Annotated in this window: 87 protein-coding genes, 1 tRNA gene, 3 rRNA genes, 1 pseudogene and 1 riboswitch (2 of these 93 cut by a window edge); of the genes and pseudogenes, 43 read left to right on the top strand and 49 right to left on the bottom strand. The window is 28.2% G+C overall.

The genetic code is table 4. The annotated features are described in order from the left end of the window. The 3 genes in view from EXC44_RS02835 to truB are tightly spaced (each overlapping or abutting the next) and all read right to left on the bottom strand, a layout consistent with a single transcriptional unit that may run on beyond the window. Positions 1–476, bottom strand: partial view of an FAD synthase gene (locus EXC44_RS02835; RefSeq protein ID WP_129621767.1) — the 5' portion only. It extends 364 nt beyond the left edge of the window; only the first 476 of its 840 coding nucleotides appear in the window; the start codon lies at positions 474–476; the stop codon falls past the left edge of the window. Next, a complete protein-coding gene (locus EXC44_RS02830) occupies positions 477–1,292 on the bottom strand; it encodes a YcsE-related riboflavin metabolism phosphatase (protein WP_129621765.1) in 816 nt (271 codons plus the stop codon). After that, positions 1,280–2,128, bottom strand: coding sequence for a tRNA pseudouridine(55) synthase TruB (truB, locus tag EXC44_RS02825; RefSeq protein WP_129621763.1), 849 nt, complete (start codon positions 2,126–2,128; stop codon positions 1,280–1,282). Before truB ends, EXC44_RS02830 begins: the two co-directional genes overlap by 13 nt. Before the next feature lie 90 nt (positions 2,129–2,218). Between truB and gmk the strand changes: the two genes are divergently transcribed. The 8 genes from gmk to EXC44_RS02785 all read left to right on the top strand — a co-directional run bounded on the left by gmk (position 2,219) and on the right by EXC44_RS02785 (position 9,358). Continuing rightward, positions 2,219–2,845, top strand: a complete 627-nt coding sequence (gmk, locus tag EXC44_RS02820) for a guanylate kinase (RefSeq protein ID WP_120160384.1) — start codon at positions 2,219–2,221, stop codon at positions 2,843–2,845. A gap of 69 nt (positions 2,846–2,914) precedes the next feature. Beyond that, the gene (gene rsgA / locus EXC44_RS02815) at positions 2,915–3,763 is read left to right on the top strand and encodes a ribosome small subunit-dependent GTPase A (protein WP_129621761.1); all 849 of its coding nucleotides are present in this window, start codon (positions 2,915–2,917) and stop codon (positions 3,761–3,763) included. An 8-nt stretch (positions 3,764–3,771) separates the two neighbouring features. Next, positions 3,772–4,443: a ribulose-phosphate 3-epimerase gene (locus EXC44_RS02810; protein ID WP_120160388.1), complete on the top strand. Its 672-nt coding sequence runs from the start codon at positions 3,772–3,774 to the stop codon at positions 4,441–4,443. 122 nt (positions 4,444–4,565) lie between these two features. Beyond that, complete coding sequence (locus tag EXC44_RS02805) at positions 4,566–4,994, top strand: LSm family protein (RefSeq protein ID WP_129621759.1); 429 nt, start codon at positions 4,566–4,568, stop codon at positions 4,992–4,994. 9 nt (positions 4,995–5,003) lie between these two features. Continuing rightward, complete coding sequence (locus EXC44_RS02800; RefSeq protein ID WP_129621757.1) at positions 5,004–6,779, top strand: NusA N-terminal domain-containing protein; 1,776 nt, start codon at positions 5,004–5,006, stop codon at positions 6,777–6,779. After that, entirely contained in the window at positions 6,766–7,059 is a 294-nt protein-coding gene (locus EXC44_RS02795) for a YlxR family protein (RefSeq protein WP_129621755.1), read from the top strand. The genes EXC44_RS02800 and EXC44_RS02795 overlap by 14 nt, the downstream gene beginning before the upstream one ends. Then, positions 7,035–8,840 (top strand): translation initiation factor IF-2, encoded by a 1,806-nt coding sequence (gene infB, locus EXC44_RS02790; RefSeq protein WP_129621753.1) that lies wholly within the window; start codon positions 7,035–7,037, stop codon positions 8,838–8,840. Before EXC44_RS02795 ends, infB begins: the two co-directional genes overlap by 25 nt. 8 nt (positions 8,841–8,848) lie before the next feature. Further along, on the top strand, positions 8,849–9,358 hold the full coding sequence (locus EXC44_RS02785; RefSeq protein WP_129621751.1) for an adenine phosphoribosyltransferase: 510 nt from the start codon (positions 8,849–8,851) through the stop codon (positions 9,356–9,358). Between the two features lie 112 nt (positions 9,359–9,470). On the opposite strand, the gene EXC44_RS02780 is transcribed toward EXC44_RS02785, so the two are convergent. The 5 genes from EXC44_RS02780 to EXC44_RS02760 all read right to left on the bottom strand — a co-directional run bounded on the left by EXC44_RS02780 (position 9,471) and on the right by EXC44_RS02760 (position 12,906). Beyond that, positions 9,471–10,415: an MAG1430 family protein gene (locus EXC44_RS02780; protein ID WP_165001848.1), complete on the bottom strand. Its 945-nt coding sequence runs from the start codon at positions 10,413–10,415 to the stop codon at positions 9,471–9,473. Position 10,416: 1 nt separating this feature from the next. Next, positions 10,417–10,995 carry a ribosome biogenesis GTP-binding protein YihA/YsxC gene (gene yihA, locus EXC44_RS02775; protein WP_129621747.1) on the bottom strand — a complete coding sequence of 193 codons (579 nt, stop codon included), beginning with the start codon at positions 10,993–10,995 and terminating at the stop codon, positions 10,417–10,419. After that, positions 10,988–11,422, bottom strand: coding sequence for a pantetheine-phosphate adenylyltransferase (gene coaD, locus EXC44_RS02770; protein ID WP_120160402.1), 435 nt, complete (start codon positions 11,420–11,422; stop codon positions 10,988–10,990). The genes yihA and coaD overlap by 8 nt, the downstream gene beginning before the upstream one ends. Then, positions 11,422–12,609, bottom strand: coding sequence for an acetate/propionate family kinase (locus tag EXC44_RS02765; RefSeq protein ID WP_129621745.1), 1,188 nt, complete (start codon positions 12,607–12,609; stop codon positions 11,422–11,424). Before EXC44_RS02765 ends, coaD begins: the two co-directional genes overlap by 1 nt. 81 nt (positions 12,610–12,690) lie before the next feature. Then, positions 12,691–12,906 carry an MAG6790 family protein gene (locus EXC44_RS02760; protein WP_129621743.1) on the bottom strand — a complete coding sequence of 72 codons (216 nt, stop codon included), beginning with the start codon at positions 12,904–12,906 and terminating at the stop codon, positions 12,691–12,693. 189 nt (positions 12,907–13,095) lie between these two features. On the opposite strand from EXC44_RS02760, the gene EXC44_RS02755 reads away from it, so the two are divergent. The 5 genes from EXC44_RS02755 (at position 13,096) to EXC44_RS02735 (ending at position 18,993) form a co-directional block, all read left to right on the top strand. Further along, positions 13,096–15,396, top strand: a complete 2,301-nt coding sequence (locus EXC44_RS02755; RefSeq protein WP_129621742.1) for an MYPU_1760 family metalloprotease — start codon at positions 13,096–13,098, stop codon at positions 15,394–15,396. Next, positions 15,396–16,055, top strand: coding sequence for a DUF402 domain-containing protein (locus tag EXC44_RS02750; RefSeq protein WP_129621740.1), 660 nt, complete (start codon positions 15,396–15,398; stop codon positions 16,053–16,055). The genes EXC44_RS02755 and EXC44_RS02750 overlap by 1 nt, the downstream gene beginning before the upstream one ends. A gap of 92 nt (positions 16,056–16,147) precedes the next feature. Beyond that, positions 16,148–17,305, top strand: coding sequence for a restriction endonuclease subunit S (locus tag EXC44_RS02745; protein ID WP_129621738.1), 1,158 nt, complete (start codon positions 16,148–16,150; stop codon positions 17,303–17,305). Between the two features lie 35 nt (positions 17,306–17,340). Next, entirely contained in the window at positions 17,341–17,904 is a 564-nt protein-coding gene (locus EXC44_RS02740; protein WP_129621736.1) for a restriction endonuclease subunit S, read from the top strand. 99 nt (positions 17,905–18,003) lie between these two features. After that, the gene (locus EXC44_RS02735; protein WP_120160418.1) at positions 18,004–18,993 is read left to right on the top strand and encodes a ribose-phosphate pyrophosphokinase; all 990 of its coding nucleotides are present in this window, start codon (positions 18,004–18,006) and stop codon (positions 18,991–18,993) included. Between the two features lie 256 nt (positions 18,994–19,249). On the opposite strand, the gene EXC44_RS02730 is transcribed toward EXC44_RS02735, so the two are convergent. Beyond that, positions 19,250–21,178, bottom strand: coding sequence for a DNA gyrase/topoisomerase IV subunit B (locus tag EXC44_RS02730; protein WP_129621734.1), 1,929 nt, complete (start codon positions 21,176–21,178; stop codon positions 19,250–19,252). 117 nt (positions 21,179–21,295) lie between these two features. Here EXC44_RS02730 and pyk point away from each other — a divergent pair, with 117 nt between their 5' ends. Both pyk and whiA read left to right on the top strand, forming a co-directional pair. Continuing rightward, on the top strand, positions 21,296–22,729 hold the full coding sequence (pyk, locus tag EXC44_RS02725; protein ID WP_129621732.1) for a pyruvate kinase: 1,434 nt from the start codon (positions 21,296–21,298) through the stop codon (positions 22,727–22,729). Positions 22,730–22,953: 224 nt separating this feature from the next. Continuing rightward, positions 22,954–23,835, top strand: a complete 882-nt coding sequence (whiA, locus tag EXC44_RS02720) for a DNA-binding protein WhiA (protein WP_120160425.1) — start codon at positions 22,954–22,956, stop codon at positions 23,833–23,835. 26 nt (positions 23,836–23,861) lie between these two features. Here whiA and rplT read toward each other — a convergent pair whose 3' ends face one another. Genes rplT through infC form a run of 3 tightly spaced genes read right to left on the bottom strand, consistent with a single transcriptional unit; the run spans position 23,862 to position 25,071 of the window. Then, on the bottom strand, positions 23,862–24,212 hold the full coding sequence (rplT, locus tag EXC44_RS02715; protein ID WP_099309620.1) for a 50S ribosomal protein L20: 351 nt from the start codon (positions 24,210–24,212) through the stop codon (positions 23,862–23,864). A 57-nt stretch (positions 24,213–24,269) separates the two neighbouring features. Continuing rightward, positions 24,270–24,458 (bottom strand): 50S ribosomal protein L35, encoded by a 189-nt coding sequence (gene rpmI / locus EXC44_RS02710; protein WP_099309621.1) that lies wholly within the window; start codon positions 24,456–24,458, stop codon positions 24,270–24,272. Further along, complete coding sequence (gene infC / locus EXC44_RS02705) at positions 24,439–25,071, bottom strand: translation initiation factor IF-3 (protein ID WP_408634243.1); 633 nt, start codon at positions 25,069–25,071, stop codon at positions 24,439–24,441. Before infC ends, rpmI begins: the two co-directional genes overlap by 20 nt. Before the next feature lie 245 nt (positions 25,072–25,316). Between infC and hisS the strand changes: the two genes are divergently transcribed. Both hisS and aspS read left to right on the top strand, forming a co-directional pair. Next, complete coding sequence (hisS, locus tag EXC44_RS02700; protein ID WP_129621728.1) at positions 25,317–26,660, top strand: histidine--tRNA ligase; 1,344 nt, start codon at positions 25,317–25,319, stop codon at positions 26,658–26,660. Further along, the gene (gene aspS / locus EXC44_RS02695; RefSeq protein WP_129621726.1) at positions 26,660–28,366 is read left to right on the top strand and encodes an aspartate--tRNA ligase; all 1,707 of its coding nucleotides are present in this window, start codon (positions 26,660–26,662) and stop codon (positions 28,364–28,366) included. Before hisS ends, aspS begins: the two co-directional genes overlap by 1 nt. 418 nt (positions 28,367–28,784) lie before the next feature. Here aspS and EXC44_RS02690 read toward each other — a convergent pair whose 3' ends face one another. The 8 genes from EXC44_RS02690 to EXC44_RS02655 all read right to left on the bottom strand — a co-directional run bounded on the left by EXC44_RS02690 (position 28,785) and on the right by EXC44_RS02655 (position 41,733). Then, the gene (locus EXC44_RS02690; RefSeq protein ID WP_120160433.1) at positions 28,785–29,732 is read right to left on the bottom strand and encodes an ABC transporter permease; all 948 of its coding nucleotides are present in this window, start codon (positions 29,730–29,732) and stop codon (positions 28,785–28,787) included. 1 nt (position 29,733) lies between these two features. Then, complete coding sequence (locus EXC44_RS02685) at positions 29,734–31,347, bottom strand: ABC transporter permease (RefSeq protein ID WP_129621724.1); 1,614 nt, start codon at positions 31,345–31,347, stop codon at positions 29,734–29,736. Continuing rightward, positions 31,347–33,608 (bottom strand): ATP-binding cassette domain-containing protein, encoded by a 2,262-nt coding sequence (locus EXC44_RS02680; RefSeq protein ID WP_129621722.1) that lies wholly within the window; start codon positions 33,606–33,608, stop codon positions 31,347–31,349. Before EXC44_RS02680 ends, EXC44_RS02685 begins: the two co-directional genes overlap by 1 nt. A gap of 94 nt (positions 33,609–33,702) precedes the next feature. Continuing rightward, on the bottom strand, positions 33,703–35,049 hold the full coding sequence (locus EXC44_RS02675) for a BMP family ABC transporter substrate-binding protein (RefSeq protein WP_129621720.1): 1,347 nt from the start codon (positions 35,047–35,049) through the stop codon (positions 33,703–33,705). A gap of 147 nt (positions 35,050–35,196) precedes the next feature. After that, a complete protein-coding gene (locus EXC44_RS02670) occupies positions 35,197–37,320 on the bottom strand; it encodes a bifunctional metallophosphatase/5'-nucleotidase (protein ID WP_129621718.1) in 2,124 nt (707 codons plus the stop codon). 520 nt (positions 37,321–37,840) lie between these two features. Continuing rightward, on the bottom strand, positions 37,841–39,778 hold the full coding sequence (locus tag EXC44_RS02665) for an ABC transporter ATP-binding protein (RefSeq protein WP_129621716.1): 1,938 nt from the start codon (positions 39,776–39,778) through the stop codon (positions 37,841–37,843). Between the two features lie 12 nt (positions 39,779–39,790). After that, positions 39,791–41,581 (bottom strand): ABC transporter ATP-binding protein, encoded by a 1,791-nt coding sequence (locus EXC44_RS02660; RefSeq protein WP_129621714.1) that lies wholly within the window; start codon positions 41,579–41,581, stop codon positions 39,791–39,793. A 75-nt stretch (positions 41,582–41,656) separates the two neighbouring features. After that, positions 41,657–41,733 (bottom strand) — tRNA-Arg (locus EXC44_RS02655). An 86-nt stretch (positions 41,734–41,819) separates the two neighbouring features. Between EXC44_RS02655 and mnmA the strand changes: the two genes are divergently transcribed. The 6 genes from mnmA to EXC44_RS02625 all read left to right on the top strand — a co-directional run bounded on the left by mnmA (position 41,820) and on the right by EXC44_RS02625 (position 48,820). Further along, positions 41,820–42,944, top strand: coding sequence for a tRNA 2-thiouridine(34) synthase MnmA (gene mnmA, locus EXC44_RS02650; protein ID WP_129621712.1), 1,125 nt, complete (start codon positions 41,820–41,822; stop codon positions 42,942–42,944). 8 nt (positions 42,945–42,952) lie between these two features. Continuing rightward, entirely contained in the window at positions 42,953–45,577 is a 2,625-nt protein-coding gene (gene alaS, locus EXC44_RS02645) for an alanine--tRNA ligase (protein WP_129621710.1), read from the top strand. Next, entirely contained in the window at positions 45,565–45,999 is a 435-nt protein-coding gene (ruvX, locus tag EXC44_RS02640; RefSeq protein WP_099309634.1) for a Holliday junction resolvase RuvX, read from the top strand. The genes alaS and ruvX overlap by 13 nt, the downstream gene beginning before the upstream one ends. After that, entirely contained in the window at positions 45,987–46,673 is a 687-nt protein-coding gene (locus tag EXC44_RS02635; RefSeq protein ID WP_223213752.1) for a BC85_0335 family putative methyltransferase, read from the top strand. Before ruvX ends, EXC44_RS02635 begins: the two co-directional genes overlap by 13 nt. Before the next feature lie 28 nt (positions 46,674–46,701). Then, the gene (gene greA, locus EXC44_RS02630; protein ID WP_129621708.1) at positions 46,702–47,190 is read left to right on the top strand and encodes a transcription elongation factor GreA; all 489 of its coding nucleotides are present in this window, start codon (positions 46,702–46,704) and stop codon (positions 47,188–47,190) included. A 130-nt stretch (positions 47,191–47,320) separates the two neighbouring features. Further along, the gene (locus EXC44_RS02625; RefSeq protein ID WP_129621706.1) at positions 47,321–48,820 is read left to right on the top strand and encodes an APC family permease; all 1,500 of its coding nucleotides are present in this window, start codon (positions 47,321–47,323) and stop codon (positions 48,818–48,820) included. Positions 48,821–48,862: 42 nt separating this feature from the next. Here EXC44_RS02625 and EXC44_RS02620 read toward each other — a convergent pair whose 3' ends face one another. From EXC44_RS02620 to EXC44_RS02605, 4 genes are read right to left on the bottom strand one after another with little or no spacing between them, the layout of a single operon-like run. Further along, positions 48,863–51,577, bottom strand: a complete 2,715-nt coding sequence (locus EXC44_RS02620) for a cation-translocating P-type ATPase (RefSeq protein ID WP_129621704.1) — start codon at positions 51,575–51,577, stop codon at positions 48,863–48,865. A 14-nt stretch (positions 51,578–51,591) separates the two neighbouring features. Continuing rightward, on the bottom strand, positions 51,592–52,248 hold the full coding sequence (locus tag EXC44_RS02615) for a chromate transporter (protein WP_129621702.1): 657 nt from the start codon (positions 52,246–52,248) through the stop codon (positions 51,592–51,594). A gap of 3 nt (positions 52,249–52,251) precedes the next feature. Beyond that, complete coding sequence (locus EXC44_RS02610; protein WP_120160462.1) at positions 52,252–52,821, bottom strand: chromate transporter; 570 nt, start codon at positions 52,819–52,821, stop codon at positions 52,252–52,254. A gap of 43 nt (positions 52,822–52,864) precedes the next feature. Beyond that, positions 52,865–53,905: a DUF3137 domain-containing protein gene (locus tag EXC44_RS02605; RefSeq protein ID WP_129621700.1), complete on the bottom strand. Its 1,041-nt coding sequence runs from the start codon at positions 53,903–53,905 to the stop codon at positions 52,865–52,867. Between the two features lie 79 nt (positions 53,906–53,984). Here EXC44_RS02605 and EXC44_RS02600 point away from each other — a divergent pair, with 79 nt between their 5' ends. The 11 genes from EXC44_RS02600 (at position 53,985) to EXC44_RS02550 (ending at position 68,052) form a co-directional block, all read left to right on the top strand. After that, positions 53,985–54,446 carry an L-threonylcarbamoyladenylate synthase gene (locus EXC44_RS02600; protein WP_099309642.1) on the top strand — a complete coding sequence of 154 codons (462 nt, stop codon included), beginning with the start codon at positions 53,985–53,987 and terminating at the stop codon, positions 54,444–54,446. A 1-nt stretch (position 54,447) separates the two neighbouring features. Then, the gene (locus EXC44_RS02595) at positions 54,448–56,970 is read left to right on the top strand and encodes a UU173 family protein (RefSeq protein WP_129621698.1); all 2,523 of its coding nucleotides are present in this window, start codon (positions 54,448–54,450) and stop codon (positions 56,968–56,970) included. A gap of 54 nt (positions 56,971–57,024) precedes the next feature. Further along, a riboswitch (TPP riboswitch) is annotated at positions 57,025–57,122 on the top strand. A 22-nt stretch (positions 57,123–57,144) separates the two neighbouring features. Beyond that, positions 57,145–58,299 carry an ABC transporter thiamine pyrophosphate-binding lipoprotein p37/Cypl gene (gene cypl / locus EXC44_RS02590; protein ID WP_223213751.1) on the top strand — a complete coding sequence of 385 codons (1,155 nt, stop codon included), beginning with the start codon at positions 57,145–57,147 and terminating at the stop codon, positions 58,297–58,299. Position 58,300: 1 nt separating this feature from the next. Then, the gene (locus tag EXC44_RS02585; protein ID WP_129621696.1) at positions 58,301–59,023 is read left to right on the top strand and encodes an ATP-binding cassette domain-containing protein; all 723 of its coding nucleotides are present in this window, start codon (positions 58,301–58,303) and stop codon (positions 59,021–59,023) included. Next, positions 59,016–60,659, top strand: coding sequence for a PhnE/PtxC family ABC transporter permease (locus EXC44_RS02580; RefSeq protein WP_129621694.1), 1,644 nt, complete (start codon positions 59,016–59,018; stop codon positions 60,657–60,659). The genes EXC44_RS02585 and EXC44_RS02580 overlap by 8 nt, the downstream gene beginning before the upstream one ends. Positions 60,660–61,089: 430 nt before the next feature. After that, on the top strand, positions 61,090–61,602 hold the full coding sequence (locus tag EXC44_RS02575) for a hypothetical protein (protein ID WP_129621692.1): 513 nt from the start codon (positions 61,090–61,092) through the stop codon (positions 61,600–61,602). A 1-nt stretch (position 61,603) separates the two neighbouring features. Then, entirely contained in the window at positions 61,604–62,842 is a 1,239-nt protein-coding gene (locus EXC44_RS02570) for a DNA cytosine methyltransferase (protein ID WP_129621690.1), read from the top strand. Beyond that, positions 62,835–64,328: an ATP-binding protein gene (locus EXC44_RS02565; protein ID WP_129621688.1), complete on the top strand. Its 1,494-nt coding sequence runs from the start codon at positions 62,835–62,837 to the stop codon at positions 64,326–64,328. The genes EXC44_RS02570 and EXC44_RS02565 overlap by 8 nt, the downstream gene beginning before the upstream one ends. Beyond that, positions 64,288–66,507, top strand: a complete 2,220-nt coding sequence (locus EXC44_RS02560) for a Z1 domain-containing protein (RefSeq protein WP_129621686.1) — start codon at positions 64,288–64,290, stop codon at positions 66,505–66,507. The genes EXC44_RS02565 and EXC44_RS02560 overlap by 41 nt, the downstream gene beginning before the upstream one ends. After that, complete coding sequence (locus EXC44_RS02555; protein ID WP_129621684.1) at positions 66,500–67,459, top strand: hypothetical protein; 960 nt, start codon at positions 66,500–66,502, stop codon at positions 67,457–67,459. The genes EXC44_RS02560 and EXC44_RS02555 overlap by 8 nt, the downstream gene beginning before the upstream one ends. Then, positions 67,450–68,052 (top strand): hypothetical protein, encoded by a 603-nt coding sequence (locus tag EXC44_RS02550; RefSeq protein ID WP_129621682.1) that lies wholly within the window; start codon positions 67,450–67,452, stop codon positions 68,050–68,052. Before EXC44_RS02555 ends, EXC44_RS02550 begins: the two co-directional genes overlap by 10 nt. A 475-nt stretch (positions 68,053–68,527) precedes the next feature. On the opposite strand, the gene EXC44_RS02545 is transcribed toward EXC44_RS02550, so the two are convergent. Then, complete coding sequence (locus EXC44_RS02545) at positions 68,528–69,031, bottom strand: hypothetical protein (RefSeq protein ID WP_120160775.1); 504 nt, start codon at positions 69,029–69,031, stop codon at positions 68,528–68,530. Next, positions 69,024–71,012, bottom strand: coding sequence for an excinuclease ABC subunit UvrB (gene uvrB / locus EXC44_RS02540; RefSeq protein ID WP_165001847.1), 1,989 nt, complete (start codon positions 71,010–71,012; stop codon positions 69,024–69,026). Before uvrB ends, EXC44_RS02545 begins: the two co-directional genes overlap by 8 nt. Before the next feature lie 300 nt (positions 71,013–71,312). On the opposite strand from uvrB, the gene EXC44_RS03925 reads away from it, so the two are divergent. The 3 genes and pseudogenes from EXC44_RS03925 (at position 71,313) to mip (EXC44_RS02530) (ending at position 75,848) form a co-directional block, all read left to right on the top strand. Next, positions 71,313–71,462: a hypothetical protein gene (locus EXC44_RS03925; protein ID WP_165001846.1), complete on the top strand. Its 150-nt coding sequence runs from the start codon at positions 71,313–71,315 to the stop codon at positions 71,460–71,462. 73 nt (positions 71,463–71,535) lie between these two features. Further along, a complete protein-coding gene (gene mip / locus EXC44_RS02535; protein ID WP_129621680.1) occupies positions 71,536–73,809 on the top strand; it encodes an Ig-specific serine endopeptidase MIP in 2,274 nt (757 codons plus the stop codon). Positions 73,810–73,907: 98 nt separating this feature from the next. Beyond that, a pseudogene (gene mip, locus EXC44_RS02530) lies at positions 73,908–75,848 on the top strand (Ig-specific serine endopeptidase MIP). Between the two features lie 166 nt (positions 75,849–76,014). Here the strand turns inward: mip (EXC44_RS02530) and EXC44_RS02525 are convergent. From EXC44_RS02525 to EXC44_RS02460, 15 genes are all read right to left on the bottom strand, one after another. After that, positions 76,015–76,245 carry a hypothetical protein gene (locus EXC44_RS02525; RefSeq protein ID WP_120160764.1) on the bottom strand — a complete coding sequence of 77 codons (231 nt, stop codon included), beginning with the start codon at positions 76,243–76,245 and terminating at the stop codon, positions 76,015–76,017. Between the two features lie 178 nt (positions 76,246–76,423). Beyond that, positions 76,424–76,579 carry a hypothetical protein gene (locus tag EXC44_RS03920; protein WP_165001845.1) on the bottom strand — a complete coding sequence of 52 codons (156 nt, stop codon included), beginning with the start codon at positions 76,577–76,579 and terminating at the stop codon, positions 76,424–76,426. A gap of 71 nt (positions 76,580–76,650) precedes the next feature. Next, complete coding sequence (locus EXC44_RS02520; RefSeq protein WP_129621676.1) at positions 76,651–77,019, bottom strand: hypothetical protein; 369 nt, start codon at positions 77,017–77,019, stop codon at positions 76,651–76,653. Between the two features lie 191 nt (positions 77,020–77,210). Further along, positions 77,211–80,099 (bottom strand): 23S ribosomal RNA (locus EXC44_RS02515). Positions 80,100–80,389: 290 nt separating this feature from the next. Beyond that, a 16S ribosomal RNA gene (locus tag EXC44_RS02510) occupies positions 80,390–81,898 on the bottom strand. Together the 16S and 23S rRNA genes form the textbook arrangement of a ribosomal RNA operon. 109 nt (positions 81,899–82,007) lie before the next feature. Continuing rightward, positions 82,008–82,841: a TIGR00282 family metallophosphoesterase gene (locus EXC44_RS02505; protein ID WP_129621674.1), complete on the bottom strand. Its 834-nt coding sequence runs from the start codon at positions 82,839–82,841 to the stop codon at positions 82,008–82,010. Positions 82,842–82,894: 53 nt separating this feature from the next. Then, positions 82,895–83,896, bottom strand: a complete 1,002-nt coding sequence (gene recA, locus EXC44_RS02500) for a recombinase RecA (protein ID WP_120160758.1) — start codon at positions 83,894–83,896, stop codon at positions 82,895–82,897. Between the two features lie 56 nt (positions 83,897–83,952). Beyond that, a complete protein-coding gene (locus tag EXC44_RS02495; protein WP_129621672.1) occupies positions 83,953–84,636 on the bottom strand; it encodes a ribonuclease HIII in 684 nt (227 codons plus the stop codon). Further along, complete coding sequence (locus EXC44_RS02490; protein ID WP_129621670.1) at positions 84,636–85,538, bottom strand: Cof-type HAD-IIB family hydrolase; 903 nt, start codon at positions 85,536–85,538, stop codon at positions 84,636–84,638. Before EXC44_RS02490 ends, EXC44_RS02495 begins: the two co-directional genes overlap by 1 nt. Positions 85,539–85,642: 104 nt before the next feature. After that, complete coding sequence (locus EXC44_RS02485) at positions 85,643–89,971, bottom strand: PolC-type DNA polymerase III (RefSeq protein ID WP_129621668.1); 4,329 nt, start codon at positions 89,969–89,971, stop codon at positions 85,643–85,645. 10 nt (positions 89,972–89,981) lie between these two features. Next, positions 89,982–91,058: a phosphatidate cytidylyltransferase gene (locus EXC44_RS02480; RefSeq protein ID WP_129621666.1), complete on the bottom strand. Its 1,077-nt coding sequence runs from the start codon at positions 91,056–91,058 to the stop codon at positions 89,982–89,984. 670 nt (positions 91,059–91,728) lie between these two features. Continuing rightward, positions 91,729–93,090, bottom strand: a complete 1,362-nt coding sequence (gene eno, locus EXC44_RS02475; RefSeq protein WP_120160745.1) for a phosphopyruvate hydratase — start codon at positions 93,088–93,090, stop codon at positions 91,729–91,731. Positions 93,091–93,235: 145 nt separating this feature from the next. Further along, complete coding sequence (gene hinT / locus EXC44_RS02470; RefSeq protein ID WP_120160744.1) at positions 93,236–93,559, bottom strand: histidine triad protein HinT; 324 nt, start codon at positions 93,557–93,559, stop codon at positions 93,236–93,238. Next, complete coding sequence (locus tag EXC44_RS02465) at positions 93,549–94,790, bottom strand: HinT-interacting membrane complex lipoprotein P60 (protein ID WP_129621663.1); 1,242 nt, start codon at positions 94,788–94,790, stop codon at positions 93,549–93,551. The genes hinT and EXC44_RS02465 overlap by 11 nt, the downstream gene beginning before the upstream one ends. Next, a complete protein-coding gene (locus EXC44_RS02460; RefSeq protein WP_129621661.1) occupies positions 94,790–96,958 on the bottom strand; it encodes a HinT-interacting membrane complex protein P80 in 2,169 nt (722 codons plus the stop codon). The genes EXC44_RS02465 and EXC44_RS02460 overlap by 1 nt, the downstream gene beginning before the upstream one ends. Positions 96,959–97,069: 111 nt before the next feature. Here EXC44_RS02460 and EXC44_RS02455 point away from each other — a divergent pair, with 111 nt between their 5' ends. After that, complete coding sequence (locus tag EXC44_RS02455; protein WP_223213750.1) at positions 97,070–97,594, top strand: hypothetical protein; 525 nt, start codon at positions 97,070–97,072, stop codon at positions 97,592–97,594. A gap of 2 nt (positions 97,595–97,596) precedes the next feature. Here the strand turns inward: EXC44_RS02455 and rrf are convergent. The 6 genes from rrf to EXC44_RS02425 all read right to left on the bottom strand — a co-directional run bounded on the left by rrf (position 97,597) and on the right by EXC44_RS02425 (position 102,910). Next, positions 97,597–97,702 (bottom strand): 5S ribosomal RNA (gene rrf / locus EXC44_RS02450). 95 nt (positions 97,703–97,797) lie between these two features. After that, a complete protein-coding gene (locus EXC44_RS02445; protein WP_129621659.1) occupies positions 97,798–99,327 on the bottom strand; it encodes a hypothetical protein in 1,530 nt (509 codons plus the stop codon). A 192-nt stretch (positions 99,328–99,519) separates the two neighbouring features. Then, positions 99,520–101,634 carry a membrane protein insertase YidC gene (yidC, locus tag EXC44_RS02440; RefSeq protein ID WP_129621657.1) on the bottom strand — a complete coding sequence of 705 codons (2,115 nt, stop codon included), beginning with the start codon at positions 101,632–101,634 and terminating at the stop codon, positions 99,520–99,522. Then, positions 101,612–101,953, bottom strand: a complete 342-nt coding sequence (rnpA, locus tag EXC44_RS02435) for a ribonuclease P protein component (protein WP_120160732.1) — start codon at positions 101,951–101,953, stop codon at positions 101,612–101,614. Before rnpA ends, yidC begins: the two co-directional genes overlap by 23 nt. A gap of 13 nt (positions 101,954–101,966) precedes the next feature. Beyond that, entirely contained in the window at positions 101,967–102,116 is a 150-nt protein-coding gene (gene rpmH / locus EXC44_RS02430) for a 50S ribosomal protein L34 (protein ID WP_099309664.1), read from the bottom strand. A gap of 188 nt (positions 102,117–102,304) precedes the next feature. Beyond that, positions 102,305–102,910: an FMN-dependent NADH-azoreductase gene (locus tag EXC44_RS02425; protein ID WP_129621655.1), complete on the bottom strand. Its 606-nt coding sequence runs from the start codon at positions 102,908–102,910 to the stop codon at positions 102,305–102,307. Positions 102,911–103,031: 121 nt separating this feature from the next. On the opposite strand from EXC44_RS02425, the gene serS reads away from it, so the two are divergent. From serS to EXC44_RS02400, 5 genes are all read left to right on the top strand, one after another. After that, entirely contained in the window at positions 103,032–104,300 is a 1,269-nt protein-coding gene (gene serS, locus EXC44_RS02420) for a serine--tRNA ligase (protein WP_129621653.1), read from the top strand. Then, a complete protein-coding gene (locus EXC44_RS02415) occupies positions 104,300–105,139 on the top strand; it encodes a Cof-type HAD-IIB family hydrolase (protein WP_129621651.1) in 840 nt (279 codons plus the stop codon). Before serS ends, EXC44_RS02415 begins: the two co-directional genes overlap by 1 nt. Before the next feature lie 41 nt (positions 105,140–105,180). Beyond that, positions 105,181–105,990: an HAD-IIB family hydrolase gene (locus EXC44_RS02410; protein WP_129621649.1), complete on the top strand. Its 810-nt coding sequence runs from the start codon at positions 105,181–105,183 to the stop codon at positions 105,988–105,990. A gap of 71 nt (positions 105,991–106,061) precedes the next feature. Then, complete coding sequence (locus EXC44_RS02405; protein ID WP_129621647.1) at positions 106,062–107,372, top strand: restriction endonuclease subunit S; 1,311 nt, start codon at positions 106,062–106,064, stop codon at positions 107,370–107,372. Continuing rightward, the gene (locus EXC44_RS02400; RefSeq protein ID WP_197723766.1) at positions 107,335–107,982 is read left to right on the top strand and encodes a restriction endonuclease subunit S; all 648 of its coding nucleotides are present in this window, start codon (positions 107,335–107,337) and stop codon (positions 107,980–107,982) included. The genes EXC44_RS02405 and EXC44_RS02400 overlap by 38 nt, the downstream gene beginning before the upstream one ends. A 40-nt stretch (positions 107,983–108,022) precedes the next feature. Here the strand turns inward: EXC44_RS02400 and EXC44_RS02395 are convergent, their stop codons facing one another. Beyond that, positions 108,023–108,985 (bottom strand): ABC transporter ATP-binding protein, encoded by a 963-nt coding sequence (locus EXC44_RS02395; protein ID WP_120160718.1) that lies wholly within the window; start codon positions 108,983–108,985, stop codon positions 108,023–108,025. A 1-nt stretch (position 108,986) separates the two neighbouring features. Beyond that, positions 108,987–115,343, bottom strand: the 3' portion of a protein-coding gene (locus EXC44_RS02390) for an ABC transporter permease (protein ID WP_129621645.1). The gene runs 1,608 nt beyond the window's last position; 6,357 of the gene's 7,965 nt are visible here — the last part of the coding sequence; the start codon falls outside the window, past its right edge; the stop codon is at positions 108,987–108,989.

Here is a 115,343-nt window from a genome sequence, read left to right as displayed (position 1 = left end):
TCTTTTAAAAAACCTGTTGAAATTTTCTGATTTTTGAGTTTAAAAATTGGTAAAGCAATCAAAGTAAAGTTAAAATCATGTTCTAAAACTAAATTAGCTGCTTTAACTAAATCAGAGCCAAAGCTAAAATCTTCGCCAACAAAGATTTTAGCTCGCTTTTTTTTAGTTAATTTTACTAAGAATTCTACTGCATTTAAATACCTAACTTGGTGAAAATCTAGTTCAACAATACAATCTAAATCAAGCTGAGCTAAATTAAAATAGTTAGCTTTATTACTTTGAAAATATTTAGCTTTATTTTTAAATTCAAATGTATCTTGATTAAAAGTAACCAAAATCTTACGACCAGGGTATTTCAATGCTTCTTTGTAAAGTTGGTAATGACCTAAATGGAAAGATTCAAAGCTTCCAATTAAAAAATTATCATTCTCTTGTGACTCAAAATTATTAAATTGATAAATTTCTAATTCATTCATTTAAATTAATTTTAATTCTTTAAGTTTTAAATAACAACCTTCAAATTCACAATCTAACGCAATATCTTTTGCCACAGTTTTTAATTTTTGGCTAGCTCTTTGCATTGCTACACCATAAAGTGCATCTCTAATCATTTCATAATCATTTGAGCTATCCCCAAAAGCAATTAAATTATCAAGTGAATAACCTAGAGATTCACATAAAATTTTTAAAGTTTTACTTTTATTTACGTTCTTAGGACTAACTCAAAAACCACGAGATCATCTTGATTCAATTTGGACATTTAAATTATGTTTATCAATATACTCTTGCACTTTAAGAGATAATTCTTTTGGCTGATCTGACCCAAAAGTAATCAAATACAAATCAGTATTTTTTAATAATTCATCATTATATTCTAAGTAATTAGCTTTAAATGGTTTAATAAACCATGTGTCTAATTTCATATTAGGGCTTTTATAAACTTTATCAAAATCAGTTATCGACATTTGCACATCTGTATCTTGAAATTCATTATAAATTTGCTTAACAACATTTTTATCAATTGTTGATTTATATAAAAATTCTTGTTTTTTAACATCTCAAATAAAAGCACCATTAGCTCCAACAAAATAATCAACTGGAGATAATTGGTCTAAAAAATCACCAATACTAGCAAACTCTCGAGCACTCGCTACAACTGTTGTGATATTTCGATTTTTGAGTTCTTGAAACATTGTTTTAATATTTTCTGGAAATTTCATATAACCATTAGGTAATAAAGTTCCATCAATGTCAAAAGCTGCTACTTTAATAAGATCCTTTAATTTTTTCATAAACACCTCTTAGGAAAAACTTTTTTTGGATAAAATATCTTGTTTGTAATTTGTCCTACAGCACAAATTTGTTCTAAAAAAGGATTAAATGCAAAAACTTGAGCACCATTTAAATTTACTTTAAAACTATGACCATTTTCTAGTAATTTTAATTCACCTCCATTTAAGTTTAAAATTGGTAAATTAAATAATTCGCTGTGATTAATTTCCTTAAATTCATTAGGTTCTAATTTGCTTAGTTTAACTTTGCCAATACTTAGGCGTTTTAATTCCATCATAATGCAAGTAGTATTTAATAATTTAGCAATGTCACAAAGTAAAGTGCGAATATATGTTCCATGTGAAACATCAGCTATGATCTCAAATTCATGATTTTCTATATCGTAATTAATTAGTTCTAAATGATTAATTTGAATTTCTTGAGGATTTAATTCTATTTCCTTATTTTCCCTCGCATATTGATAAGCTTTCTTACCATTGATTTTCTTAGCACTGAATAATGGCGGAATTTGTGTTTTAAATTCTTTAGCTTTATTAATTGCTGCTAACAATTCTTCATTAGTTATTTTAAAAACTTCAGTATTTTGTACAAAACCCATAATATCTAAGGTATCACTTGTTAAAAATAATTTTGCTTTAGCTTTATAAACTTTTGTTTTATCATCTATATATTCCAGTAACCTTGTATCTTCATCAGTTGCCACGATCATTAAACCTTCAGCTAAAGGATCTAAAATTCCTAAATGTCCAATTTTATTTACTTGTAATTCTTTCGCTAAAGCTCTAATTCTTTTATTAGAATAATCACCTTTTTGCTTATAAAATTTAACAAACATATTTTACCTTGTCAAAATATTTTAACACAACATAAATTTTATGGTTTAGAAATTATTCTAAAAATTTTATTCTTGTGTTAAAATAGATTCATGATGGTAAAAAAGAATTCGAAGAAAAACCCAATAATTATTTTATCCGGACCAAGCGGAGTTGGAAAAGGAACGATCGAAAGATTGCTTTTTGATTTTGAAGAATTAAACCTTTCGCTCTCATGCTCAGCAACTACCCGTAAGAGACGCCCTGGAGAACTTGATGGAATTCATTACCATTTTATTGATGTTGATCGTTTTCGAGATTTAATGAAACGTCGCAAGTTCATTGAATTCTCATACCACTTAAATAATTATTATGGAACTTTAAATTCTGAACTTAAAAAAATTCATGATAAAAACATGGTTCCATTATTAGAAATTGAAACTAATGGGGTTAAGAAAATTATTAATAAATTTGAAAAAGAAGAATGGAATTCAAAATATAACTTAATTACGATTTTTATTACCCCTCCTTCGGTAGAAGATTTAAAAAAGCGAATTATTAATAGAGGTTCAGAAAGTAAGCAAACTTTGCAAAACCGCCTCAAAAAAGCTGAAATCGAAATTGCCGAAGCTCATATCTTTAAATACCAAGTTGTCAATGATACACCCGAAAGAGCTGCTAATGAAATTAAACGGATTTTATACCGTGAACTAGGGATTAGTGATAAACTTGATAATTAATAAATTTATATCTAGAATCATGCCTTCTAGATATAAATCTTTTTTATCTTGTAATATGGAGCAAAATTAGTGCAACAATATAAAATCTTTTGCATTAATGCGGGAAGATATAAAATTGTAAATTTAGATAATAACGAAACCTTAGTATTAAAAGCAGCTGGAAAATTACGGTATTTAAATACCTCTCCAATAGTGGGAGATAATGTTAAAATTTCAAATCAAATGATTAATGAAATTTTACCTCGTCGGAATTTTTTAATTCGACCTAAAATTGCTAATATTGATCAAATCATTATATGCATGTCAATTTTAAAACCAGATTTTAGCTCATTCTTACTAGATAAATATTTAAGCATCTTAGAAGCTAAAAATATTAGGCCAATTATTTTTATTACAAAAAGTGATCTAGAGTTAAATAGTTCTAAAATATGGCAACAAACATACCAAAAAATGGGTTATGAAGTACATTTAATCAATAATTCTCTTGATTTTGATCCAAGGATTAAAAATATTTTTTTAAATAAATTTAGTGCTTTTATGGGACAAAGTGGTGTTGGCAAAACAACTACCCTTAATAAATTAACTAACCTTAATTTTGCCACCCAAGAAATTTCTAAAGCTTTGGGCCGTGGTAAACACACTACACGGATTGTTCAAATCATTAAATTTAATCAAGGGTATTTAATTGATACACCAGGATTTTCGTCAGTAACATTAGATTTAGATAAAATAGAATTGGCTCAAAGTTTTAAATTGTTTAAAACCTTAGCACAAACTTGTAAGTTTCGAAGTTGCCTTCATCTTAATGAAGCAAGCAAAGATTGTGCTATTAAGCAAGCAGTTGATAATAACTTAATACCGCAATTTAGGTACCAAAATTACATTAAATTACAAAATGAATTAACTTTACAAAAATAGGAGTAATTATGAAAAAATATGTAACACCAAGTTTATTAAATGTTGACAAAGATCAAAGATTATCGATGGCTAATATTTTGATTCAAAATGGCATTAAATGAATCCATTATGACATTATGGATGGTCAGTTTGTACCTAATACAGCAATTTTTCCTGAAGAAATTAAACAAATTAACAAAGAAGGTTTAAAACATTTTAAAGATGCACATCTAATGGTTCTAAATCCTTATGATTATCTTGAAATATTAAAAGATAATGTTGATATTTTTACTTTCCATTTTGAATCAATCCAAAATAATTTGGATAAATTTAAACAATTTTTAAATAAAAATAATCAAGAATTAAAAATAGGTTTAGCAATCAAACCAGATACAAAGGTTCAAACTATTTTACCTTTTTTAAATAAACTATCATTAGTCTTAGTTATGTCAGTAGAACCAGGAAAAGGTGGCCAAAAATTCATTGAATCATCAATTGATAAAATTAAAGAACTTCGTCAATTAAGAATTAAACATTCATATGATTATTTAATTCAAGTTGACGGAGGAATCAACTCAGAAACTGGTCCTTTGTGTTTAAAAGCCGGAGCAGATGCTGTGGTTGCAGGTACTTTTTTAGTTGTAGAACCAACAAGAAAACGAATTAACAGTATCTTAGGTAAATTTGCTGATAAAGAATAAATAAATTTATTTAAATTTATCTTAGTTAATGTTATAATATAATTAACTTAGTCAAATATATATGAAGAAGTTGCCTTGGCAACTTTTTCTAATATACTTATAAAAGTTAAAGGAGCAAACTTATGGATTATAAAAAATTATTGACCTTACAATTTGGTAAAATTATTTTATCAGCTAAATTAACTAATACTTTTGGTAAAACTTTAGAAGTTACAGTTGATTATAATGATTTAGAAAAAGTGCAAGCAATTTCACAAGAAATTAGCGCTTATTTAGAGAACCAAGATTGATTTGAGGATAATTATTGCCTTGAAGTTTTATCTAAAGGAGAAGCATTAGAAATACCTTTAGATAAACTGGAAAATCATCTTAATAAAAATCTTAAGATCTTTCTTAGTAGGCCATTTGCCGATCAAAGTATTTTAATTGCTAAGTTATTAGAAGTAACTAAAGAACAAATTAAATTGCAATGAAACCAAAAAGGTAACATTCGTAAAATTTTAATTAATAAAACCCAAATTAACAAAATCGAAAAATATATTAAATTTTAATGAGGAAATATGGCTAGAACAAAAAATGACAATAATAAACAAATTAACACTAAAAGTCAAAAGGCGGTTTTTTATGAACTATTAAACAATTATTCAGTCACTAAAAAATTGCCAATTACAGATATTATTAAAATTTTTGAAAGTGAAATTCAAAGAGTAATTAACAAATCTTATGATCCTGATGCACAAATCCAGATCTCAATTGATCAAGAAAATAAATTAGCCAAGATTATCAACTTAAAAGGTAAAATTGTTGATGATCTTGGAAATTTAGAACATGAGTCAAATTTAGAAACTAAATCACACAAATTCATGGATATACTACTTTCAGAAATTCCTGAAACTAAAAGGGCTAACTTCGTTGCAGACAGCGAAATAGAAATTGAGTTTAATTTTGATGATTTAGACGCAAAAGCAAAACTAGTAATTTTAAATGGTTTTAAACAAGAATTAAAGCAACTTGAAAGATTGCGTATTACTAAGATTTTTAGCGATAAAATTGGACAAAAATTTAATGCTAAAATTAACACAGCACTAAAACATGAATTTGACGTTGATATATTACATGATGGTGACGTATTTAGAGCTTTATTACCAAAGAAAAAAACTCACCCCAAAAAATCACTTAACCCTGGTTCGGATATCCAAGTTATTTTAGAAAATATCAACCAGGAAAAAACTGCTTCGCCTTTAGAAGTAACTATGATTGATCCAGAAGAAGTAATTAATGCTTTAAAAGTTTCAATTGTTGAAATAGCTAATGGTGATATTGAAATAGTTCGTTATGCTCGAAAATTTGGGGAAAGAACTAAAGTAGCTGTTCAAGCTAACCCTAAGAAAAAATTTGAATTTGATATCATTGGATCAATCTTTGGACAAAAAGCAGAAAGAATAACGAAAGCCTCAAAATTAGTTGGTGAATCAATTGATGTAATCCGTTGATCAAATAATAAAAAAGAATTCATTAAAAATTCTATTTCACCTGTTAAACCTGTTGATGTATTAGTTACCAAAGATCATAAAAAAGCTTTTGCAATTGTTAAAAATGAAGAATTAACTAAAGCAATTGGTAAAGGAGCTGTTAATATTGAATTAGCAGCAAAATTGTCAGGAATCTTAATTGAAGTTAAAAGTGTTGAGCAAGCTGATAAGCTTAAACTTCCTTACAATAGAGCAAATTTAGAAACGCTTCAAAAACTAGCTGTAGGAAGTAAATTACAAGAAAAACAATTATTTAAAACTACTAAACCTAAACAAACTAAAAGATCTTATGCAGCTAAATTACTTGATTCTAAAGAAATGAAAATCGCCTTAAATAATTTTGATGAAGACTTGCAAACATATATTAATAATACTATACAAAAAGAATCAGAGCAAAAACTAGCTAAAAATACTATATTAGATAAAACATTTAATTCAAAAGAAGCTAAAAATGTTGATATTGAAAAGTTATTTGATACTTTAAATAAAGAAGTTAAAGATAAAGATAAAGAACATAATATCGCAACCTTAGAAGATATTGCTAATGAATTAGAGCAATGGAACTATGTTTTTGATCCTTCTTTTGCTGCTGAAGATGAAGATTTTGAAGATGAATCAACTCTTATTGAACAAGAAACATCAGAGCAAAAAAACCAATCTAAACAAGATGTAAAAGATAAAAAACAAAAAAGTTTATTAGAACAATACAAAAAAATCAAAGATTTCAAAGTTGATTCAGATTTAGTTAGTTACGGTCTTGCTAAAGATATTGATTTAAGTGATTTTGAAGATGAAAACTGATAAGATTTTAACTCGTAAATGCATTGCTTCAATGCAAATTATTCCAGTAAAATATTTAGTACGTTTTGACTATCAAAAACAAAATAATACACTTACAATTGATCAATTTAAAACTAAAAAAGGTCGAGGCGCTTATTTTTTACCTACCATTGAAAATTGAGCTATAATTAAAAAAAAACGTGCTTTAAATCGTTCGTTGCGTGCTAATATAACTTTAGAGCAATACGAAAACCTCGAAGCGCAATTAAAGGAGCTAATATGAGCAAAAAACAAACCAGAATAAGTAACATTAGCGAAATAAAAGAACAATTACAAAATACTAAAACAGAACTAAAAGACGGAGTTTTTGTCTTTACCGGAAAAATGTCAATCACTGATTTTGCTAAAGTAACTAAAATTAGTGCTAATGATATTATCAAAAAATTCTTCTTAAAAGGTAAAATGTATAATTTAAACCAAATTTTAGATGAAGAAGAAATTGCTGAATTATGCATTGACAATGGTTTTGATTTTCAAAAAGAAACAAATGTTGATGGAACTAACTTTTTAGATGAAGTAATGTTTCAAGATCAAGAAGCTGATCTTGAAAAAAGATACCCGATTATTACCGTTATGGGACACGTTGACCACGGTAAAACTACCTTAATTGATAAAATTAGAAATTCTAATATTGTTTCTACTGAATTAAGTGGTATTACACAACATACTGGAGCTTACCAAATTAACTACAAAAACAGTAAAATTACTTTCTTAGATACACCAGGTCACGAAGCTTTTACTAAGATGAGAGCTCGTGGTGCTAAAGTAACAGATATTATTATTTTGGTTGTTGCCGCAGACGATGGAGTAATGCACCAAACCAAAGAAGCAATTATCCATGCTAAAGCGGCTAATGTTCCAATTATTGTTTTTGTTAACAAAATGGATAAACCTAACAAAGATTTAGATCGTCTTAAAGGAGAACTAGCTCAAGCTGAAGTAGTAATTGAAGAATATGGTGGTGATACTCAAATAGTTTATGGATCAGCAATTAATGGCCATGGAATTACAGATTTATTTGATGCCATTATGCTGCTAGCTGATTTATTAGATTTAAAAGCTAATCCAAGTCGTTATCCAATTGGGACAATTATTGAATCACGTATTGACAAAGGAGCTGGTGTTGTTTCAACAATTATTGTTGAAAATGGAACATTAATGAAAGGTGATTTTATTGTTGCTGGTTCAAAATATGGAAGAATTAGGACTTTATCTGATGCTCAAGGCGAGAAATTAGATAAAGTTCTTCCCGGTTCGCCAGCTATCATCACTGGACTTAACTACGCACCAGATGCAGGAGATAAGTTTGTTGGATTTAACAATGAAAAATTTGCTAAGAAATTAGCTAACGAAAAAGCTTTTGCTGATAAAATGAATTTATTACATGATAAATCAATTTCAGCAGCAAATACTGATGGAAAAAAAGTTATTAACATTTTAATTAAAAGTGACGTACATGGAACAGCAGAAGCTTTAAAAGGTCAATTAAATGCTTTAGAAAATGAAGACGCCATTATAAAAATTATTTCAGCAAGTGCTGGAAATGTTAATGGTAATGATATTTTACTTGCACAAGCTTCAAATGCTATTATCTTTGTCTTCAACTTAAAAACACCAGCTGCAATTAAACAAAATGCTGCTGCACAAGGCATTAGTTTAATTGAACATAATGTTATTTATAAAATTATTGAAGATTGTCAAAGTTTACTTGATGGCCAAAAAGCACCAATTTATGAAGAACGCAAAATTGCCCAAGCTCACATCATCAAAGTCTTTTACTATTCAAAAGTAGGTAAAATTGCTGGGTGTTTAGTTGATTCAGGTGCCGTTAAGGCTAATAGTAAGGTTAAAGTCTACCGGAAGGGTATTTTAATCCATGATGGTGTAATAGAAAGCTTACGCCGTGAATTAAACGATGTTAAAGAAGTTATTAAAGGTAAAGACTTTGGTACCCACATAAAAAACTTTGACGATATAGCTGAAGATGATGTCTTAGAATTCTTTGAAGATGTAAGAATTAATTAAAGGTTATAATGAAATTAGAAACTTACATTAAAGACATTCCAAATTTTCCTAAAGATGGTATCATTTTTAAAGATGTTGCACCATTATTAGCTAGTCCAAAAGCATTTCAAGCCACTATTGACTTGATGGCTAGTTATTTAGATGAGATAGATGTGGTTGTCAGCCCTGATGCTCGAGGTTTTTTATTTGGAACAGCTGCTGCTTATAAAACAGCTAAACCATTTATTATGGTTCGTAAGCCTGGTAAATTACCAGGTCAAACTTTATCTCAAAGCTACGAATTAGAATATGGTCACAACACTTTAGAAATACAAGCAAACTTAATTAAACCAGGTCAAAAGGTTGCAATTATTGATGATGTTTTGGCAACTGGTGGAACTATTGACGCAATGGTTAAACTAGTTGCTAAACAACAAGCCAGTGTAACTAAAATTATTGTTTTACTTGAATTAAAAAACCTTAAAGCAAAAAAAATATTTGATGATAAAATTCAAATTCATTCATTAATCAAAGCATAGCAAAACAGCTGCCTTTGCAGCTGTTTTTATAGTCTTTGTTTTATTAATTTTTCTAAATTTTACTTTCTTCTGCTTGTTTTTGATTAATTTATGAATCAATATTTTGCTCTTGCTATCCACTTCTTTTATTATTAGCTTGGTCTTGTGAATTTGAAGTTTCGGAATTTGCTTGTTTAACTTTAGGCACAGGATATTTTATTCTAAAACTCCCACTAATATTTGTATCTTGTGTAGTAATATTATTTAAATTATCTAAATTAGCATCATTAATAACAGCTCTTAGTCTTGAATGGAAAATAACGGTGTTGTTTTCTTTATCAAAACTAAGAGTAATAGATGAAGGGATAATTGCTGAACTATCAGATGCACCATAATAATTAAATACCTTATTATAAAAAGCAGTTTTAGTTGCATCATCACTTGCTTGATTATAGGCTTGCTCAAATTCATCTAAAGTTGGATAATTGGTTAATAAGTTTTCTACAAAATTAACATCTTTAATAAACATTCCTTCACTATAAGATGTTTCATCATATTTTTTAAAACCTTCTAGTTTATAAATATAGTCAACTTGAGTATTTAAGTATGTGCTTTTTTTGGGGTTAAAAATTACTCTTAAATACAAAGTACCAGTTAAGTCACTTGCATATGAATAAAAGCTAATGTTATATTTATCTTGATAGATGTTTAATAAATGACCCTTAGGATGATTTAAACCAAAAATCTTATTTTGGTTTAAATCTTTATTATTTAAAAGTGAACTAAATAATAATTGGTTTTTTCAAAAATTTGATTCTCCTTTAGGAGTATTTAGTGATGATTTTATGTAAGTAGGGTTATTAGCATACTTACTTGCATATTCATCTTTTACATCAAAATTACCTGTTGCTAAGCTAAATTGTGATAATTCTGCTTTTAAAGCATTAACTTTATCATCAAAAGTTTCTTGTTTAAAAAGTGCAGTTAGTTTAACTTTACTAACTAAAGCTGGTGTTCATCCAGCTAAGACAAATAAAGTTGCTGATCCTAAAATTATTTTATTAGTTAGTTTTGCCATATTATTCTCCTTCAAAAACTTCATTAAGATTAAAAATTAGTTCATTAATTTGAGTATTATTTTGCGCCGAAACAATAAAATATTTAAATTTACCATAAGTTTCATAAGCTTGCTTAATGCTTTTAAGCAAAGTTTGTTTATCTTTTTGTCTTAGTTTGTCGCTTTTAGTATAAACTAAGACAAAAGGTAATTTTATTGTTGTTAAATAATCTAAGACAATAGCATCATTTTTTGTAATACCATGGCGCGAATCAATTAACAAGTATAAGAGTTTTAAATTTTTGCGATTTTCCAAATAATCTTCAACCATTAACATCATACTCTTTGCTTGTTCTTGTGAAACTTTAGCATAGCCATAACCCGGCAAGTCGACTAAAACAGCACCAGAATCATTTTCAAAGAAATTAATCAGTTGAGTTCTCCCTGGAGTTTTTGAAACTCGAGCTAATTTTTTATTTGATACAATAGCATTAATTAAACTACTTTTACCAACATTAGAACGACCCCAAAAAGCTATTTCATAATTATTGTGATTATGCCAATTATTTTTATTTGTCGCAGATTTAATAAATTTAAACATTTTGCTCCTTTATTTTTTGTAATTGTGATGAAGAATATTTCACATATTCTTCATCAGGGATAATTATAATAGTTTCAAGGGTTGGGTTAAAACCTTTGTTGAGACTTGCTAATTCTAATTCGTACTGAAAATCCAGGTTATTTCTTGCTGAGCGAATTAAATATGTAATCTTTAGTTTTTGGGCTACTTCAGCTGTTAAAATGTTTTCATAAGGTTCTAAAACATAAAGGTTTTTTAAACCTTTTGTTTTTTCTTTAATTAAATTAATATTTTCTATTATATCATTTTTTGGTTTATTTGGATTTTGTGCAACTAAAAGATAAACCTCATCAAAGAGGTTTAAAGCTTTTAATAAAATTTGGTAATGTCCATTATGAAATGGATTAAAACTCCCAGCATACAAAGCTTTTTTATTATCTTTATTCATTAATTATAAATTTTAATAGCATTTTGAGCAATAACTAATTCTTCATTAGTTCTTATTACGTAAATTGGAATTTCTGATAATTTATCAGAAATTAAGGTATAATCATTAATTTGCCCTTCATTATATTCTTTACTTAAAACTAAATTCTTAAAATAAAGTTTATCAATAATTCTTTGGCGAATTTCAGCTACATTTTCACCAATTCCTGCTGTAAAAACTAAAGCATCTAGTTTAGCTCCAAGTTTATTAAAATATATTGCACAATAATCTGCAATTTTTTGTGCATATAAATCAAGAGTAAATAAAGCATCTTCATTGCCACTAGAAGCAGCAGCTCTAATATCCCTCATATCACTAGAAATACCAGAAACTCCTAAAAGACCTGATTCTTTATTTAAAATATTAGTAAATTCAGAAATACTTAAATTTGTATTTTTTAAGACATATTCATGAATTGAAGGATCAATATCTCCTGAGCGAGTTCCCATCATAATACCAGCTAAAGGAGTTAGTCCCATACTTGTATCAAAAGATTTAGAATCTTTTATAGCGCATAAACTTGCACCATTTCCAAGGTGCAAGTTAATAAAAGTAACTTTATCTTTATTTAAAATATCTTGTAATTTCTTAGTAATATATTCATGACTTATACCATGAGCTCCATATTTTTTAATATTTAAATCTTTTACTAAATCTTTTTTAATAGGATAAGTATAGTTTACCTTTGCGATTGTGGTATGAAAAGCTGTATCAAAGTCAGCTGAAAACTTAGCTAAAGGAAAGATTTTTTTAAAAGCATTAATTGCTTCTAAAGCACCAGGATTATGCAATGGTGCATAGCTTGCATATTTTTCAATAATTTGAATTACTTCCTGATTTACTTTAGTAGTAGTTTTAATTTCGTCACCACCTTGAACAATCCGAAAGCCAATATATTCAATTTCGCTTTTGGCCTTAATCAAATTACTTTCTTGCATTAAAGCATATAATTCTTCAACTGCTTTTAGGTGATTTGGCATTATAGCTTGTTTCTCAAATTTTTGCTCTTTATATTTTAAAGTTAAATTTCCTTGAGATAGTCCAATTCTTTCAACAAGGCCACTGCCTAAAAGTTCTAATGAATCTTTAATAAACAAACTCATTTTAATCGAACTACTTCCGGCATTAATCACTAAAATTTTTTGCATAATTACTCCTTAATAATTAAATAAAATTATAAAAACCAAGATTTTAAAACTTTTTAAAATCTTGGTAAAACTAAAAAAATATTAAACTACTTTAATTAAAACTTCTTTAGAGTAGTTTTCGCCTCTAAGGTGATTACGTTCAACATGAATAATTTCAATTTTAACATTCCCTTGGGTGTGTTCTCTATGTTTTTGTCCTCTACGGAATCCTTTGATTAACCCTTCTAATTCTTCTAAAGTATTTGCTTTGGCAATAATTTGCCCATCTGATAATAATCTTGCCTTATATTTATACATAAATTAACCTCCATAAATATATAATAATATTATACTAGTTTTTGAATAAATTTTTGCAAATAATTATTAAATAATTCAAAATTATCATGTTAATTATTTGAAAAATAACTAATTTTATATATCTAAATATATATTATTATTATGTTATAATTGAACTATATTTAGTTCTATAAAGGAGAATACATAGCAATGAAATTTAGAAAATTAATAAAAAAAATATCAATCATTCCTCTTTTAACTCTTCCAATTGTTGCATCTTCATGCAGCATTGGTGATGATATTAAAAGAGAAATTATTAAAATAGGCCAAATTTTTGACCCAAATAATGGTAATGATAATCAAAATGGTTCACCAGGTTCAAAAAATGGTTCATATGAACGTAATGTAATTGGTGATCCTAAAGATCCAGCTTTAAAAGAACATGAAAAAAACCCTGTTAGCCCTGATGAAAATAATTCTAACCAACCACAAGGAAAAGATTCAGTTGCAAACAACACTACAACTAACAACTTTTTAAAAATCTCGGATAAAGAAGTATATTTTACAACTTCTTTATCTCAAGAACAAAAGGCAAAAGAATTAGCCAAACTTAATTCAATGATTAATACAAACATTGATAAAGTAAAGGAGTTAGATCGTAATGGTGAACCATATTTAGAATTCGTAGATACGCAAACTGAATTAATTTGAAGAGAACATGCATACTTAGATCAAAGAACAGGAGCATGAAAATACCAACTTGGTAAAAGTGGTCTTTTAAATTTAGTTCATGAATTTAAACGCAAAATTCCATATGGTCAAGAAATTTATGACCTTAAATCTATCTCAATTAATGATTATAAAATTATTAATGATAAAGTTAATGGATTATATATGCCTGATTCACGAAGAATGTTTGTAAATGGTTCATCAGTTCAAAATAAAGGTTTCAGTACTTATGAAATTATTGGTGGTTTAATGCCAACAATCTTCCACGAATACATCCACCACTGAGTAACAGTTTATGCTGAAATTGGTTTAATTGAGGACCCTAAAGTTAGTGTTGATAAAGCTAATGCAAAAGATGTAACTAAACGTCAAACAACTGAAATATACTATAACCCAGGAACAACTGCTGAAAATGCTGATCATAGCCATGGTGCAAGACAATTTTGAAATTCATACTTTAGCTCTAATTTTTATAGTCTTTTAAACTTTGATGTTAATAAAAAAGCTTATATCAAAGATGAAGTGTTAGAAAAATTAGGAGCCACAAGAGTTAAGTCAATTCTTTTATACAATAATTTATCATTAAATGATATATGACGTTTGGCTAATGAACTTCAAACGCCAGAACATTTAAGAGAATTACAAACTCAATACATGGCTATTTCACCAAGTGGTTCTTTTACTACTACTAAATCAAGACTTAAATATAATTTCTCGTTAACTGAACTTGTTCCAAGAGAATACACAAAGTATGCTTTTGAATCATATTTTTCAATGAATGAAGAAAATAAAACACTTGAAAAAATGGAAGCAGGACAAAATAGCATTACATGGTTTGGAGTACGCTACTTAGAAACCGATCAATACAACAGAGTTACTCAAGTCTTTTCACCAAGTGGAAATGCTGAAGATTGATCACATACTTATTTAAATAATTTTGATTCACAACGTCGTCAAGGATGATTCCAAAATGGTGAAGGTGTTAACTTTTATGATAATTCACCAAGATTTAATGCTACTGTAATGCCAAACTCTGTTTTTGATATTAATAAATTTAGAACTGTTGATAGTGTATCTACTACAACTTCATGAGATGGCAGAAGAGAAATAGTCACTACTACAGAAAACCCAGGAGAATTACCAGCTAAAAAAACTAAAAATAGAGCAGTCGAATTTTATAAAGTATTTTTAGAAACTATGGGTTATGGTAAAACTATAAGTCAAATTTATACTAAAAATATTGTATCTAAAAATGACCAAGGACTTGAAACGACTAATACTCAATATCCAACTTTAGTTAGATTTACAGGTTATATCAAAACAGATAAGAAAGTTGATGGTTTAGTTGTTAAACAAAATGGTAAAATTTATGGCCAAAGTTTATTTAAATATTCAAATACTTTTAATTTCTTCGGTCATAAAGATATTGACCAAGGTGCAAAAATGCAAGAAGGTGAAGGTGTGAATCTTAGGGTAACAAGTGAACGTCAAACACAAATTGACAACCGGCTATACCCTTCAGATGCAGGTTATACCCAAAACTATTTAAGTTATATCACTAAAGACTTTATTGAAGTTAAAGATAATTCGACCATTCATTTATGAAAAGATAAAAATAATGATGGTGTAGCAAGTGAAGATGAATTAGTTCAGCAAGAAATTACTCTGCCAACTCAACGTCCAGTAACAACCCAAAGATCTACTAATGCAACATCTTCTAAATTTGATAAATTTCTTGTTGAAAATACAAATGGAAACATTACTTTAAAGGCAATTAAATAATGTCATGAGATTTTCATGACATTAAAGTTGGGCAAATAGTTAATGTCCAAGCTTATAAGCACAATGGCTTTTTATACCGCCAATGAACTAATGCAAAGCTTTTATTTCATAATAAAAGACATTTAGTCTTATCTTTAAAAGGTTCACGCGTAATCGAAAACATCAAAGGCCGTAAAGGTTGATCTTACACTGATGATGCTTTATGGTTTATACCAAAAGATAGTTTTTATAATACTATCATGATGCTTCGCAGCGGAGCTAAATGTTATTACATAAATTTAGCTTCGCAACCTATTTATGAAGATAATACTATTAAATTCATTGATTATGATTTAGATATAAAACATTATCCTAATAAAGAATTGCAAATTGTGGATAAAGAAGAATTTGAAACAAATGCTAAAAAGTTTAATTATTCTAAAATTATGAAACTAACGATTTTGAATGAAATTCAAAATCTCATTGGTATTTATAACAATGATGCTTATTTTTTCAATGATAGCATCATTGATTATTACTTAGATCTTATGCACCAAGATAAATTATTATCTGATGCCAAATACCATGAATATAAACAAAATAAGCACCAAAGCTATTTAGAAGAATCACAAATGTTTAAAATGCTTAGACGTTTTGGTAAAAAACCATATCATAAGTAAAAAAGAAGGCTAAAACAATGCAAATTACCTTTGCCTTGTTTTTCTTTATTTAAAACCCTGTTATAATATTAAATAATTTATTAAGGGGTATTATGAACAAAATAGAGGTTTTAATTAAAGAATTATGTCCTGATGGGGTTGAGTATAAAAAAGTTGCTGAGTTGTTTACTTTAAGCAGGGGAATAGTAATATCAAAAAAATATATTAATGATAATCCAGGTCCTTACCCAGTATATTCATCTCAAACTGAGAATAATGGTGAACTAGGAAAAATTGAGACATATAATTATGATGGAGAATATTTATCATGAACAACAGATGGAGCATATGCTGGTACTGTATTTTATCGTAATGGAAAATTTAATGTAACCAATGTTTGTGGATTATTAACACCTAAAACAAATAATAATATTAAATATTTATATTATGCATTATCTATTCATACAAAAGAACATGTAAATATAGGAATGGGTAATGCAAAGCTTATCAGTAATGTTATGGCTCAAATAACTATCCCACTCCCACCCCGCGCGATCCAAGACGAAATTGTCAAAATTCTTGACAATTTCACAGAGCTTACAACAGAGCTTACAACAGAGCTTAAGGACAGAATTAAGCAATATGAGTATTATAGGGATAAACTTTTATCTTTTGATGATCAAAAAGATAAAATAGAATATAAAAGAGTAGATGAGTTATTTAATGTCAGCCGTGGAAAAACTATGTCAAAAATTTATATGATGGAAAACAAAGGACCATACCCCGTTTATTCATCTTCAACATTAAACAATGGTGAAATAGGTAAAATTAATACTTATCAATATGATGGAGAATATTTAACTTGAACAACAGATGGATATGCTGGCACAGTGTTTTATAGAAATGAAAAGTTTAATATAACTAATGTGTGTGGGTTATTAACACCTAAAACAAATAATAATATTAAATATTTATATTATGCATTATCTATTCGAACTAAAGATCATGTTAATCATAGTTCTGTTAATGCAAAGCTTATGAGCAATGTTATGGCTAAAATACTTTTACCCATCCCTCCCCTTCCAGTACAAGACAGAATTGCGGAAGTTTTAGACAATTTTGAAAAGATCTGTAAAGATCTCAAAATTGGCCTTCCTTCTGAAATACAATTAAGACAAAAACAATATGAATATTATCGTAATCTCTTATTATCATTTAATATAGATGATATTAAGAGAGAGAGAGAGAGAGAGACGATAATTCTGGATTAAATAAATTACTTGAATATGTCTTTGGTTTGGATTTAATGAGTTATGGGTATGGGGTTAAATATAAGAAACTTGGAGAATTAATTAATAATTTGCCTAAAGCTACATTAAAAACTACTGATTTAATACCAAATGGAAAATACCCTGTTATAAACTCTGGTACATCTATTTATGGATATTATTACAAATTTAATAACAACGGTGATGCAATAACAATTGCTTCAAGAGGTGAAAATGCTAGTTTTGTGCAATATATGGATCAAGACTTTTGGGCTGGTGGATTATGCTACGCTTTAAGAAGCAAGGATGATAATGAAATATTAACTAAATTTCTATATTATTACCTAAAAAATACTCAACAAAAAATTAGAGAAACATTGGTAAGTGAAGGAAGTATACCAGCACTAAATAAAAAGGATTTAGAGGATATTATTATCCCTATCCCACCTCTATCACTCCAAAACCAAATAGTTGCAATCTTAGATAATTTTTCAACCTACACAAACAACCTAACTCAAGGTCTGCCAGCTGAAATAAACTTTCGGCAAAAACAATATGAATATTATCGAAACAAACTTTTAAGTTTTAATAAGGTAAGTTAAAACAAACATCCATAATTTGGATGTTTGTTTTCTACTAATAAAATACTTATTATTTAGTTATTATTAAAAATAATATAAAATATTATTAGTAAGGAAATAATGGATAAAGAAAATGTAGTATTATTCGGAATGCTTAATTCCCTAAAGTTAGCTAGTGAGATTTCGAATCTTTTAAATATACCAGTTTCTAAAATCGAACGTACCGTTTATGCTGATGGAGAAGTAATGCTTGTCTCTGAACATACTGTTAGAGACAAGGATGTCTTTTTAATTGCTAGTGCCTCAAGACCAGTAAATGATAATATTATGGAATTATTATTATTTGTTGATTCCTTAAAACGCGGTAGCGCTCGCAGCATCAATGTTATTTTAAGTTATTATGGGTATGCACGCCAAGATCGAAAAGCTAGCGGGAGACAACCAATTGGCGCTAAATTAGTTGCTGATTTATTACAAAAAGCTGGTGTAACAAAAATAACTTGTGTAGATTTACATAACCCATCAATTCAAGGATTTTTTGATATCCCTGTTGATGAATTAAAAGGCCAATACCCAATTGCTTATGCTCTAAAACAAACAGGTGAAAAGTTCACTGTTGTTTCACCTGATCATGGAGGAACAGTAAGAGCCAGAACATTAGCCGAATTAATTGCTGACACTGTTCAAATCTGTATTATTGATAAGCGTAGAACTGAGGTAAATAAAACAGAAGTTATGGGTATTTTAGGTAATATTGAAAATCAAAATGCTGTTATAATTGATGATATTATTGATACAGGTGGCACAATCTTAAAAGCTGTTGAAACTTTAAAACAAAAAGGAGCTAAAAAAATTATTGTGGCAGCATCACACGGTATTTTTACCAAAGGTTTTGAAGTTTTTGAAAATCACCCGGATGTTGATAGAGTAATTATCACTAACAGTATTGATAATAGCTCATGAGCAAATAAATATAAAAAACTTAATGTTGTCTCACTTGGTCCTTTTTTAGCACGTGTAATTAATGCATCGTTAACTAAATCAAGTATTTCATCAGTTTATAAAGATTTTCGAAAAGAAATTTCGCTTTGTACTAAAGAAAAATGTTAGTTATTTTTAGATAAAAGTAAATAAAAACTAAATATTTGGGGAAATATTCCAAATATTTTTTTATAAAATACTTACTTGATCAACAATTAAAATCTAGAAAAATATTAATATATAAATTATAATAAATAAACATAGACGAAAAAATTAACATTTTAATCAATTATAACATCATGGCAAATTATAGTTAACCCCCTAAGTTTAGCAAATAATTTGCTCTAACTTAGGGGGTTAACTATGTTTTCAAAGTGCTTTTATTTTATATTTTGGCGAATTTTTCTAAATAATCATCATAATCATCAAATAAAACATTGCTATCAATTCAATCTTTTCGTTTTGAAGAATCATTACCCATTAAGGTGCTAATACGTCTTTCAGCTAAATATGCATCGTTAATTGTTGCTCTTATTAATGTGCGTTTTTTCGGATCCATTGTAGTTTCTCAAAGTTGATCTGCATTCATTTCTCCAAGCCCTTTATAACGTTGTATTTCAAAATTTGTTCCCTTAGTTTCTAAGATATCTCTGAGTTCTTGCTCGTCTCATAAATATTGGCTTTTTTTGCTTGCTTTATTTGTTATCTTATATAAAGGCGGAATAGCAATATAAACTTGTCCATTTTCAATTAAAGGTTTCATGTAACGATAAAAGAATGTTAATAATAAACATTGAATGTGTGCTCCATCAGTATCAGCATCAGTCATAATAATAATTTTGCCATATTCTGATTTACTTAAATCAAAGTTTTTACTTATTCCGGCCCCAATTGCATTAATAATTGTAACTATTTCTTCATTTTTCAATAAATCTATTAATGAAGTTTTTTCTGCATTAATAACTTTTCCACGTAAGGGTAAAATAGCCTGAAAATTACGGTCTCTGCCACTTTTTGCTGAGCCTCCGGCTGAATCACCTTCAACTAAGAATAACTCTCGTTCTAGTGCTTTTTTTGAGCTTGCTGGAGTTAATTTATCACTAATGATTTTTTTACCAGATAAAGTTTTCTTGGAAGTTCTTGCTTCTTCGCGTCTTTTTTTAGTTTCAATCCTAACTTCATACGTTTTCTTAATTTTATCTAAAACTAATTTAGCTAAGTTTTTGTTTTGACTCAGCCACATTTCTAAAAATGAGCTTACAACCTCATCAACAGCACTTTTAGCTTCTGGTGTTCCAAGTTTGTCTTTTGTTTGGCTTACAAACTCAAGCATAGTTTCAGGAATTTTCACTGATATTATGCAAGTTAAACCCTCCATGATATCAGTGATATCAAAGCTATTATTTGCTTTTAAATAACCTTCTTTGTGCGCATAGTCATTGAAGATTTTATTAAAAGCTGATTTAATCCCTAGAACATGTGTTCCACCATCTTTAGTTTTAATATTATTAACAAAACTTAAAATTAATCCTTCATTATATGTATCATTTCATTGAAAAGAAAAATGAACTTCAATATTACGTTTTAATTCTTTATGTGAAATTGGTGCTGTGACTTGAGTTTTGGTATTATTTAAAAATTCTAAGAACATTGCAAGTCCATTGCGATATTTGAAACTTTGTTCTAAATTATTAATTTCATCAAATAATTTAATTTCTAAGCCAGAAATTAAAAAAGCACTTTCTTGTAACCTTTCAGCAATTCGTTCAAAACTAAATTTGGATTTCTTAAATATTTCATATTCAGGCCAAAATTCAACGGTTGTTCCTTTTTCTTTTGTTTTTCCAATAATTTTAGTTCTTTGAATAATTTTATCACGGCAAAACTCAGTATAATAAAGCTGACTGTCCCTTGCAACAGTAACAATTAATTTTGTTGAAAAAGCATTAGTGACACTTGAACCAACACCATGCAATCCCCCAGAAACTTTATAAGTATTTGAGTCAAACTTACCTCCTGCATGTAACTCAGTAAAAACTATTTCTACTGCTGTTTTTGTTTCGTTTTTTGCTTTGTCAACAGGAATTCCTCTTCCGTTGTCAGAAACTAAAACTGAGCCATCTTTTCTTAGTTTTACAGTAACTTTGTCAGCATAACCGGCTAAAGCTTCATCAATTGCATTATCAACAATTTCTCAAAGCAAATGATGCAAGCCATAAACATCAGTTGAACCAATGTACATTCCAGGTCTTTTGCGAACTGCCTCTAATCCTTTGAGTTGTTTTATATTCTCTGCTGTGTATCTATTTTCCATAGTTAAATTATTATATAAAAAACTATTATTATAATTAAATTTAAAATTTGGTTTTTTTTGTTAAAATTTAAAGGATCAAATAAATCAAATTAAATTAGAATATGGAGTTTTATTAAAATGAAAATCACAGATAAAAGAACAAAACTTGTGGCAACCATTGGTCCATCAAGTGATAACTATGAAACATTACGTTCATTAGTTGAAAATGGTGTAACAACTATTAGAGCTAACTTTAGCCATGGTTCTCATGAAGAGCAAGCTAACAAGTTCAGACTTGCAAAACAAGTAAGTAAGGACTTACAAATTCCTGTGTCTTTAATGTTAGACACTAAAGGTCCAGAAATTAGAATTGGTAAAATGAAAGACGGTGGACAAGTTGTCGAAGCTGGAAAATATTTATTAATTCATACTACAGCTGAAAAATACCAAAACTTAGAAGGTACTTCAAGTGAAATTAGTGTTGCTTATGATATGGCTCAAGACCTTGAAGTTGGAAACCAAGTTTTAATTGATGATGGTAAACTTTCAACTGTTGTTACCGAAGTTGGTCAAGGATATGTAAAAGTTAGAGCAGAAAATACTCACAAATTAAAAACCAACAAACGTGTTAATTTACCAGGTGTTGACTTCTCATTACCTTTCTTAGCTGAAAAAGACATTAATGATATTAAATTTGGTATCAAAGAAGGAATTAACTATGTTGCTGCTTCATTTGTTAACTCAGCTAAAAATGTTAATGAATTAAGACAATTGTTAAACGAAAACGGCGGAAGCCATGTACAAATTATTTCAAAAATTGAATCACACTTAGGATGTACAAATATTGATGAAATTATTGAAGCTTCTGATGGAATTATGGTTGCTCGTGGTGATTTAGGTCTTGAAATCCCTTACTATGATGTACCTTACTATCAAAAGAAAATGATCAGAAAATGTCGTGAAGCAGGTAAAATGGTTATTGTAGCAACCCAAATGTTAGACTCAATGGAAAATTCACCTCACCCAACTAGAGCTGAAGTTACTGACGTATATTATGCTGTAGAATTAGGAGCTGACTCAACTATGCTTTCAGGAGAAAGCGCAAACGGTTCATTTCCACTTGAAGCAGTAAAAACTATGACAGCTATCTCAAGACGTGCTGAAAAAGAATTTTACTCAAGAAATTACTATGAAAGACAACTTGAAAGTGTTTGACAAAATTCGGACCAAAGTGACAAACGTACTAGAATTGCATACCAAATTGCCAAAAAAGTTAAATCAGGTGAATACAAATATGTCGTAGTTCTTTCAAGAACTGGTGAATTATTAAAACATGTTGCTAAATTCCGCCCTAATACCTTAACAATTGGTATTTTAAATGATGAAAAACTATTAGGTGGTTTTGGTGCTTACTCAGGTGTTTTTGTTTCAGTTGAATCAAAAAAATTATTCCCATTAATTAAAGAAAGTACATGTAAAGGTGTTGAAGCTTTAAGACCATATGGAATTCAACAAGGTGATAAATATATTGTTGTTGAAAACGATAAATTTACTGAAAAAATTGTTGCTTAATTCAATTTGTATAAAACCTAGGAATTACCCTAGGTTTTTAAATTATTATTACATCAATACTTTTTTACTTTTCAAAATTGTTATTTATTTAAACGCCTACTTGTGTGTTAGGTATTTTTCTTGATACTTTCTTAAGCTATATATCAGAAAAATATAAGACTAAAATACCCAAATAATAATCTTTATGCTATAATAAGCTGTTATGTTTTAAAATAGGTAAAATTATGAAAACTAAAGTCTCATTTACATCTAAAATCAAAAAAGAAATTTTAATTAACTCAAAAAAAAGACTTGAAGATTATTACCTTTTAAAAGGTATGTTTTTTGCTAATTCTAATCTTACAAACAAGCAAGATACACTAGTGATTAAAAATACTTATATTAAAGATAAAATAATTAATAAATTAGCGAAAAATAATTTTAAATATACAACTAAATCAGAATGAAAACACAAAATTATTTTAGACAAAGATAATTTTGATTGAAGTAATATTTTTGACAATGATAAATATTTAACTTCTTTTTTTGCAGGCATTTTCCTTGGTTCAGGGAATATTTCTGATCTTAACACTACTTCATACCATTTAGAAATATCCACCTTAACCTTAGAAAATAGTAAATTAATTCAAAATAAATTAAATAAATATAATTTTAGCTTTCATTTGATTAAGAAACGTAATAGATATATTTTGTATATTAAAAAAATTGATGAACTCTTAGATTTTCTATCAGCTATTGGTGCCAAAAAAGCTTGGTTTAAACTTCAAGATTTAAAAATAGTTCGTGATAAAGATAATGTTTTAAATCGTACAAATAACATTGATTTTTCTAACCTACAAAAAATAGCTAATAGTTCTATAAAACATATTGAAAATATTAACTATGTTTTCGAAAATAACTTGCTAGATCATTTTACTAATGACCAACTAATGTTTTTTAGACTTAAAACTGAAAACCCTTGACTCTCTTTGAATGAACTAGTCTTCTTGCAACAAAACCAAAGCAATAATACAATTACTAAAAGTGGGGCAAACCATTGATTTAGAAAACTAGATAAAGTAGTTTTAACAAATAAAAATAATAAAAAGAAAACCACTGAAATTTAAAATTTCAGTGGTTTTATTATTTCAAATTAAGCGTTCTTTGCTAATTCAACTAACATTGAGAAAGTTTTTGGTTCATGAATTGCTAATTCAGATAACATTTTTCTGTTTACTAAAATGTTAGATTTTTTAAGTCCGTTAATAAATTTTGAATAACTAAGTCCTTCAGCTCTTGTAGCTGCATTAATACGAGCAATTCATAATTTACGGAAGTTTCTTTTAACTTGTTTACGGTCTCTAAATGCATAAGTTCATGATTTAACAACTGCTTGTTTTGCTACTTTGTATCCGATTGATTTATGTCCAAAGTATCCTTTTGCTAATTTTAGTCATTTTTTACGTCTAGCTCTTGTAACTGTTCCGCCTTTAACTCTTGCCATAGTATATTTCCTTTCTATATAATTAATCTAAATATCTTGAAACAAAGTGTAGCAAGATTATATTAAAGCTTTAAATCTCTTGAAGTCACTTTTTGACATTAATACAGATTTACGGGCATGACGTTTTTGTTTAGTTGATTTATTTTGTGCTAAGTGTGAACGGTAAGCTTGTTCTCTTAAAACTTTACCAGTTCCAGTAACTTTAATACGTTTCTTTAAAGCACTCTTAGTTTTCATTTTTGGCATTTTGTTCTCCTCGTGAAGAATCTTGTGCATTCTGTGCATTTTGATTCTTTTCTTTTAAGTATTTAGCGATTTTATTTTTATTAGGTTGGAGATTCATGTCTAAAAAACGGTCATTAACTAATTTAGGTTCAGTAGTTTTTTCAGCAACATTTTCAACACTTTCAAAAAAACGTTCTAAGACTGTTAAACCAAGATCTTTTCTTCCGATCTCACGTCCTCTTAGTTTTACAGATACTTTAATACGGTCGCCTTGCAGTAAAAAGTCACGAGCTTTTCTACTTTTAGTTAGTAAATCATTTTCACCAATCATTGGTGTTAAACGAATTTCTCGATTTTGGATATTCGTTTGTTTTTCTTTGATTTCTTTTTGTTTTTTCTTGCGATCGTATTTAAATTTTCCGTAATCTAAAATTCTTACGATAGGTTTAGGATCAACACTAATTAAAACTAAGTCCATTTTTTGACTAATTGCCAAGTCCAAAGCTTCACTTTTTGTTCTAACTCCAATTTTTTCTCCATCAGAATTTATGACAAATACCTTTGGGTATGGGATATCGTTATTTACAAAATGCTCTGAAGCAGGCTTTTTTCTTTTATCTGAATGATTAATAATTTCTCCTTAAAAATAAGTTTAAAGTAATCGCCCTCTACCTACCAAAAAAGCATCTAATATGATGCATTTAATTGTAGCTAAACCCAAAGCTATAGGGCTATCAGGTGAGAAGTTGATTCTACTTTCTGCAATTAAATTATATTGCTTATCTATTTTAGCACAAAAAATAATTATTATTGATTGTTTTTTGGTTTTTTTTCAATCGGTTATAATTATAATAATAAATATATTTATAAGGAGTTTTTATGATAAATAAAATTAAAGGAACTATCGACTATTCTCCTGAAAAAACTCAGGTTCGAAATCATATTTTTCAAGCTACTCGATTTTTGGCTTCCCAACTAGCTTACCAGGAAATAGATACTCCTATTATTGAGAATTTAGAGGTATTTTCAAGAAGTGTTGGAGATTCAGATATAGTTCGCAAAGAGATGTTTCAATTCACAGATAAAGGAAATAGAAACATTGTCTTAAGACCAGAAGGAACAGCAAGTTTTGTAAGAGCTTATGTAGAAAATAAGTGACATACTTTACCAAATCAAAAATTTTTTTATATTGGCCCAATGTTTCGCTACGAACAACCACAAAAAGGAAGATACCGCCAATTTTTCCAAATCGGTTTTGAACATGTCGGAGAAAAAAATTATTTAAAAGATTTAGAAGTTATTTTATTAGCCTACAATCTTTTAAATGCTTTTGCTAATGATGATTTTACTTTAAAAATTAACACAATTGGAGATAAAGAAACAAGAGATAAATATTCAAAAGCTTTAAAAGAATATTTTAGTCCTTATAAATCACAGCTTTCAACTATTTCACAAGAAAGACTTGAAACAGGTAATGTGTTACGTATTTTAGATGATAAAATTGATTCACAACTAGATTTTGTTAAAAAAGCACCAAAGATTTCAAAATACTTATCTGATGAATCAAAAAGATATTTTAAAAATTTATGTGGTTCTTTAAAAGAATGAGATATAGATTATAAAGTTTCAGAAGATTTAGTTAGAGGATTAGATTATTATGATGAAATAGTTTTTGAATTTATTGCAACTTCGCGTTCTGATAAATCGCAAGCTGCTATTATTGGAGGTGGGAGATATTCTAATTTAATTAATGAATTAGGAGGCCCCGCTTTATCAAGTGTTGGTTTTGCCTTAGGGGTTGAACGTTTAATGGACTTTTTTGATAATAACAAACTTTTATCAATTGAAAAACTCAAGGCACAAGATCAATCAACAAAATTTTATTTAGTTGCAACAGATAAAGAATCAGATATTAAAAATTTAATGCCTTTTTACATTGCTTTAAGCCAAATACCAAACTTCCAAGCTATTTTAGAATTTAGCTTAGTTAGGTCTAAAAAAGTATTAGAAAAAGCAAGTAAATATAACGCTAATTATATTATTACAACTGATTTAAAATACCCAGATTTATTTATTATAAAGAACTTGACAACTAAAGAAAGAATTACTTTTTCAAAGGAAGATGATGGTGTGTTCTTGCTTCTTAAATTCTTAATTAATGATATTGAATTTATCCCAGAATATACCTTAAATGCTATTGAAGAAATTTTGGAGGATGAATAATGACAAAACAAATTAATAATAATCAGTTAAGAAAAAACGATATTGGTCAAGATGTTACTTTATTTGGTTGAGTAGCAAATAAACGTAAATTTGGTGAATTAAACTTTGTTGATTTACGTGATAAATTTGGTATTACTCAATTAGTGTTTAATACTCCAATTAATTTTACTAAAGAAAGCGTTTTAGAAGTTACTGGAGAAGTAGTTGCTCGCAAAGATATTAATTATGACTTACCAACTGGTGAAATTGAAATAATTGTTAAAGAATATAAAGTTTTATCAAAAGCAGCTAATGAATTACCATTTCAAATTCGCGATGATATAGAAGTAAAAGAAGAATTAAGATTACAAAATAGATTTTTAGATCTCAGAAGACCAGTAATGCAAAATACTTTGGCATTACGTAATAAATTTATTTTTGCCCTTAGAGAATTTTTACAAAACCAAAACTTTATGGAAATTGAAACTCCAATTCTTTCTAAAGCAACTCCGGAAGGAGCAAGAGACTTTTTAGTTCCAACACGTAATTTTAATAGTTTTTATGCTTTGCCTCAAAGTCCACAACTCTTTAAACAACTTTTAATGATTTCGGGTTTTGAAAAATATTTCCAAATTGCAAGGTGTTTTCGTGATGAAGATTCACGAAAAGATAGGCAACCTGAATTTACCCAATTAGATATTGAAACAAGCTTTACTGATGTTCAAGATTTTCAAAGTTTAGTTGAACAAATGTTTCAATATGTTATGAAAAAAACACTTAATGTAAATTTAAAAATACCATTTGAAAGAATTACATACGATGAAGCTATTGCAAAATATGGTAGTGATAAGCCTGATTTACGTTTCGCAAAACATCTTATAGATATTAATGATTTTTGTAATGACACAGATTTTAATATTATTAAAAGTGCTCCAAGTAAAAGATTGTTAAAAATAACTGAACAAATCACAAAGAAACAATTTAAAACTTTAGAAGAAATTGCTAAGAAAAATGGAGCTAATGCCTTATTTTATTTTGTTGTAAATAAGGGCCAAGTTGAACATTCTAACTTTGCTTCTAAAGTTTTAATAGCAGTGGAAAATTTAATTCAAAAACAAACTGAGCAAGATGGTACATATTTAATTATTGCTAATTCATATAAAAACACTTCACAAGCTTTAGGCGCTTTAAGAACAGAATTAAATAATTGATTTAATTGAGCAACAAAAGAATATGTATTTAAGTGAATTATTGATTTCCCAATGTTTGAATATGATCAAGAAACTAACTCATGAGCAGCCGCTCACCATCCATTTACTCAGTTTAAGCATTCATTAGAAGAAGTCAAAAAACTGGATAAATCACAAATCAAAGCAAAAAGTTATGATTTAGTTTTAAATGGTTTTGAATTAGGTTCAGGTTCAGCAAGAATCTTTGACAAAGAAACTCAAAAAACAGTTTTTGACTTAATTGGCATGGACGAGGCAACTCAAAAATCAAAATTTGGATTCTTTTTAAATGCCTTAGAATATGGGGTTCCTCCACATTGTGGCATCGGACTAGGAATTGATCGTATAATTATGATTTTAGCAGGCCATAGCAGTATTAGAGATGTTATTGCCTTTCCAAAAAATTCAAAAAGTGAGGATATCTTCACTGGTGCTCCATCAACCGTTGCCAAAGACCAATTAGATGAAGTTTATTTAGAATTAAAACAAGATAAATAAGTTCAGCCCTTATTGGGCTGTTTTTTTATTCAAGCAAAAAACCATCAAACTTGTTTTGTATAGGCAAGTTTGATGGTAAAAAGTGATATATGAGAGTAAAAAATAATACTGGTCTATTTGAGAAATATTGTAATGAATAAAATAAAATACGAACTAAAATTATTATTAAACCCGGGTTTTGAAACAGAAAATTAAAAAGTTTTCAAGTGAAAGACTCACGAAGAAAGGAAAGAAAAACAGTTTTACTAAATTAAAACTATAAAAATATGCACATAATAAAAACTAAATTCATAGAGCAAATTCAAATAGACCATTGTAATTATAACATAATTTTTATTGCTAAGGAAATTTTAAAAAAATTACAAACAACAACCAGTAATGCTTGTTGTTTGTAATTAAGGTAGTATTTAAGTTTATTTTACCGTTTTGATTTATCATATGGTATTCCGGCAGCAGCTGGTCCATATGAGTTCTTACTTGAAAGAATCATAATAATTAAGGTAATTAAGTATGGTATCATTGCTAATAAATCAGCAAATTTATTTAATGAAGCACCAAGAGTATTGATTCCATAGAATGAGAAAGCAAGTAAGAATGAGAAGAATAATGAAACAATAACTGAAATACTAATTTTTCATCTTGAAGTAATCATAATAGCTAGGGCGATGAAACCAAACCCTTGCACATCTTTTGAAAGTGAAAATATATTAATTTGCACTTGGGCATAAATAGCACCGGCGATTCCGGCTATAAATCCAGATATCGCAAGGCCTTGCCATTTAATACGATTTACATTAATTCCAGCTACGTCGGCTGCTTGCGGGTTTTCCCCAACAGATCTAAATCTTAAACCTCATCTAGTTTTTCTAAGCGCAAATCAAGAAGCAACTGCAACTATAATAACAACTGCTAATTTAAATGAAACAATGTTGCGGTAAGTTCCAATTGCAGGAGATAAAGCTAACTCTTCACGTCCTCTAAAAACAATAACAGATCCAGCTTTTTGCGTTCTAGTTGTTAAGTATAAAACTACCATAGCTGCAATACCAGTTGCTAATACGTTAATAGCAAAACCAGAAACAGTTTGGTCTGATTTGAATTTAACTGCTGCTAAGCCAAATAATAAACCAAAAACTAAGGTAACAAAGCCAGCTAATAATGTTAGTGGAATTTGTGATCAAGCACTAGTAATATTTAATGAATCAGTGAAAATAACACTAAATACTGAATAAATAGCAGCTCCAAAAACCATAAACCCGTTAACAGCAATATTAACAGTTCCTGATCTTTCAGAGAAGATTCCGGAAATTGTTCCTAATAGCAAAATAACAAAGAAGAAAAATGTATAACTAAAAATTATTTCCATATTACATTCCTCCTTCAGTAGCTAAATCTTTAACTTTAAAAGCTTGTTTATATTTAGTTAAAACTTTTTTATTAAAATCTAAGAATAAAGTTTCTTTTAATAAATTAAAGTTTTGTTTACGGTTTTGAACTTGGTTTTTAAATTTATTTTTTGAATCACGATAATTATTTAAACCTGCATCATTACGTTTTGCGATATGTTCAAATTTAGCTTTTGATAATTTAGTATAAAAATTTAAAAGATCTTCTTCGTTCATATTTTTTGAGGCTTTAATTTGGTTATAAACTTCTTTTTGATATAGTGATTCTTGTTTTCTAAAGTTTAAACGTGTTTTTAAGTTAGCAAAATATAATTTAAATAAGCGTAATTTCTCAGGTAAAATGTATTTAAATTTACTTGAGTGATAAACTTTAAAGTTATACCAATAAGTTTTATTAGTGCTTAAATATCCATATTTAACTAAGCTTCGAATCACCCTAAATTTATAGAAAATAATAGCTAAAGCAGACATAAAGATAATAATACCAGTAATGATTGGGAAAAAGTCAAAAGTAACTTTTTCTGATCCTCTTAAAAAGCTAAATCCAATTTGAGCAGTATTAATCAGAGAATAGAAAATTGAAGTAAATAAAACACCAATTGGACTATTTAAGGCAATTAAGGCAATAGCAATTGCTTCAAACCCAATAGCCATTGGGGCAGAAGCTGCTTCTAATTTATTATTTTTAAGAATAATTAGGAAAAATCCAGCAATCCCTGATAAGGCACCAGAAATACCCATAATACTTACTACAAGTAGTTTTTCGTTAATTCCTACATATTTAGCATTAGTTTTATTTAATCCAACCATTTTTATTTTATATCCAATAGCTGTTTTGCTGTAAATAAATCAGACAAAAATAACTAAAGCAATAATTAAGCCAATTCCAAAGTAAATAAATAAGTTTTGGTATTCAGAACTAATAAAAATATTTTTTGTGCCACTAACTGGGTCAAAGTAACTAAATGATTCTTTTCCAAAAGCTTCATTACCTTGTGTAAATAAATATTTTGCAATATAAGTAATAATTCAGTTTAAAAAGATTGTTGAAATAACTTCATGTACATTAAAGAATGCTTTTAAAAACCCTGAAATAAGTCCAATAAACATTCCCATGATAATAAAGACAAAGAACATTCCAATTAAAAATTCTAAAGAAATATTTTCAATATCTAATTTTAATCCAATAATAATTGCAAAGAAAATAATTGCAGGGAATGTCATTTGACCTGAAACACCAATATTAAATAATCCCGATTTAAAGCCAATTGAAATAGCTAAACCAGAAAAAGCAAAGAAAAGGAAATAAAGTAAGAAAGTACTACGGTTAGATTCAGTACTTGAAAATCTAAAAATATATGTTACAAATGAGAAAATAGTTGTGTTTTGTGGATTGTCACCTGTGGTTCCAATAATTCAATAAATAATTGAAGCAGCTAAAATACCAAAGAAAACAGCTCAAATAGAGGCAAAAATCTTTCTTCGGCTATTAGCTTTTTCTTCAAACATGAAGAATCTGCGTGTTTTTTCACCAAAATTTACAACAGGATTGTCTGCATATAAACCTTTTTTCATTAGTTTATTCCTTTCTCTTCGTTTTTATGTGCCATATAAATACCAATTTCAGTTCTTGTTAAATCTTTAGCTTCTTTGACAGCTAAAATTTCACCAGTGTTGATAACAGCAATTTTATCAGCTAAAGCTAAAACTTCATCAAGTTCATAGGAAATTAATAAGATAGCTTTACCATTCTTTTTCTCTTCTAAAATTTGTTCATGAATATTTTTAATTGCTCCAACGTCTAATCCACGAGTTGGTTGAACAATTAAGATAAAATCATGAGGAGAGTTCATTTCGCGACCAACAATAAATTTTTGTTGGTTTCCACCTGAAAGTTGGCGCGCTTGAGAAATACCATTTCTTGCCCCTCTAACATCATATTTATTAATAATATTTTTAGTTTCTTCTTTAATTGCTTTTTCGTTAAAAATACCAAATTTAACGTAAGAAGAATCTCATAATCTACGTAATACGGTATTATATTTGATGTTATAATCAAGTACTAAACCATGTTTATGTCTATCACTTGGAATAAATGATAAACCAAGTTTAGAAATTTCATAAACTGATAAATTTTGTAAATCTAAATATTCATCTTTGTCTTGATCACCTTGTTTAACTTTAGTAAAAAATAATTCTCATTTATAAAAATACATTAATAAAACAATTGCTGCAATTAAGATAGAAACATACATTAAGGCATAAATAATGTTATTAGTTGTGACGCTTAAAGTAGCTCTAATGTTGGTAAATGCAAGGAAAACTAAAATAATGAATGCTATGATGTATAAAATTGAATTTAGTACAACAACACAAATATGATGAAATAAATTATTTTTATCAAAAATTTGTCTTGAAAGATGTAAAGCTTTAAAAATAAAGACTAGATTTCAAGCCATTAAAATTCCATTAATTAGTAATAAAATTAAGGTCACTAATGGGATAATTTGTGATTCTTTTAATATAAAGGCTGAAAGTCATAAAATTAATAAAGTTATTGTTGTCACTAAATATGTTATTTTAGTTAAATAAATAATGCGGCGCACTTTACTTGAAAAATTGCAAAAGACAATATTTTCAAGTTTCTTACGGTTTTTTACTTCACTATTTACAGATTGATAGAAAAAGACAGCTGACATAGCATATAAAAAGCCACCAATTATTTTATAAATAACATTAATATCTTTAGCTTCTGGGGTTAGTACCATTAAAATAGTTCCAGCAATAAATGTTAAAAAGAACATTAAGACACTAAAGTAAGTTTTAGTTTTATTGGCTTTTTGAATTATTTTTAGTTTTTCTTTAATTAAAGGGGTTTTAGTTAACCTAATTATACCATTAGAAGGTTTTTTCATCCCACTAATTACATATTCTAAGTCAGTTTGACCATTACCTTCGACCCCTGCAATAGCTACTATTTCACCACTTCTAATTTGTAATGAAATATTTTTGAGTGGTTTTTCACCTTCAGTCGAAACATTTTGAACATCTAAAATAATTTTATTTTTAGATGTGTCAGTGTACTGATTACGAGCATTTTCCACTTCACCACCTACCATACGGTTTGCCATTTCTTCAATGGAAACATCTTTAACAGCGAAATTACCGGTAACTCTTCCGTGACGAATAACAGTTGCATTATCTGCAACTTCTTTTATTTCACCTAATTTATGTGAAATAAATAAAATTGTTTTACCTTGTTGTTTGAATAATTTAAATGTATTTAAAAGACCTTGAATTTCTTGGTCTGTTAAAACAGCTGTTGGCTCATCAAAAATCAATATTTCAGAATCACGGTAGAGCATTTTCATGATCTCAACTTTTTGTTGGGTAGCAACTGTTTCTGTTCCAGTTAGTTTATTTAAGTCAAAATGCAAATCAAATTTATTTTGAATTGTTTTAATTTTTCTAATTGCGGGTCCAAAGTCAATAATCCGAGTGATTTTATTAACGTTTTTCGAACCAAGCGCAATATTTTCTAAGTTAGTATAAACATCAACTAATTTAAAGTGTTGGTGCACCATACCAATCCCTAATGCATTAGCGTCATTAGGGCCTTTAATTAATACTTCGTTGTTATTAACTTTAATAACACCAGTATCAGGTGAATAAAGCCCAAACAAAATTGACATTAAGGTACTTTTTCCAGCACCATTTTCGCCAATTAAAGCATGAATTGTTCCTTTTTCAACTTCAAAACTAATTTCTTGGTTAGCTTTAATAGTTCCAAAAGATTTAGAAATATTAACAAATTCAATTGCATTGATTTTTTCCATTTTAACCTCCTTTCACTATATTTCATTAAAAGTAAATGCTATTATTTGAAAGAATAAACCGCCAGCAGGCGGCTTATAAAAAAGCTTTAAAAAATTATTGGTTTACTAAATTTAAAAGTGCATCAACTAATGTTTTAATTGAGTTTTCGTCAGTAGCTGCTTGTGCATCTTTAGTAGCTTTTGGCTCGCTAACGAATTTTTTTTCTTCAGCTGAAAGTGCATTAAATTTAGTTTTAGCTTCTTCAATAGCAGCTTGCATTACTGCTCTTTTAGCTGTATCTGCAATTGTTGAAGGTGCAAGACCTACTCAACCTTCTGCAAATCCACCGTAGTAATTGTTTTTTGTTCCTTGTTTAAAGGCAGAAATTTTGGTTTCAAGAGCTTGAATACCAAATACTTTAGCTAAAATAATATCATATGTTGCTTGTGCAATATTTTTAAGAACTGAAGTTGCGAAGTATCCTGAACTACTTGGAATTGCTTTAGATTGGTCAACATCAACACCAACAACTAATTTATCACGGTAAGCTTCGTTACTTGTAACTGATTGTACTGTTTGAGTTGTTGCAGGTCCAGCAACTGGATAAACAATTTTAGCTCCTGTACCTAACATATTGGTAATTGCTGAGTTTTGAGCATCATTTGCTTCAAATCCAGCATTTAAATTAATGCTTTCTGCATGTTTTGTTTTTAAAGTTGGGTTAGCATCATTTCATGCTTTAATACCTTTTAAATATCCAGTAATAAAGTCAGTAACTCCAAAGAATGCTCCACCACCTAATGTAGCTAGTTTTCTTGATTCTGGTGCATTAGCATACTCTGTTGATAAGTATTTTGAAAGGGCATATCCAAGTTGTCATGAAGCTTGGTTAACATCAAAGTTTAAAGCGTAGAAATATTCATAATCAGTATCAACTGTAAAGTCAATTCCGATAATAACAACTTTATTTTGTCTTAATTTAGCAATGTTTTGCTCTATGAATTTTTTAATTTCATTACCATGAGCAAATCCTGGTAAAACAAGCACATTAGTACCAGTATCAACAGCTGTACTATATGATTGTTGATAAGTAGATTTAGTAGGTTTTACAGTAACAAACTCAAATGATTGTTCTCTATCTGATTTTTGAGTTTGATCACCAATTGCGTTTAAAGCTTCTCAAGCTGATTGGTTAAATGATTTATCAGTTACATTACCTGTATCAGTAATTAAAGTAAATTTTAATTTTTTAGCTTTAATTGCATCTGATTGTACATAATCGTGAGTTAATGTTGAATTAGTGGTAAGCGCTGCAACTCTTTCGCTAGTTGCAACATAATCACCATCACGTCTGTGATATCCTGATTCTGGAGTTTGTGATCCTCCACATGAAACTGCAATAGCAGGCACAAGTAATGAACCAATACCTGACATTGAAAGTAAAATTTTTTTGAATTGCATAAATGCTCCTTATTAATATTTGATATATGGTTTATATTATGTATAATATATTTAAATTTGTGTACTAATAATATTATAAAGTATTATTAAAAATATATAAATAAGTTATTAAATTTTAACCTAATTATTAATTGATAATTTTGTATATTATGAAACTTTTTTAGCTTCTTCAGGAATATTAACAACTTGTTTGCTGTATTTATCAGCATTTAAATATGATGCTAAATTACTTTCAAATTTGTTTGGATCTAGTGTTACACCACTGTCAGAAACTTTTTTAGCATAATCAATTAAAGTATCAATATATTTATCACCTTCATATGCTAAAGTTACTCCTTCATTAGTATCAACATTTAGCATGGTGTATCCATCTCCACCAGCTAAAATAAAGTCATTTGTTACAATGTAGTAATTTTTGTTTGGATCAATTGCTTTACCATTAATTTTAAAGCTAGTTGTATCAGCTTCCCAAACATGTTCTTGTAATTGTGTTTTAGTATTTAATTTCTTTACAGCATTAACTGTATATGAAATGTTTGTTGAAAGTTGCGAGAATCCTCCAGATTTACCAGCACCCAAACCGTGTTTTAAGGCTTCAACAAGAACTGATCCTTTAACTCTAACAGCAGCAATTCTGTTTCCAAAGGGGCTGACTGCTAAAGCATTACCGCGGGTGATTTCACCTTGTTTTAAGTCAGAACGTAAACCACCTCCATTTAATAATCCAATAGTGTTATCTAAAGTCCCTGATTCAAAGTTGTCTCTAGTTGTTCAAGGTGCTTGGCTTACAAAGCCTCAAGCTAATGCATCAGCAGCATAAGTACCTAAACTTGTTGGCATTAATCTTCCTTTTCAATATGGAGTGCCATCAATACTTACACTAGTCACATGTTCGAAAACTCCAGGTGAATCAAAAACTTTTACTGAGTTTTCCTTAGCAAAAACTGTTTTAAGTCTAGATAATAATCTATCACTTAAATTAGCATTGTAAATTTCAATTTGACTAATATCTCTTAACACTTGGAATACTTCAGTAATTTTGCCTGTTTCAGTATCAAAAGTAATATCAATATCACCTAAATATTTAGTATATGCTTCAGTTTGGGTGATATAAATATTTTTTTGATCACTAACTTTATCTTTATTATTGATTGGCACAAGTGAATGGCTATGACCATCAATAATTAAGTCTAAACCCTCTCCTTGATCTTGCGCGGCAATATAATCAGATGTTCAAGTTGCATCATTTCTTCCAGTACCTAAGTGGGTAGCTGCAATAATAAACTTAATTTCTGGCTCATTTTGTTTAATTTCATTAACAACTTTTTTCAACTCATCACTTGGCGCTCTAAATTCAACTAGAGCTGAATTTTTAGGGTGAGAAGTATAAACTGTGTCTGGTGTTGTTAAACCAATAACAGCTACTTTAATACCACTTTCTAAATTTTTAGTAATATATGGTTTAAAAACCCTTTGACCAACTTTAGCTTGGTCATAGTTTTGAGGTTTCGTAGCCTCATTTGCATAATCTTTATAATAAATATTAGCAGAAATAAATGGCATAGAAACATTATTTTGCTCTGTAGAAGTACTTTGGTTTAATTTTAAAATATGTTCTAAACCATAGTCAAACTCGTGGTTACCAACTGTTACTGAGTCATATTGCATATACTTTGCAATTTGTGAAATGGTTTTTCCTTTATCTGAATCTGATAAAGGTAAACCTTGTACCATATCACCAGCAGAGATTAATAAATCTCGTTTTTTATCTGCTAGGTATTTACTGGTTTCAACCATTCCAGCATATTTATTGTATTTAGAATCATCAAATTCAATTCTTCCATGTTCATCATTAGAATGGAAAATTTTAATCGTTCTCAGTTTTGAATTTTCTAAAGACTCGGCTTCTCTTAATCTTGTAAATAAATAATTATATTCATGTACAAGTGGGGTAAGAGTTACCTTAGCTTCAAAGAATAAGTTAAAGATTTTATCCTCAACAGTTAACTTCTTAGTTTCATCTTTTTCATTAGAATATTCAGTTTTTAACTTATCTAATTCTTTTGCAAAAGATGCAATTTTTTCATTATAACGAACATTGTTTTGTCTGTATAATTCTCTAAGTCTTTGTGCAGAAGGTTCGCTCTTTTGTCTTGAAGGTTGATCAACTGGATCTTTTCTTCTATTATCCGTACATGAAACCACAGTTGTAAACCCTGTAGTTAGTGCAGTAATTGAAGCAAGATTTAGTAGTAATTTCTTATATTTCATAAATAAGCTCCTAATAATTAAAATTGTGTATATTTTAATTATATAATAAATTCGGATGCTTAACTATGACTAGGCAATGAAAACTTAATATTTTTTTCTAGCTAATATTAATTATTTTTTAATAAATTTAATATAAAAAAGGTCTATAGTTCCAAAAATTTTTAGTTTACATTAATTAATTTTCAATATTTTCTAAATTATGTTTTAATATTTCTATATATTTTGTCTATTTCGTTTATTATTAACATAAGCAAAATTTATAATAAAATTAATTTTTTAATAAATTAAAAAATTAGTAATACGAAATCACTCGGACTAACTAAACCAAGTAAAGTTAAAGTACTAACTATATTATTTATAAGCTTTATAAGGCGGGTTATTTTAAAAATAAAACCTAATTAAATAGCTGGCTTTTCTAAATTAAAATAATTATAAATATTAAAGATTTAATTATGCAATAGCATAAGTTTTTATATTAAATGTCAAAAACAACAGAAATACTTTTCTGCTGTTTTATTTCTTAAACCTCATTAAATTGTGATTTATATAAATTATAATAAAATCCTTTTTGTCCTAATAGCGAATCGTGGGTTCCTCGTTCAATAATTTTTCCATCATTAACTACGAGAATCAAATCAGAATTTTTAATTGTGCTAAGGCGGTGCGCAATTACAAAAGCAGTTTTATATTCCATTAATTTAAACATTGAAGCTTGGACGATTCTTTCGGTGCTTGAATCAATATTTGAAGTAGCTTCATCTAAAATTAAAATGTTACGATTTGATAAAATTGCTCTTGTTAATGATAGTAATTGTCTTTGACCTTGTGAAATATTAGCACCATTATTTTCAATTAAAGTATCATAACCTTTTTCCATTGATAAAATAAAATCATGAGAATGTGTCATTTTTGCAGCCTGAATGATTTCTTCTTTGGTAGCATTAGGATTTGAAATTTTTAAATTATCAATAATTGATTCGTTAAATAAAAACGAATCTTGCAACACAATAGTCATAATATCTCTTAAATTTCGAGTATCTATTTCTTTTAGCTCATGACCATCAATTTTTATGCTTCCAGAGCTATATTCATAATATTTAGATAATAAATTAACAATTGTTGTTTTTCCTGCACCAGTAGGCCCCACAATGGCAATTTTTTGCCCTCTTTTAGCAGTAAATGATGCTTCTTTTAATTGGTAAGTTTCTGAATTATGATTATATTTGAAAAATACATTTTCAAATTCAACAGTTCCTTTAACAGATTTATATTCAAAAATGTTAGTATCTGCATTAAAAATTTTTCAAGCGTAAAAACCATATGGATCATTAGTTTGTGTTTCCTGAAAACTATTTGTTTCAGAATTTAAAGCAACTTTAACGATTTTAATTTTTTGATCTTTAACTGCTGGTTCTGGCTCAGCTAATAAATTACCAATCCTTGTAGCTGAAGCAACAGCGCTTTGAGCCCCAAAAATTGTTCCAAGAGCATTTTGGAATGGTCCAAGGAAGTTTCAGTTTAAAGAAATATAAGTAACAATTAAACCAGAAGTTGCAATAGTTGAAGCATTGCCCATTATACCTGGAACACCTCAAATTGGTTCTTGTCTAAAGAAAAAGAACGCTGAAATTCCAGCAATAACTAAAATAATAATGTTTGACATTATTGAATAAATAATTTCAAAACTTCTTGAAACTAAGTCGCTTTTAAAACTTACATTTCTAATTTCTCTTGTTAAATCTTCTAGTTGTTTTAAAATTGGTTTTTGTTTTTCAAATGAATTAGTAATTTTAGTATTTGTTAAAGTTTCTTCAACAAAGGCATTTAATTTTCCAAATGCATGGCGAACGCTTTCAAAATATGGTTGAGATTTTTTAATTAAAAGCATCACACAAAATAACATTAATAAGGTTAACGGAATTACAATTAATGTTAATTTTGCTGAAACTAAAAACATAATTATTAAAGATAAAGTAATATTAATAAAAGCGTTAATAATAGCAGATAAAACTTGATTTAATGAAAAGGCAATATTAGTAACATCGCCAATTACTGTTGAAATTAAATCACCAGCTTTATTGCGATCATAAAAACTAATATCAAGTTTTAACATTTTGGCAATTAATTTCTTCCGAATGTTAGTGGCAGTTCCAAAACTTACTTTAACAAAATATCTATTTTCTAAGTAGCGAAATAATCCATAAGCTATATAACAACTTGCTAAAAGCACTAAGACTAAAGCGAAGCGGCTAGTATCAAAATCCTCAAAAGGACTTTTTCCATTTGCAATTGGATCAAAAAATGAGCTAACAACTAAACCAATTAATAAACTTCCAAAAATATATGCAATGGCGTTAATAAAGGAAAAAATACCACCAAGCATAGTTTGTTTTTTAAAATCTTTGGCAAAAGAAAATAAAAGTTTAATTGCTTGTCATGATGAAAATTTTTCTTTCATAAATCTCCTTTGCTATTGTTCTAATTGGTTTTGGTAAACATCTTGATACCATGCACATCTATTAATTAGTTCTTCGTGTGTTCCAATATCTAAAATCTCGCCATTATTTAAAACTAAAATTTTGTCGGCTTGTTTAATTGAATTTACTTTTTGCGAAATTATAACTGTGGTACACTTATAATTTTTTGCGATATTTTCAACCATTTTTTTAGCAGTTAAATTATCTAAAGCACTAGTGGTATCATCTAAGATTAATACTTTAGGATCAGTCAAAAGTGTTCTAGCTACTGATAAACGTTGTTTTTGTCCACCAGATAAGTTTTTTCCTCTTTGTTCAATTATGTGCTCATAAGTATCAGGAAATGAAGTGATAAATTCCTTAGCACAAGCGCTTTCAATAGCTTTATTAATTTCATCTTCCGAAGCATCTTCTTTAGCAAATTTTAAATTACTTTCAATAGTTCCTGAATAAAGCAAAGCTTCTTGGAATACAATTCCAACTTGTTTATGTAAATCAGCTGAATTAATCTGATTTACTTCTTTATCAGCTATTTTAACACTACCTTGAGTATATTTCATATTATTAACTAAAATATTAGCTAAAGTAGATTTACCTGATCCAGTAGGTCCAATAATTCCTAATGTTTGACCTGCTTCTAATTCGAAATTAATATTTTTAAGAGCATAATTTTCTGAGGTTTTAAAATATTTATAACTAAAATTTTCAATCTTGATTGAATATTTTGAAGGGTCATGTGGCAATGTTTCACCATTTGAAACTATTAAATTATCATATTTTGCATTAATAACATCGATAATTCTTTTTGATGAAACTCTTGCTCTAAAAAATGTTCCCAAAAATTGACCAAACATTGAAACTCCAAGGGCCATCATAAATTCATATTCAATAAACGTGTTGATCTTTGCAATTAATTTACTTACATCTTGTGAAGGATTATCTGCTAATAAGCGATATCCTCCATAAAAGATAAATACAATAACTAAGTTAACTGCAAAAAAGAAAAATGGTAAATTAATTGAAAAGATATTAAAAACATTAATACCATTATCTTTTCAAGCTTTATTAGTTTGGTTAAATTTTTGATATTGATATTCTTGTAAGTTATATGCTTTAATCAACCTTGCTCCGTTAATTATTTCATTAACTGATTTAGTGTTATTATCAATAATTGTTCTTCCTTTAATAATTAATGGCATAACTTTAATTAAAATATATATAATTGAACCAATAATTAATGGAACTATCGCTACAATTGTTCAAGTTAAGGTTAAATCTGTTAATAAAGCAAAAATTAAACCAAATGCTATGAATAATGGGGCTTTGATTAAAGCACTAGTTGCACCTACTAAAAATTCTCAAAATACTGCAACATCATCATTAATTCTTGTGATCAATGATTCAACACTAAAATGTGAAATATCTTTTAAACTTAATTTTTGATATTTAGCATATAAAATATTGCGATAAAATTCTGAAGCATTTTCACCAGCTCAAACTATAATAAATAAACTACCAAAAGATGTTAAAGCTCCGCTAATAATTAAAGCAATTGTTGAAACTAATAAAAATATAAAAGCAGAGGTAAAGTCTTTGGCGCTATATATAACATTTTTAAAAACTTCAATTTCATATAACTCTTTTTTATCGATTAATAAGGGTAAAAACTGGGAGATAAAAATTGGAGTTAACATTGTTAACCCAACATTTAAAACTAAAATTAACACCCCAATTAAAAACTGTATCTTAATTTTCTTTGGTAAGATTTTAAGTGTTTGGATCATATTAACCTCATAGTCTACATATAACATTTTTTATATTAATTTTATAATATTTTTATAAAAAAGTTATAAAAAAAATGGCGATCACGAGAGGATTCGAACCTCTGACCACAAGCTTAGAAGGCTCGTGCTCTGTCCTGCTGAGCTACGCGACCACTCGTATAAATTTTAACATAAATTATAAAAAATCAAAAAAATTCAATATAATTTTTAATACTATATTCAAAATATAAGGAGAATTATGGATAAAACCAAAAAAAGAGTTGTTATTGGCTTAAGTGGTGGAGTAGATTCATCAGTAGCTGCTTACTTATTAAAAGAGCAAGGATATGAAGTAATTGGACTTTTTATGCGAAATTGAGATAGTCTTGCTAATAATGATATTTTAGGTAATGATACTTTAAATGACCAAGTTTGTCCACAAGAAGTGGATTATGCTGATGCTATTAAAGTAGCAAAAAAACTCCATATTCCTCTGCACAGAGTTGACTTTGTTAAAGAATATTGGGATAACGTTTTCCAAAATTTCCTTGAAGAATATGCTAAAGGCAGAACTCCTAACCCAGATATTTTGTGTAACAAATATATAAAATTTAATTCTTTTGCTAAATATGCTTTTGAAGAGTTAAATGCCAATTACATTGCCATGGGCCACTATGCCAAAGTTGAAAATGGACATTTATACAGGGCTAAAGATCATAATAAAGATCAAACTTATTTTTTAGCTCAATTAACTAGCGAAAAATTAGCAAAAGTCCTTATGCCTTTAGCTAATTTAACTAAACCAGAAATTAGGCAAATAGCAACTAATTTAGATTTAGTAACTGCCAATAAAAAAGATTCCACAGGAATTTGTTTTATTGGGGAAAGAAATTTTGGACAATTCTTGCAAAATTATATTCCAGCACAAGAAGGCAATATTGTTGATATTACCACAAAAAAAATTGTTGGAAAACATGTTGGAGTTTTTTATTATACAATTGGGCAACGTAAAGGATTAAACCTTGGTGGCAACAAAGAACCTTATTATGTTTGTGGTCATAACGTTAAAGAAAATATTTTATATGTTGCTCCAAGTTCAAAACCAGAATATTTACTTTCTGATTCCTTAGTTGCTTCAGGTTATACTTTCAACAACTTAGATTATGATAAAAATAATCTAAGTGCAAAATTTAGATATCGTCAACAAGATATTAAAGTTACAATAGAAATTTTAAACCAAAATCAAATTAAAGTATTTTACCCCCAAACTTCTTCAGCAGTTACTCCTGGGCAACAAGTTGTCTTTTATGATGGAGATAAATGCATTGGCGGGGCAACTATTGATGAATTATTTATTAATGATAAAAAAATAGATTACTTATAGGAGTATTTATGAATTCAAAACTTATTAGAGCTAAATGATTAAACTTTTTTGAAGCAAATGACCATTTAATTATTCCTTCAAAAAGTTTAATTCCACAAAATGACCCTTCGCTTTTGTGAATTAATAGTGGAGTAGCAACATTAAAAGAATATTTTGAAGGTAAAAAAAATCCACCTTCAACTAAAATGGTTAACTCACAAAAAGTTATTCGTACTAATGATATTGAAAATGTTGGAGTAACTGCAAGGCACCATACTTTTTTTGAAATGCTTGGTAATTTTTCAATTGGTGATTATTTTAAAAAAGAGGCAATTGAATTAGCAACAAAATTTTTGCTTGAAGAATTAAAATTAGATAAAGATAAGCTTTATTTCACCTACTATTATGAAGATTTAGAAACTAAAAATTTATGAATCAAGCAAGGTTTTAGTGAGGAACATATGATTGCAGGAGATAAAAAAACCAACTTTTGAGAAGTTGGTTCTGGTCCTTGTGGGCCTAATACTGAGATCTTTTATGATCGTGGGACTAAATATGATCAAAGAGGTGTTGAACTATTAAAAAATGATATTGAAAATGATCGTTATATTGAAATTTGAAATATTGTTTTTTCAACCTTTAACTCAGATGGACAAGGGAATTACACTGAATTAAAACAAAAAAACATTGATACTGGTGCAGGATTTGAAAGAATTGTTTCAATCTTGCAAGATGCTCCTACTAATTTTGATACTGATTTATTTTTACCAATTATTCATGAAATTGAAAAATATACTAAATATAGATATGATGCAGATAATTATTTCGTCAAAGAACCAAAGCAAGCTGAAATAAATACATACTTTAAAGTTATTGCCGATCATATGAGAGCTGTAGTTAATGCAGCTGGTGATGGAGCTAAGCCTTCAAATGTAGGTCGAGGATATATTATTAGACGTCTAATTCGCCGCAGCCTATATTTCACTATGTTATTAGGTATTAAAAAACCAATTTTACATAAATTAGTTCAAGTAGTTAAAAATACTCTTCCGTATGAATATAATCAAGATCAAATTATCAAAATTATTATTGATGAGGAACAAGCTTTTGCTAAAACAGTTGAAAATGGCCGCCAACTTTTAAATAAACATATTTCAGAGGACCAAAAAATCTTTGATGGTGCTTTAGCATTTAAATTATTTGAAACTTATGGCTTCCCGTTTGAATTAACTGAAGAAATTTTAGCTTCACAAGGTATTTCAATAGATAAAGAAGCTTATTTAGAGGCTAAAACCAAACATGAAAATGCAAGTAAAGGAAATAAAGTTTCGGGAATGGATAAAGTTATCAACTCTTTAACTTTGATAACTCAAAAAGTTGATAACTTTGTTGGCTATGAATTTATAGAAGCTAAAACAGAAATTTTATATTTACTAGATCAAGAAACAGAACAAGAAACTATTGAAGGTATTGGATATTTAGTTTTAAAACAAACACCTTTTTATGCCACAAGTGGGGGTCAAAGACATGATAAAGGTTATATCACACAAAATAACCGTAAGATTACTGTTTTAGATGTCTTTAAGGATAAATATGGTAATCATATTCATAAAGTAAGCGGAACTATCAATAAAATAGATCCAGTAGAATGTTTTGTTGACCCAAAGATTCGTTTAGGACTTGAACGTAATCACTCTGGAACTCACTTTTTATTTGCTGCTTTAAGAACGGTTTTGGGTCCACAAATTAAACAACTAGGAAGTGATAATAACGAAGAAAGATTGACATTTGATTTTCCAGCTGATACTAAACCTACTAATGAACAAATTGCAAAAATTGAAAACTTAGTCAAAAGTTACATTAAACTTTCTTCAACAAGACATTATTTAAATATGACAACTAATCAAGCTAAAGAAATGGGTGCTATTATGACTTTAGAAGAAGCAGAATATATGGACCCTAATTCAGTTAGAATTGTTAAATTTGATAATATTACAGCTGACTTATGTGGTGGAACTCACCTGAGTAATTCAGGCAAATTAGAGAATTTTAAAATAATTAGTGTTGAAAAAAAATCAGCTACAGTTTTTCGAATTAGAGCTATTTCATCCCATAGACTAGTTAATGAATATTTAAAAAATAAACAAGACGAATTATTACAAGAAGTTAATAATTTAATTAACCGGAATAAATTATTAGATCAAAATTATACTTTTGAACCTAATTTAAATAATAATTTAGAAGATTCAATTAATCTTCTAAATAATGCAATTAGTCAAATTAGAAATGACTATGTTAAATTACAAAAACAAAAAGAAACTAATACTTTATTTTCATATGACAATATTGAATTTAAAACATTTAAAGGTTTTAAATTTAGTTTACTAGAAGTTTCCATGCAAGATAATCCAAAAGTTATAGCCACGACCTTACGAGAAAAATATTTAGATACCACATTTTTTGTCGTCACTAAAGGTTTAAATCCAATGCTTGTTGTTGCTTCTAAAATTTTAAATTCTAACTTTTTAGCCCAACAAATTTTCCAAAAATTTAATGGAAAAGGTGGTGGAAATGCTATTTTATCAATGGGTAAAATTGCATCTACAGAAAATTTAACAAAATTCATCCAAGAAGGTTTAAATTGAGAAAATTAGCTCTAGATATTGGAACTAAAACTTGTGGCTTTGCTATAACTGACGAATCAGAAATTATTGCTAGTAATTTAGAGACTCTTAGATACCAAGAGGATCAAGCGCTAGAGAAAATCATTGAATATATAAAAAATTTAGAAGCTAAATATAAAATTGATGGTTTAATAATTGGTTATCCAATAAAACTAGATGGAAGCAAAAGTCCAACAACTTTGTTTGTTGAAAAAGTTGTAGCAGCTTTAAAACAAAATCTAAATTTACCATATCTATTAATTAATGAACAATATTCCACAAAAAAAGCACATCAAATTATGATTAATGCAGGATTAACTCGGCAAAAACGTAAATTACATAAAGATAAAATGGCAGCCCAATTAATTTTAGAAGATTATTTAGAATATTACCAAAACAAGTGAGACAAATAATGAATTGAAGAACTATTTTAATAATTTCCGCAGTCATTGCAATTGCTGTAGGTTTTAGTGTTTATATTGGTATATTAATATGAACAAAAAAATATACTAAAAAATATGTGCAAAAATTACAACGAGAATCATTTGAACAAATCAAATCATTACGTAATGATATTGGTATTTTACCTTTCGAACTCGAAAATTATTTTAAAAATAACATTAATCCATATGATATTGAAGGAATGATTAATACAGTTTTTATCAACAAATATTATGATAAATTAATCTTAGCTAACAATCATGAATTTGCCTTTTCATGTTTAGCTATTAAAACACAAGGTAAGACATATTATGATGTTCAAAATCTTGATTTACCTAAGTTAAATCAAGCTGTTTTAAAGCACCCCGATTTATACCAAGATAATATAAATTTATATAACGAGCAAAATCTTGATTTTATTGGAGTATTTGATTCAACTTATAATTTAGAAACTATTTTTAATAAGTTTTACCACAAGCTTAATGAATCAGGTATGATTTGCATTAGATTGCAAAATATTTCAAGAAAAGAGCTCAACAATTTTTCTCTTTTCTTGAAAAACAAAAAAATAAATTTTGAAATTTCGTATTTTTCAACAAGATTTCTATTTATTACCAATAAAAATCATGAAAATATAGTAAAATAGTAAAACTATAATAATCTAGGGAGTGTTAATGAGCGAAATAAACAATCAAAAAATATATCTTTCAAAAGAAAAATATGATGAATATCTTACAGAATATAATAAATTAATTAATGTTGAACGTCCTGCGGTCCAAGAAGCTTTAAAAGAAGCAAGGGCACAAGGTGACTTATCTGAAAATGCAGAATATGATGCGGCCCGTGAAAGGCAAGGTGTTGTTGAGGGGCGGATTAAAGAATTAGAAGTTATTATTGATCGTTCAATTATTATTGAATCTAATTCAAACCGCACTGATGATAGTGTAAGTATTAACACTGAAATTGAATTTTTAGATTTAGATAATAATGTTACTAGAACCGTGAAAATCACTGGTTCACATGATGCCAATCCATTTGAAAGCAAAATTTCAACTGCTTCACCACTTGCTTTAGCAATGATAGGAAAACAAGTTGGTGAAGAAATTGAAGTTGAAGCTCCAATTAAATATAATATTCGCATTCTTTCAATCAAACATTTATAATTTAATTGACAAAATTCTAAAACACTTAAGTTGTTTTAGAATTTTTTATACATTTTTAATATATACTAATTTTGGTGTATAATTAGTCAATATATTCAGCATTTGAACTTATAAATTATAAGGAGGTTAAATGTCAAAAGAGAAAAAAATTGGTCTAGTTTTATCAATTGCAATGATCGTCGGTTCCGTTGTCGGGATTGGAATCTTCTTTAAAAATGGTTCAATTTCTAAAGCAGTTGATGGAGATGGAGTATCATGATTATTTGCTTGAATTATTGGTGGGCTAATATCAATGGCTGCTGCTGTATCTTTTGCTGAAATTGGATCATTTAAAAATGGTAAATTACAAGGTCTTAGTAACTGAGTTTATAAAATTACTAAAAATCCAAAACTAGCTTACCATAATTCACTTGGTTATGCATTTTTTTACTGAGGAATTTTAAATACGGTACTTGGAATTTTTGCATCTGAAGCTTTATTTTATTTCTTTGTTCTTTCTGATGTGATTTCTTATAAATCAATCACCATAGCAACTCATATATTTGTTGGATTAGTTATAACTGTATTTTTCTTAGCTTTAAATATCTGATCATACCAAGCTGCAGGTAAATTCCAATTTATAATTACCATTATTAAATTCTTACCGTTGTTTGCTGCTTTATTTATTGGGATTATTTTCCCAAATACACACAATAATAATGGATCAAATGCAATTTTAAAAAATGCATTTACACTTAAAGGAATTATTGCAGCCTTACCAGCAGTTTTATTTGCTTATGATGCATTTTTAGTTTCAAGTTCAATTTCAGAAAAAACTAAAAACCCTACTAAGACAGTTCCAAAAGCAATTTTATTTGCGATGATATTTGTGGTTGTTCTATATTCATTAATTGCAATTTCGTCAATTTTACACTCTGCAGGTAATGTACATGGATTATTAAGTGATTCACTACCTGGTAAATGGAAAGATAATATTACAATGGTTGTAATCTTCTTTATATTCTTATCAGCTTTAGGTGTAACTAATGGAATTTCATCTGCTTTTGTTAATGAATTAAGTATGAATGTACAAAATCATTTTATCTTTGGCTCTAAAGCATTATTAAAAAAATTTACCTTAGCAAAAACAAATATTATTTATATTGTAATTATACATGCCTTTTATTTCCTCACTATCTTAGTACCAAGCTTAGCGCTAAATACCGATATTTTAATGGATGCTATTTCTAACTTCCCTACTCTTTTCTTTTTTGTAATTTATGGATTATTAATCTTTAAATATACTTTAAAAAGAAAAGAGTATAACGAAACTAAGAAAATTAATAACTATTTATTTTATATTAGCTCTGTTTTAGCAATAGCTGGAATTTTATTTGTGGAATTATCTTACTTAGTTTTCCAATTCCAAAACTTAGCAAGTGATAGAACTAACCCATCTGGTTGAGGAGTATTTTGAGATAATAAAAAAGGTAGTTTAATTAAAAACTATGTTCCTATCTTATTATATGCAATTATGCTTATTTTCTTTATCTCATTCCCTTGAATCAACTTTAAACTAGAACAAAAAATTTTCAAAAGAAACATTATTCAAGACTTTGCAGCATCAAAAATGACCGCTGTAACTGAATAATTTAATTTAAAAACCATAAAGAAATTCCTTTATGGTTTTGTTTTATTTTTTAATAATAAATTTAATTAGTTTTTCAATTTCTACAAAAATTATAAGTCCTAAACCAAAGATTATTGGTAAAAGCCAGTAAACAATGTTATAATCCTTAATTTGAGATATTTCAGCCATTTTAAAGACATCTCTAACTCCAGGAATAAAGGCTGCAAATAAAACACAAATAGTTGAAAAAATTGTTGCTAGGTAAACAAGTTTATATTTTGATCAACTAAAGTTAAAAATTGATCTTTTTGACATTAAATTGAGTGAATTAAGACTAGCTCCAATTCCAAGCGTTAAAAACATACTTGTTGAAGTAAGTCTGATAAATTGTTCGCCAGTAATGTTTTGACTTCTAGCATAAAATCCTGCAACAGTGTAGGAAAGAATTGAAAAAATACTTAATATGATACTATGAATAAGTAAATTTTTACCCATTCCCCTTGAAAAAATACTTTCATTTTTTGAAAATGGTCCACGTTTCATAACGTCTGAATCGTTAGGACTCATGCCTAATGCAATTGCAGGAAGGCCATGAGTTAATAAGTTAATTCATAAAAGTTGTGAAGCTGAGAGGATAATTAAATCCTTACCTTGAATATCATTTTTAAAAATAAAGGCTAGAACAAAAAGCCCAAAAAGCATCACAATAATTTCTGTTAATGATGAAACTAATAAATTCAAAATAACAGATTTAATACGATCAAATGTTTCACGACCACTTTTAATACCTTTAACAATAGTCGTAAAATTATCATCAGTTAAAATAACATCTGCAGCTTGCTTAGAAACGTCTGTTCCAGTTATTCCCATAGCTAAGCCTACATCACTTGCTTTTAAAGCAGGAGCATCATTAACTCCATCTCCAGTCATAGCAACAACTTGATCATGTGATTGCCATGCTTTAACAATTCTTAATTTATCGGCAGGATTAACCCGGGCATAAACTGAAATATCTTTAACTTGTTCTTTGAGCTCTTCATCACTCATAGTTGCTAAAGTAGCTCCATTAATTGCTTTATCGCCTGGTTCGTGGATTTTTAATTCTTTAGCAATAGATAGTGCAGTTGTTAAATGATCACCAGTAATCATAACAGGTTTAATTCCTGCTGCTTTTGCTTCAGTAATGCTTTCTTTAACTCCCTTACGGGTGGGGTCAATCATTCCAATTAAGCCTAAAAAAGTTAAATCATTTTCATCTTCTAAAGTTAAAGTGGTTTTTGTTTTAGCGACGTCTTTATAAGCAATAGCAATTACTCTATAAGCTTGATTTGATCATTCTTCTACTAAGTTATAGTATGAAGAAACAACATTGTTTGATTTATTTAAAATAACATCTGGAGCACCCTTAACAATGATGGTATTTTGCTCATTGTTAGACACTAAAACCGACATTGCCTTACGATCACTATCAAAAGGCAATGAGTCTAATTTATTATGTTTTAAATAAAAGTTAGTAGCCGAATTTTGGTTTTGCATACCATAAATTAAAATACCTATTTCAGTTGGATCTCCTACTTCTTCATATTCACCATTTTCTTTTAAAGTAATTGAAGCATCGCAACATGCTACAAAATATGATAAGGTTTTTGAATCAGATAATAGTTTTGGTTTAGTAATGTCTTCAAACTTTACAACTGTCATTTTGTTTTCGGTTAATGTTCCAGTTTTATCAGAACAAATAACATTTGTTGAACCTAAAGTTTCAACAGCAGGAAAACTTTTAATAATCACATTCTTATTAGCCATTTTCGAAACTCCAATGGCTAATAAGACAGTTGTAAAGGTAATTAAACCTTCAGGAATAGCTGCAACTGCGAGTGAAATTCCTACGATTAAAGCACTTGAATAAGTTTCTGGGTTAGTTCAACCACCAGAAATTAATAAAGTATTTGTAATAAGCAATTGAGTAATTGTGGTTAAAAATAATAAAACTACTCCACTAATTCCAAAAATTCTGCTTAATTTATTAAGTTTAATTTGTAATGGAGTTAATTGAACTTCTTGCGTCTCAATTAACTTATTAATTTTACCTATTTCAGTATTTAAACCGGTTTCAGTAACTAAAATAATTCCCCTTCCAGTTGTTATATAAGTTCCTGAAAATAAGAAGTTAGTTCTTTCGCCAAGTGTAAGTTTGCTAAGATCTAAATCATAATTAACTTCTTTAGGTACTGGCAATGATTCTCCAGTTAAGGCTGCTTCAACTGCTTGAAGCGAATATGCTTCAAGCAAAATGCCATCAGCTCCAACATAATCACCAGCTTCAACAATAACTAAATCACCAGGAACAATTTGAGTGGCTTGAATTGAAACAATTTCACCGCTTCTGATAACTTTAGCATTTAGTTGGTTATTTTTTTCTAAAGCTTTAACAGCTTGATCACTTTTAATTTCTTGATAAGTACCAAGACATGAGTTTAAAATAATAACAATTAAAATAATAAAGGGTTCGACAAAACTAATGACTATTTCTTTAGTTTCAGGTCTTTGGGGTGCACCAAAAGTTTCATAAAGTGCAACTCCTAAACTAAAGATTGCTGCAATAAGCAATAAGATAATCATAAAATCTTTAAATTGCCCTAAAAAGATTTTAAAGATACTTTTCTTTTCTGCACTTTTAATTGTATTATGACCATGTTTGACTAACAGCTCCTTAACTTGTTCATTAGTTAAACCAAGGCGGTTTTTTACATATTCTTGATTAAGATTAATTTCCATATTTTCCTTTCTTTTTAAGCATATGGGATTGCAAATAATATTAATGAAATAATTATATTTATTAATATTATTAAAAATAATGATTTAATTTTTTTAATTAAATAAATTGAGGTTGGGATTCCTAAAAGTACATAAAATTTGAGTAAAATATTTTTATAAGCAGTAAAAATATGATTATCAGGTTCTTTAATTTTAAAATAATTATCAATTGATTTATTGAATGAAAGACTTGGTTCAATAATGCCTAAAAATAATTGAATAGCTAAAGCAATCATAATTCCAGCTACTATTGGTTTCATGACAATTAATAAATTTTTCATATAAGTATTAGATTTAAATTTATCAACATATTTCATTGCTAAAACCATAATGATAATAGCTGGAATACAAAAGATAATGTAAGTTAATAAAACAGCTAAAATCATTCATCACTGCCCATTTGCAACTAAATACCCAGTTAAAAAACCAAATTTAGTTGAAACAACTCCTGGAGTTGTATTTGAAACAGTGAAGATATTGACAATCTTTTCTTCACTAATATTTAAATTAAATTGATTATTTAAAAATTTTCAAAACCATTCAAAAACAGGCATGAAAACTTGTCCGCCACCAAAAACTGATAATGAGATTAAAACTAACATTGGAATTGATAAAAACAAAGCAATAAACATAGGTTATTTACCCTTTCTTTTACTAATATAATAAATAATGCTGTAAATCATAATTATTAAAATAATTGCCACTACTGGCATATTATACGGACTTGGGACAAATAAACAATATGCAAGCGAAAATAAAAAGATTAAGATTCAAACTGGTAATTTAATTCTGCTTTGGCTTTGTTTTAAAAACCTATAGCCAAAGTCAATTAAAAAAGCAATAATTGAAACTAAAACTCCAACTGAAATTATTTTAATATACTCAATTGGTAATTTATTAAATAATAATAGAAAACCAAAAGCCATTAATACATGAGGTAGGATACCTATTAAAGTAACCAAAGTTCCTTTTAGTTTCCCAAGCATTTTTATTGAAATATATGAAATAGTTTGAATTACAGATGCTCCTGGGAGCATATTAGTAACGACAACAACTTGACTAAACTCTTCATTATCAAGTCACTTTTTTTTATCAACTACTTCTTTTTTAATAATTGGCATTAATGCATTCCCGCCTCCAAAGCCAACAAAACTAATTTTAATAATCAGTCAAAAAACAGTTCAGAATTTTGGTTGTTTTTGCATCTTTAACCTAAAAAAATAGTAATAAAACTAATGTTTTCTCTTGTTATCCTAAATATAATGGAATATAAATAATTGATAATAAGTAATAAAGTGTATAAGTATCAACTAAAAAGTCTTTATATAAACTTCTAAATAGATTATCTTTATTTAGGGTTGGTTTTCAATCTAATTGCATAAATTCAAAATCAGTACTAAATTCAAAGATTAAGTAATTACGAGTTGATAAAACAGTAAACTTTCTAACTTTTGAATTACCATTATCACGGTATCTTTTTAATGATGTTTCCATCGCTAGAGGAGTATACATCATTCTAGCTTTAATTTCATCTTCGGATTTAACTTTGAAAACTTTATTAAAGTCTTTATTTTCAAAGTTAATAGGTTTCACAGCACTTTTTGGGAATTTTTTATCAAAAAGTGTAAATAAAAATCCTTTATCACCTAAAGCTTTAGTGTCAATCATTAAAATTGATGAATAATATGTTTCTTCTTTGGGGTTTCCTCTAAAATCTTTAGTAATTCTTCTTCATTCAGCGTTACGTAAAACTGTTGGATATTTTTTATCTAAATTTCAAAGTAGTTGGGGACCAAGTTTTGCAACAAAAGCATCATCAGGAACAACGTGCCGGTAATTTTCAAAATTAGCTCGGGTGATTCCTTGCTGGTCTTCTTTCAAAAATCCACTAAAATTAAAGTTTGAATCTAAAATATTAAAAGCTTTTTTGTAAATTTCAATAACATTAATTCTACGATCTAAATCCATAAAGATACGATCTTTGAGTCTTTTTATATAACCATAAATTAGTGCATCTATTCCTAAGAAAACTAAACCAATAATAAGCATTGCTATTGCTGCATAAATTACTTCTTTACTAGTAATATTAACAAATAAAATAATTCCTATGAGGAAAAATAAGCCAGTTATTCCAACTAAAATTAAAAAAGCTAATAATCATTTTTTTGCTTTTTTATACTCGTTGCTTTCAAAAGAATCGTCAATTGCTTTTTTGAACAGTGGAACTAGCTGTTCATCAGTTATTTGTTTATATGAATTAAAATCTTTGTAATCATTTACTATTTTCATTTAATTCCTCCTTCTAAAAATTTATATATTTATTTTACTATTTTTTTTTGTAATTTATATAAATATTTATAATATTTATATGAAACATGAATCAAAGTTATTTATTTCAACAACTGATACAATTGTTGGAATTGGAGGAATTGTATCAAAAGAAACATTAAATGAGATCTATGTAATTAAAAAAAGAGATTTAAACAAAAAAATAATTATCTTAGTTAGTAATTATGGGCAACTACGCCAATTCAAACAATGAACCAAAGAAGCCGAATTAATATCTAAGCAATATTGGCCAGGTCCAACAACAATAATTATTAATAACCAAGGTTTTCGTATTCCAAATCATCTTGGCTTATTAAAATTAATTGATAAAATCGGCCCAATTTATATGTCAAGTGCTAATATTTCAGGACAAAAAGTTATTAATATTGATCAGGCTTCTAGAGTCTTTCCTGAAATTTCTAAAATTTATAATTTTGGTAAACCTTCTGGTAAACCAAGCACTCTAATTAATTTAGATACAAATGAAATAATCAAGAGGTAAAATGAAACAAAATGAAAATATTTTTATTAACTGAAGCACTTTTAAACGTGTCTTTGCCTTAAACCCTGCTTTAATTTTTAATAATGATGCAATCTTGGAAACTTTAAAAACTAAAGTTGATAGTAAATTTTTTGACAGTAGTTTTGAAGATGAAAGAGATGAAGAAATTGATAATTCTAATACATATGAATTAATGCACGAATTAGAACTTGATTCGTTTGACTTAGCTAATGATTCATATATTGAAATTTTGGCTTCTAACTTTCATAAATATAAGCAAGAAGCAGAAAACTTCCTTCTTAATGAACTTAAAATTTCGAAAGAAAATTTAAAAATTATCTCTTTATCAACTAAAAAAGAAGTTAAAATTAGACAAACTTTAGAATTAATTCAACATGCATTAGATTTAAACTTAGAACTAGTTATTTTAAATCCAGTTTTAGGTTTTGATAAATTTCAAAATGATCATACCTTTACCTTTTTGTATAATCCTTTTGCTCTTTATATTAAAGATCAAAAGATAAGTATATTTTTATTATCTTATACATCTACCTCAAAATATGAAACATATTATTTATCATATTATTTATATAATATTGCTAAAAAATTAAATTTAGAAATAAATTCTATTAAAAATATTATCATTGATCCAAGGGATAAAATTTTTAATACACCGAAAAAAAATAAGTTAAGTTTCTTAATTACTGAAGCTGCTTGGGTTTCTAATACAATTACAAAAAGTAAAAGTCTTCCATATTTAGATTATTTAAATAATCTGGAATTTTTTATGAAAAAATCTGGACTAGGACTAGAATTTTTTAATGCTACTTTTGAAAATGCTACTTCACACAATTATCCAATAAATTTTGTTAAGTATCCTTTTAATAATAGTTTTTTAGCTTGTGCTAAAAATAATAAAATTGAGCAAGAAATATGAGTGATTAATAAAGCTAGTTATAAAATTGAATTATTAAGTTCTTTAAATTCATTTTATGATTCAATTAAAGATGATTTACCAATTAATAAATACCAAGGTCATTTTAGGTTTCAAAACATGTTTGCTGCTTTTGAGTATCCTAATATTGAAGCTTATAAATTAGTTATTCCGAATTTAAAGCCAATAACTAAAAAACAAGCTATTAAAGAATTTTTTAGCTTCCAAGACTTTAATTGGTATCTTAAACTCATAATTAAAGCATTTTTAGAATTTAATAGCGAGATAAACATTAATGCAATTTTGTTTTTTGCTAAATATTATGATTCAAATGAACAAGATAATGTTAAATCATTAAATATTGTAAATAATTGATTAAACCAATCAAAGGTTAACTATTTAATCAATTATGATTGAATTGAAATTAATGATTTTTTTATTAAGGAAGCAAAAGAAATCACTAATTTATTAAGAGAATATTTATTAAAAAGCGAAAACTTTGAATATATTCAGTATTCTGGTAAATTCAAAAAAACTAAAGATATAAGATCAATACAATTATTAAAAGATAGTATTAATGATTTTAATAGTATTCCAAGTAGTTTCAATATTGAAACTTTAAATATCATTAAAAACATTCACATCAAAGATGCACTTATCTCTTGGTATGACTATGAAGGTTTTTCAGATATCTTTCCCCCAGTAGATGGCATAGCAAGTTACAACCAAGTAGTTTGTCAAGTATCAGTTATTACAACTAAAAATGGAATTGAGCAAAGTTGTGAAAATATTGTCAAAGATCCAAAGAATATTACTTGCCAAGATTTTGTTGAAATTATTGATGCAATTTATAAAGATAAATGCCATTATTATGTTGTTTACAATAAAGGTTATGAAAATACCCGTAATAATGAAATTCTCAAATTAGTACGAAACAAAATCTTTAATGAGCTAGATTTAGAATTTGGTAAATGGTTAATGCAAAGATATAATAATACACTTGAATCTGCTTACAAACTTTTTGCTCATAAAATTGAACATATTAACTCTAATACAATTGATTTGGCTGATGTTTTTACGCCTAAGAAACTAGATGATGATCAAAGCCAAAACACCTTTTATTTTAGTCAAGAAGCAAATGAAATCAAGATTATTAATAATGTAACTAAACCACAAACATCTTTGCCAATAGCATATATTCAACTTTCATATTTAAAAAGTTTTTATTCAATTAAAAAAATCGAAAAATTTATTACTGAAAATAATATTAAAGTTAAAAACATAATCACACCTTATTCAACGTTAAAAATCCAAAAGGGAACCATGGCTATGAAGGAAGCAATTAATAGGTTTTTAGAAGCAACTAATGATTCAGTTTGAGAAAATAATATTGTTCCAGAATTAAAAAAATATTGTGAAAATGATGTTAGAGCAATGATCATGGTTTATGATCTTATTATGTACTTAGCAAAGATATTTTTTGGTAATATTGATGCTTATGAATATAAATTAGATAATTCAAATGGTTTTGTTACTTTAGGTAAATATCAACTAAAAAATAACGAATTATCTTTTGATTTAATTAATTAACTTTAGAACCAATGCAAGAATATTTAACTTTGTGTTGGTTTTATGTTATAATTTTTATAAGGACAGGGGTGCTATTAAATAATAATAGCTGAGAAATACTCTTATTAGCTGATCTAGTTAATACTAGCGTAGCGAGTCTTTTTTCTCCATATACTTGTCCAAAATAGGAGAAATATGAAAAAAATATTTAAGCAATTTATCTTTGGCCTAAGCCAAATTACTTTGGTTAGTTTGATAACCTTATCATGTAGTAATAATCAAACTAACCAAAAATTATTAAAAATTAATTTTGGATCTGGATTAAATACTCAGCAGATCCAAAATTTTGAAGCTGAAATCAACAATTTAATCATAGCCAAAGGAGGAGATTTCACTATTAAAATTTCCTCAGAAGGTGATATTAATGATTATAATAAAAACCTTGATGATTTAATTAAAAATAAACAAGATATTGTCTTTGTTTCCTCTGGGAAATTATTGGCTAAAAAGTCTGATTTGCAAAATAATAATATTAATTTAGGAATTCAAACATATACCAAAATGTTTAAAGGTTCAAATAATAATTCTGAAACATATTTAAATGGCTTAGACAATGATCCTTTAAGAAGCTTAGCTCAAAAGCAGCAAACTATTTTTGACAAAATACCTAGATCACAATGAGATGATCAAAATAATGGTAATAATTATGCTAATTATTTATATAATAATTTTTATACAAATAATTTAACTAATTATTACCGTGGCATGATTTATATTGTTGCTAATGAGCAAGATACTAAGGAAATTATTGAAGCTTGAAACAATAAGGATTTAACTAAATTTTTAAGTTATGGATATGTACATAGCAATGATAAAGAATCTGGTAGCAAATATATCTTGCCTCAAGCTTTATTAAAAAAACACTTTGGAACAAAGTTCACCTCATTTTTAGAACTAATTAACCAAAATGCTAATTATAAATTAGATTCCAAACCTTTAGCTAATATTTATAAATCTTCTTTAAATAATCAAAAAATCTTTTTTGATGCTGAAGGTGTCTATTCTTGAACAAAATATAAACAAGGTAATGATCCTTTTACAATAAATAATCAAACTAGGCCAGGGCATAAATTTACTTTTTTAACTGTTACAGATCCTCTTTTATATAATATCGCTATTTATAAAAATCATATTCCTTCAGCTAAAATCAAAATTTTAGCTGAAGTTCTCAAAGAATTAGCTCAAACTAACCAAGATATTTGAGGACCAATGCATGGGTTTTATAGCTATAAATATATTAATGATGTAAATAAAGAAGTTTGAGAAATTTTAAATAATATAGGTAAATAATATGAAATTTGAAAACATAACTTTAAGTTACCAAGATAAAATAGTTGTCAAGGATGTTAATCTTAGTTTTCCAAAAGCAAAGCTTTGTGCATTAATTGGCCCTAGCGGAAGTGGCAAAAGCACTTTACTTAATTCAATTTTTAACCACTCAATTATTAAAATTGGAATTTTAAAATTTAATAATAAAAATGTTAAGGACTTTAATAATAAAGAATTAAAAAAATTTAAACAACAAATTTATTACTTAAAACCAGAAAATAACTTAATTGAGGATTTAGATTTTTACCAAAATTTAATGAGTGATTTTAAATTTTATAAAAATAAGTTTTATAAGCTTTTTAAAATTTTAACCAAAAAGCAAAAAGAAGAACTTTTTGCTTTGCTTTCTAAATTAAGTATGCAAGAATATGCTTTTGAAAAAATCACAAAACTTTCTTCAGGTCAAAAACAACGTTTAAGTATTGCTAAAATGCTTTTTAATAAACCAAAAATTATTTTAGCTGATGAACCAACTAGTAACTTAGATATTGTTAATACTAAGCTGATTTTTGATCTTTTAAATGAATATAAACTTAATGCTCATATTATTGTAGCAATTCATGACCTTAATTCAGCACTAGAACATTTTGATAAATTCTTTGTTTTTAGTAAAAATGATACTAAAATCAAAGAATTAAATAAACAAGAATTGAATATAACAAAATTAACCAAATATTATGAATAACCATTTTTTAACTACTTTAAAAAGAAAAGAATATTGAAACTTTAGTTTAATTATTCTTTCTTTTATCTTTTTTCTTTATTGTTTATACCAAATAGGAGTCTTTAATTCTTTATATATTTCAGGAATTCCAAGATTCTTTAAATATCTTAAAGAATTATTTTCTTTTAAATCAGTCCATCAAGATTTACCAAGTTCTAATTTATGAGAAGTTAATTTTAGCTATTTACTAACAACAATTAAAACCGTAGTCGGTGGTTCCTATCTTGGTTTTTTATTATCTTATTTTACTTCTTATTTTAGTGCTAAAAATCTTCATAAACATAAATTTTTTGCAATATTACTAAATTGATTTCTAATTATCTTAAGATCTTTTCCGTTAATTTTATATATTTTTGTTTTTCGCGGTATATTTAGCCCTTATTTGGCAGCTTTTTTTATCTTTTTTTGAAGCACATGACTTTGAGTACACAAATATTTAGTTGAAATAATCGAAAATACCCCAAGTAAATATTATTGAATAGATCTTAACTTAGGTTATAACAAAAAAACAAGTTTTAAAAAAAATATTTATTCGCCTAACAAGAACCGTTTTACTATGAACAACTTACTTGCCTTTGATTCGAATATTCGATGAAGCTCAATTTTAGGTAGCGTTGGGATTGTTGGAATAGGTTTTTGAATTGAAAACAACAAAACTGAATTTATATATTTAGGTATAAGTTTATTATATTTATATTTAACTGTTATCTTTTTTGAACTATTAATGTTTTTATATAATAAATATTTTAAAGATTATTGATACAAAATAACTTCAAACAAAAATTACCATAAAACTTTAAAGTATAAATTACCTCAATATCTTTGAAGATTATTGCAAGTTATTTTATTTGGAATTTTTCTTTGAAGTATTTGAGACTTAATTAAAGATGAATCAATTCAAATAGATCTTTTAATTTTATTTTTAAAAGATATTTTTGCATTCGATTTTAGTGATTTAGCCACTACCTCCTTTATTGATTATTATGATTATTTTTTAATTTTTATTAACACTTATGCTGCTTTATATTCGGCAAGTATTTTAGCTATTATTTATGCTTTTTTTATGAGTGAAAAAAGCAGCCAAAAAGTTTTATCATGGTTTTTAAAATCTTTTTTAGTCTTTTTGAAAACTATCCCAATTTTAGTTATCTTTATTTTGTTTAATGCCTTCCTAGATTCACTAACTGTTTTAAATTTTGTTTTGTTTCTTTCCGCCTTTCGAACTTTAGCAAAACATATTGTAAGCAAAATAAATGCTTATTCAAATTATGAAATAAATCTCTATAAATCATTAGGTTATAGTAATTTTGGTATTTATTACCAAAAAATCTTACCTACAATAAGTAAGGATTTATATAGTTTAATCTTTTTTGAATATGAAAATACTTTTCGTAATGCTTTAACTTATGGAATATTTTCAACTATTGCAATAACTAACAAAATTCAATATTACCATGAACGTAATATTTATAATAAAACTATACCATTACTCTTACCAGCAATCTTATTTTTCTTAATTTTAGAAATCTTAAATTATTGATCTAAAAAAAAGAAAAATAAAAATATTTGGAAGCTAAAAACAAGTAATATCGATTAACCTTGTTTAATGATCCAAATTTTTTTTATATAAAACTTTATTAATTTAAAGTTCAAAAATTTATATAGACAGGGAAGAAATATTCAGATTTTTTCCCTGTCTATATAAATTTAGATTTTTATTAGCTGCTTGTTATGTTTGCAAATTTCTATGCAATACAATTTATTAAGAGTTAGTTAATAGTTAAAAATTCAAATATGTTTAATTACTCAGAAATTGCATATTAAATAATTTAAACCTAACTACTAATAGTTGTAGATTTATTATCATTTGATTTACGAATTTGAATGGTCAAGTTTTTGCAATATATATATATATATATATGAATTATAATTAGTTTAAAATAACAACATAATAAATTTTAGTTACATAAAAATTTATTATGTTGTTATATATCATTATGTTTATATAAACTTTGTAAGGAGTAAAAATGCTAACTAAAAATAAATCACTTACCAGCACTGAGTTACTACAAAGGCTTCAAGAAATATTTAAAAAATCGGGTTTTGCAATTATTTCGTGCGGAATTCGTATAAATAATTTTACAAAATTCAAGATACTAAAAAATAATCAAGAATACCTTATAAATGTTAATATCCGCAATATTACAAGTGCATATTTACCAAATAAACCTGATTTAATGAGGAGACAAGTTAACAAACTTAATTTTAATGATATTCCTGATAATACTACAAATAGTGCAACAATGCTATTAGGACTTTGAGATACTAACGGTAATGAAGTTTTAGCTGCATGAAATCCATTTTTATTTATCCACCATGAAAAAAACCGCTCTTGTTATGTATTAAAAGAAAGTTTAAATAAAGCGTCACAATATGGTTTCTATCAAGGCAAGGATTCAGGTACAAATATTTTGGTATGTTCTGAAAATAATTTTGAAAAACTATTATCAGTTTATCTAGAAACTTATAAGGCAGATTAAGATGAGTATTTTAAAAAAAGATTTTGTATACGTAGATTTATTTGCTGGAATTGGAGGCTTTGCACTAGCAATGCAAAAATATAGCGATAACAGTGAATGCTTATTTGCTTCTGAAATTAATGCATCAGCTGCTTTAACATATGAACAAAATTTTAAGCATAAACCTTTAGGAGATATCCGACAATTAAATTTTAATGATTTATATCAAAAAAATATTGATGTAGTTTGTGCGGGTTTTCCATGCCAAACATTTTCTAAAGGTGGTAAACAAGAAGGGTTTAATGATTCACGGGGCACACTGTTTCGCGAAATTATTAGATTAATTGAAACAAAGCAAGATATTAAAAAAAGACCAAAGATATTAATTTTAGAAAATGTCCAGAATTTAATTAATCACGATAGCGGTAATACATGAAAAACAATTTATAACGAAATATCAAATGCTGGATATAATGTGATTAAAAAACCGATAGTTGCAAGCCCTGTAGATTTTAAAATTCCCCAACTAAGAAAAAGGGCAATAATACTATCAGTGAGAAAAGATATATACAATGGTCCAATTGATTTAGAAATTAGAAAAGTTAAACAAAATGCACTTGATATTTCGAAAATTATACAAGATGATTTAGAAATTATTGATAAAGTGAAATATCAATTATCTAAAACCCAATTAGAAACTCTAAATTCTTGAAATGACTTTATACAAATTATTCCAAAAAACAAAAGAGTGATAGGTTTTCCGATCTGGGTTGATGAATTTGGATTAAATTATGATATTTCAAATTTACCAATCTGAAAACAATTAATTATTAAAAGAAACAGGACTTTATATTTTGAATATAAAGAAAAAATTGATAAATGAATAGAAAAGTGAAAAGTTAAAGATACTTTAAATAAAACAATGCGTAAATTTGAATGACAAGCCGGCAAGGATTTAGATAATCTTTTCCAAGGAATTATTCAATTCCGTCCTAGTGGAATTAGAGTTAAAAGGCCAACAGAAGCACCAGCATTAGTTGCAATGGACCATCGCCCAATTTATGGACCTCAAAAAAGATATTTTACTGCTGTTGAATGTTTAAGGTTACAAAGTTTTCCGGATGATTTTAAATATATAGGAAATGAAAAAGAATTATTTAAACAATTAGGCAATGCAGTTAATGTTACTGTAATATATTCAATATTTAAAGATTTTATTGAATATATTAATAAAATGAGAAAGGTTAATAACAATGAATAATACTAAGAAGTACGATATAACTATAGGATCTGGTTTTATAAAAAATTTTCAATTTGAAAATTATAAACTTGAACGCGTTTTTTCTGAATTTATAGATAATTCTTTACAAAGTTTCTTAGACAACCAGGATATTTTAAAAAACCTTGAAGATGGTAAAAAGTGTAAAGTTTCAATTATTTGAGATAAAAATCAAATTATTATTGAAGATAATTCGTTTGGTATGAATGAGGAAGAATTTGGTAGAGCTTTAAAACTAAATGCAAAAAACCCAAATGCAAATAAAGATAATCAGTTAGGGATGTATGGTATAGGCTTAAAATATGCTTCTGTTTACTTAGGTAATAAATATACAATATCCACAACAAGATATGATTCTGGTTCTAGAATTAGTGCGTCTGTTGATATTGATGAGTTATCGGAAAATAATCCAAACGAAATTGAAGCAATCTTTGACCATGATCAAAAAGAAAACCATGGGACAATTATAACAATTACTAAATTAGTAAAAGAACTTAATAACCCAAATAAGGAAAATGAGCTGCGTGAAAAGCTTGGTACAATCTATCACCATTATTTAGAGAGGGGTATTTTAAATATTACGTTAAATAAAATACCTATAAAGTATGAAAAGCCCGAAATATATATGGATGAAAATCAGCAAAGATATATTCGTAATATTAATGATTCATTTACTTTTAAAAATATAACATACAAATTCACAGGTTGAATAGGAATCCTTAATAAAGGAAATCGTAGTAAAACTGGTCTAAACATGATGCAAGCAAATAGGTGTATTGCACTTAACTATAAACCTGAAAAAATATTTGATAAAGGTAATTTATTTCCAACCCTCCGAGTAGTTGGCGAAATAAGATTTGAAGGAAAAAATTATGTTTTATCCTATACTAAAGATAAATTTGTTTGGAATCACGACGGTGCAGAGGATAAATTTCTTGAGAAATTAGCTTCAAATGAAAGCGTCTCATATATTATTAAACAATCTAAAAAAATTCGTGTAAAAGATGATGATAGAAAAATTAGTAATCAAACTAAAAAGATCTTGTCAGATAGTGCAGCAAGTACACCAACTATTAAAGAAGATATTAACAATAATGAGGAAAAATCAGTTAAAGAACTCCCAAAGAATGAATTTGAAAAAGATGTTGATGAAATTATATTTGAAAAATATAATGTTTTAGTAAATGATCAATTGGTTTATTTATATGTATCAATTCAAAGGCTTTCTTCAGATGTAGATTGCTTACAGTTTGATAAATATAAAGATGGCTATTCTCTTATTATAAATATTAATAATCAGTTTTATGTTAATAAATTTAAAAAAAACGGAACAATTGCATCAGTTAATTCAATTATTATAATATTAGTTCAGAGTATGCTTCAAAGCCAAAGTTTGGGTATTAAATTGGCTGATTCTATAAAATTGCTTGACACAATTAATGAGATTATGGTTAAACAAAATGGATAGCAATAAAATTATTTTAACTAAAGTTGTTGGAGATAAAAAAGTTGCAGATAACTATATAAATTTAGCCAAATTAAACGGTTTTTATATAAAAAGATTTAAAGAATTTCTTGCAAAATCAGAAGATAGTCAAACAATTTCTAATATTCTTTCAAATTCATATCAAGCAATTTATAATTTTAAAAATCCAACTGGTAATATTAATCAATATAGTCCTATTAAAATATTATGTTTAGGCAAGGTACAAAGTGGGAAAACATCATTTTTTTTAGCATCAACGGCGCTGGCATTTGATAATGGGTATGATATTGCTTATATACTAGCTGGGACTAAATTAAAATTAAAAGACCAAAATTTTAATAGACTAGTTGAAGGATTCAAAAATAACGAGAAAGTAAAAATTTTTAATTTAAATTCCTCATTTAAGGAAGATATAAAGGATTTAATTAAACAAGGATGTAAAATTATATTAGTTGTTTTAAAAAATCCTGCAGAAAATACTAATTTGGGGAAAATGATGCAATTGGCAAAATTATATTCTGGAATACCATCAATTGTTATCGATGATGAGGGAGATGAATTTACTCCAGGAGCTCCAAAATCTAAAAAAAGGGGAATATCTAATAAAACTCATGACAATATAGTTGATATTATTACTTCTTTTAAGATATGCACATTTTTATCAGTTACAGCAACCCCACAAGCTAATTTACTCATTTCAACCTATGACCATATCTCACCTGATAGAGCTTTATTGGTTAAGCCAGGGAAAAATTATACTGGAGGAAGATCCTTTTTTGATACTATTGATAATCCACATATAAAAGTAATTGATGATAATGATGATTTTGAAAATTCAATACCTGATTCATTTAAAGAAGCCTTATATTTATTTATTTTTTCATGCGCTTTAAAGCGAGCACAAGGAGACTATAAACCTTTTTCAATGCTTGTACATCCTTCTTCATTTAACAAAATCCAAGATATTGTTGGATTACGTATAAAAAAATATATTAATACAACAATTACTTCGGGACTTGAAGATAAAAATTCTATATATTTTGATGATCTTAAAACTGAAATAAGTAAATGTTACAAAGAATATTATGAATTAAATAATGGTATTATCAAAATTGAGTTTAAAAAAATAGTTGATGAACTTTCCAATGTTGTAAAAAATCTTAATTTACAAGTGATCAACCATAATAATATTGAAAAGGAAAAAACAAACTTTCTTTATAACATTAAAGTAGGTGGCAACATGTTAGGGCGCGGCCTTACTTTGGATCGTTTAATCGTTTCATATATTTACCGAGATTCAAAAGAGGCACAAGTAGACACTATGTATCAAAGATGCCGCTGATTTGGATATAAAAATAATTATTTTGATATTTGCAGAGTATTTATGACTAAAGAACTACAAAGAAAATTTATGGCTATTGTATCAAATGAGGATCATATGTGAAATGCTTTGCAAGCATTTTTAGAGTCAAATTTGAATCTAAAGCAGTTTAAACGAACCTTTTTATTAGAACATGATAACTTAGTTTTAACACGCAAAAGTGTGTCAAATACTGTTAGTTTAAAAGTTATTTCATATGGTAATAAAGAAGATTTATCTGTAGAATTAACCAACCAACAAAAAGAACATAATCGAAATTTATATTTAAATTTTTGTAAAAAATATGGATCAAAAGGAAAATTAATTGATTTTGACACATCGCAAGAACATAATCAAAGGCATTTATTGTTAAAGCTAAGTTTTAATGAGTTTTATAATGAATTTTTATCTAAACTTGTTTTTGGATTTACTAGTCCATTTAGTCTAGAAAGTTTTGCAATAATTAATAATAGAATAAAACAAGGGTTACAAAGTGATGAAATTTTAATTATGCTTATGAGGTATCAAAAAGGTCAGTATCGTTCTTATACTGATTCCACAAATACATCTATAAAAAGATTGTTTCAAGGTCAAAATCATGGAACTAAATTTTCTGGTGATAGGTACCCAGTTGATATAAATGGAAATGATTATACAAATATTCCATTCATTCAAATACATATGGTAGATATTTTTAATAAAATGCCTATATTTGAATCATGTATCCCATTAATAACTTTTAATAATCCTTTAACATCTCAAACAATAAAATTGGTTACAGGAGATAATGTTTATGAATAAAGAAACAAAATATTTTGGAAATTTTCCAAAAGAGGAGTGGCTTTCAAATAATGTTTTTATGTTTGAAAGTGACGAAAGAATAAAAACTATTTTAATTAAAAATAGTAAAAATTTCGTAAAAACTAGTGATGCTATGACTGATAACTTGCATTATTCAATCAATGGTAAATATACTGATGGCAATACAAGTTACTATTTTCATACTATCTCGTGCTTAAGGCAAGATAATAAATCAAAAGAGCAATTTCAAATTATTTATGATTATTTATTTAAAGCGATTGATAAACCTCAAGCAGGGGAAGATATTCTAAATTTGCTTGAATCTTTAGAAACTTTATTTAAATCTACACCGTCAAAAGATTTAGAACGAATACAAACAATTACATATTTAAAATTATTATTTCATATTTATTGTTATAAAAATGGCTTAAAAAGTATTTATGGTAAATTTAATAATATTGATGACCCTACAAGAGGAATTATACAATTAAATTCTACAACTTTAATTATTTTAAAAGGATCTTTAGGAAGCGATAGAATTCATAGATTTAATCATGATGTATTAACTTCTAATAAATTTAATTTATACTTTGTATCAATTTTGCTTGAAAAAAACGATAATGGAGTTAGTCTTTATGATTTATTTTCAAAGTTATTTGATTTAATTAAAGATCCCACCTTCTATTTATATTTAGAAATGCTTAAAATTAAGTGTGCAATTTCCAGTTTAAATAAAGGTGTAAGTTATAATTTAGATTATGCCATGGACCAATTGGAAATTTTTAAAAAAGAGCAATTACCAATTTTAGAAATTAATTCAAGCACTATTGCTATCAGCAATATTGAATATGACATTGATTGCAAAAAAGTGAATTCACTTACCCTAAGCAAATTTAAGGATGAAATTAATAAAAATTTTTACTTGAAAGATAATGGAGAAATATGGATTTAAAAGAATACAATAAAGTTAAAAATTTGACATACTTAGAATATTGTGATTATTTACAAAATAAATATGGAATAGGTCTTGGCCCATACTTTAAGGAAAATTGGGTTAAAAACCCCAAGATTACCAGAACTAAAGAAGGTTTGTTTGCTCATCATAAATATGAAGATCATGCAATTATGTTATCTACCTTAGAATACGCAAAAAATAATCCATATGAATGACAATTACCTGAAAACCTAGTATATTGTAATTACTTGGAGCATTTATTATTACATATTTTAATCTGCCAATATCCTGCTAAAAATAAAAACAAGCATGAAAATGTAGGTTATGGTGGGGTAATTAATTTCTTAGTACCCGAATTAAATGATGTTTACTCTGGTTTTATGCCCGTAACTGGTTGAAAAATTAAACCTTATTCTGTTATAAAAGATCATAAAGATGTTTATTTACAATTAATTAAAAAATTTAAAAATATAATGAAATATGACCCAAATTTCACGCCACTATGTTTACTTTCTTCGTGACCTTATAATAAAGATCTATGAAGCATTAATAATAACTTGAAATTATTTAATGAAATATTAGATTTATAAATTTTTACTAGTCACCTACAATAATTGTTGCAGGTAACTAGTATTTTAGTTAAAATAATTTGATATATTATATAGATATCAAATTTATATATTAATATTTATTTTATATATGTGTGTATATTGTAGAATAGCTATTTTTTTAATTTTGAAAACTTGAATCTTAGTTCCAATTATTTTCTATCTCTTTTAAGACTAAATTGATAAATTTATATATTTTTGAAGTTTTTATTGAATGAAAACTAGCATTTAATAATCAAGATAATTCAGCTATCTAGAAAAATACAAAATTGAATAAAAAGATTTTACTACCCGCCTCGCAACCCTCTTTAATTGCAATCAAAGGGTGCTTTACTTTTTAAAAAGTAAGCAAAACTAGAGAAAAAACACTTGTGTTTTATAATTAAACCCCATAAGTTTTACCAATTAATTTGGTTTAACTTATGGGGTTTACTATATATTCACTAAGTGTTTTGCATTATCAAGGAATATCACAACCATTAAATGGTTCTAATTGGAATGAAGTTTTTTGCAATTTAGTTTTGAAATCCTCATTTTGAAATAATTCAAAACTTTCAACTAATAATACTATATCTTTAGCATCACCATCTAGTTTAGCTAATTTAAAGATATTTTTAGCCTGTTCTAAAATATCTTCTTTTTTACTGTTTACTTCGTATGATGAACTATCAGTTGCAAAGTAATTTTTAGCTTTAGATAATGAATCTTTAATAGTTTCATTATCACCAAGATATTTTTGGTCTGTTAAATATTTCATTAAATAAAATACGTATTTATTTAATACAACTCCAAAATTAGAGTTTCTTACAAAATTATTTCAAGTTAATTCATGAAATAAATTTACATCTTTATCTAAGGCTAATAAAAAGATCTTTCTAAAAGCATCATAAACAGAAACAACATCAAAGCTTCATGATAAAATTGAATCTTTATTTTCAAATAATTCTTGATATTTATACATTGATTTCTCCTTCTGATTCAAGCTCAAAAATTAAATCCTTAATTTCTTGAGCTTTCACATAATCTCTTTCGCTAGCAGCTTTTAGCATTTCCTTGGTAAGTTCATTAATAACTGTAATTTTATTTGATTTTTTTGTCTTAGTTTTACTTTTTAGGATTTTGGTTACTGAGCTGCTAATATTTTTGTCTGTAAGAGCGCTAGGGATTTTCTTACTTACAGACTTAGGTATTATATTATTTTTTAGATTGTATTCAATTTGTATTTTTCTTTTTTCTTGATTGTCTAAAATGCATTTTTTCATCGCTTCTGAGATGGTATCGGCATATAAAATTGCTTGACCATTTACATTCCTTGAAGCTCTACCAACAATCTGAATAAGGTTAGTTTCACTGCGCATAAAACCACCTTTATCAGCATCCAATATTAAAACTTTTGAAACCTCAGGAATATCGACTCCTTCACGTAATAAATTAATTCCTATAATTACATCATAAGCTCCAATTCTTAATTTTCGGATAATTTCATTACGCTCAAAAATAGTGTGCTCAGAATGAATGTAAGCAGCTTTAACATTTCTTTTTTGCATATATTCAGAGAGTTTTTCAGAAGATTCCTTAGTTGTTGTTAAAATAATTGTACGTTCATTTTTTTGTTTTTGCTCTTCTAAAATTAAAAAAATGTCTTCAACTTGGTTTTTTGTTGGTTTAATAATAATTTCAGGGTCAACAAGTCCTGTTGGCCTTACATACATTTTAAAAACTTGTTGATTTGACTTAGTTAATTCATAGTTGCTTGGTGTTGCTGAAACGTATATTTTTTTAAACTCAAATTCATCTTCAAATTCTTTTAAAGACAATGGACGATTTTCTAAGGCTGATGGTAGTCTAAAGCCAAAATCCACTAAGCTTCTTTTTCTAGATTGATCTCCGCTAATCATTGCATTGATTTGCGGTACTGTAATATGTGATTCATCAATAAATATTAATGAATCTTTAGGAAAATAATCAAGTAAAGTATAAGGCCTTTGACCAAAATTCCTTCCATCTAAATACATTGAATAGTTTTCGATTCCTTTACACATTCTAAATTCTTTTAAATCATTAATATCATTCTTAACTCTTTGTGATAATCTTTCTTTTTCTAAAAGCTTATTTTTCTCAGTAAAATAAGTTAATTGCTCAGTTAATTCATTTTGAATTTTCGGAATAATTTGATCATAAATTGAGTTTTCCGCTGCATAAGCATCACCAGGTGATAAAATATATACTTTAAGATCTTTTAATGTTTCTTTAGTTAATGAATCAACTAAAGAAATCTCTTCAATGAAATCTCCCCAAAAACTAATTTGTATAGCTTGAGTTTCTGAATCAGCAGGCCTAATAATTACAATATCTCCTTTAACAGAAAATTGGCCTGGACTTAAATCACTTACATCATTACGTTCATATTTAATATTTATTAATTTACGAGCAAAGTCTTGGATTGATATTTCTTGTTCAACATATACATTTAAAAAACTTTGTGAATAAATAGCGGGGTTTAATGCCCCATATATTGCACTAACTGAAGCAATCACAATAACATCCTTACGAGTTAAAAGTGAATTCACAGTTTTCATCCGCATTATCTCAATTTGCTCATTAGTTTTTGAATCTTTTTCAATATAAGTATCTGTACTTGAGATATATGCTTCAGGACGATAATAATCAAAATACGAAATATAATATTCAACACAATTTTCAGGAAAAAAACCTTTTAATTCACTATATAGTTGACTAGCTAAAGTTTTATTATGAGATAAAACTAAAACAGGTCGCTCAAAATTCTGTATAATATTTGCAATTGTAAATGTTTTACCAGAGCCAGTAACACCAAGTAAGACTTGGTGTTCTTGGTTCTTTTTTATACCTTTTGTTAAAAATTCTATTGCCTTAGGTTGATCGCCACCAGGTTTAAATTCAGAGTTTAATTTATAGATCATATTTAAATTATATATTTATTTTATAAATATAATAATTGATAGAATTTTATATAATATAGATGAGTTATAACTCAAGAAAGTTTGAACTTGATAATAATGATTTTTTAACTTGCCATTGCTTCCTCAAAATGGCAAAACACCATGTAATGAATATACAGGAAAGCAAGCCAATATCATCCAAATGGGATTAGGTTATTCATTAGCTAATTATGAAGCACCAGGGGGGGGAGTGTGGTTAATCAGTAAAAAATAAAAAATGAATTAGTTGGAATCTTCCGTTCAATTGAGACAGGGCTATTTTTGAAATGTCCAGCTTTTAAATCTGGGGGCTTTGGCTACCAAGGTTTATATGGACAATATAATCTGCCTCAATATGACTTAGTGCATGGCGGCGGAAAAGATCAAAATAATTCATGCCGTGAAACTATGTTTAAAACTTCACTAAATTAAAAAAGATTATTGTTCCCACAAGGGCTTAACAATATTCCAGAAGAATTCAAATTTACTAAATAAAGGGAAAATTATGAAAAAGAAATTAAATTTAATCTTAGGGGCTATTTCAACTAGTTTGCCTTTTGCATTAATTGGTTGCACTAACTCACAAGAATCTAAACCAGATAATGGGCAAAACTCAACTAATAATGCAGTAGAAAACTTCAAAACTACTCATGCTGAAATTTTAGCTAAAAATCAAAATAACATTACTGAAGAAGACGAAGCTAAAGTAACTGCTGCACTAAGTGCATATAGTTTACTTAATGAACAAACTAAAAACGCTTTAACAAGCCAAAAAACATTATTAGAACAACTTGCAGCTAAAATATTTAATTTAAAACAAATTATTACACCTAGTCAAGATCAAAAAGATTCACAAACACCACCAAAATCAGGTAATGCTCAAGGTTCAAACAACCAATCTCAAAATGATCAAACAAACCCTGCTAATGGAGAAACTACTACTAACAGATCAGCTTCTGCTCAATTACGATTAGACTTCTTTGTTAATTGAAATAATGAACAAAGATATGATTATGAAAATAATAGAGAAGTTGAAAAACTTAAAACAAGTCATGAAAATGGTTTAAATAACTCATCACAATATCCCCAAAATTACCGTAGTGTTTGACAATTACAAAAAGATTTAGATACAACACAAACTAATAAGACTAAGTTTGATAATTTAGCAAAATCAATGAAACTTGATACTTTTGATAATAATCGTTTTAAATCTTTTACCGTTCCTTCTTATAAGGAAGATGGCACTATAGATGGTCTAAATATTCAAAAAAAACTTGTAATTCATGAAAGTGATATTGAATATTTAATAGCAGGAGAAAATCAAACCCATGGTTTAGGGTTGGGACGTACTTTAACTAATGAAAAGTATAAAGATATTGCTTTAGAAACTTTTGCTATTACAGTTGATAATCAAGGAGCTACTAGCGCTAATGACCCACTAGCCGGAAGACAATATTCAGGTACAGCTTGAATTTTAGATTACGAACTTTCTGAAGATGGTAAATACCCAACAAAATGGTATTTAGCAAGTAACTTACATGTTATTCAATATTTGGGCTCAGATACTAAAAACCTTTGACTTGGGAGAGTTGATGAAGATACACCATTAAATCAAACAATTTCTACTAAGGATCGTTTAAAATCAGAAAAAAATTCTCCTGGTGTATTCAATGAATGATTTACTAAATTTAAGTTAAATTTAACTGATCCGGCTCTTAAGGATAAGGTTAAATTAGTATACACTGCTGTTGATTTCTTAAAAAAAGATCCTAAAGATTATTTATCTCAATCTCAACAAACTGAATTTGGTGAATATAAAGAATATTCTGATTTTGCTGTTTTTGAAATTGACTTAACTGGGGTAAGTGGTAATAGTGGCTTTGAAGTATATAGTCAAAAACCAAACTCAAACTCAGTTGCTAATGCCGAAGAATTTTTAAAGCGTTTAACAAATAATTATGCTACTAAACAAGAAAAGCAATCTAGTTTATTAAAAGAATCTTATTTAAAAAACTATGATCCTATTAATATCCCTATTGCTAACAATAATGCAAATACTAATAAAGATTATTTACTTTCTCTAGGATATCCTGCAAATTTTGGTCCTCATATTAAAATTCCTAATAATATATCAGGTGATAGAGAAACAATCATTAGGTGAGTGGAACAATATTATAACATTGATTTTGGTAATCAAATGAACTTATGAACTAATGAAATTTCAAAAAACCCAAAATGGTTGCAAATTAATCCACAAACTTCAGAAGCCACAAGCGTTGAAATTCCTTCAATTGTTGGTAATCGTTTAACTTCTCATGTTTCAACTCATACCTTTAAAGATAAACCAGGGGTTTTTGATGCCTTTTTATCTTGACCACTTGTTAATAATACTGAACGTCCTTTAACAGTTAATTATAATGGTAAATTAACTCCATTAATCCAAATGGGGTTAGGATATGCCTTAGCTAATTATGAAGGTCCTGGTGGAGCTAGTGGTTCATCAGTAAGAAATCAAAAAAATCAATTAGTTGGAATTTTTCACTCAGTAGCTAACTTTACCTTATTAGGTATGGCTGCAGCTTTTAGATCAGAAGGTTTTGATTACCAAGGATTATATGGTTCATATAACTTACCACAGTATGATTTAATTTATGGTGGTGGTAAAGATCAAGCCAGTTCATACCGCGAGGCCTTAGCAAAAGTGCGCCCTAATATAAAAACTCGTTTATTTAAAAATGGAGCTAGTGCAACATACGAAGAATTTAAATTTAATGAGTAATAAATAAAACCCAAAAACTTTATTTTGGGTTTTTTAGTCTATCAAATATTATAATATTTTATAAAATGAAAATATAATACTTAATAAAGGAAAAAACAATGAAAAATAAATTACTTTGACTTTTAAAAATGTCATCTTTAACCTTGCCTTTTATAGCAGTTAGTTGTCAAAGTCAACAACCAACTCAAAAACCAAAGAATCCCTCACAAAAGAATCCAGATCAAGGTTCTGGTCCACAAACTCCCGAACCTATTAGAGCTTCACTAACAAAAGAACAACAAGATTTAATTAATTTCTATGTTAGAAATAATAACGAGCAAAGATTTAATATAGAAAATAAAAAAATTGTTGATCGTTTAAAATTAATTAATGAAAGATTTAAAAATCTTCCAAATCAACAAGGTGATGTATACCGTAACCAAAACAACTTAGCTGCTTCAAGTCAAAATGTTTCTAAGTTTGATAATTTAGCTAAAACTTTAAATATTGATACTTTTGATAATCAAAGATATAAATCTAACACAGTTCCAAGTTATAAAGAAAATGGTGAAGTAGATGGTTTAAGTATTCAAGTTAAGTGAGATTTCTTAGAAAATCAAACTGAGCCTGAGCTCGCAAAACTTAAAGAAAATGTTCATGGAAAAGGGCTAGGACGTACTTTAGTAAACCAAAAATACAAAGATATTGCTTTGCAAACTTACTCAATTAATTTTGTTGAAAAATCTGGTAGTTCCCGTTTTGGTACAGCTTGAATCATAGATTATGAATTAACTGAAGATGGCTCATATCCTAAAAAATGATATATTGCTACAAACCTACATGTTGGTAATATGTTAAATGATAACACTACTTACTTTAATTTAACTCATCTAGACCCAGAGGCTCCGTTAAATGAAAATTTAACACTTAGATCACCAAATACAATTAATTATAATAATAAACCAGTTAACAAATACTTTACAACTTTTCAAATAAATTTGGAAATACCAGATTTAAAAGATAAAGTTAAAATGGTTTACAAAGCGGTTGATTTCTTAAAAGCTGACCCAAAAGATTATTTATCTCAACAACAACAAACAAAATTTACAGATTTTAAAGAATATATCGATTTTGCAGTATTCGAAATTGATTTTTCTTCAAAAACCGATACCATAGGTTTAGAGATTAGAAATCCAAAGAATGAAAACTCTTTTGCTTCTGCTGAAGAATTTATGGAAAAACTTACAAATGGTTTTGCTAATAACAAAGAAGTTAAGTTTATCCCCGAATCATATTTAACAAATTATGGAAAAATTAACCTACCTTTAGTAAATGATGATTGGTCAACTAATGATACTTTATTTGCTTTAGGTTATCCAAAAGACTTTGATTCTGATTTTTTAAGTTGACCAAGAGACATAACAGGAGATCAAATTGTCCCTTATGTTGAGAAACGATATAATTTTGATTATAACTTTCGTAATCTTTGAACAAATCAAACAACATTAGCACCAAAATACATTGATATTAGTGAAAACACTGGTGAGGTCAAAACAAAAGATAATAATAATGCTATTGGTAATCGTCTTACCAATAGCCCAACTGTTACAACATTTAAAAATAAACCAGGAGTTTTTGATAACTTTTTAACTTGGCCTTTAGTTGCTACTGATACAGAACCTTTAAAAACAATTTATCAGGGAAAATCAACCCCACTGATTCAAATGGGTCTTGGTTATTCTTTAGCTAATTATGAAGCTCCTGGCGGGGCTAGCGGTTCATCAGTTAGAAATCAAAATAATGAATTAGTTTCAATCTTTCACTCTATTGGTCATAATACCTTACTTGGAATGTCAACAGCCTTTAGATAAGAAGGTTTTGATTACCAAGGATTATATGGTTCATATAACTTACCACAGTATGATTTAATTTATGGTGGCGGTAAAGATCAATTAACGTCATACCGTGAAGAATTACAAAAGTTATACCCTAATGCAAAAACACATTTATTCCCAAAAGGTTTAAGTGTTATTCCAAATGAATTCAAGTTTAACAAATAAAACAAAAGCACGTAAACTTGATTACGTGCTTTTGTTATTAAAAAAAATATATTTTTGTTACAGTTTTAATAACTATTTAAGTTTTCCTCAATACCTTTACTTTCATATTTAAAATTAATCTTTAAAAATTAAATTATATTAATATCAAAATATATAAATAATATCCCTACTTTTCAAAATAACCCAAATCATTTAATTCAACTGATCGGTTGCCTAATGAAGAAATTTTATCTATTACAACAAAATAAGTAAAAGATGAATGTTTTAATGAAATTGATAGAGGTCAAAAATCAGGAATTGCTAAAGGCCTTACATAAGGATTTTTTATAGTTTTATAAGAAATTTTAATTTTATTATTATCAATTACCTGTCCTACATTACCAGGAATATCCAGCAACTTTTCAGTATCATAACCTGGTTTTCATTGCAGGTGATCAGGTCCGTTTACAATTAAAATTAATTATTTTTTAAAATCTACATTTTTGAATTTATCTTTAATGTTTTTAAATTCTTCTGGGAGTTTATTTAAATCATTAATTAATGTAAGTGCCTTCTTTTTGGTGTAGTCAAGTCAATTATCAATAATTCTTTTTTTCTGTTAACTTTTTATCATTGTAGTTTTCTAATGCCTCTGTTTCACTTAACTTTGTACCGCTTTTTTCATTTAACTGATTATAAATTTCTAATAATTCTTTATTTTTAATTTTAAAATCTTCGTTAGTAAATTTCAACAATAATAGTTTTGGGTAATCTATAAGTTCTATAGATTTAGGATCTAGAAATCTGTTAAAAGAATTATTATTTATACCTTTTTCATGAATAATTCTTCATACATTATACCCATCAGATGTTTTTGATTCACTATAATGAGGGTAAGATACAAAGTCACTTGAACAAGAAATAGTTGATAAGGTTTTGCAGGAACTAAAATTAAACCTAGAGACTTCTTAATTATTTTTTTAACATAAGTAAATGCTATGACACTTTTTTCATTATGTCAATCTTGTCGAGAAATTCTAAATGTAGAGTATCCAGATTTTAAAGCTGTAACTCCTACTGTTTCTGTGTTTAATTTAGAGCTTAAATTTAAAAATGAAAAAGCTCCTGCAATGCTTGTTAAACCACTTAGCGTTTTAAATAAAAGCTTTATTTTTTTATTAAATATAGACATAATGTCTCCTTTCTTTTATTTTAAATTATTGCAGTCTCTCTATTTTTATTTTATTTAACTTTTTCTTGTGAAATCAATATTATAACAAAAATTAAAAAATCGTTTATATTAAAAAAACTCCCGTTGGGAGTTATGCTATTTCAAAACTGAATAGTAAACTTTAATTTATTAAAATGTCTTGAATACATTTAACTTTTAAACCTATCAATTTATTAGTAATGGTCAGCTGAATGTATTACTACACTTACACTTCCATCCTATCAACCTCGTAGTCTACAAGGAATTTCAAGGGAATACTTATCTTTGAGGAGGCTTCCCACTTAGATGCTTTCAGCGGTTATCCCTTCCGTACTTAGCTACCCAGCTATGCTCCTGGCGGAACAACTGGAACACCAGCGGTACGTCCACTCCGGTCCTCTCGTACTAAGAGCAGCTCTCATCAATATTCCAACGCCCACATCAGATAGGGACCGAACTGTCTCACGACGTTCTGAACCCAGCTCGCGTACCGCTTTAATTGGCGAACAGCCAAACCCTTGGAACCGACTCCAGCTCCAGGATGCGATGAGCCGACATCGAGGTGCCAAACCTTGCCGTCGATGTGATCTCTTGGGCAAGATAAGCCTGTTATCCCCAGGGTAACTTTTATCCGTTGAGCGACTGCCGTTCCATGACGTACAGCCGGATCACTAAGTCCTGCTTTCGCACCTGCTCGACTTGTAGGTCTCGCAGTCAAGCACACTTCTACCTTTGCGCTCTACATACGGTTTCTGACCGTATTGAGTGTACCTTTGAACGCCTCCGTTACCTTTTAGGAGGCGACCGCCCCAGTCAAACTACCCACCACGCACTGTCTCCCCGCCGGATAACGGCGGCAGGTTAGAAACTCAACATACCAAGGGTGGTATTTCAAGGTTGACTCCTTCAAGGCTAGCGCCTTGATCTCACTGTCTCCCACCTATCCTACACATGTTAGGCCAAGTTCCAATACGAAGTTGTAGTAAAGCTCCATGGGGTCTTTTCGTCTTGATGCGGGTACCCAGCGTTTTCACTGGGACCATAATTTCACCGAGTCCAATGTTGAGACAGTTGAGAGATCATTGCGCCTTTCGTGCAGGTCAGTATTTAGCCGACAAGGAATTTCGCTACCTTAGGACCGTTATAGTTACGGCCGCCGTTCACCCGGGCTTCATTTCAACGCTTCGCTAAAGCTAACGCATCCACTTAACCTTCGGGCACTGGGCAGGCTTCACCCCCTATACATCACCTTGCGGTTTAGCAGAGAGCTGTGTTTTTGATAAACAGTTGCCCCTCACAATTTACTGTGGCCAACTTGTTACAGTTGGCACCCCTTTTCGCGAACTTACGGGGTTAATTTGCAGAGTTCCTTAACATTGGTTTTCTCGCTCGCCTTAGAATACTCATCTTGGGAACGTGTGTCCGTTCTCGGTACAGGTACCCTGTTATTTAAACGTTTAGAAGCTTTTCTTGGAAGTATGAAATCACACAATTGAGTCCTAAGACCTATGCATCATAGCTCCCGGTATTAGAATACGCATTTAACTATATTCACCAGTTACTATTTACCCCTAAATCCATTAATAGGTAGTGTTATCCTTCTCCGTTACTCCATCACTATAACAAGGTAGTACAGGAATATTAACCTGTTGTCCATCAGATACGCTTTTCAGCCTCTCCTTAGGTCCTGACTAACCCTGGGTGGACGAACCTTCCCCAGGAAACCTTTCCCAATAGGCGTCGTAGATTCTCACTACGAATCGTTACTCATACCGGCATTCTCACTTCTTAACGCTCCACCAGTCCTCACGGTCTGACTTCTCCGCATTAAGAACGCTCCTCTAACGTACTTTTGTACCCGTGGCTTCGGTATTATGTTTTACTCCCGTTACATTATTGGCGCAAGATCTCTTGACTAGTGAGCTATTACGCACTCTTTAAAGGGTGGCTGCTTCTAAGCCAACCTCCTAGTTGTTTATGAAATCTCACAACCTTTCTGACTTAACATAATTTTGGGACCTTAGCCGACGATCTGGGTTGTTGCCCTCGCGAGCCGGGACGTTAGCACCCCGGTTCCGACTGCATGATAATACACAATGGTATTCGGAGTTTGATTATAGTCAGTACCGCTAGGCGCGGCCATTCCATATTCAGTGCTCTACCACCAAAGTTTAACATCACACGCTAGCCCTAAAGCTATTTCGAGGAGAACCAGCTATCTCCAAGTTCGATTGGAATTTCTCCGCTATTCACAAGTCATCCGGGCACTTTTCAGCGTACTACGGTTCGGCCCTCCACTTGGTATTACCCAAGCTTCAGCCTGCTCATGAATAGATCACCTGGTTTCGGGTATATATCAACATACTAAACGCCCTATTAAGACTCGATTTCTCTACGGCTCCGCTTTTTTCTGCTTAACCTTGCATGTTAACATAACTCGCCGGTCCATACTGCAAGATGTACGCCATCAGCCATTAACGGCCTCTGACTAATTGTAAGTAAGTGGTTTCAGATTCTATTTCACTCCCCTCCCGGGGTTCTTTTCACCTTTCCCTCACGGTACTAGTTCACTATCGGTGTCTGATTAGTATTTAGCCTTACCAGATGGTCCTGGCGGATTCAGACAGGGTTTCACGTGCCCCGCCCTACTCAGGATACTATCAAAAGTTTTTGTTATTTCGCATACGGGAGTCTCACCCTCTATGCTATAGTTTCCCAACTATTTCTGCTATAACAAAAATTTGTGACTTTATGTAGATAGTCCTACAACCCCACCCGAAGGTGGTTTGGGCTCTTCCAAGTTCGCTCGCCGCTACTAATGGAATCATTATTTATTTTCTTTTCCTGTTGCTACTAAGATGTTTCAGTTCACAACGTGTCTCGCATTCAAGACTATTTTATTCATCTTGAAGCAGTTAGACATTACTCTAACTAGGTTCCCCCATTCGGAAATCCCCGTATCGTAGCTCATATCCAGCTCCACGAGGCTTATCGCAGGTAATCACGTCCTTCATCGACTTCCAGACCCAAGGCATCCACCACTCACTCTTACTTATTTAAAAGTTCAATATTTACCTATTGTTGTTGATGTATTCAAAGACATTTTAATAAATTATTTTTAAAATAATTACTCGGTAATCACAAAACAAATTGACTAATTTATTTTATTGATGTCGTTGTTATATTAATTTATCTTTACTATTCAGTTTTCAAAGAACATTGAGAGAAGTTCTCTCAAAACTAGATATACTTGTTGGGTTATCTCAACCATGACATTAAATAAGAAATGATAACCTTATGTAATAATTGGTAATTGTTACTAAAGTAAATTGTAACTTAATGTACTCCGTAGAAAGGAGGTAATCCATCCCCACGTTCTCGTAGGGATACCTTGTTACGACTTCACCCCAGTCACCGGCCCTGCCTTAGGCAGTTGTCTCCGTAGTTAACAAAACCGACTTCGGGCATTACCAGCTCCCATGGTGTGACGGGCGGTGTGTACAAGACCCGAGAACGTATTCACCGTAGCGTAGCTGATCTACGATTACTAGCGATTCCGACTTCATGTAGTCGAGTTGCAGACTACAATCCGAACTGAGAATAGTTTTTTGAGATTTGCTTGATGTCACCATGTTGCTTCTCTTTGTACTATCCATTGTAGCACGTGTGTTGCCCCACTCGTAAGAGGCATGATGATTTGACGTCGTCCCCACCTTCCTCCCAATTACTCGGGCAGTCTCCCTAAAAAATTAACTAAGGACAAGGGTTGCGCTCGTTGCAGGACTTAACCGAACATCTCACGACACGAGCTGACGACAACCATGCACCATCTGTCATTCTGTTAACCTCTGCTATATCTCTATAGCTTTGCAGAAGATGTCAAGAGTGGGTAAGGTTCTACGCGTATCTTCAAATTAAACCACATGCTCCACCGCTTGTGCGGATCCCCGTCAATTCCTTTAAGTTTCACTCTTGCGAGCATACTACTCAGGCGGATGATTTAATGCGTTAGCTGCGCCGATAGACCTCTCTATCAGCTAATCATCATCGTTTACAGCGTGGACTACCAGGGTATCTAATCCTGTTTGCTCCCCACGCTTTCGTCTCTCAGTGTCAATATGTGCCCAGTTAGCTGCCTTCGCCAAATTGGTGTTCTTCCTAATATCTACGCATTTCACCGCTTCACTAGGAATTCCGCTAACCTCTACACAATTCTAGCATGCCAGTATCCAACGCAATTTGGGGTTGAGCCCCAAGTTTTCACGCCAGACTTAACATACAACCTACAGACGCTTTACGCCCAATAATTCCGGATAACGCTTGCAACCTATGTATTACCGCGGCTGCTGGCACATAGTTAGCCGTTGCTTTCTGACAAGGTACCGTCAAGGCACTAGCATTTCCTCTAATGCTTTTTCTTCCCTTATAACAGCAGTTTACAACCCGAAGGCCGTCATCCTGCACGCTGTGTCGCTCCATCAGACTTTCGTCCATTGTGGAAAATTCCCTACTGCTGCCTCCCGTAGGAGTCTGGGCCGTATCTCAGTCCCAGTGTGGCGGATCAGTCTCTCAACCCCGCTAAACATCATTGCCTTGGTAAGCCATTACCTTACCAACTAGCTAATGTTCCGCACCCCAATCTCTTAGTGAAGCTTTAAGGCTTCTTTTATATATAAGTCATGCGACTTATATAAGTATCCGGTATTAGCGATAATTTCTCACCGTTATCCCAATCTAAGAGGTATGTTAAGTACGTGTTACTCACCCATTCGCCGCTAAGTTCTAATGAACTTCGCTCGACATGCATGTATTAGGCACACAGCCAGCGTTCATCCTGAGCCAGGATCAAACTCTCGAAAAAATTGACTGTCATGTTTTGTGTATATCTAGTTTTCAAAGAACTTCATGCTGCTTTTTTAAAAAGCGCAAGAATATTATAATACAAAAAAAATAAAAACCAAAATATTTTTTTAATAAATTTTTAAATCAAATAAGTTGATCTTCTTTATCTTGTGTTTTTTTCTCGCAAGACCATTTTTAGTTAGTTCTATTACAACACCATTAAATTGTGTGTTGTTTGAACTAACATAAAATTTCTCGCGTGATTCTGGGTTAACTATCTTATTTCTAACTTCTTCAAATCTTGCGCCAATTGCACAATCAATAGGTCCAGTCATTCCAACATCAGTTATATATGCTGTTCCATTAGGCAATAAATGAGCATCGTTTGTTTGCACATGAGTATGTGTGCCTACTACTACATCTACTTTACCATCAACATGTAAACCAAAGATATATTTTTCACTCGTTGTTTCTCCATGGAAATCAACTAAGTGAAAATCACTTTGGTCTTTGCTTTTTAAAAGATTATCAATTGATTCTAAAAATGAATTAGAACTTGATTCTAACCAAGGGTGGCGCAACTCATTAAAAGTTTGACCCATTATAGAAGTAATTCTTAAAGAAAAATTATTAATATTGATAACTTGGGTTCCTTGCCCTGGATATGAATTATTAATATTATATGGCCTAGCAATATCGTTATTATTAATTATATTATATATATCATCGTTAGCTCATACATGATTCCCCATTGTAAAAAAATCAATTCCTGCTTTTTTTAAACGAATGTAGTCAAGCTCATTAAGCCCTTTACGACCAGTAATGTTTTCTCCTTGTGCAATTATGTAATCAGCTTTATACTTATTTTTAATTTTGCCTAAATATTTTTCAATCGTAATAATGCCTGGTAAGCCAAAAATATCACCAATAAATAAAACAGTTAGTTTTTTCTTTTTTTGCATAATAATAATGATATTACATTTATCATAAAATAAAAAAGAGAAAATTCTCTTTTTTATGTTTGAATATTTTCGATTGCTAAAAGGATTTTTTCTTTAATATGTTCATTTTCTTTAATATAATCTTTGGCGTTTTTTTTGCCTTGGGCTACATTGTTTCCTTCATAACTATACCAAGCACCTTTTTTTTCAAAGATTTTTTTATCAACTGCAATATCGACAAGTTCCCCATATTTATCAATCCCTTCACTAAAAGCAAGTTCAGTTTGCGCAGACTTATAAGGAGGAGCTAACTTATTTTTAACAATTTTAAATTTTATTTCATTTCCTGAAATCTCTTTGTCACCTGTAATTTGTGTACCTTTACGAACTTCAATTCTAATGCTTGCATAAAACTTTAAAGCTCGTCCGCCAGGTGTTGTTTCTGGATTCCCAAAAATAACTCCTACTTTTTCTCGAATTTGGTTAATAAAAATAATGGTTGTTTTGTTTTTATTTAAATTTCCAGTAATCTTTCTTAAAGCTTTAGACATTAATCTTGCTTGTGCACCAATTTGTTGATCATTCATTTCTCCATTTAATTCAGCAAGTGGAACTAATGCAGCAACACTATCAACTACAATTAAGTCAATATTGCCAAGTCTTGCTAAAATATCAACAATTTCTAAAGCTTGTTCTCCCGAATCAGGTTGCGATAAAATTAAATTATCAGTGTTAACCCCTAACTTGCTTGCAAAAATAGGATCAATGGAATGCTCTGCATCAATAAATGCGGCTATTCCTCCTTTTTTTTGTACCTCAGCAATTGCGTGTAATGATAAAGTAGTTTTCCCTGAACCTTCTGGTCCATAAATTTCAATAATTCGTCCTTTAGGGTAACCACCAATTCCTAAAATATTATCTAAGATATAACTTCCGCTATGGAAAGTTTCTACAGTTGCATCTTGTACATCTCCCAATAACATAATTGACTCTTTGCCAAATTTTTTTTCTATTTGTGAGATTGCACTTTTAATAATTGATTTATTATTTAAGTTAATTGTTGTTTCTTCGGCCATTTTACCTCCGAAGTATAGTTAAATTCTGCTTCCTTTACAAACCAAAAAAGAACAAATTAAATTTTGAAACTTGTTTTAGTCACTTTATTTAAAGAATCTTGCCCATGCAGTTCTTTAAATTTTAAAACTGCTTGTTTTACACTTGTATTTGCACCCAATGGAAAAGCAAAATTTCATTCCTTAGTTTGTTTTTCCATATATTCAATTAAATAAGCCCTGGCTATAATTGAGGCACAAGCTACTGATAAACATTTACTTTCTGCTTTTTCTTCTAAATATATTTTATTATAGATTTGACAAATCTCTTGAAAACTTTCAATGAATAAAAACCTATTAGAATATTTTTCAATTGCTTTTATAGTTGAATATTTGTCAATTAAAATTTCTTTATTAGCGATCTTATACTTTTTATCAAAATTTAGAATTGCATTAGCATGAGCAAAAAATTTAATTTCATTAGCATTAAATTTCTTGTTTACCATTGTGTTGTACCCTTGTTGTGATAAAACATATACAGCGTGCGGTATTTTACTTTTTAATTCTTGAGCAATTTCTTTGATTTTGTTTTCTGAAAGCAATTTAGAATCTTTAACTCCTAAATCTACTGCTCATTGGTGCATTTCTTTTGGTAATAATGCACCGCAAGCAATTAAAGGAGTAAAGTAATCGCCTACCCCTGTTTCATCAATACCTAAAATATTCTTATTTAAATTCTTTGGTAATGATTCAACAAATTTCACTATTCTTCCTCAAACTGACGAATTCTTTTTCTTTTCTCATTTGCTTTATTTATTTCTGCTTGTGGATTATCTAAGAATTTATTAATATATCATCCAACTCCACCTTCTTTATTGGTTTTATTAATGCGTACATTGGCATATCTTTTAACGTCCTTTGGAGCGTTACCCATAGCTACTGAAACATTAGCAATCTTAAACATTGGAACATCGTTAAACCCATCTCCAAGAGCTACAATATTTTCTGTTTTAATATCATAATATCTTGTTAAAACACTTAATGCCTTTCCTTTGTTAGCTACTATATTAGTAATATCAAATACCGGGCTTAATCCTTCGCCTTTTGACCAATATGAAAACTCAGCTAAATCACCGTAGCGAGCTTTTAAATAACATCTTAATGACTCAACATCAGTATCTTTTTTAACATCAAATAAAATTCCTGTAGGCATTAATGGAATTTTATAAAAATCTAAGCCGAATTTTAATTTTGGTGCACTTGAAAAACCAAATACTTTTTCTAAATCTTCATCTCTTTTTTCGAGCTGTACTCAATCTGGACCTTCAATTGCTATATTTGTAATTTCTTTTTGAACTCTTTTATCGCCTAAAATGTATAAAGCTTCATTTAGATTTAAATATTTAATATGTGGAATAAAAGTTTTGTCATTTGGGTTATGAATATGAGCCCCATTAAAGTTTGATACAACTGTATCTAAACCAAGAGTTTCATAAATTCGTTGTGTACTTCTTCAAGGACGCCCTGTTAAAATACAAACAATATGTCCTTCTTCTTTTGCTCTTTTAATAGCAGACATAGTTAAATCATGAATTTCTCCAGTTGCACTAGAGAATAGTGTAGTACCATCTAAATCTATGGCAAATAAATATCTTTCTTTTTGCATAATTCTCCTTAAAGATAAATAATTCACCTATTAAATTGTAATAAGTGTCTAAATATAATTTTATCACATCCGGGGTATTTTACAAGCAATGCAAAGAAATGATTTTAAAATAATGACATTTGGTCTCTCTCACTTAAACCTTCTAAAACACCAAGTCGCTCCATTTCACCAAATAAAGTTGCGTTCACTCCACTACGCTTTTTAAAATCTTCTTTGGTTTGAAAAGCCATTTGGTTTCTAGCTTGAACAATCTTACTCGCCACCGAATCACCAAGACCTTTAATTGCACTGAAAGGTGCAATTAAGGAATTTTGGTTGTAGTCAATTACTCATTCTGATTCTAAGGATAAGTTTAAATCAATATTTAGAAAACCAAATCCTCTAGCATACATTTCCCTAGCTATTTCTAAAGTCGAATAAAGAGCTTTTTCGTTGACACTTTTATCTTTTTTGTCTTTAAGTTCTTCTAGCTTGGCTAAAACTTTGTTTTTTTCGATTAAAATCTCAATATCAAATTCACTTAATCTAGTTGTAAAAAATGTTGCATAATATTCTAAAGGTTTATAAAGTTTAAATCAAGCAATTCTTCAAGCCATTAAAACATATGCAGTAGCATGTGCCCTAGGAAACATATATTTAATTAAGTTCATGCTTTTAATTGACCATTCTGGAACATTCTTACTTCTTAATAATTCTTCATCTTTTGTACTTAATCCCTTACCTTTACGTACATTCTCCATAATATTAAATGAATCAAGGTTTGAGACTCCATGTTTAATTAAAAAATACATAATATCATCACGACAGGAAATAACATCAGAGAGTGTCATTTTTTCTTTAATAATTAAATCTTCAGCATTCCCAGTTCATACATCTGTTCCATGCGAAAGTCCTGAAATAGCAATTAAATCTGCAAAACTTTGAGGTTTTGCGCTCGTGAGCATTCTACGCACAAAATCCGTACCAAATTCAGGAATTCCATGGGCACCTGTTGTTTCTCCACCAATATCTGAAGGTTTAATGTTTAATTCTTTTGGTGAAGTAAATAAAGATATAACCCTTGGGTCTTTTGAAGGAATATCTTTTTTTACATCTAATCCAGTTAATCTTTCAAGCATTCTAATTGCTGTTGGGTCAACATGTCCTAGTAAATCTAATTTTAAAACATTATCATGAATCGCATGGAAATCAAAGTGAGTTGTTTTTCAATCACTATCTTCATCATTAGCAGGGAAGTTAATTGGGGTAAAATCTTCAACATCTAATTCTTTGGGAATAATAATAATTCCCCCTGGGTGTTGACCTGTTGTTCTTTTAACATCAATTATTTTTGAAGAAACATAATCGATGTAATCAGAAGTGTATTTCCAATGGTATTTTTCAACCGCGGCTACTACATATCCATATGCAGTTTTTTCTTGAATGCTTGAAATAGTTCCGGCTCTAAAAGTACTATTTTTTCCAAATAAATTTCTAACTTCAGCGTGAATAATCGGTTGGTAATCTCCAGAAAAGTTTAAATCAATATCAGGAACTTTATCAGCATTAAAACCTAAAAATGTTTCAAAAGGAATTGAATGTCCATCTTTATTAAGCATTTCTCCGCATTTAGGACAACTTTTGTCATCTAAATCAAACCCAGAAGAAGTAGGTGGGTTTACTACCATTTCAAAGTATTTACACTTAGAACAAATATAATGAGGTTCTAATGGATTAATTTCAGTTATTCCTGAAAGAGTTGCAACCAATGACGAACCAACCGAACCTCTACTTCCAACTAAATAACCATCTTCATTTGATTTTTTTACTAAAATATGTGATATTCAATAAATAACATGAAAGCCATATTTAATAATGGGATCTAGTTCTTTATTAATTCGTTGCAAAATAACTTCTGGTAAAGTTTCACCATATTTTTCCTTTGCTGTTTTAAAAACAAGTTCAGGTAACTTTTCTTTAGAATTATCAAAAGTTGGGGTATACAACTTATCTTTAATTACTTGAATATTATTGTCAATCATATTGTCCAAGTAATTAGTATTTTTAACTACAATTTCATCAATTAAATTTGAGTCTTGTAAAAATACAAATTTTTCTTTCATTTCTTGGGTTGTTAAAAAACTTAGGTTCGGAATCACTAATTTATTAGGGTCTTTATAACTAAATAAAAAGTGGTCTACTCCACCAATTCCTTTTGAATAAACTAATGATTTATAAAAAACTTGGTCAGAAGCTTTTTCAAACCTGACATCTCCAATAGCAATAATAGTTTTATTTTTCTCTTTTGCTTTTTTAATTAAATCTTTTAATAAAAATTCAATGTCTTCTTTAGTATAATCACCTGTTGAAGTTTTATGTCAAAAAGCTTCTGAATGGGGCAATTCAATATAGTCAAATCTTTTAATTAATTGATTTATTTCTAAATCAGATGAATACAATAGGGCATCAATTAGCGGACTTTTTAAACCACCTGATCCATAAAGTAAATTTTCTGATTTGGGTAAATCATTTCAAAATAATTTAGGCCCATTAAAGTGACGCTCTGTTGAAGCTAGTGAAACTAGTTTAAAGAGTTCTTTTAGCCCTGCTTGATTTTTAGCAATTACACTAATTTGACTATTGCTAGTATTAATCCTTTTAAAATAATCATTTCCATTAGGCAAGTATTTTGATAAGGACTCAAAATCAAAGACTTGTTCATTTTTTAAAAAATCAAAAGCTTTTAACATTGCATTAGCTAAAACAAATGCGTCATAATCTGCTCGGTGAGCTACATCAGAGTTATAATTAACTCCCATTGCATTAGCAAAATCTCCTAACTTATGCTTCTTAGAATAAGGTGAAACACACCTTGAAATCATTAAGGAATCTATATAAACAGTATTTGGCAATGGTTTATTGTGATCAATAAATTTTTGCACAATAAAATTCATATCAAAATTTGCATTGTGAGCAATTGCAGTTTTATTATTTAAAATATTATAAATTTTATCCAATGCTTCACTAATTTCTAAACCATCTTTTGCAAGCATTTGATCAGTAATGTTGGTAAAAGATACCGTAAATTTACTTAATGGCTTAGTTGCTTTAATAAAGAATTGAATTTCTTCAGTAATTATTCCTTTGTGAATTATTGAAGCACCAAATTCAATAATTTCTCCAAGTTTTGATGAAAGACTAGTTGTTTCAATATCAAAAACTACATATGTTTCATCTAAAATATTTTTATTTTGAAAATCAGTTAAAAAGATTTTATTGCTTTGTTCAAGTACATCAAATGAAACACCATAAATTGGTTTAATACCAGCTTTTTTTGCTGCTTGAGCAAACTTAGGATATGCTTGGCAGCTAGTTGAATCTAAAATTGCAACAGATTTATGACCAAAATCTTTAGCAATTGTGACAATTTGCTCAGCATCTAAAATCCCATCCATTGCATTCATTTTGCTTTTAGCATTAAATTCAATTCGCTTTTCTTGTGATAAATCTTTTATAACTTGATCAACAGGTATATCAACAAGTTCAATTTTATCAACACGTACATTCTTAGTTTTCTGATGCTTGTTATTATTATTTTTAGGATTGAAAAGACCCTGAACTTTTACATAACTTCCTAATTTAATTAATTCTTGATCTGTTTCTTGATTCACAAAATGAACTAATGAAATAGCATCTTTTTCATTAGTTATTTTATACCTATGAATTTTTATATTTTCTCTTTTAAATAATTCATTTTTATAAATAGTTCCAAAAAAACAAATAGGTAAATTTTCAAAATCGCTATAGTCCTTTAATTTGTCTAATTCAATTAAACGATAAGTACGGTTAAAATTATTACTAAATTGTTTCTTGGCACTTTTTTGAAACTTATCTACACTAATTTCTCGCTTCTTTAATAAATCATATTGCTCATTAATAAAGTTTTGATCATTTGGTATTTGTGTAGTATTAATTTGGTCTAAAATCGCTTCTACCACCACTTTATTAAAACCAAAGCGAGCTAAATTAATATTTAAAAAATTAGCAGCAAAGTTAAAGTCTTTTTCTAGTTCAAAATCTGCATACTTTAAAATTCACTTCTTTTTTTCACTACTGTAATAAATATCATTATTTTTATTTATTAAAGGAATTATTTCTTTAAAAGAATTAAACGCACTTAGAAAATAGTAAATATAATCTTTAAATATCTCTTGTTCTTGGTAATAGTTTTGCACTTCATACGATAATTTAGAAAATAAGTTTTTACTTTGCTCTATTTGGTAAATAAATTGTAAAAATTGTCTTGCGTCTGGGGCTTTTTTTAATAAAATTGTTCCACTAATTAGTCCGTTATCTCTTCAATCATTAATAATCGAAACGTCCTGTAAAGTCGATAAAAAAGGTAATTTAATACCTTTAGCTAATTTATCAAAAGCTTTGTTGCTATAATTCATCTTAAAACTCCTAAATTACTGTTGAAAGTATAAAGAATAAAGTAAATACGAATGCAATGCTATCTAAACGATCTAAAATTCCACCATGTCCTTTTAAAATATTTGAAAAATCTTTAATACCCATTCTTCTTTTTAAATATGAAAAATATAAATCACCTGTTAGAGCAAAAAAAGGAGCTAAGATTGTAAAATTAGTTATTCCAATAATTCTTGAATAATATCCAGGAATTTTTAAACTATGCACTATACCGCTAATAAAGTCAGTATTAATGTGTAAATTTTCTTGATCATTTGCTTTAAAACCATAATAATAAATAACAGAGAAAAGTATAATTACTAAGATACCAGCACTAATTCCAACAATTGCTCCTTCAATAGTTTTTTTAGGACTAATTGCAGGCGCTAACTTACGTTTGAATAATTTATGCCCAAAGGTCATTCCCCCAAAAAACCCACCTATATCGTGTGCTACTGCAATTGAGAAACAAAGAATTATAAAATAAAGACCATCACGCATCGCATTTAATGCTGCATATGTTTTAAACATAGCAAGTATAATTAAATATGTTATAAAATAAAGTAAATAATTAATAAAAAAGTTTTTATATAAAATTTGATTCTTTTCTTTTAATAATAAGATTAAACGAATAATTGGAAAACTAAGAATTGGTAAAATTAAAAATACTCCTGTCCACCAATCAAAGGCCATATCTTGAATCACCATTTTAGCCGTAAAATAAACATGAATCCAAGGATTAGTTTCGCCTCTATCCTCAAAGTTAACAGCTGTATATAGGCTTCTTCAATATGGTATAGCTAAAGTCATAATAATAGCTTGAATTATGGCTGCTTTTTTATTTTGTAAAAAAGTATAGCTCAACTCATACCAAACCCAAAACCCAATTAATGCAATTGTTATTGATGAAATAACATAAAGTGCATTTACTACTTCTTTTCCGTAATTTATTGAATGGTAAAATGAAAACCTATGTAATGCTAATAGTGCTGCTAAAGCAATTAGCATTAATATACCAGGTACAACTCTATTTTTCAATAATGTATTTTTATTCTTTTGTACTATATTCATACAAATATTATAATAAAAATAATTTAAAAATGCACTTAATAGGTATTTATATCTAAATTTTTTTTAATTATATAAAACAAACTCCAACGTTAAATTATTTTAAAAATGATTTCTTATATTCCTTGTTATATCAATCTATGATTCTTTTATAAAAGAGTAACTATACTTTCCTTTAATGCTATAAATATTATTAAATATTATTTATTTTGGTGCACTAAAAAACCAAGTAGGATTATAAGGAACAATATCTTCCACTACAGCTCACCTTTAGTATCTTGCAAAATATTTATTATAGTTTTTCTTAGCCAAAAATGTAATAAAGAAATTTACCAAATAAATAGATGAAGTTTTATGCCTGTTCAAATAAATATATAAATTACTTTTATTTCTAGTATTATCTTGTAAATTATCACTAAATTTCCTGTCATAAAGAATTTTTGCAATACTAGTTTTTGTTTCCAGAAGATAATTTTAAGTGTTACCTTATTTCTCTACTTGTATTAGTGAACAAAAAAGGTAATTAATGGAATTAAGTTACTTGAAACTATAATTTAAACTTTTTTAGTTTTTTTTAATAATTGTCCTTTGGTTTAATTATAGTGTAATATAAACTTAGTTTATATTAAAAAATATTCATGAATGACTCATGAATATTTTTTCATTAACAAAATTATTTTTCTAAATTATAAAATGATTTAGCACCTTCGAATTTTGCTGAAGAACATAATTCTTGTTCGATAGTTAATAAGCGGTTATATTTAGCAATACGGTCTGTTCTTGACATTGAACCAGTTTTAATTTGACCAGCATTCATAGCTACTGCAATATCAGCAATAGTTGTATCTTCAGTTTCCCCTGAACGGTGTGAAACAACTGCCGTCATATTAGCTTTTTGAGCCATTTGGATAGCATCAAATGTTTCAGTTAATGAACCAATTTGATTTACTTTAATTAAAATTGAGTTCATTGATTTCTCTTCAATAGCACGTTTTAAAATTGCTGTATTTGTAACTGTTAAATCATCACCAACGATTTGAACTTTATGTCCAACTTCTTTTGTGAATTTTTTAAATCCTTCTCAATCACTTTCAGCAAAACCATCTTCAATTGAAATAATTGGATATTTATTGATTAATCCCTTTAAGTAATTAATCATTTCTTCTGTTGTATATGATAATTTAACATTTTGAAGAGTTTCAAATCCAGGTTGTTTAGTTTCAATAGCTTTCTTTAGTTTGCCAAAGGTATAAACACCATTTTGGTATAATTCACTTGAAGCACAGTCCATTGCAATAGCAACTGCTTTATCTCCTGAAGTAGCTGGTACATAACCTGATACTTTAATAGCTTCCACCAAAAAGTCTAAAGCTTCTTCATGTGATTTGAAGTTAGGTGCAAATCCACCTTCATCTCCGACTTGAACTCCATGTCCATTCTTTTTAAGTAATTTAGCTAAATTATGGAATACAAAGTTAGCCATTTGTAATGCTTCTTTAAGCGATTTTGCTCCAACTGGCATAATCATAAATTCTTGGAAGTCAATTGTGTTTGAAGCGTGTTCGCCTCCGTTAATAACGTTTAACATAGGAACAGGTAATTGGTGAGCATTAAATCCACCTAAGTATTTATATAAAGGTAAATCTAATTCATGAGCTGCTGCACGTGCTACAGCTAATGAAACTCCTAAAATTGCATTAGCACCTAATTTAGATTTTGTAGGTGTTCCATCTAGAGCGATCATTAATTGATCAATTTTACGTTGCTTAGTTACTTCGTATCCAATTACTGCCGGTGCAATGATGTTATTAACATTATCAACTGCTAACATAACACCTTTCCCACCAAATCAATTGTTTTCATATTTTGAGCCCTTGTCTCTTAATTCAAGAGCTTCTCTTGATCCTGTTGAAGCACCAGAAGGCACCATTGCAGAACCATATCCTCCTAATTGTGTGTAAACTTCTACTTGTACAGTAGGATTACCACGTGAGTCTAATACTTCACGTGCATGAATTTTTTTAATTGCTGACATTTTTCTCCTTGATCTTAATATTACTTAGTTTATTATAAATTATAAACTTTACTAATCTCGTATATTATACAATAAAAATTATAAATTATAATAGTATTTTGAAAATATAAAAACCATTTTAGAAAAATGCTAAAATGGTCATAAATTATTTGTAAGGTATGATATGTACGTGGGTGTGAAATACTACTTGCCCAGCACTTTCTCCTGTGTTTATTTGTAATTTAAATCCTGAAAAACCGTTTTTTTCTAAAGACTCTTTTGCTAACTTTCGAGCAGTTAATAGTAAGTTCACATAGTCTTCTTGTGAATTTTCTAAAATATTTATTTCTGGACTTTTAGGCACAACTAAAAAATGTCCTTCAGTAACTGGATTAATATCATAAAAAGCAATTACTTTATCATCTTCATATAAGATATTAGCAGGAATTTTTCTTTCAATAATTTGAGTAAAAACACTTTTACTCTGCATATTTCAATCCTTGAATTGCTTTCTTAAGATTCTGATCTTCTACTTCTAATTTAATTTTATTTCCTAATTTTACAAAAGCACTAACTGCTTCTTCATATAAATTAGAATCATAATTATATAATGAAGTAGTTAACTTAATTAAATCATTAATAAGTGGCGTTCCTTCTAAAGTTAATTTTTTAATATTAACAGTTGGGATTTCACGTCGCTTTGATTCATCCGGGTTTTGAATTGTATAATCCTTAGCAAGGGGAAGTAAACGATTTACATAAGTAACTAATATTGAATTACTTTGACTCGTAATTGGCAGTGGTTCTGCTAAAGTTTCATCTTCGTTAACTTTAATTAATGTTTTTTTAGAATAATCATAAAATCCGTTTGTCAAAGTTTTAGAATTATTATTTTTTAAAACATCTAAAGAATAATCAAAATTTAATGAAGATGATTCAAGTCCTTTAAAGCCGCCAATTTTTCTTTCAAATGGTAAAGAAGAAAATAACACATCATCATTAGCCACTTTTGCAGCATCAAAAGTTTTTAATGAAAGCGAAGCATAATCATCAATTTTATTAATTGTTTTAACCGATGAAGTAAAAACATCATTTTCACTAGAACTTGAAAAACTTCATGTTTGTGTTAACTTTTTATCAATTAAATAATTAATTAAAATAAAGTTATTTAAATCATAATCATCTTTACGTTTAGAATATGTACTTGCATATACTTTTTCTAAATCTTCTTTAGTAGAAATAGTTAAGTATTTATTAACTAATAAATTCTTTTCAACAGTTAGTTGTACTTTTGATTCTTTAATATTATAAAGAATCAAAAATTGTTCCATTGTAATATTTGGATAGTATGAACTAATTAGACTCTGCAATGAGTTGTATTGCGTATTTGAAATCAAACCCTTTGATAATAAACTAATAATTTCTTTTTGTAAATATTTAGTATCTTTTTGAAATTGATTCTTTAAGAGTGTTTTATAAACTTGGTAAGCATCTGCTTTAAACTTTTCATTATCGATATTTTTCGTTTCACTAATATTGTATAAAGATTTTAAAGTATTGCCTAATCATAATGATTCAACTACATCTTTTACATTTTTGCCAGCGAATAATTTGTCTTGACGAATTTTTTCATCAGTCTTAACATCCCTACCACAAGCAACAGCTACCATAGGAACAAGACCAATTGAAGAAAATGCTAAAAGCTTTTTAAATAATTTCATTACTTATTCCCTTTCTTAAAGTATTTTTGGAATTCTTGCTCTGCTAATTCAAAAGCATTTTTAGAATTGTTTAAATTAACTGAAGCATGATCTTGTCCTAAATAAGCAACTCTTATTACTCCATCAACATTTTTAAAGTTAACATTAGATAATGAATTAACTTTTTCTTTTATATATGTATTAATTTTTTCATATAAGGTTAATTCTTCGTTAAGTTTTAAACCATTTCTAACAGATGATACTTCTGTTTTTAGTTTAGCAATTAATTCATTAGTATATTGTTTATTGTCATAATTCTTTTGAGTTAATAATCAACTAACAAACTGATCATCATTAAGCTTATTTAAGACTAGTAATTCTTTTGATTTAAAATTATTTAACTTAGTCTGAAAATTAAAGAAAGCACTGTTGCCCCCTGCAATATTAACTAAGTCTTTAGTGATATATTCTTTGAACTTATCTAAAGTATCTAAATGTGTGTTAGCAAACATTGCAACACCAGATTTAGTTAAAACTAGTAAGAGATTTTCTTTATCTTTAACTTTGTAAACTAAAGAATTGTAACTATTATTTGCAACTTTAATTTCAAAATTCTTGTTGTATTTATCTAACACAACATCATTAAACTGTTCATTAGTTAATTCAGTAAAGTAACGATCAATCAATAAATTTGCTTCCTCTAACTTCGCTGAGATTTTGTTAAATTTCTCATTTTGATCACTAATACTACTATTATTAACTAAATCTTTAGCTTCTTGAACTAATTTAGCAATTTCTTGTTCAATTTTTGTGTTAAAACCACTAGGCATACTAAATAATTGCTTTAAATCAACAGTTTTAAAATCATTAGTATCTTTTAACAATTCGTTTGCCACTGTTCCAAATGAAAGATCAATATTATTGTTAATCAAATCAGCCATGCTTGAAGTACCTAAGTAACCTAAAGTACTATCAGATGTTAAAGTTAAAGCACTTAAATAAGTTTTATACCTTGAAACTTCTTGATTAAAAGCATCTATACCTTTAGTATTATTTGAATACAATCCATATTCGCTTGGATTTTTAAATCCAAGTAATAAATCAATATTTTGTGAAACAGAAATACTTGAATCACTATTTTTTAACACTGAATATTTTAAATTGTTAATAAACTTTTTCTTTGCGTTACTATCCGATAAATTAAATCCAAATCTGAAATCAGTATTAGCAATACCAGGAAGTAATACTGAATTAGGGATTAAAATATTGTTATTATTAAAATAATTTAGTACAACTTGATCAACTGTAATTAAATCAGTAATATATGACTTAGTTAAAAATACAGTGGCTTTAGTTGGATTATTAGGTTGAATAAAATAATTAACTCCTTCTTTAAAGTAAGGAAATACTTTTTCTCCTTGGTTAAATAATACTACAGCTTCATTATTTGAACCTTTAACAGTATTTCCGTTAGCATCAATTTTGTAAATAGTTTTCTTGGCGGTTTTATTAATATAATCTAAACTTAAAGTTTTAACTTCAACTTGTGTAGAACGTAGTGCAGTTGATTCAACTTCTTTAAAAGTTAGATGATCAACTGCATCTTCCTCGTTAGTGCTTTTGCCATATTCATCAGTTAACAATCTCTCTTTAAAAACATTTTCCCAAGTCGAATATCCGTAAGTAGTTTTTAAATTATTCTTTAAATCATTAATTTTCTTTTTCTGATTATCTTTAATTTTTTCCAAAGAATTTAATTCAATAGATAAATTAGCATTTTCATTACTGTTTAAAGAACCATTAAAAATCTCTTGATATTGTTTTGATGCTAAAACTTCTTTTTCATACATATAAAAAATCACTTTTTTATATGTATCGTCAAATTGCTTAGAATAATCTGAATCACTTGTTTTAAGTTTATTAGTTAAATCATCAACAGAAATATTAACCTTATTGTTAAATACAAAAGCACGTTTATCACCTTTGTGAGGTTCAATATAATTTACTTTTGTTGTGTTAATTACTAATGGTATTGTAATACCAGCTGTAATCATCGCAGCAAGCGTACCAAGAATTGTATAATTAATTCAATTACGTCTGGTCTTGCGGCTTACTTTTTTATTTTTATCCTCAAAATTATCATTTAATTCTGATAAACGTTCAAAAAATGATCTTTGTCTTTTTGCCATTTGTTCTCCTATCTTAAATTTGGCAGTTTTTATTTATTAATAAACATATTTTTATATAAATTATAACAAAAAATATTATTAAAATTAATTAATATAAATATAATTATATTTATGAAAAACAGGAATTTTTTAGACACTTTAAGTGCCTTTGATTTACTTGCTAAAAAACACAAATTTGTCTACTCGCTTTTTTCTAAAACAATAAATGCTTTAAGTCTCAATCAAACTACTTCACAACCATATGAAGTAGTTATTGACCTCGAAACATTAACAAATCTTATTTTTTTAGAAAAAAATGTTTTAATTGGTTCTCGCTCTTATGCAGCTGAAAATACCTTGCCTTACATTATTTTAAATAATGAAAAAATATATTTAAATTTATTAATTAGAACAACTAAATTAAAATATTCTCTTGTAATAAATTCTAATTTTAACAAAAAAATTGAATTTAATTTGTTTAAACTAATTGACAAATTATATTCTCCTGATCCTGATCTTTTAGTCTTACTGTATTTTGATTCAAATGAAGGAATTTTAAAAATTAAAAAAGTTGTTAATCTCAATCCTAGTTATTATTCTGTTATAGAAATTGAAAATAAAAAATTCCCCTACTTAGAGGAATGAAAAAGTATATAAAAAAACAGCGGCTTCCTATTTTCACCTTTAGGCTATCGTCGGCGTAAAGAGGCTTAACTACTGAGTTCGGAATGGATTCAGGTGATCCCTCTTGCTTTAACCACTGATAAAAGTATAACACAAAAAAATAAAAGTCAAAATTTTTTTTATTTTTTTAAAGAAAAATATTCGGAACAAGTTTTCCGAATATTTTGTTATCTTAATTAGTTATCAAACATTCCTCAGAAATTAGGCATTTTAACTTCTTGAGTTTTGCCATCAAAAGTTACTTTAATAATAGCTTTATTTGGGTCAAATAAACTACTTAGTTCGACGTAAAATCCAAGTCTTTGACCTTGCTTTATGTTGCTAATACGGTGAATATTAAATTTAACTCCATTTGAATTATTTCCTACTGGTACTAATTTTTCTCCTTTTACTTTGTATTTTAAAATAGTTTTAGGAGTATCAGGGTGAGATAATTCTAAAGTTACTTCTTTACCATCTAAATTTGAATCTAAAGCGTTGTTCAATGAAACATATTTATTTCATGTTCCTCTTCTTCAAACTTCATTTTGTTGTCATTTAGTTAATTTAATTTCACCAACTTTTCTATTTTTACCAGCTACTTCAAAGTATGAACCATTTCTGTATCCAGTAAATGACATAACAATTCTAATTTTAGATGGGTCTCATCTTTTTCCTAATAGTAATTGGAAGGTAATATATCCATCATTATCATTAGCTTTATATGTACTTGTATACATACTTAAATCACTCTTATTAGAACCTAAGTTTCCAATAAGCTCAGCTTTATTACCATCAACAACATATGACACATTACCAGTTCTTTGTCCATCTTGTTGAATTGTCATATTTAAATAAAATCTTCTACCAGAATTTTCTGAGAATTTATGCGTGTTTGGAATAACTACTTGATAAAGTGATAAGTTTGGTACTAGTCCAAGTTTTTGAGAGTCTGGTAAGATTTCTAAGTATTCTTTTGTAGCTTGTAAAGTTACAAAAGGTTTTCCAGTACTTATATTAATTGGTACTGCAGATCTAGTACCTACTTTGCTTTGATCTAACCCAATAAAAGCAGGTTCACTAATAGCAGGTTTTCATTGTTTTTTAACAGCTGGTTTGTAAGTTTCAACAGATTGAGCTAATTTTAATACCTCTGCATCGCTCATGCTACTTAAATCTTTATTAGTTCTAGTAGCATGCGTACCAGCTTTTGTTTTCACAGCAACTCTTGTTTGTTCAATAGGTTTAGCAGTAGGTTTAATACTTAAAGTTCTTCCGCTAAGACCTAATTGGAATTTAAAGGTTGAAAGTTCTCAAGCATATAGACCAGAGAATTTAACTGTTAGAGTATAAGTTTTACTACTTTCATCAAATTTTCCGTTTTGCAATGATACTCTAGAAGCTATAAAACTTGAAGTAAGTTCTTCAATTTTATCTTGGTATCCTAAATACATTACATTATCACCTTCACGTAAGTTTTGATGTTCTAAAGTAAAGCTAATAAATGCATAATATGATTTTAAATCACTAACTTCACTGTCATTTAATTTAAATGAAACATTAACTAAATTATATGTTTTACCATTTTCAATAACAGTTTTATCAAAGTAAGCACTTGCCTCTGAATTTACAACTTGAGCATTAGCACTCAGTCCAATAATTGAACCAGAAGCAAATAATGGTGTTGCAATTAAAGCAAGAGCTTTCTTAAAGATTTTTTTATTCATTTAACTCCTTTTGGATAATGGTTTTTCACTATCCTTTTTAATTATACCAATATATATATAACGGTAATCTAAAAATAATTAGTAATATTTTAGTACTTTTAAGGTTTATTAAACATGTTTTTTGATTCTAGACAAAGACAAAATAAATAAAAAAGTATTCTGAAAAACAGAATACTTTTAAGGTTTTGTTTACTATTTCTTGGCCATTTTCTTTGAATATTTTTGTTTGAATCATTTGGTTTGTTTAACTTTATGCAAGGTTAAAGCTTGTCCTATTTGTCATAAACCACCAAATAATCAGTATACTTGTACCCCAGCACTAAATAGCACAGTTATTCCAGTAAAAATAAACATCATAATCCGTTGCGTTTTTTCTGATTTTTTCAAAGCTTGTTTTTCGGTTATTGTCATTGAAATATTATTTTTCTTACGGTTTAATCATTGTGGGATAAGTTGTGAAACCAATTGCACTAGTATTGCAGCAATTAGGATCCAAAGGTAAATAAAACTACCACTCATTACTTTTTGCCATGAAACAGATGAGAAGTTAATACCTAATCAGAAAGTTTCTTTTAATTCAGGTATTCCTTGGATCACCCGCCACATTGCAAGGAAAATAGGCATTGAAAGTAAAATATTTGCAAATTGATCAAGAGGATTAATATTATATTTACTATATAAAGCTTGTAATTCTTGACTCTTTTTCATCTTCATAGATTTGTTATTTTCAAATCCAATATATTTTGCTTCAATTGCAGCTTTCTTGTTTCTTAGTCCTTCTTGCACAGATTGCATCATTGTTGATCTAAATGTAAAAGCAAGCACTAATAAACGAGTGAAAATAACAGCAATTAAAATAGCTAAAATTGAAGATCAACCATCCATATCAGGCATAGCTTGTCTTAGTGATTGTACCATAACTGATAATGGATATACTAATAAACCATAAAATGGTCCATAAGTTCAAGCTTGTCCTCATGTATAAATAGGTTGTACAGCATAATCCCCACCTAGTAAAATATTAGTATAGAATTTTGCTTCATTTTTTGGAGTATTTTTATTATAAGCTAAGATGAAATCTTCAATTGAATATGAATTTTCATCATACTTATTGCTTTGAGTCATAATTGAATCAGATATTTGAGTTTTATAAGTATTTCCTGTTGTTCTTGTAGGAACAATTCCAAATTGATTTAATCATGAATAAATAACTTCATGATATGAAGTAATAATTGCATGTTCTTCTTGGGTTATTTTAAATAATTCTTCATTATTATTTTGCAATGCAGTTTGTTTGTTTTGGATTCTAGAAACTAAGAATCTATAGTAGTCATTGAAAGAATTAAAGGTTTTGTTGTATTCTTGCTGCGCAATAATGTTTAATCTTTTAAGAAGCACACTATCCTTCCCAAAAGTATATGCATAAAACATTTGTAAAACATCTCTAGCAAAGGCACGGTTTACTAGACTTCTTGTTTCGGTTTTTGCTTCAGTAATAGCTTCTAAGTCACTTTGTTTTACATAATCGATTTTTTGAAGTCCTGAAATAAACGAAACGGATAATTTTCCATTCTCATCAACATCATTAAATCTTTTTGTAACTTCAGCTCCTGAAGAGTTAGTTGACTTTTGTTCTTTTTGTTTTAGAGCAATATACTGTCTATTTTGATCTGGTAAATAGCTGAAAATTAAAATTTGATTTTCAGCTAACTTAGGATCGTGTAAATATTGGTATCTTATTTCACTTTCACTTCTAAATAAAATTTTGCCGTCTTTTTGGATAATGTTTGATTCATTATCTACTTTAGAATAACCTAAAGCAGCTAGTTTTTCATCTTTAACATTTTCAGCAGCAATACTTGTCATAAATACACTATGTTTAGCATATTCACCTTTATTAGTCGTTGTTTGTTCTTTTAGTTTACTTAATGTGGTTTTATTATCAACTAAAATGTTGACATCGTTATCTTGTTGTAAAAGATCAAAAGTTAAACTAATGTTTTTATCTTTAATAACTTCACCATTGCTATCAGTATAGTTAACATTATTAGTAATTGCTTTAGGTTTAAAGGTATTAAGTCTTGGCGCTACATCATCTTTTTGGCGATAAAACTCAATGCTATTACCTACGTTTGAAGAAGTTCTTAAAACAAATGACTGCACGCAGCCTGTTAAAGTTACAGAAAATGCAAATAAGTAAAGAAAAATTTTTGCTATTTTCCAAAATTTCTTAAGGAAATCATTTCTTTTCTTTTTTGGATCATTCTCTGAATTAGAAAAATAACTAAAATTTTGTGTTTTTTTCATAATTCCTTAATTTCTCAAAAAGCTTTTGTGTTGCTGCTTTTTTAACTAAATAAAGCGAATCACAAAACTTCTTGCGGGCAATTATTACTAAATGAAATTTAAGATTAAAAATATTTAATTCTCTTAAAATAGCTTTTAATTGCCGTTTATAAAAATTACGACCAACAGAGTCTTCAAATTTCTTAGGTATAGTAATACCTATTTGGCAATCTGGAGATTTTTGATAATAAATAATTAAAAAATCATTAGCAAGATATTGTTTTTTATTTATTATTTTTTCGAAATCTCAATTTTTGCTGAGTCGAAATTCCTTTTTCATCTTTTATAAAATATTATTTATTGTCAGAAACTGTAAGTCTTTTTCTACCTTTAGCTCTTCTTGCGGCTAATACTTTTCTACCATTAACAGACTTCATTCTAGCTCTAAAACCATGAACTTTTGCATGTTTACGTTTATTAGGTTGGTAAGTTCTTTTGCTCATTTTTCCTCCTTAAAAAATTAAATAAATGATATAAATCTATTATAAGCGTGTTTATATTATACAATAAAAGTTATTTTTCAGCTATGTAATTTTACGTTAAAATCTATACAATTTTAAACTAAAATTTTGTTTTAACAATCAAAGAAATTAAAAATAACAAACTTTTTTATGTTTGTTATTTTTAATTTTTATAAGTTTTCTTTAATTTCAGAAACTAAATGGTTAATCTCGTCTTTTTCTGATTCAACAAATTCTTGAGGTGTTAATTTTGAAATCTCTGAAACTTTTGTTCCAAAAATATCGAAATTATAAATGTTTTTAACTCCTAAGAAATTAAGTGTTCCTTTTAATCATTTAACATGATCACCTCATGGATAAGTTCCGTAGTTTGCTCCTTGGGTAGCAATAATTAAAACTTTTAATTTAGATAAAAGACCTACAGGCATTGTTGAAGTAGCTCCTTCATATGTGAAGGTTTTACCAGCAATAGTAACAGCATCAATAAAGTTTTTAAGAACTGTTGAAGGTGCAAAATTAATCATTGACATTGAAACAACTAATAAATCTGTTTCTTTTAATTCATTAATTCATTTGTCACTTTCAACATCATTTCAATATGTGTTTAAATTTGCTTCATTTAAAATTGTTTTAGCAAAAACTGTTTGGTTTAAATCAACACGCTTAACTGAATATTTGCTATCACCAAATAAACCGTGCACATAATTCATTACTGCTGTTGAGTATGATGTTTCACTTGTATTAAGTGCTCCATCTAAAAATAGTACTTTTTTCATCGTTAACTCCTTAAATTACGAATTTTTTTTAATTATACACCATTTAAAAATATAATAGAAATTTATTTTTGCCCTTATTTATAGATAAATATAGTATAATAACGAATAGAAAGTAGAAAAAATGCTAGATTTAAAATATATTTTAAAAAATCAAGATATTGTTAGAGATAGTTTAAAAAACAGGGGCTTTGACCTTGAAATCTACGAACAATTACTTATCAAGGCTCAAAACCGTGGTAATTTAATGTTCCAGGCGCAAAGTAAAAAAGCAGAGTTGACTAAATTATCAAAACTTTTCTCAGAATATAAGAGTGATTCTGAGAAATTAAATGAACTAAAAACACAAATTAATTTAATAAAACAACAAGAATCAAATCTAACTAAAGAATCAAATGAATTAAATCAAGAAATTGAAGCCTTGTTATCACATATTCCAAATCTTCCCTTAGAATCTGTTCCAATTGGCAAAGACGAAAATGATAACTTAATTTTAGAAACAAATCCTAATTTAGGTAGAGGTCTTGTTAAAGGTGTCTTGCCGCACTATGAAATAGCAAAACAATTAGATATTATTGATATTGAAAGAGCTGTTAAATTATCAGGTTCAAGATATGTTATTTACAAAAATCAAGGTGCTAAATTAGTTCGTGCCTTAATTAATTTTATGTTAGATTTACACGAAACAAAAGGTTATACTGAATTTACCACACCCGTGGTTGTAAACCAAAATATTTTATATGGAACTGGTCAATTACCTAAATTTGAAGAAGATTTATACAAATTAAATCAATTAAACCAATATTTAATTCCAACAGCTGAAGTTACTTTAACTAACATATATAATGATGAAATAGTTGATTTAACTAAAGCATTCAAAGCAACCGCTTATACTGAATGTTTCAGATCTGAAGCTGGCTCTTCAGGACGTGATACTAAAGGAATTTTAAGGCAACACCAATTTAAAAAAGTTGAACTAGTTAAAGTAACTAATTCAAAAGATGCATGAAGCGAATATAAAGAAATGGTTTTGGATGCTCAAGATGTTTTAAATAAACTAGGTATTCCTTATCGTTTAGTAAAACTTTGTACTGGTGATCTAGGTTTTTCAGCAAGAACAACTATTGATCTAGAAATATGACTTCCCTCAGAACAAAAATACCGTGAAGTTTCAAGTATCAGCTACATGGGAGATTTTCAAGCAAGAAGAGCTAAAATTCGTTTTAGAAATAATCAGGGACAAAATGAATACGCTCATACCATGAATGGCTCAGCAATGGCAATTGATCGTGTTGTTGCTGCTATCTTAGAACTTTACCAAAACCCTGATGGAACTATTTCTGTTCCTTCAGCCTTAGTTCCTTATATGAATGGAGTAACAGTAATTAAATAATGAAAAAAATCTTTGCTTATGATTTAGATGGTACATTATTAACTAAAGAAAATCTAATTCACCCTCAAACTATTGAGGGTTTAAAATTAGTAAAACAAAAAGGCCATTATAATGTTATTGCCACGGGACGTGGCCTTGCTAATATTTTGCCTTTATTTGGTAAAAACGATTTATCATCAATTGATTATATTATTTGTTCTAATGGTGCTATGATTCATAATCCTAAAACTAAAGAAAACCAAATAATTAAAGCTATTGATCCTAAAGTAATGGATGTAGTTTATAAAGTTTTCTTAGAATCAGAATCAATTTTACTACGTGTTGATACTATTTATAAAAATCAAACACTAATTCATGACAAATACCTCACTGAATGAGCTACAAAATCTCATGCTATGGGTGATAATTATTATAAACCTTCAACAAAACAAGAAGTTTGACAAAATATTAATAATCCACAAACTATCATTACGCAAATTGCTTTACGCAATGAACAAGATAAGGCTAAAGAAATCACAGATCAATTGGTAAAAGAATTAAAACCTTTTGGTTGTGAAGTATATTTAACAAATTTAATTTATTCTGACATTAATGGTGTTAATGTCTCTAAATTAAATGGGTTAAAACTTTTAGCCAAAGATTTAAATATTAATTTAAAAAATTTAGTTGCTTTTGGTGATAGTGGTAATGATGTTTCAATGCTTAAAAATGCAGGTTATAGCATTGCTATGGATAATGCTGCTGATGATGCAAAAGCTGCTGCTAAAGCAATTATTGGCAACCACAACACTGGAACAATAGGCGAATTCATACAAAGTTATTTAGAAAAAGATCTTTAAAAGTACTTTAAAGATCTTTTTATTTAATATATAATATAATTATGAATAAACCTGAAATTATTTTCATAGATTTAGACGGAACCACCTTAGATGGTCCTGGTGCTAAATTTTGAGAAAGAATGCCATCAGATTATACTATTAGAATAATTAATGAATTACAAAAGAAAATTCCTGTTGTTGTATCAACAGGAAGAGGTGTGAGTGAAAAAACTCAAAGAATAGCTACAATGCTTGGTAATAGTAGTTATATTGCTTGAAATGGTGCTAAAATAATTGAAAATGGCAATGTTGTTGCAAGTTACCATATTGAACCAAATTTAGCCCAAGAATTATTTACTGAAATAAAGAAAAATAAATGTTTTGTTGTTTACAATTCTTCCAAAGCCCATGCTTTTGTTAAAAATAATTTTTATAAATTCTGAATGGGTTTTGGCAAAGAACAAGCAAAACACTATACAGAATATAAAAATGACTTTGAAGTATTTAAAGCATTGGTTTGATCAATTTCTAAATATAAAATTAGAAAATTAGCAGATCAATGAAATGAAAAATTCAAAGGTAGATTAGTAATATCATTAAGTGGTTCTAATAATATCTTAGAAATTACTAGATCTAACGTTTCTAAAGGTGATGCAGAAGTTGCATATTGCAAATTAAAAGGTATTGATCCTCAAAAAGCTGTGCACTTTGGGGATAGTGGTAATGATGCTTCAACTAAAGGTAAAGTTGGTAGATTGATAGCTATGGCTAATTCTGTTGAAGAGTTAAAAGAAATAGCTGATGAAATTACCCCGCTTAGCTGTGCTGAATCAGGATTAGCAAAATACTTTGAAGAAAATTATTTAAAATAATATATAAATTTTGGTTGTTCTATATCTTAGAACAACCTATTTATTATATTTTTTATTAAATAGGTAAAATTATGAATAAAATAGAAAAGCTTATTAATGAGTTATGTCCTGGCGGTGTTGAGTATAAACCCTTATGAGAAATAACAACATGAAACAAAAAGTTTCAAGAAGTTGATCCAAGTAAACAAGAAAAAATCATTAAATATAAAAAATACTTTAGTGCTAAAGAACTTAAAGATTTAACTTCTCAAGATGGAACAATCAAAATTTTAACTACGAATAAAACTAACATATTTGCTAACGAAGCAAAAGTTGACAAATATGTTGATCAAGGAGAAGTTATTTACCTTCCTACTGGTGGTAATGCATTAGTGCAATATTATAAAGGTAAATTTATTACTGGAGGAAATGTTATTGCTATTGCTAAAGATAATAATGAACTAAACATAAAATATTTATTTTATGTTTTAAATAATAAATTAGATCTAATAGCATCATATTACAGAGGTGCAGGCATTCAACATCCTTATATGCCTGATATCTTAGAAATACTTATCCCAATCCCACCCCGCGCGATCCAAGACGAAATTGTCAAAATTCTTGACAATTTCACAGAGCTTACAACAGAGCTTACAACAGAGCTTACAACAGAGCTTACAACAGAGCTTACAACAGAGCTTACAACAGAGCTTACAACAGAGCTTACAACAGAGCTTACAACAGAGCTTACAACAGAGCTTACAACAGAGCTTAAGGACAGAATTAAACAATATGAATATTATAGGGATAAACTTTTATCTTTTGATGATTCAAAAGTTAAGGTTGAGTATAAACCACTAAAAGAATTATGTTCAATAACAACTGGTAAATTGAATGCTAAAGATGCAGTTGATGGAGGAATATATCCATTTTTTACTTGTCATGCAAAACCATATTCTATTAATGAATATGCTTTTGATACTGAGGCCATCTTGCTTTCTGGTAATGGTAATATAGGACACACAAATTATTATAATGGTAAATTTAATGCATATCAAAGGACTTATGTTTTACATAATTTTATTGAAGTAAATCCTAAATTTTTATTGCATTACATAAATAATTCCTTTAAATATTATATTAGCCAAAAATCACTAAATGGAGTAATATCATATATTACACTTCCAATTTTACAAGAATTCAGTGTACCCATCCCACCCCTTCCAGTGCAAAACCGAATTGCGGAAGTTTTAGACAATTTTGAAAAGATATGTAAAGATCTCAAAATTGGACTTCCTTCTGAAATACAATTAAGACAAAAACAATATGAATATTATCGCAATCTCTTATTATCATTTAATATAGATGATATTAAGAGAGAGAGAGAGAGAGAGAGACGATAATTCTGGATTAAATAAATTACTTGAATATGTCTTTGGTTTGGATTTAATGAGTTATGGGTATGGGGTTAAATATAAGAAACTTGGAGAATTAATTAATAATTTGCCTAAAGCTACATTAAAAACTACTGATTTAATACCAAATGGAAAATACCCTGTTATAAACTCTGGTACATCTATTTATGGATATTATTACAAATTTAATAACAACGGTGATGCAATAACAATTGCTTCAAGAGGTGAAAATGCTAGTTTTGTGCAATATATGGATCAAGACTTTTGGGCTGGTGGATTATGCTACGCTTTAAGAAGCAAGGATGATAATGAAATATTAACTAAATTTCTATATTATTACCTAAAAAATACTCAACAAAAAATTAGAGAAACATTGGTAAGTGAAGGAAGTATACCAGCACTAAATAAAAAGGATTTAGAGGATATTATTATCCCTATCCCACCTCTATCACTCCAAAACCAAATAGTTGCGATCTTAGACAATTTTTCAACCTACACAAACAACCTAACTCAAGGTTTGCCGGCTGAAATAAACCTTCGGCAAAAACAATATGAATATTATCGAAACAAACTTTTAAGTTTTAATAAGGTAAGTTAAAACAAACATCCACATTATGGATGTTTGTTTTCTATTTTCATTACTTTTCCCAGTTAATTTCCATTGGGTGTTTTGGACTAGGATTCAATCTTAAATTCTTTATCTTTCCATCTTTAACTGTAATGATTTTGGAAGCTATTTTATCAATCATTGGATTATGGGTAACCATTACAATGGTTGTTCCATATTTTTTATTAATGTCGTATAAATAACTAAGTACTAGTTGGGTTGTTTTTTCATCTAAAGCTGCCGTTGGTTCATCAGCAAAGATAATTGGTGAATTTTTAGCTAAAGCCCTTAGAATTGAAATTCTTTGTTGCTGACCTCCCGACATTTGTGAAGGAAATTTGTATTTTACATCATCCATATCAAATTCGGTGAATAAATCATCAATATTAATTTTCTTCTCATGATTCTTTTGCAAATATCCGCCAGTTTGGACATTATCAAAACCCGAAAGGTTTTGCAATAAGTTGTAGTTTTGGAAGATAAAACTAACATTTTCTCTTCTAAATAAAGTTAGTTTTAAATCACTTAAATAAGGTAAGTTTGTATCACAAACTACTACGTTTCCTTTAGAAGGACGATCTAATGCTGAAATTAAATTTAGTAATGTGCTTTTTCCTCCGCCAGATTTACCATAGATCATGACAAATTCACCTTTATTTATAGTTAAAGATATATTTTTTAAAACCCTAGTAACAACATTACCTGATAAATAATATTTACTTACGTCTTGTACTTCTATAATAGCATTTTCGCTATTTTTTAAATCTTTTGCTTCATCACTAGGGCGCTTTACTTTTGCTGCTTTAGCTAGTTTCCTTGCAATATATCTATCAACAATAATTCTTCGGTCACCTTCATTTGAATCAAGTATTTCAAAAACATTTTTAGTAGTAATTTTTAAATTACTTTCTTTAGATAATATTGCATCTGAAGAAGCAATATTATCTTCGTTGTTTTCTTGTTTGTTTTTTTTAAAAATATTAAATTTAGACATCTTACTTCTCCTTTAGTAAATCAATAGCTTTAATTTTATTCAAATTAATTCATGATAATGCAGAAGTTAGAATAAATACCCCAAAGACAACAATAACAGTTGAAAGTACATTTAACCATGAAATTGTTAAAGGTATTGATAAACTTGCACTACTTGCTAAAAATCCTGTAAATATTGCTATAAAACCATAAGCAATTGGAAAGGACAATAATAAAGAAATAATGATAAATGGAATATAGATTCCAAAAAACATTTTTAATTTTTCTTTATTTGAGTATCCTAAGATACTTCAAATAGCAATATTTCGTTCATTTTCTCCTATTAAAATAGTTGAAACAATTATCAAAATAATAATTGAAATAACAAAAGCAAATGAAGAAATAATTGTTACAATGATTTGCACAGTTTTACCTATTGATAAAGTGAAACCTACTTCTATAGTTTTAGATTCAACTGAATAAGCATTAGGTATTGCTAATTGCTCATTAAATAATTTAGCAAATTCTTTAATGTGTAAATCTGGTGATTCTTTTGCTTCATTATAAATTTCAAGGATACTATCTCTTAAAGGATCATAGCTTGGTTTTAAAAATTTAGCAATATCTTGATTTGAAGCACCAAGTTGTTTCATAACTCCTTCAACTTGCAAGTTGTTGTTAACTTCAAAATTACCAAATAAAGCATCAAAGAAATATTTCTTTTCTCTAATTGAAGTGTTATCGATGTTAAAGCTTTCAACTGCTCCAAAAAATCCTGAAGGTGAATAAAGACCAGTTGATAACATTAATTGAATTGGAAATTCATCAGTTGATAAAATTCCATTAAATTTATAATGATGTTCATTAAACCCTTCAGGTAGATTATCTTTAGTTTTTTCTAGCTTTGCTTTATATAACTCGTCAAATCCGATGATTTGATCAGCTGCTGCTTTGGGAATAATAAATTCATTATTAATAAATGTTGGGTTAATATCATAGACATAGAATTGGTATGTTTTCTTTAAATCATTAACTGTATCTTCTAAGGAAGATTTACCTAGTTTTTCTTCGATATTTTTCGTTAAACGATTAACTTTGTTTTTAAAACTAAGTTTAATCACACTTCCTTTTTCTAAATTAAATTTTTGTTTTGTGACATTGTTAATAATTAGAGGAATTTGTTTATTAATATTTGAACCAGAAGATCTAAAGGCGTTATCAATTGCTGTTAGTAAGTTTTTACCACTAGCAGTTTTTACATGAATTTGTTTTGAATTACTTTGGTAGCCATAAAGTTTAATATCTTCTTTATTGTAATTTGATTCTAAATAAGTATATGTTTCATTAGTTGATTTGTTAAATACAAGTCCATTAAATGAGACATAATAATCTCTAACAGATGTATTAGCTTCCATTCATTTATACCCTTTAACTAAAAATTCACGGTATTGGTCTCTATAAGAATTGGTTGTAATTACTTTGTGTTCTCAATTACCTTCTTGTTCATTATAAACAACATATCAGAATTTACCATTAATAATTTTTTCTTTATTTGGAATATATTGGAAAAAGGCTCTAACACCATTTTTATAGGTTTGATTAATATCAATAGTATTTGAATCAACTTCAACACCATTTTTAGTTATTTTTGTAAATGCAACACCTTGCTGATGTTTAGTTAAAGCAAATCCTACATTATCTCTTAGTTGCATGATCCTTGATTTTTGACTATCTGGAAGAGAGTTATAAATAATTTCAAAAGGGTCAATTGAAACACTAGAGTCAATTTTTAAGTTAACTGAAAATTGTGTTATAACATGAGGATGAAAGTCTGTTGGATTTCCATTTTTAGGTAAATTAGTTTTAGGATCATTTAAATTAACTACTGATGAAGCACCAGGTTTAAAGTAATCAGGTTGATACTGGTTTAATTCTCTAATATCACCAATTGGAACATATAAAGTTTTATCTAAATCTTCACTTGTAAATGGATTGTATAATCCTCCTTCTTTAGTAGGAGTAGCTAAATCTAATTTATAATTAAATTTTCTGTTTTCATAAGTTTGATTAATTGCTTTTTCAAATGTACCAAAGGTACTAAATCCAATAATAGCAGTAATACTTGCTAAAATAACAGAAATAGCAAATGAGAATAGTTTTCAAAAACTATTATAAATTAATGAAATACCAAATTTAGTGGTAATTCTTTGTTTTTCGGTTTTTAACATCAGTTTATTATACAATTCACCAATATTAACTTCAGTAATCCCTGACATTAAGTCAATTGATTTATATCTTAATGATCTAAGTGCAATAAAAATAATTAAAATTGCCATTCCTAAGAGTGGTAAGACTAAACTTATTACTAATGAAAGCGGTTCAAAAGTTAAAGTTTGAATTGGAATAACTCAATAATTAGATAAAATTACTAACCCATAACCTGAAAGTACAAATCCAGAAATATATCCAAACAATCCACCAACAATAATAGTAAAAAATGAAAAAATCGAAAGAGATAAAGCAATTTGAAGAGGTGTATAACCTTGAGCAATTAAAATACCAATAACTTTATTTTTATTAGATATATATCTTTTAATTATAAAAGTAATAGATATTGTGATTAAAATAACTAAGGTAGTTAAAATAAAATTCGAGGTTGTTGAAACAGAGTTAATTAATTTCTTAATGGTATTAACTCTTAAACTACGTTCAGGGTTAATACCATCTAATTCAGAAGTTAAAAATGTTCTTTGTAAGTTTGTAACATCCGTTATTTGAGTTTGTACATAAGCTTCAATTTCTGCTTTTAATTCTCTTAAACTTTGGTTATTTAACTTTTTGTTTTCTTTAACTGTTAAATATTCTTTAACAACTGTTCCTCTATATGATTGTCTAATTCTGTCAAATCCTGTATTGTTAACATAAACAATAGCTTGATCTTTAGTATTAACTTGTAAGTTATTTTCATCTAAAACGGGATAAAAATAATCATAAGTCATATCTTCACCAATAATAATATATTTAGATCCATTAATATTAAGTAAATATTTCTCGTCTAAAGAATTTAATAACAAAGTTGCTTGAATTGGGTCATCAGGTACAACTCCAGTATATATCTCTTTTTTATTTTGAGTTAGAAATGCATAATTAACTTTAGCAACATATGATGAAGATTTATTAAATATTAAAACATTATTAACTGGAGTTAACCCAGTAATAGAATTAATTGAAGCAAATAAAATATCTGCTAAATTCATTCCAAAGAAAGTATATCTTTCAGGAGACTCTTTAACTAAATCAGCAAGCTTGGTAAATATATTATCATCAATTGCGATTTTAAAACTAAAGTCATTTTCTAAGTAGGGAGATTCTTTGCCAGAATCATCAAATCTACTTAAAAAATTCATAAAATTACCTTTATTACGAATTAAGGTTTCGAAGTTAAATAATTTATTATGTATAAAAGATGCGATATTAGAATATGCTTCTTCATCTTGTTTTTTACTATGAGTGTCAGTAAAAGTTCAAACAATTAGTTGTGGAAACATATTTCTTAAAACATTATTTAAAATTGCATCCGAAATACCTAAGAAATCAAGTGAAAAACTTGAATAATCTGAGTTAAATAATTTTGTTAAAGTTTTTAGATTGTTTCTAAAAGCATGATTTTTTAAATGTGAATTAATCAAAATACTAAGATACGAACTAAAGGCATTAGTATGACTAAATGTTTCTCCTGATTCAACTAAAAAGTCTTTATTTGCTGCTGCTATATAAGAAAAACTCTGAGTTATTTGATAACTATAGGATTCTAAAAAATTAGCAAATTCAGGATATTTAACAACTAAGTTTTTTAAATATTTGTTTTGATAAATTCCAACTTGGTTTTTAGCAAAAAATAAATCTCTCATAGCCGCTGGATTAGCTAAGGATCTAGTTACTCCAAAGCCAGTTTCTTCATAACCAGCTATATTTAATGAAGCAGGTTGGAATAAATCAAATGAATTAAATGAATTAATAATTTCTTGCTTATTAGCTATTTCTAATAATTCATTAGCAAAGGCTAAAGCTTTATTATAATCTTTGTTTTGGTTAAATATTTCAAGCCAAATTTTAATAATTGGGTAAATATCTTTTAAATAACTAAATTCAGTATATGTACTTCCTGTTAATTTTGATAAAAGGCGGTTTAAAACTATATTTAAAAAACTTGAATTCGGTTGTGGTTGTAACTTAATAAATCAATTATTTAAACTTGCAAAAGATCTATGAATTGTATCAATGCTTCCAGCATTTTTTAAATCAAAGGATTCTATAATAATTTTTCACTCATTTAATTTAGTTAAAATCTTACTTTTATCTCTTTCAAGATTATTAACATCACTAATTTCAAAATATTCTTTTAGGAAATTAGGATTTAAATTTTCAAATATTGCCTTGGTTAATTTACCATTATTTGCATCTATATCTTGAATAATCTTTTTAACTCTTTGCAAGGTATTTAGTCTTTGTTCACTTGTTTGACTTACTTCAGTATACCCTGATTTAGGACTAACAAGTAATAATTGAATTAAATCAAAGAAATCTAACTTATCAGGATCGGAATCAGGTATGGTTAAATATTTACCTTGAGCAATTTGAATATTAGATCCTTTAGAAGATAAATTAAGCATTTTTATTAATTCATCTTTAACGCGTTTATTTGATCCAGGAGTATTGAAAAAAGCTTTAAATAATGCATAAATAATTTTTTTAGAATCAAGTTTAGTTAATAAAACATCTTTACGGATATTAACATGTGATTCTAATAATTTATTATATTCTTGCGAATCAGTTGAAAAAGTTTCTACCTCAACTTCTTCTTTAAGTGTTTCCAAGAAAATATCATAATCAAAATTTCTGATGAAAAATTTAATTCCATCAATTAAATTTTTATATTTATTCTTTGAATCATTTTTGTAACCATTAATTTGTGGAATTAATTCTTTAACTCCAAAAGGAAGTAATTTTAAAATGCCTTTTAAAGGGTTATTTGCATCTTTTCAATTAGTTAAATGATCAATATGAATATTATCTAATAATCTTAATAATGAATCTCTAAGAATTGGATATTCTATCCCATTGACAATTGCCATAAAAATATCGTAACTACTTAAAGATCTTCTATAATTTTTGCCGTTAATAACCGTTTCTTTACCATAATCATTGTTAAAGAAATCATTTGTATAACCAAAAATCTTTTTGAAGTTAAAAGCAGAAATTATATCTCTAATAATGATTAAAAATTCATCTAGGTCTTTTGAAACTTTTAATAATGAACTAATAACTTCATAATCAATAATCTTGTTGCCCATCAATAATGAAACAAAAGCAAATAAGTTATCAATATTTTGAGCCAAATATTGATTCTTTGCTTCTTGTGTTGGGTAATTAACTAATAAAGCTAAGATCTTGTTAAAAACACTAACAAGGATTGATTTAATGTAATCACCTGAAGGGTGGTTTGAAACTTCATAAAGTCCATCTAAAATAATTTTAGGTAATACAGCATAATTAATTGATCCACTTGAAAATGTTGCTGCAAAATTATTTTTATCAAAAGTTTTCTTTAAAGAACTTATTAAAACAAGTAATTGTTCTTCGTTTAAAAAACCTTTTTTGTATAAATCAGTGTTAATAATGCTTTTTCATAATCTGTTAATACCAAGATCTAAACTATTTTCATTTAGTGCTTGGTTAACTACTTCTACATCGGGTCCTCTAAAAACAAATGGAACGTATACAGTATGACTAAAATCAGGTGTTTCTCGCACATATTTATTTTTCGGCAAATATGCTTTTAAAGTTAATTTATTAGTTGTTAATCAGTTGCTCAATTGACTATTTAAAATAATTCCATTTGGATTAGAATTTAGTTTTACATTTTTTCAAAGAACTATCTCTTTAACTTCATTATATACAGGTGCAACTACGACAAATTCTGCTTCACCTTTAATCATAATCCCTAAATTGGCAAAAATGTTGTATTCACTTGCATCTAAGGTACGATCATTCTTGTAATGGGCTAAACGATAAATTTTAACTCTCTTAAATTGTGTAACAGTTCCTGTTTCTGAATCAGTGTATTCAATTCTGTCGTAATCAAAATCAGTTTTAATATATTCTTCATGAGGTAAGATATTATATGAAGATTGTAAAAGCAACATTGCAGCAACATAAGGATCTATTTCATGAGTTGTAAAATAGTCATTTAAATCATCTTCTTGCTTATTTAATGAAGGATATAATCCTTCATTCATTAATTTATTAATATTGTTTTCAATTCCATAAATTGAATTATTTTGATCACCAGTATTAACAAAGTGGTAAACTTTTTTACC

Source organism: Mycoplasmopsis bovirhinis, assembly GCF_900660515.1.
Classification (GTDB): domain Bacteria; phylum Bacillota_I; class Bacilli_A; order Mycoplasmatales; family Metamycoplasmataceae; genus Mycoplasmopsis; species Mycoplasmopsis bovirhinis.
The sequence above is the reverse complement of the archived record's forward strand: the minus strand, read 5'-3'. Positions and strand labels throughout refer to the sequence as shown.